This window comes from Pseudomonas sp. p99-361 (assembly GCF_003935475.1).
Taxonomy (GTDB): Bacteria; Pseudomonadota; Gammaproteobacteria; order Pseudomonadales; family Pseudomonadaceae; genus Aquipseudomonas; species Aquipseudomonas juntendi.
This window is the reverse complement of record NZ_RHQO01000014.1, coordinates 1-98,670: the sequence shown is the minus strand read 5'-3', so window position 1 is coordinate 98,670 and position 98,670 is coordinate 1. Positions and strand designations below refer to the sequence as shown.

The following is a 98,670-nucleotide window of genomic DNA, read 5'->3' as shown; positions in this document are numbered from 1 at the left end:
CGCGGGCGGCGCTCGATCTCACAGGCGCTGAAGATGCTCCGGCTACCCTTGCCAGGAACCATAGAATCTCCCACAGGGATCGCAGCAGGGCTGCCAAGCAGCCCCCGGGGCGCGTCAGGCCGCGGCCTCACTGTGCGGCTCGAAGCTGTCGGCCCTGGCCAGCTGCCACATGCGCGAGTAGAACTGGCCATCCACCTCGCCGGTGAGCAGCTCGCCCGGCTTGAGGAACACATGCATCTGCGAGAACAGCTTGATCTCGGTGGCCGAGATGCGGCGCACCAAGTGCTTGGCCTCCAGCTGTGCAGGGTGTTCCAGGCCAGCCGCCGCCAGCATTTCTGCCAGCGCGCGCAAGGTGTTGTGGTGGAAGTTCAACACCCGCTGGGCCTTGTCCGGCACTACCAGTGCGCGTTGGCGCAGCGGGTCTTGCGTGGCCACGCCAGTGGGGCATTTGTTGGTGTGGCAGCTTTGCGACTGGATGCAGCCAATGGCGAACATGAAGCCGCGCGCCGAATTGGCCCAGTCGGCGCCAATGGCCAATACACTGGCGATGTCGAAGGCGCTGACGATCTTGCCGCTGGCGCCCAGCTTGATCTTGTCGCGCAGGTTCAGCCCGACCAAGGTGTTGTGCACGAACAGCAACCCCTCACGCAGGGGCACGCCAATGTGATCGGTGAATTCCACCGGCGCCGCGCCGGTGCCGCCTTCCTTGCCATCGACAACGATGAAATCCGGCAGGATACCGGTCTCCAGCATGGCCTTGGCGATGCCCATGAACTCCCACGGGTGGCCCAGGCAGAACTTGAAACCCACCGGCTTGCCGCCGGACAGTTCGCGTAGCTGGGCGATGAACTGCATCATCTCGATGGGGGTGGAAAAGGCGCTGTGCCGTGATGGCGAAATGCAGTCTTCGCCCATCAGCACGCCACGGGTCTCGGCAATTTCCTGGGTGACCTTGTGCTTGGGCAGGATGCCGCCATGGCCAGGCTTGGCGCCCTGGCTCATCTTCACTTCGATCATGCGCACCTGCGGGCTACGGGCTTGTGCGGCGAAGCGCTCAGGGTCGAAACGCCCGTCCGCGGTGCGGCAGCCAAAGTAGCCGCTGCCCAGTTCCCATACCAGGTCACCACCGTGTTCACGGTGGTACGGGCTGATGCTGCCTTCGCCAGTGTCATGGTGGAAGTTGCCCAGTTTGGCGCCCTGGTTGAGCGCGCGGATAGCGTTGGCGCTGAGCGAGCCGAAGCTCATGGCCGAGATGTTGAAAATCGAGGCCGAATACGGCTGGCTGCACTGCGGCCCACCAATGATGATGCGGAAGCTGGCCGGGTCGGCCAACGGCGCCGGGCGCATGGAGTGGCCAATGAACTCGAAGCCGGACTGGTACACATCGATCAAGGTGCCGAACGGTTTGTCGGAAGCTTCGTTCTTGGCCCGGGCATATACCAGCGAGCGCTGCGCACGGGAGAACGGCAGTGCGTCGCTGTCGGACTCCAGCAGGTACTGGCGGATCTCCGGGCGGATGGCCTCTACCAGGTAGCGGATGTTGCCCAGGATGGGGTAGTTGCGGCGCACGGCGTGGCGCTGCTGCAGCAGGTCGAACAGCCCGATCAGGCTGAGAACGCCGGCGGTCAGGGTGAAGGGCCACAGCCATTCATGCTGGCTGAAGGGCAGGCTCGCCAAGGTGAACAGGACACAGGCGGCGAAGAAGGCATAGCGGCTGAGAAGTGACAGGCTCATACGGGGTCCTTGCGATGGCGCGGTCAGGCTCAGGGCCTGGGGGCAAACCCCGACCATAGCCAAGTTGCCGGGCGCTGCAAATTAAAATCGGGGTAGCGAAAATCATTCTCGCCACGCCAAGCCTCAGCAGCCCTGGCCCATGCTCGGCAAGGCAGGCTGTTTACGGTGCCCCGCGCAGCAGCTTCTGTCGCCAGCTTTCCTGCTCGTGCGCGGGCGCCTCGCTCAGGTACACAGGGCGCCCGGCCACGCGCTTGGCCACTGGCACGCCGTCGCGGTACAGCAGGCGGTTGCCGCTCACCGCCGGCACCTTCACCCCCGGTAGCAACGAGCCGATCAGGTTCAGCGGGTCACTGGCACTGACCACCTGCAGTGCGCCGTCCGCCTCGCGCCGGCGTACCTGGCGCAGCAACCCGACCGCCTCCGGCAAGGCAAATTGTTCACCGGCCAACCCGGCAATGAAGCGCCCCCCGCGGATCTCGCCGCGTGCCTCCAGCCGGTGGTAGCAGCGCAGCAGTTCCCGCCACGGCGGCAGTACATCGCTCTCGCGCTCCAGCAGCCGCCAGCACACCACGCCATAGCGCCTTAGCAGGGCGTGGGCGATATGCTCCAGGCGCTGGCTGTCATCCGCCGTGCCCTGGCGCAGCAATGCCCAGCGCCCGGCATGGGACATGCTGCTGGACAACGGTCCGTGGCCGCGCCGGCGGGTGCGTGAAGCGCGTTTCGCCGCCGGGGCGATCAGGCTGCGCAGGCCAGTGAAGCTGTCGGCACCTACCAGGCCGGCACCCACCAGTTCCTGCAACGCTGTTTCCAGTTCGCTGGGTAGCAGGCGGGCATCGTGGGTCAGTTCGTCGAAGAACAACGCGCCCTGAGCCTGCAGCACCTCATGTACCCGCTGCGCCCGTGCGCCAAGGCTCTGTACGGCAGGCGCGGGCGCCAGGCTGCGCCACAGCCCCAGGTGCTCCCGAGGCAGCAACACCAGCGGAGTGCTCGACAAGGTGCTGCCTGAGCGGGTCGCGGCCAGTCGGCTCCAGGCGAATTGCCCGCTGCGGCAGGCATCATCGAGCCAGTGGGGGCTGTAGTCGTGGATCCGTGCGGGCAGCAGTTCGGCCTCCCAGGCTGCGGCCGCACTGGGGAAGCCCTGCAACTGCCCAAGCACTTCGGCTACAGCCTGCGGGCCACGCAGGCGCGTGTCAGGTGCCAGGTGCTGCCAGTCGAACAGAAAACGCATGAAGTCCTGCAGGCTGACCGGCTCGATTTCGCGACGCAAGCGCTTGACCGTGTAGCGGTGGATGCGTGCCAGCAAATGGCGTTCGCACCATTGCAGCTCGCTGGCGGCCGGGCTGAAGTAGCCGCGCAGCACGTAACCTTCGGCTTCCAGGCGGGCCAGGGCCTGTTCGACTGCCTGCGGCGGCATGCCCAATGGCGCGGCGATCTGTACCAGCGTCTGCGGGCCATGGGCGCTCAGGCGGCCACGCAGCAGTTCCCCCAGGGCATTGTCGGGCTCGATGGGCTGGTCGAAGCCAGGCAACTGTTCCAGCACCGGTTCGAGGGGCGTCGCCGGGTAGATCGCCTGCAGCAGGTTCAGGCGCTCGCGGGCCAGCCACAACTGCTCACGGGGCAGGCGCAAGGCGCGGCCGGCCTTGGCCAGTTGCCTGAGGAACAGGTTCCAACCAGGGTTGGCGCTGACCTGCGCCTGGCTGATGGCGCCCAGGCTCATCAAGGTTTCGTGCATTTCGTCGCTATTGCGCGGCTGCGGCCAGGCCTCGGCGGCCACGGCAGCGATGGCGTCGGCGTCCAGTGCGCCCAGGTCGTCACTGCTGTGCACCTCGTTCCAGCGCCGGTTGAGCACCGCCTGGGTACGCCGCTCTTCCAGCGGTGCGTCGTCGAGGAACGTATAAGGCCGGGCATTGAGAATGGCCGACGCCAGCGGCGATGGCGCAGGCAGATCGCGGCACAGCAGGCGTACCGCCCCGCTTTCCATGCGCCTCAACAGGGCCAGCCAGCCCGTGCAATCCAGGGCCTCGTGCAGGCAGTCGTCGAGGGTCTGCTCGACCAGCGGGTGCTCGGGTATCTGCCGCTCGCCGGCGATATTTTCCAGGCAGGCGATCTGGTCGGGAAATACCGCGGCAACCAGGTCTTCGCTTTTCATGCGCTGGATTTGCGGCGCGACTTTGCGCCCGCCCACGAAGCGCGGCAGGGCCATGGCGACACTGGCGTTCCAGCGCCAGCGCACACCGAACAGTGGCGCTTCGAGCACGGCCTGTATGAGGAGGGCTTCTGCGGTGCCGCTTTTCAGGTAACGCCAGACCTCGTCGAGGTCGAAACTGTGGCTGGTGGACAGCGACAGCACGATGGCGTCCTCGCTGGCGGCCGCCTGCAGTTCGAAATTGAAGGTGCGACAGAAGCGTTTGCGCAAGGCCAGGCCCCAGGCGCGATTGATGCGGCTGCCGTAGGGCGAATGGATGATCAGCTGGGTGCCGCCGGAGGCATCGAAGAAGCGCTCCATCACCAACGTTTCCTGCGAGGGCAGGGCACCGAGCACATCGCGGGTACGGGCCAGGTAGTCGAGCAACTGCTCGGCGCAGTCTTCGCCCAGCTCGAACGTACCCTGCAACCATGCCGACACCGCGCGGGTATCGCCGTCGGCCAGCGTCAGCTGCTGGTCAAGCTGTGCCTGCAGCCTGGCCACGGCCGCGGACAGTTCGTCGCTGCGGCCAGGCGCCTCGCCGAGCCAGAACGGAATGGTGGGCGGCAGCCCTTGGGCATCCTCCACCCGAACCCGGCCCGACTCGACGCGCAGAATGCGGTACGAGGCATTGCCCAGCTGGAAGATGTCGCCTGCGATGCTCTCCACCGCGAAGTCTTCATTGACGCTGCCAATGTTCAGCGCCTGCGGCTCCAGCAATACGCTGTAGTCGGCATTGTCCGGAAGGGTGCCGCCACTGGTCAGCGCGGTCAGCTGGCTGCCGCGTCGGCCCCGCAATGTGCCGCTTACCGCATCGCGGTGCAGGTAGGCACTGCGTACGCCCTGGCGGCCGTTGTAGCCCTCGGCAAGCATGCGCAGCAGGGCCTGGTAGTGCTGCTGGTCGAGGTGGGCATAAGGTGTGGCCTGGCGCAGGCAGTCGAACAACGCCTGTTCGTACCACGGCTGGTTGCAGGCTTCGGCGACGATCTGCTGGGCCAGCACGTCCAGGGGCGCCCGGGGTATGTGCAGCGCCTCCAGTTCACCCCGGCGTACGCAGTCGAGCAGGGCCACGCACTCGATCAGGTCGTCACGCGATGTCGGGAACAGGCGCCCTTTCGGCACGCCATCGACCTGGTGGCTGGCGCGGCCAACCCGTTGCAGGAAGGCGGCAATCGAACCCGGCGAGGCCACCTGGCAGACCAGGTCGATGTCGCCAATGTCGATGCCCAGCTCCAGTGACGCCGTGGCCACCAGCACCTGCAACTGGCCGTGCTTGAGCCGTTGCTCGGCGCTCAGGCGCAGCTCCTTGGCCAGGCTGCCATGGTGCGCGGCCACGGCATCCTTGCCCAGGCGGTCGCTGAGGTGGCGGGTGATGCGCTCAGCCAGGCGCCGGGTGTTGACGAAGACCAGGGTGGTGCGATGCTCGCGGGCCAGGGCTGCCAGGCGGTCGTAGACCAGGCCCCAGACATCGGTGGCCATGACCGCCCCCAACGGTACCGGCGGCAGCTCGATGGCCAGGTCGCGTGGCCGGGCATGGCCAACATCGACAACCGCGCAGGGCCGGCCGCTCCCGACCAGAAACTGCGCCACCCGCGCCACCGGGCGCTGTGTGGCAGACAGGCCGATACGGCGCAAGGGCCGGCCTGCCAGGGCCTGCAAGCGTTCCAGGGTCAGCGCAAGATGCGCCCCGCGCTTGTTGCCGGCCAAGGCGTGGATCTCGTCGACGATTACCGTATGCACGTTGCGCAGGCCTTCACGACCAGACGCCGAACCCATCAGTACATACAGGGATTCAGGGGTCGTGACCAGAATGTGCGGTGCCAGCTTGCGCATGGCGGCGCGTTCTTTTTGCGGGGTATCGCCGGTGCGCACGGCGGTAGTGATGCGGGGTGCAGCCAGGCCCTGTTCTGCCAGGGCCTGGCTGATACCCTCAAGCGGGGCTTGCAGGTTGACGCGGATGTCATTGGACAGCGCCTTGAGCGGCGAAACATAGACCACCTGGGTCTGCGCCGGCAGCTGACCCTGCTGCGCCAGGCCCTGGCAGAACAGTTCATCGAGCACGGCCAGGAACGCGCTCAGGGTCTTGCCCGAGCCGGTGGGTGCGGCCAACAGCATCGACTGGCCGCCATGGACCAAGGGCCAGGCCTGGGCCTGGGCATCGGTAACGGTTGCGAAGTGGCGGCCGAACCAGGTGCGTACGGCGGGGTGGAACAGTTCGAGCACCGGGTGCTGTTGGGCGGGCAGGTTCATGGGTTGGTTATGGAGGGGCATGGGCGCTTTGGCAAGGGGCCGTTCGTCTGGCCGGCACCCGCGACAATGGCCTTGTCAGCCCAAGCGAGCCCGTGGGATCCTCCCCGGCCATTGTTGCCAGCGAGTTCAGCCCATGCCCAATACCATTCGCATCGCCGCCGCCCTGTTGCTCGACCCGCAGGGGCGCACCTTGCTGGTGCGCAAGCGTGGCACCGAAGCCTTCATGCAGCCGGGGGGCAAGATCGATGCGGGTGAAACGGCGCTGCAGGCACTGGTGCGCGAACTGCACGAGGAATTGGGCCTGCACATCGACCCGGCCCAGGCCGTGTACCTGGGCCAGTTCACTGCCACGGCCGCCAATGAGCCCGGCTTCGAGGTGCAAGCCGAGCTGTTTCGAGTCGACAGCGCCGCTGCCGTGGTCCCGGCGGCAGAAATCGAGGAGGTGGTATGGCTGGCTGCAGATCAGGCGCCAGACCAGCCACTGGCGCCCTTGACCCGCGACCTGATCCTGCCGCTGTACCGCCAGTTGCTCAGCGCACCGCGCTGACGCCGTCGAGGGTGGCGAAGGAGGTGTCCTTGGCGGTCAGCAGAAAGTCGCGCATGTACGGCGCATCGAGCATGTCGGTGCGCACAGCGGCGTAAAGCGTGGCAAACAGGCCTTTCTCGCCCAGGCGCTTGCCTTTCACATAACCCCGCGCGCTGTACTCATGCAAAGCCCAGTGCGGCATGCCGCACACCCCCCGGCCGCTGGCGACCAGCTGCATCATCATCACGGTCAGCTCCGAGGTGCGCACGGCGGCCGGCTCGACGTCGGCCGGCTCCAGGAAGCGGGTGAAGATGTCCAGGCGGTCGCGCTCCACCGGGTAGGTGATCAGGGTCTGGTCGAGCAGGTCCTGGGGCACGATATACGGCTTGCAGGCCAGCGCATGCTGGTTGGCGACCGCCAGCATGGCTTCGTAGGTGAACAGCGGCACGTAGGTGATGCCGGCCAGGTCCACCGGGTCGGAGGTCACCACCAGGTCAAGGTCACCACGGGCCAGGGCTGGCAAGGGTGCAAAGGCGAAGCCGGAGGCCAAGTCCAGCTCGACTTCCGGCCAGGCATCGCGGAACTGGTCGATGGTCGGCATCAGCCACTGGAAACAGCTGTGGCATTCGATTGCCATGTGCAGGCGCCCGGCGGTACCGCCGGCCAGGCGTGCGATGTCGCGTTCGGCACCCCGTAGCAACGGCAGGGTGGCATCGGCCAGTTGCAGCAGGCGCAGCCCGGCGCTGGTAAAGCGTATCGGCTTGCTCTTGCGTACGAACAGCGGCAGGCCCAGGCGTTCTTCCAGCTCCTTGAACTGGTGAGACAGCGCCGACTGGGTCAGATGCAGGCGCTCGGCGGCTTCCACAAGGCTGTCGGCCTCGCGCAAGGCATGAAGGGTTTTCAGGTGGCGGATCTCCAGCACTGCTGACTCCGGGGTGTGAATGGGGTGAACGAAGCAATGAGTTGAGTTTCGCTCATGTTGGCAACGCTGTCGACTGGGCTTAGCGCCGCACCGCCTGCGGCGGGCCCAACACCCACTGGGGCCCGAATACCCGCGCCGCAGGCGCTTCACACCGTTGTTGAGGTCAACCGAGGCCGTATTTTTTGACCTTGTCGAACAGCGTGGTCTTGGCCATGCCCAGCTCCTGGCTGGCCTGGCTGAGGTTGCCGCCGGTGCGTTGCAGCGCATCGCTGAGCAGGTTGCGTTCGAACGCCTCCACCGCCTCGGCAAAGCCCAGGCCTTGGCTGGCCCCCCCGCTGGGCCCTTTCTTGAACGCCGGCAGGCCCAGGGCGTAGCGTTCGGCCACGTTGCGCAGTTCCCGCACATTGCCTGGCCAGTCGTGGGCGAGGAGGCGGGACAGGGTCTGGCTGTCCAGGGTCGGTGTTTCCCGATCGAAGCGCAGGGCCGATTGCTGCAGGAAGTGCTCGAACAATTGCAGGATGTCTTCGCGGCGCTCGCGCAGCGGTGGCAGCTCCAGGGTCACCACGTTCAACCGGTAGTACAGGTCGCTGCGGAACTGACCGCTCTGGCCCAGGCTATCGAGGTCGGCCTTGGTTGCCGCAATCACCCGGCAATCCACGGCAATGCTCTGGTTTGACCCCAACCGTTCCAGGGTGCGCTCCTGCAAGACGCGCAGCAGCTTGATCTGCAGGTTGATCGGCATGCTCTCCACCTCGTCGAGGAACAGCGTGCCGCCATTGGCGTGTTCGATCTTGCCGATACGGCGCTTGCCGGCACCGGTGAAGGCGTTGGCCTCGTGGCCAAAAATCTCGGTCTCGAACAGGTTTTCCGGCAGGCCCCCACAGTTCAGCGCCACGAAGGGCTGGCCCTGGCGACGGCTGAAGTCATGCAGGCAGCGCGCGACCAGTTCCTTGCCGGTGCCGGTCTCGCCCTCGATGAGCACGTTGGCCGAGGTGTCGGCCACATTGGCAATCAGCTCGCGCAGGTGCTCCATGGCCGGCGAGCGGCCGATGATACGGCCTTCCAGGCTGCTCTGTTCGGCCAGCTGGCGGCGCAAGGCAACCACTTCGCGCGACAGCCCCCGTTGCTCCAAAGCGCGGCGCACCACGTCGACCAGGCGTTCCGGGGAGAACGGCTTTTCCATGAAGTCGTAGGCACCATTGCGCATGGCGCCTACGGCCATGTCGATGTCGCCGTGGCCGGTGATCAGTACCACCGGCAGGCTGCGGTCGCGGGCCTTGAGGCGGTTGAGCAGCTCCAGGCCGTCGATGCCGGGCAGGCGGATATCGCTGACGACGATACCAGCGAAATCGTCGCCGATGCGCTCCAGCGCCTGCTCGGCACTGCCCACACCTTCGCAGGCGATGTCCTCCAGGGCCAGTGCCTGCTGGCAGCCGAGCAGCACATGCGGGTCGTCTTCGACGATCAGGACGGTAAGAGGCGCTTGGTTCATGGGTGCTCTGCCGATTCGTTAGGGGGCGAAACCAGGGGCAGGGCCAGGACGAAGGCGCTCCCGCCGGTGACGGGGTGCTCGACGTTGAGGCTGCCCTTGGCCGCAGCCGCAAGGCTCGCCGACAGGGTCAGGCCCAGGCCCAGGCCGTGTTCGCCCGGTTTGGTGGTGAAGAAAGGTTCAAACAGGTGCTTGCGCGCCTCGGCGTCGATGCCGTGGCCATTGTCACGCACCTGCAGACGGTATTTGTCGCCCTGCACTTCGCCCTCCAGCCACAGTTCGGGCTGTGGCTGCGCAGCCATGGCATCGAGGGCGTTGCCGATCAGGTTGACCAGGATTTGCTCCAGGCGGGTCTGGTCGATGGCCAGTTGCTGGTCCTCGTAGTGGTTGTGCAGCTGCAAGTGGCAGGCGCTGATGCGGTTGCCCAGTACTTGCAAGGTGGCTTCTATCGCCTTGGCCAGGGAAGCCTGGCCACTGTCGTCGCTGCGCCGGGCGAACGAGCGCAGGCTGGCAGTGATGCGGCCCATGCGGTCAATCAGGTCGTTCATGGTGCGCAGGTTGGTGCTGGCGGTTTCCAGCGCCCCGCGTTCGAGGAAGCGCACCGTGTTGCCAGACAGCGTACGCAAGGCAGCCAGCGGCTGGTTCAGCTCGTGGGCGATGCTGGTGGACATCTGCCCGATGGCTGCCAGCTTGCCGGCCTGCACCAGCTCGTCCTGGGCGTGGCGCAGCGTTTGTTCGGCGTGCCGGCGCTCGCGAATCTGGCCTTTCAGGCGTTCGTTGCTGGCACGCAGGTCGGCGGTGCGTTCGGTAATCCGTCGCTCCAGCTGGCTGTTGGCTTCCTCCAGCGCCTCGCGTGCGGCCAGGCGGGTGGCGATGACTTTGCGCCGCTCGTTCCAGGCGATGCCGAGGATGGCCAGCAGGGCGAAGGCGACCCCCACCAGAATGCCCTGGACCATGGATTCGCGGCGCAGGTCCTGCAGCGGGGTGAGCAGGGTGAAATGCCAGGGCGTGTCGACCAGCCGGCGGGTCTGGGCCAGGTAGGCCACTTCGTGGGGCTCGCCGTGGGCAGTCTCGCTGTTGGCGGGGAAGGTCAGTTTTTCCACGCCATCGGCCAGGGTCTCGCGGGCCAGGGGCTGCAACTCGTTCAACGGCCACCAGTAATACTGCAGGCTGCGCGCCAGCCGTTCCTTGGTTTGCGCGGTCAGCGGGCGTACCGACTTCAGGCGCCTGGCAGGGTCGCTGGAAAGGATGATGATGCCGTTCTCGTCGCTGACGAATGCCTCCAGGCGCGCCCGCTGCCAACGTTCTTCCAGGGTATCCAGGCGTACCTTGATCACCGCCACGCCAATGATCTTGCCGTGTTCCTCGAGCCCGTGGGCCAGGTAGTAGCCAGCCTCGCCCGTGGTGCTGCCGATGCCGTAGAAGCGCCCAGGTTCGCCGCGTACGGCAGTCTGGAAATAGGCGCGGAACGACAGGTCTTCGCCCAGGAACGAATCGGCATCGCGCCAGTTGCTGGTGGCCTGGACCCGGCCATTGGTATCGAGCACGAAAATTGCCCGGCTGCGGCTGCGCCGGTTCAGGCCTTCGAGGTATTCGTTGACTGCCTGGCGCGAACCGCCATCTGGGTCGGTGAGCAGGTGCGAGACGCTGTCTTCCAGCTCCAGCAGGCTCGGCAGATAGGTGTATTTGCTGATCTCGCTTTCGACCGTGCGCGCGTGCAGCTCCAGCTGGCGTTCACCGTTTTCGCTGAGGGTGCGAATACCGTTGCTCTCGCTGATCAGGTAGCCAGCCATACCCAGGCCGACCATCAGCAAAATGATCAGTGGTGGCAACAGCAATTGACGGAGCAGGCGGGATTTCACGGCAGGCTTGGCAGGGAGAAGAAGCGAAGGATCGCATTTCATCACAGTGGCCTTGTCACGACCAGCGCCTGCTGCCCGATTGGGCAGCCGCGCCGACCGGTTCAATGAAGCAAAATCAGTGTTGCAGGATCTTGCTGAGGAAGTGCTGGGTGCGTTCGTGGCGGGCAGTCGGGTCGCCGAAGAACGCTTCCTTCTGGCAGTCTTCGATGATGTGGCCTTTGTCCATGAAGATCACGCGGTTGGCCACTTTACGGGCGAAGCCCATTTCGTGGGTCACGCACATCATGGTCATGCCTTCGTGGGCAAGCTCCACCATCACGTCCAGTACTTCGTTGACCATCTCCGGGTCCAGCGCCGAGGTCGGCTCGTCGAACAGCATGACGATCGGGTCCATCGACAGTGCACGGGCAATCGCCACGCGCTGTTGCTGGCCACCCGACAGCTGGCCCGGGTGCTTCTTGGCATGGGCGCCAAGCCCGACGCGGTCGAGCAGGGCCAGGCCTTTCTTGGTGGCCTCCGCCTCACTGCGGCCCAGTACCTTGCGCTGGGCGATGGTCAGGTTTTCGGTGATGCTCAGGTGGGGGAACAGTTCGAAGTGCTGAAACACCATGCCCACCCGCGAACGCAGCTTCGGCAGGTTGGTCTTGGGGTCGGCGATCGAGGTGCCATCGACCACGATATCGCCCTTCTGGAACGGCTCCAGGGCATTGACGCACTTGATCAGGGTGGACTTGCCCGAACCCGATGGGCCGCACACCACCACCACTTCACCTTTCTTGACCTCGGTGCTGCAGTCGGTCAGTACCTGGAAGTCCCCGTACCACTTGTTGACGTTCTTGATGGAAATCATACGGTGATCCTTTTTTGCAGGCGCTTGACCAGCCACGAAGCGGAGAAGCTGATGAGGAAGTACACGACCCCGGCGAAGATCAGGAACTCATGGGAGCGCCCGATGATGTCGCCGTTGGAGCGTGCCGAGTTGAGGAAGTCCACCAGGCCCACGGTGTAGACCAGCGAGGTATCCTGGAACAGGATGATGCTCTGTTGCAGCAACAGCGGGGTCATCTTGCGAAACGCCTGCGGCAGGATGATCAGGCGCATGGTCTGGCTGTAGGTCATGCCCAGGGCCTGGGCGGCGCCCATCTGGCCCTTGGAGATCGACTGCACACCGGCGCGGACGATTTCACAGAAGTAGGCGGCTTCGAACATCATGAACGCCACCACGCACGAGGTGAAGGCACCCACCGGGGTGTCCTCGCCGGTGATCCAGCGCAGTACGAACGGTACCGCCAGGTAGAACCAGGTGATCACCAGCAGCAGCGGGATCGAGCGGAAATAGTTGACGTAGGCCCCGGCCAGCCGCGACAGCAGCTTGCTCGATGACAGCCGCATGAGCGCCAGGATGGTGCCCAGCACGATACCGCCCACCACGCCCATGACCATCAGTTGCAAGGTCATGAGCATGCCTTCCCACAGGGCGGGCAGGGCCGGGATGATTTCGCTGAAATCCATGTCCATTTACTTGCCCCCCACGGAAATCAGGCCAGGCACGGCGACTTTCTTCTCGACCATGCGCATCAGCAGCATCAGCCCCATGTTCAGGGTGAAGTAGATCAGCGTGGCCAGGGTGAACGCCTCGAACAGGTTGGCGGAAAATTCGGCGGTCTGTTTGGTTTGCGCCAGCAGCTCCATCAGGCCGATCAGCGATGCCACCGAGGAGTTCTTGAACACGTTGAGAAATTCGGAGGTGAGCGGCGGAATGATGATCCGGTAAGCCTGGGGCAGCAGCACGTTGGTGTAGATCTGCGGCAGGCTGAAGCCCATGGCGCGGGCCGCGGATTCCTGGCCGCGCGGCAGCGCCTGGATGCCGGTGCGCACTTGCTCGCAGACACGGGCGGCAGTGAACAGGCCCAGGCAGATGACCACACTGATCAGCGCCGAGGTGGTCGGGTTGAGGTCTTGCTTGAACCATTCCTGCAGGCCTTCGGGCAGCAGGTCTGGCACCAGGAAGTACCAGATGAACAGCTGCACCAGCAGCGGCACATTGCGGAACAGCTCCACGTAGATGGTGGCGATGCCCGATACCAGGCGGTTCGGCACGGTGCGCATGACGCCGAGCACCGAGCCCAGCAGCAAGGCGATGATCCAGGCGGAGATGGCGATGGCGATGGTCCAGCCCAGGCCGGTGATGTACCAGTCGAGATAAGTCTCGCTGCCCACGCCGGTGGACTTGAAGAACACGCCCCAGTCCCAGTTGTAATTCATCGGGATTTCCCCTCAGACGGTTGTTTCACGGGCACCTTGGTACATCCGGGGGCGCTGGGCGCCCTCGGATGAAAGGTTAGACACTAATGAGTGGCCTGCCGGGTTTGATTCGTGCTGTCGAGCACCAGGCCGTTATCTGAGGATCAGGACTTCTTCTCGTCCGCGGCCTTGTCGGTAGGCTCGGCGATCAGTTTTTTCAGCTCATCGCTCATCGGGAACTGCAGGTTCAGGCCTTTTGGCGGAATCGGTTGCTGGAACCACTTGTCGTAGCTCTTGTTGACTTCGCCCGACTTGAAATAGGCAACGATGGCATCGTCGACCGCTTTCTTGAACGCCTCGTCACCCTTGCGCACCATGCAGCCGTAGATTTCATAGGACTGCGGGGTACCGGTGATGACCCAGTCTGCCGGCTTGCGCGCCTTGGCCATTTCACCGGCGAGCAGGGCGTCGTCCATCATGAAGGCTACGGCGCGGCCGCTTTCTAGCATGTTGAAGGCTTCACCGTGGTCCTTGGCGGAAATCACGTTCATCTTCATCTGCTTGTCGGCGTTCATCGCCTTGAGAATGCGCTCGGAGGTGGTGCCGGCGGTGGTCACCACGTTCTTGCCAGCCAGGTCCGGGAAGTCCTTGTATGCAGGTTGACCGTCCTTGACCTTGGTCAGCAGGCGGGTACCGACTTCGAAGATGCCGACCGAGAAGCCGACTTGCTGCTGGCGCTCGACGTTGTTGGTGGTGGAGCCGCATTCCAGGTCGACGGTGCCGTTTTGCACCAGCGGGATACGGGTCTGCGAGGTGACCAGGTTGTAGCGGACCTTGATGTCCGTGCCCAGTTGTTTTTTCAGGGCATCGACGACAGCCAGCTGAATGTCATGCGAGTAGCCCACGGGCTCGGGTTTGCCGGCCAGGTAGGAAAATGGAATGGAAGAGTCGCGGTGGCCCAGGGTGATGGTGCCCGAGTCCTTGATCTTCTTGAGGGTGCCGGTCAGTTCTTCAGCCATGGCTGGCGAAGCAATGATCGCAGCGGCAATGGTGGCGCCCAACAGATGACGAACGATACGCATCAAATTTTCCTCGACGTGTTTGTTTTTTTTATGGAGCCGTTGGCGGACTCTTTCGTTCAACGAATACAGCGAAGCGCTGTGCATTCGATTGAAGAGTGTAGAGCATGAGTCGTGCCAAACGGGTTTGACGAGCAAAAAACCTGATCGTCCGGGCGCTCGGGGCCCTGGCGGAGTGCGTCTATCTCGGGCTTTCGTTCGGTTTTCCGAACTATCCTGGTTGCTACGGTCGGAAAACCGATTGTTTGCCCGGGCGGGCTCGCTGCAGGAACCCAGGTTGGGGCTATGGGTGTACCTCAGCCTCTGGCTGGAGGGCTGGTTGACTCGGCGCCCTTGTCGCTGGAGCTGAACCGATGACCGAGCCATTGTTTCCCGCTGAATCGATCGATACCCTGATTGCCCGGCGCCTGCCTGCATGGCTGGTGGCCCATGGCAATGTCGACTGGCTGCTTGCCTTGCGCCGCGCGCTGCACGCCCAAGAAGAAGCGACCCATTCATTGCACCGAATCCTGCAAGCCATTCCGGCACTGGATGAGTTCGCAGCTACCCGTTTGAACCAGGTATTGAACCGTGCCGACCTGACGATCGCGGATTTGCGCCGCAGCCATGTGGGTATCGAGCGCACCGTTATATTGCCGCCGATGGCGCCGGGGTGGCCCATTCGCCGGCACATGCAACGATCTTCCACGCCGTTGCTGGCGGCGGTACTGCACAATTTCCATATCGTCGACACGCGCCCTTCGCCCAGCCGCCGGGGTTGGCTACTGGACGCAAAGGGCGAGCACGTGCCGGTGGGTTACGAGGTATTCGCCGGGCGCTGCCGCGAGGCCGATGTGGGCGGGCGCTACCAGGCCATCCTGCAGCAGTGCCTGGCGCCGGACGATGCTCCGGGTGCTGCACCTGGCTCGGCCAAGGCCGCTGTACACCGGTGTTTCGAGGAAAACGCCCGCGCCGACCTGGAAGTGGCAGTACGCTGCGCATTGCTCAAAGGTGAGTTGGACGAGAACAGCTACCGCTTGCTGTTGCCCTGTTTTACCGCTTTACCCACGGTGCCGGCGGTGCCGGGTGAGGTCGCACCACGCCAGTTGTACCTGCTGGGCAAATGTGTGCGCGGCGTGGTGACACTGGAGCTGCGGCCGGCGGTGGGTGCGGACTTGCAGGGTGTATGCGTCTGGGTACCGAATGACCCGCAGTCGTCAGTTGGCGTCTATCGGTCCTGGGAAGAGGTGTTCCGGGCATTGGCCCGGCGCCTCACGACGGCACCCTACCGCCGGTTCTTCAGCCGCTTCATCAGCGAGCGCGACCGGGTTGGCTTTCAGCAACTGCTTGAGGAGCGGATAGAGGCAAGTGCGGCGCACCAGGTGCCTGAGCTCGATGGCAGGCACCTGGCCATCGACACATCGCTGTTCAGCCATGTGCGTGGGTTGCAGATAGACAAACTGCTCGATGATGCCCACGTGCTGGCCGTACCTACCGCAGACCTCGATGAACAGGAGCGCGATGCTCGGCTGCACGCCTATCGGGAACTGGGCCTGAACCTCTTGAACCTGGCAGGCATGTTCGTTCCGGTGCTGGGCGAGGGCTTATTGGCCTACACGGCGGTGGAGTTGGCCGGGGAAGTGTACGAAGGCTATCAGGACTGGCGTATCGGCGACCGGCAGGGCGCCATGGATCATGTGTTCGGTGTTGCGCAAACCGTGGTGGCGGGCGCGCTGATTGCCACCGGTGCCTCCGCGGTGCGGCACTACCTGCAGCGCGTGCCGTTCGTGGACGCGCTGCAGCCGATGCGTGACCAGGCTGGAAAGGCTGGTTTGGTTGCAGCGAACTTGCCGGGGTATTCGATTGACTGGAGCCCTGGAGATGACCTGCATGAGTGGGTATGGCACCTGGACGGAGCCATGTACCGGGTGAGCGAGGACCCTGTGCATGGCAGCACGCGAATTCGCCACGCATCGCGTGGTGAAGCCTGGCAGCCCAGGCTCGAAAGTAACGGTGGCGATGGTTGGCGCCATGAGCTGGAGCGGCCAGGGGACTGGCAGGGGGCCGGCCAGTTGGTCAGGCGGCTGAGTTCAAGGCTTGCCGGTGTACCCGATGCCGCCGCGGATTACCTGCTGCAGGCCACGGGGTTGAGTGAAGCCCGGCTGCGCCGCCTGCATCTGGAACAGGTGGATGCCCCGGCACGGCTGTATGATGCGCTGGATGTCTACCGGGCCCATGAGCGCTTCCCCGACCTGGCCGGCCCGGCCTTGGAGCAGCAGCTTGCCGATAGCGTGGCGGAGCACGGCAGCAGCCTGTTGGCCAGGGCGTTCCCCGGTTTGTCGAGGCGTCAGCTGGTTGAGTTGATGGCGCAGTGCAGCGGCGTCGAGCGCGAGCAATTGCTGGAACGGCAACGCATGCCGTTGGCGCTGGCCGAGCGGGCACGCTGGCAACTGCGTGAACGCCGGCTGGACCGCGCGTGTGCCGGCTTGTACCTGCCGCGTGCAGTCAACGCCGACAGCGAGCGGATCGCTTTCGGGGTCTTGGGTGAACGGCTTGCCTGGCCGCCGACGCTAAGGCTGGAGCTTCGTGAGCGCACTGCGCAGGGGGCGCTGCTGGCCAGTGCCGGCAGTGAGGGCGCCGAGCAGGTGCAATACGTCTTCAGGCGCGCCGACGGTTACCGCAGTCCACGATCGGCGCGTTCCCACAGCTTGCAGTGGGCATTGCTGACGAGTCTGGATGAGGCGCAGTTGGCAGAGCTGGGCAATGGGGGCCTGGGTGAAGAAGCCTTCGGCCAGTGGTTGTTGCGCAGTGCCGCAAGTGACCGGGAACAGGCCGCCACATGGTGCGGCATGCAACCTGTCCACAGCGCCTTCCGCCCACCCCGGCGTTTCGGCGATGGGCGCCTGGGTTACCCCCTCAGCGGGCGCGGAAGCGGCGAACGGCAAGCAATCCGGCGGGGCATTCAGCAGATTTTTCCCACCCTGAGCGACGATGAGATACAGGCCTACCTGCTGAACGTCAACGGTGGAGATGCAGGGTTGTGGGAGCACTACACGCAACTGCAAGAGCACCTGGCACAGCTGCGCACTTGCTTGCGCCAGTGGCGCCAGGCCGCCAGCAACCCGCTGCAGGGCGTGAGGCGACGTCGGTTGGAGACCGCCCTGCGCCGCTGCTGGAGGCGCAAGGTGGTCAATGTATCGGGCGATTACGTACTGGACCTGGATGGCGAGCACTTCGGCAGCTTGCCACAGCTTCCGCAGGGCATCCGTTTCGATCATGTCAAACGTTTGTACCTTCGGGACAGCGGCCTTACTGCAATCGACGAGGACTTCCTGCTGCGCTTTGGCAACCTGGTGGAACTGGACCTGTCGCGCAATCGGCTGACCGCGATTCCGGCAGGGCTGGAAAGCCTGGAGCGGCTCAGGACGTTGACGCTGTCGCGTAACCATATCGTGCTGGACAGTGGCGGTGAGGGCCGCCTGGTGCAGGTGCGCAACCTGCAGCTTCTGGACTTGAGCCACAACCCGCTGGGGCGTGCGCCGGTGTTGACCACACTGCGCTACCTGCGCGAAGTGCGGCTGAGGTCCACCGGCCTTGAGCACATGCCCGAGGCAGTGTCCTGGCGAGCCAGGGTCGATCTGCGTGACAACCGTATCCGTCAGTTGCGCCAGGACCTGGCAAGGCTGCGCCTGCAACTGGAAGATCACGCACTGCACGATAACCCGCTCGACGAGGCCGACGAAGCCCTGCTTGAGCAGGCCAGGGCAACGCAACCCGGTGCTGGCCGCATGCGTCAGCACCGGCCTGTGGACGACGCCTTGTTCGAGCGCTTGGCCGGTGCGGCCGAGGCACAACAACGGATACGCTGGCGCGCCATCTACGACGCGTTAGGCGCAGAGCGTGGCGCCGCCGACCTGTTTCGGTTTCTAGCGGACTTCGCGGGGGCGGAAGATTTCGACCTGGCGCCGGCGCGTTACCGCGCGCGTATCTGGCGCATTCTGGAGTTCTGCGAGCAACATGAGGCTGTGCGTGTGCGCCTGTTCGCTGAAGCCGGTGGCCCAAGGACGTGTGAAGACCGGCTGCTGTTGACGTTGGAGCAGCTTGAGCTGGGTGTAATGGTGGAGCGCGCGGTAGGCGGTGAGCCGGCGGGGCTGGAGGGGCGTTTATGGCGTCTGGGGCGTTCGCTTTGGCGCCTGGACGAAGTCGACCGGCTTGCCGTGCGCCACATCGAGCGCCTGCGTGCGCAGCGTACGGTCGGCGTGGATGAGGTCGAGACCCGGCTGTACTACCGGCTCAAGTTGAGTGCCACCCTTGACCTGCCCATCGAGCACGATGAGATGCACTACCCAGGGATTGCCCATGTCACCAGCAGCGACCTGCTGCGTGCTCGCGACCAGATCCTGGCAAACGAGACACCTGAGCAAGTGATTGGCTCCCTGGCGCAGCGGCCGTTCTGGGAGGTCCATACCCGCGAGCGCCACCCGGCGCGCTTCGAGCACGTACTGCAACCGCTCAATGTTCGGATGGAGAGCCTCGAAGAGCAGGTAAGCCAGGGGCAGATCGACGACTGGACCTTCGCCCTGCGTTGCAAGGCCCTCAAGTACGAATACGAGCAGGCCGAGCGACGCTTGCTGCTAACCCTGGCGCAGGAGCTGCACAGCAGGCTTTGAGCCTGCGCAGCAGCGCCGCATCACGCGGCGTTGCCCTGGGCAAGCCCAACTCGGGTTTGTTGCAGGTAGTTTTCCAGGGCCAGGCGTTCTGCTGCATGAGTGAACAGGCCCAATTTGGTGCGGCGCCACAGGATGTCGTCGGCGGTCGTCGCCCACTCAGCCTCGCAAAGGTAGTCGACTTCGCGAGCGAATAGCCCACCGCCAATGGCCTGGCCGAGGTCATCCGGGCCATTCACGCCATCGAGCAGTTGCCAGACACGGTTGCCATAGGTATTCGCCCAGCGTTTGGCGATATCCACCGGCAGCCAGCCATGGCGGGCCAACAGTTGCTCCAGCAGCGCTTGTGCGGTGGTCATGTGTTCGCCACCCGGCAGGGGCGCGGTGGCCGTCCAGCTGCCGCGCATCTGGCTGAAGAAGGGCTTCAGCTCGGCCATCGCCGATTCGGCCAACTTGCGGTAGGTGGTCAGTTTGCCGCCGAATACTGACAGCAGCGGGGCCTGACCGACCTCTGCCGACAGCGCCAGCGTGTAGTCGCGGGTGACGGCCGACGGGTTGTCCGACTCGTCGTTGCACAGCGGACGTACCCCGGAATAGGTGTTAAGGATGTCGGCCTGGCTCAGCTGGTGGTTGAAATGGGCGTTGACCACGTTGAGCAGGTACTGGGTTTCCTGGTCGGTAATGGCGACTTTCGCCGGGTCGCCGCTGTACTCCCGGTCGGTGGTGCCGATCAGGGTAAAGCGCTCCAGGTAAGGGATGCAGAAGACAATGCGCTGGTCTTCGTTCTGCAGGATATAGGCGTGTTCGCCTTCATACAGGCGCGGCACGATCAGGTGGCTGCCCTGGATCAGGCGAATGCCATAGGGCGCATCGAGCTTGAGGTCGTCCTTGATGAAACTGGCCACCCAAGGGCCGGCAGCATTGACCAGGGCGCGTGCCCGAATGCGCTGTTGCTTGCCGTCGGCATGCAGCAGGTCTACCTGCCACAGGCCATCTACACGCTCGGCGCGCAGGCAGCGGGTGCGGGTCAGAATGTGAGCGCCGTGTTCACGGGCAGCCATGGCATTGAGCACCACCAGGCGGGCATCGTCGACTGCACAGTCGGCGTACTCGAAACCGCGGGTGATCTGCGGTTTGAGCGGGTAGCCCGGGCCAAAGCGCAGGCTGCGCGAGGCGCCCAGGCGCTTGCGCTTGCCCAGGTGGTCATACAGGAACAGGCCAGCGCGAATCATCCAGGCCGGGCGCAGGTGCGGGCGGTGTGGCAGCACGAAACGCATGGGCTTGACGATGTGTGGCGCCTTGGCCAGCAGCACTTCACGTTCAGCCAGCGCTTCGCGTACCAGGCGAAACTCGTAGTGCTCAAGGTAGCGCAGGCCGCCGTGGATCAGTTTGCTGCTGGCCGATGAGGTGTGCTGGGCCAGGTCGTCCCTTTCGCACAGGAACACCTTGAGGCCCCGGCCAGCGGCATCGGCGGCAATGCCGACCCCATTGATGCCACCGCCGATTACGGCAATGTCGTAGCAGTCGGCGAGTGCTGGCTGGGACGAAACGGGCTGGGACACGGGCAAAGCCTCCTGAAACTGTTCATATCGAATATGAACATTAATGTTCGTTTCCGAAAATACTAGCGCAACAGGAGGGCGCTTGCCAGTGAGTTTTCATAGAAAAAACTGATCACATGGCAAGTAAATGAACATTAACGAAAATGCGCTTGAACCCTTCGCGCACCGAGCCGCCCGCAGATCGCGCAGCGCTCGATCTGAGGGCGTTACAGCCCGACGGCCGGTGGGGCGTTTACACCACTTCGATGCGGATCTTGTACTGGTTGAGCAGTTGAGTCAGGGCGGGGGCGGGGGCCTGATCGGTCACCAGGCAATCCACCAGGCTGATCGAACCCAGGCGCACCATGGCGTTGCGCCCGAACTTGCTGGAGTCGGCGGCGAGGATAACCTGGCGGGCATTGGTGATGATGGCCTGGGATACCCGCACTTCCTGGTAGTCGAAGTCGAGCAGGCTGCCGTCCTCGTCAATGCCACTGATCCCTACCAGGGCGAAATCGACCTTGAACTGGTTGATGAAATCGACGCTGGCCTGGCCGACCACGCCGCCATCGCGACGCACCGTGCCGCCTGCCACCAGCACCTCGAAATCATCCTTGGCCGCGAGAATGGCGGCCACATGCAGGTTGTTGGTGATGACTTTCAGGTGGTTGTGATTGAGCAGGGCCCGGGCGATGGATTCGGTGGTGGTACCTATGTTGATGAACACCGAGGCATGGTCGGGTATTTGCCTGGCCACGGCCTCGGCGATGCGTTGCTTCTCGTCGCGCATCTGGTCGGCACGCATGGCGTAGGCGGTATTTTCGACGCTCGAATCGTAAGCGGCACCCCCGTGGTAGCGGCGCAGCAGGTTGAGTTCGGCTAACTGGTTGATGTCACGGCGGATGGTTTGTGGCGTCACGACGAACAGCTGCGCCATTTCCTCGATACTGACATAACCGCGCTCTCGCACCAGTTCGAGGATTTGTTGTTGGCGTGGGGGCAGATTCATGGGCGGTCCTTTGGGGCTGCCGGACAAATTCTGCAATGATGCCGTAGGACGGAGACTACGGCCAGTGGGCTATGACGCATCGGCCCGGGCTGCGAACCGCGATCCGCGATCCCATGGCGGGACCGCGGCATCGCTGAGGGTGCCTCAGGCGTCGTGATCTTCCCAATCGCGGGTGCGATCGACGGCCTTCTTCCAGCCGGCATACAGCTTTTCTTTCTGCGCTTCATCCAACTGCGGGCTGAACTCGCGTTCGATGATGGCCTTGTCGCGCAACTCGTCCAGGCCGCACCAGAAGCCACAGGCCAGGCCCGCCAGGTATGCTGCGCCGAGGGCTGTGGTTTCACGCATCTTCGGGCGTTCCACGCAAGTGCCGAGGATGTCTGCCTGGAACTGCATGAGGAAGTTGTTGGCCACTGCGCCACCGTCTACGCGCAGTTCGGACAGGCGCTGGCCGCAGTCCTGTTGCATGGCGTCGAGCACGTCGCGGGTCTGGTAGGCAATCGACTCGAGGGCCGCACGAATGATGTGGTCCACCTTCACGCCGCGGGTCAGGCCAAACAGCGCGCCACGGGCATAGGGATCCCAGTACGGTGCACCCAGGCCGGTAAACGCCGGCACCAGGTACACGCCATTGCTGTCTTTGACCTTGCTGGCGAAGTACTCGGTATCCAGTGCGTCGTTGACGATCTTCAGCTCGTCACGCAGCCACTGCACGGTGGAGCCGCCATTGAACACGGCGCCTTCCAATGCATAGGCCACTTCGCCCCGTGGCCCGCAGGCAATGGTGGTGAGCAGGCCATGGGAAGACTTCACGGCCTGGCTGCCGGTGTTCATCAGCAGGAAGCAGCCGGTGCCGTAGGTGTTCTTGGCCTGGCCCGGTGCCACGCACATCTGGCCGAACAGGGCCGACTGCTGGTCACCGGCGATACCGGCGATGGCGATGCCGCTCTTGGTGTGGCCGTACACTTCCGACGACGGCCGCACCTCAGGCAGCATCTGCCGCGGGATGCCCAGGATCTCCAGCAGTTTGTCGTCCCACTGCAGGCTGTGGATGTTGAACATCAGCGTGCGCGAGGCATTGGTGTAGTCGGTGACATGGACCTTGCCACCGGAAAATTTCCAGATCAGCCAGGTATCGATGGTGCCGAACAGCAATTCGCCACGTTCGGCCCGTTCACGGGCGCCTTCAACGTTGTCGAGGATCCATTTCAGCTTGGTGCCGGAAAAGTACGGGTCGGTGACCAGGCCCGTGGCTTCGCGAATGTAGTCTTCATGGCCATCGCGCTTGAGCTGGGCGCAGATCTCGGTGCTGCGGCGGCACTGCCAGACGATGGCGTTGTATACCGGGCGCCCGGTTTCCTTGTCCCATACAACAGTGGTCTCGCGCTGGTTGGTGATGCCCAGCGCGGCAACCTGCGCATGGCTGATGCCCGCCTGGGCCAAGGCTTCGACCATGGTCGCGCTTTGGGTGGCGAAGATCTCCATCGGGTCGTGTTCGACCCAGCCCGCCTGCGGGTAGTGCTGGGCGAACTCGCGCTGGGAGGTACCCACCACGTTGGCGTCACGATCGAAAATGATCGCTCGCGAACTGGTGGTGCCCTGGTCCAGGGCGATGATGTAGTTCTTATCCTGGGTGTCTGTCATGGTCGTAGGCCTTGCAAGAATAGGGGGTCAGGGCTGCGTGTGATGCCGCGATCAACTGGCTTGAGTATCGCCCTGGCGGTTGTCATTTGTCTCAGGGTGCCCGGCAGTTGCAACAGGCAGGTTGCGGGCGATCAGGCCGCGATAGGCCGCGGCGCCCACGCAGGCGCCAACGATCGGCGCGAAGATCGGCACCAGGAAGTAAGGAACGCTGCGCCCACCGGTAAAGGCAATTTCGCCCCAGCCCGCCAGGAATGTCATGAGCTTTGGACCGAAATCACGGGCCGGGTTCATCGCGAACCCGGTCAGCGGGCCCATGGCGCTGCCGATCACGGCGATCAGCAGGCCGATCAGCAGCGGCGCCACGGCGCCGCGCGGCAGGCCATTGTTGTCGTCGGTCAGGGCCATGATCACAGCCATCAGGATAGCGGTGATCACCACTTCGACCAGGAAGGCCTGGCCGGTGGAGAGCGAGGGGTGCGGGTAAGTGGAGAACACCGACGCCAGCTCCAGGCTGGCTTCGCTTCCGCGTAGCATGGCGTGCGCCTGTTCGAAATCGAAGAACAGGTTGCTGTACAGGGTGTAGACCAGTGCTGCACCACAGAATGCGCCGCACACCTGGGCCAGCATGTAGAAGGGCAGCTTGCGCTTGTCGAAACCGGCGAACAGGGTGAGGGCGATGCTCACGGCCGGGTTCAGGTGCGCGCCGGAAATGCCGGCGCTGAGGTAGATGGCCATGCTTACCCCGACACCCCAGATGATACTGATTTCCCACAGGCCGAAGCTGGCGCCCGCGACTTTGAGGGCGGCAACGCAGCCGGTGCCGAAGAATATCAGCAAGCCCGTGCCGAGAAATTCGGCCAGGCATTGGCTGGACAGTGTGGGTTGGCGTAGAGCAGTCGTCATGTATGACCTCGTTGTTTTTGTTGTGAGGCGCTTGGCGCTCGACAGCAAAGCTTGGCGTCCATCCCCATTGACACCGAGCAGGGAAGTGCACCTTTAACGTGCACCACGTATTCAGAAACGAAAAAATATAGACAAGAAACGCTGATGTCAAAGGTCGAAAGTGAACGACCAGTCACGAAATGGCCGCTAAAATCGGTTTCGGATGCCCGTGCCAGAGCTGCGCGATTGCGGTGCGCTGGCTGCCATGTGGGAATTGTCCTAAAGTAGCCGCCGAGCCGTCCCAGACCGGAGCCCCTGCATGACCCCAGCCCTAGACCTGTTGAAGAAGCATCGTGCCGAGCATCGCGTGCACAGTTACGAACACGACCCCAAGTCGGCGTCGTATGGGCTGGAGGCGGCAGAGAAGCTTGGGCTGGACCCGCAGCAGGTATTCAAGACGTTGCTGGCGAGCAGCGAGAAAGGCGAGTTGCTGGTGGCGGTGGTGCCAGTGGGAGGCACCCTGGACCTCAAGGCCCTGGCCCATGCTGCCGGGGTGAAGAAGTGCGAGATGGCCGACCCGGCGGCGGCGCAGCGCGCTACTGGCTACCTGGTGGGTGGAATCAGCCCGCTGGGGCAAAAGAAACGCCTGCGCACCTTCATTGATGATTCGGCGCAGAACTTTGCAACCATCCATGTCAGTGCCGGACGGCGAGGGCTGGAGGTGGAGTTGGCGGCCGCAGTGCTGGCCGAGCATACCCAGGGCAAATTTGCCGGTATTGGCAGGGGCTGAGAAGCTGGGGCTGCCGTGCAGCCCCAGCACCCTGCATCAGGTCGCCGAGCTGTAGCGACGAACACCATTCTCAAGGGGCGACAACTGCGCCGCAACGCTACCGGGTGCCGGGAACAGCACCAGGTGGTCGGCCTTTACCGCAATGCCGACATCGTCACCTACCTGCTGATCGTCATGGCTGGGGAATATCGCTTCCAGCTGGCTGCCGGTCGGCAACTGCAGGCGGTACAGGGTCGAGGCGCCGAGGAAGCTCTTGCCGACTATTCTGGCCTGCAGTGGGCTGCCTGGTGCATGCACGATATCGTCCGGGCGTAGCAGCACATCCACCGAGCTGCCCGCGGCCATGATGTAGGCGCGGTTACCCCGCAACTCGCCCAGTTCGGTGCTGACCGCTTCGTGGCTGACCATCTGGCCACGAATGAAATAGCCCTGGCCGATGAAGCTGGCAACGAACGGTGTCTGTGGCTCGTGGTACAGATTGTAGGGTGTATCCCACTGTTCCAGGCGGCCCTCCTTGAACACCCCGACCTGGTCGCTGACGGCAAACGCTTCCTCCTGGTCATGGGTGACCAGAACGGCACTGGTGCCGCGGCTTTTGAGAATGTCACGCACCTCATGGCTCAGCCGCCGGCGCAGTTCCACGTCGAGGTTGGAGAACGGCTCGTCGAGCAGCAGCAACTGTGGCTCGGGGGCCAGTGCACGGGCCAGCGCGACCCGCTGCTGCTGGCCGCCAGACAGCTCATGCGGGTAACGCCCGCCCAGGCCAGCCAGCTTGACCAGTTCGAGCATTTCTTCGATGACTGCCGCCTGGCGGGGGTGCTTGGCAATGCCGAAGGCTATGTTCTGCGCCACGGTCAGGTGCGGGAACAGCGCGTAGTCCTGAAACACCATGCCGATGCGGCGCTTTTCCGGGGCCAGGGTGAAACCGGCTCGGGAAATCACTTCGCCAGCCAGCTGGATCTCGCCATCGTGCACCGGCTCGAAGCCGGCGATGGCGCGCAGGGTGGTGGTTTTGCCGCAACCCGATGAACCCAGCAGGCAACCGATGTCGCCTGCGTTCAGGTGCAGGTTGAGGTTCTGGACGATGCGCTGGTCGCCGTAGCCGCAGGCAAGGTTGCGCAGGTTGAGCAGTAGGGGTTGACTCATGCGTGGTGGTAAGCCGGTTCGACAAGGAATTCGAGTAGGGCCTTCTGTGCATGCAGGCGATTTTCAGCCTGCTCCCAGGCGACGGACCGTGGGTCGTCGAGCAGGTCATGGCTGATTTCCTCGCCACGGTGGGCAGGCAGGCAGTGCATGAACAGGGCGTCGGGTGCCGCCAGGTCGAGCAGTTCGCGGGTGACCTGGTAAGGCGCAAAGTGCGCCAGGCGCCGTGCAGTTTCCTCCTCCTGGCCCATGGAAGTCCAGACGTCCGTGGTCACCAGGTGGGCACCGCTTACGGCTTGCTTGGGGTCGCGCACGATTTGCACGTGGTCACCGCCAATGGCCATGAAGCGTGGGTCAGGCTCGTAACCTTCCGGGCAAGCGATACGCAACTGGAAGTCAAACTGCTTGGCGGCCTCGATGTAGGAGTTGCACATGTTGAAGCCGTCGCCGATCCAGGCCACGGTCTTGCCTTGGATGGTGCCGCGGTGTTCGAGGAAGGTTTGCATGTCGGCCAGCAACTGGCACGGGTGCGACTCGTCGGACAGCGCGTTGATCACCGGCACGCGCGAGTTGGCGGCGAATTCGGTGAGGGTGCTGTGGGCATGGGTGCGGATCATGACCACGTCGAGCATGCTCGACAACACGATGGCGCTGTCGCCAATCGGCTCGCCACGGCCCAGCTGGGTATCGCGCGGCGACAGGAAAATGGCCTGACCGCCGAGTTGGATCATGCCGGCTTCGAACGACACACGGGTACGGGTCGAGGACTTCTCGAAAATCATGCCCAGCACGCGGTTTTTCAGCGGCTCGAACAGCACGCCTCGTTTGCGCAGGTCCTTCAGCTCGATGCCGCGGCGGATCACCCCGAGCAATTCGTCGGTGGTGAAGTCCAGCAGGGAGAGAAAGTGCCTAGCGCTCATGATTGACTACCTTATCTGCAACAGTATGCAGGTCGACCGTATGGTTTTTTTGACAACGGGAGTGACCTGCGGCGTAAGCCGCACGGGGGCGGACGAAAAAGGGAAAGGCGCAATACTATAAGTAAATGTCGCCTAAAGCCAAGAGGGGAAACAGCAGCCCGCCTGCAAAGAAGTTGCAAGGCGTGTCTCTACCCATTGGGCTGTGCTGTTTTTTATTTGCTACAGCAGGTTGTACACGGCTTGCTGGCAATTTGGCAAATGGCTGTCGCAAATCGTGCCACTGATGTCGGTGGATTCACGCGGCGAAGCGCGCTGGCCGGGGTAGGGTGCGGGGCGCATAGTTTCAGCTCGTTCACTACCAACAACAAGGCAGAGGCGGCCATGACCAAGACCCTGCATCACCGTGCGTGTCACCTGTGCGAAGCGATCTGCGGGCTCAACATCGAAATCAGCCATGACGACGCGGGGCGGGCGCAGATCAGCTCGATCAAGGGCGACCCCCACGACCCGTTCAGCCGCGGCCATGTCTGCCCCAAGGCGGTAGCGTTGCAGGATATTCAGAATGACCCGGATCGTTTGCGCCAGCCCCATAAACGGGTAGGGGAGCACTGGCAGGCTATTGAGTGGGATGAAGCGTTTACCCTGGCCGCCGACAGGCTGTGGGCGATCCAGCAGGCCCATGGGCGCAATGCCGTGGCCGTATACCAGGGCAATCCCAGCGTGCACAACTACGGGTTGATGACCCACAGCAATTATTTCCTCGGCCTGCTGAAAACCCGCAACCGTTTCTCTGCCACATCGGTGGACCAGTTGCCGCAGCACCTGGTCAGCCACCTGATGTACGGGCATGGCTTGCTATTGCCGATCCCGGATATCGACCATACCGATTTCATGTTGATTCTTGGTGGCAACCCGCTGGCCTCCAACGGCAGCATCATGACGGTGCCCGACGTGGAGAAGCGGCTCAAGGCCCTGCGCGCGCGCGGTGGGCGCCTGGTGGTGGTGGACCCGCGGCGCAGCGAAACGGCGGCCATGGCCGACTGCCATCTGTTCATTCGCCCCGGGGGCGATGCGGCGCTGTTGTGCGGCCTGCTCAGCACGCTGTTCGACGAGGGCCTGACGCGGGGCTCGCATGTGCCGGTCAATGGCCTGCAGCAGGTTCGCGCGGCACTGGCGCCTCTCAGCGCCGAGGCCATGAGCGCGCTGTGTGGCATCGAGGCGGCCGAGATCCGGCAGCTGGCACGGGATTTCGCCGCCGCCGACAAGGCGGTGTGCTACGGGCGCATGGGCGTGTCGACGCAAACCTTCGGCACCCTGTGCCATTGGCTGGTGCAACTGATCAACCTGGTGACCGGCAACCTCGACTGTGTCGGCGGGGCGTTGTGTACAGAGCCGGCCGTGGACCTGGTCGCGACCACCTCGGGTGGGCATTTCAATGCCTGGCAAAGCCGGGTATCGGGGTTGCCCGAATACGGCGGTGAGCTGCCGGTGGCGGCCCTCGCCGAAGAAATGCTGACGCCCGGCGAGGGGCAGGTGCATGCCCTGGTGACGGTGGCCGGCAACCCTGTGTTGTCCACGCCCAACGGCCGCCAGCTGGACGCTGCGCTGGAGGGGTTGCAGTTCATGCTCAGCATCGACCTCTACATCAACGAGACCACACGCCATGCCGACTTGATCCTGCCCTCGACCTCGGCGTTGGAAAATGATCACTACGACAGCACATTCAACCTGTTGGCCGTGCGCAACATCACGCGCTTCAACCGGGCGATCCTGGCCAAGCCGCAGGGCGCCTTGCATGACTGGGAAATTTTCGTCGGGCTGGCGCAGGCCTATGCCAGGCGTGCCGGCCTGGAGATCAAGCCGACCGTGGCGCCCGCACAGATGATCGACCTGGCCCTGCGCAAAGGCCGCTACGGCGAGGCAACCGCCTGGCAGCTTTCCCTGGCCAAGCTCGATGAGCACCCGCATGGCCTGGACCTTGGCCCGTTGCGCGCCAACCTCGAGGCGCGCCTGGCCACTGCCAGCAAGGCGATCGAAGCGGCGCCCCAGGTGCTGCTGGACGATTTGCAGCGGCTGGCTCGGCAAGCACCGCCAGCGCCGAACGAATTGTTGTTGATCGGGCGCCGCCACGTGCGCAGCAACAACTCATGGATGCACAACTTTCATCGGCTGGTCAAAGGCAAGCCCCGGCACCAGTTGTTGATGCACCCCAACGATCTGCAGCAGCGGCAACTGCAGGATGGCCAGCGGGTGCGGATTCGCTCGCGCACCGGTGCCCTGGAAGTCGAGGTACTGGCTTGCGAGGACATGATGCCCGGTGTGGTCAGCTTGCCCCATGGGTTCGGTCATGGCCGGCAGGGCGTACACCTGCAGGTCGCCCAGGCGCAGCCTGGCGTGAGTGCCAATGACCTTACCGACGAGCGCTTGCGTGACCCGGTGTCGGGCAATGCGGCGCTCAATGGCGTACCCGTGCAGGTCGAGGCCGCTTGAGCGATGGCAAGGCCGAGCATGCTGCTCGGCTTTCCGTTACAATGCCTCACCGTGCCGACGATCGCGTCGGAAAGTTCAGCTGAGGTGCTAGATGGATATCATCGATACGATCAAAGAGCAGATTGCCAACAACACCATTCTGCTTTACATGAAAGGTTCGCCGAATGCCCCGCAGTGCGGGTTCTCGGCCAAGGCATCGCAGGCTGTGATGGGGTGTGGCGAGAAGTTCGCCTACGTCGACATCCTGCAGAACCCGGAAATCCGCGCCAACCTGCCTAAGTACGCCAACTGGCCGACTTTCCCGCAGCTGTGGGTGGCCGGTGAGCTGGTCGGCGGTAGCGACATCATGCTGGAAATGTTCGAAAAGGGTGAGCTGCAGGCCCTGATCAAGGACGCCGCCGCCAAGGCCAAAGCTGCCGAAGCCTGATTTCGGCAAGCATGAAAAAACCCGCTGATCGCGGGTTTTTTTATGCAGCGGGTGATTACTCTTCGCCCATCTGGGATTGCAGGTAGTTTTCGATACCGATCTTGTCGATCAGCCCCAGCTGGGTTTCCAGCCAGTCGATATGTTCTTCCTCGGACTCGAGGATATCTTCAAGCATGTCACGCGAGCCGAAGTCACCCGCGGTTTCGCAGTGGGCGATGGCGGCCTTGAGATCGGCCAGGCCCTTGTGTTCGAGCTTAAGGTCGCACTCGAGCATTTCCTTGGTGTGCTCGCCGATCAACAGCTTGCCCAGGTCCTGAACGTTAGGGATGCCTTCGAGGAAGAGAATACGCTTGATCAACTTGTCAGCGTGCTTCATCTCGTCGATCGATTCCTTGTACTCGTGCTTGCCGAGTTTGTTCAGGCCCCAATCTTCGTACATGCGTGCGTGCAGGAAATACTGGTTGATCGCGACCAGCTCGTTTCCGAGGATCTTGTTGAGATGCTGGATGACGCTTACGTCGCCTTTCATTTGGGTTCCTGCCCTGTAGAAGTGTGCCAATAGCAGGAAGTTTGAGCCCGATGCGCAAGTGTGTCAAACCTAAGTGATTGAATAATAAATGAAAATTAATAGGAATAAGAATGTTTGTGAACCGCGTTGGTGCCCTAACTTATTGATATGTAGGCATAAAAAAACCGGACACTAGGTCCGGTTCTTGGAAATTCTGGTTTCAGGCGGTGGTGAATTCTACCGGGTAGGGCAGCGCGGCCTGGCTGACCTGCAGCTCGGTCAGAGTCTCGCGGACTACCTGCTTGGCCAGGCAGGCACATTTGCCACACTGGCTGGCGACATTGGTCGCGGCTCGCACATCCTTGTAACTGCAGCATCCTTCATAGATCGCGTCGCGGATCTGTCCGTCAGTAACGCCGACACAAAGACACACATACATAAGGGCTGACCATCGCTGGTTGAGTCGATGGGTTGGAGCTTAATGTTAATGAGAATGCTTGTCAAAGCACTTTCTGCAAGGCCTGTGCTTGAGCGACCGGCGGTTGCCTGCTCGTTGGATTCGGCCTGTCATCAGAAGCCGTGTATGATGGTCGCCTTTGTTGGATGTCGGGCAGGCCCGTCTGGCCCGGCAAACGGTTCTACACCCTCATCAGGAGATTACAATGAGCGTACTCGTTGGTAAGAAAGCCCCCGATTTCACCGTACCGGCCGTGCTGGGCAATGGCGAGATCGTCGACAGCTTCAACCTGGCTTCGGCCATCAAGGGCAAGTACGGCCTGGTGTTCTTCTACCCGCTGGACTTCACCTTCGTCTGCCCGTCCGAGCTGATCGCCCTGGACCACCGCATCCCTGATTTCCAGGCTCGCAACGTAGAAGTGATCGGCGTGTCCATCGACTCGCACTTCACTCACAACGCCTGGCGCAACACCCCGGTCAACAACGGCGGCATCGGCCAGGTGAAGTACACCCTGGCTGCCGACATGACCCACGAAATCTGCAAAGCCTACGACGTTGAGTCCGAAGGTGGCGTGGCCTTCCGTGGTGCCTTCCTGATCGACACCAACGGTGTTGTTCGTTCGCAGATCGTCAACGACCTGCCACTGGGCCGTAACATGGACGAACTGCTGCGCCTGGTCGACGCCCTGCAATTCCACGAAGAGCACGGCGAAGTCTGCCCGGCCAACTGGAAAAAAGGCGACAAAGGCATGAATGCTTCGCCAGAAGGCGTAGCCGCCTACCTGAGCGAGAACGCCGGCAAGCTGTAATTGCGGCGCGCATGAAAAACCGGCCCTGGTGGCCGGTTTTTTTGTGCCTGGGTGGTGGCTGCGGGCTTGTGTTGCGAAAGGGCCGCCAGGCGGCCCCCAGGTCAATCGTTGAAGTCGCGCCAGCCGCCCAGGTCCTTCCAGCGGTTGACGATGCCGCAGAACAGCTCCGCCGTTTTCTCGGTGTCGTAGCGCGCCGAGTGCGCTTCACGCCCATCGAAGTCGATGTCGGCGCTTTGGCAAGCCCGCGCCAGTACGGTCTGGCCATAGGCCAGGCCGGCCAGGGTAGCCGTGTCGAAGCTGGAAAACGGGTGGAACGGGTTACGCTTCACGTCATTGCGCGCCACGGCCGCGTTGAGGAAGCCGAGGTCGAAGCTGCTGTTATGGCCGACCAGAATCGCCCGCTTGCAGCCATTGGCCTTCAGGGCCTTGCGCACACCGCGGAAAATATCGGTCAGCGCGGTTTCCTCGCTGACTGCCATGCGCAGCGGGTGGTCGAGCTTGATGCCGGTGAACTCCAGCGCGGCCGCCTCGATGTTCGCGCCTTCGAACGGCTCCACCCGGTGGAAGTACGTGTGCTCGGGGAACAGGAAGCCTTTCTCGTCCATGCCGATGGTCACTGCAGCAATTTCCAGCAAGGCATCGGTGGCGCTGTTGAAGCCGCCCGTTTCCACGTCCACTACAACCGGCAGGTAACCGCGGAAGCGCTCGGCCATTGGATGGCGCGACCCGCTGTTGCCTTGGCTTTCCAGGTCGTCTTCGTAGAGGTCTTCGCTCACGCGTTTTCCTCCAGCAGGCGCCAGCGCAATTTCTCGCCAGCGCGCAGCGGCACCACGGTTTGCTCGCCGAATGGCAGGCTCTGCGGGGCGGTCCATTCTTCGCGGACCAGGGTGATGGTGTCGGTATTTGCCGGCAGGCCATAGAAAGCTGGGCCGTGGAGGCTGGCGAAACCTTCCAGCTTGTCCAGCGCGTTGCGTTGCTCGAACGCTTCGGCGTACAGCTCGATAGCCGCGTAGGCGGTGTAGCAGCCGGCGCAGCCGCAGGCCGCTTCTTTGGCGTGACGGGCGTGCGGGGCCGAGTCGGTACCGAGGAAGAACTTCGGGTTGCCGCTGGTGGCTGCATCCAGCAGGGCCACCTGGTGGGTGTTGCGCTTGAGGATCGGCAGGCAGTAGAAGTGCGGGCGAATGCCACCGACCAGCATGTGGTTGCGGTTGTACAGCAGGTGTTGCGCGGTGATGGTCGCGCCAACATTGGCCGGTGCTTCGGTGACGAACTGCGCGGCATCGCTGGTGGTAATGTGTTCGAACACCACTTTCAAGGCCGGGAAGCGCTCGACCAGGCGGCGCATGTGCTCGTCGATGAAGCGCTTCTCGCGGTCGAACACGTCGATTTCGCTGCGGGTCACTTCGCCGTGCACCAGCAGCGGCATGCCGACCTCCGCCAATGCCTCGATGGCCGGGAAGATATTGTCGATGCTGGTCACGCCCGAATCGGAATTGGTGGTGGCGCCTGCCGGGTACAGCTTGGCGGCATACACGATACCGCTGGCCTTGGCGGCACGCACATCTTCGGGGCTGGTACGGTCGGTGAGGTACAGGACCATCAGCGGCTCGAAGCGGCTGCCTGCCGGGCGGGCAGCGAGGATGCGTTCACGGTAGGCACCGGCCTCGGCGGCGTTGCGCACCGGCGGAACCAGGTTGGGCATGATGATGGCGCGGGCGAAAGTACGCGCCACATCGCCAACGGTGTGGGGCAGGACGGCACCATCACGCAGATGGATGTGCCAGTCGTCGGGGCGCAGGAGGGTCAGGCGATCGGACATTGGGGATTCCAGGCGGGTCGAACTCAAGCCCCAATGCTACCGGAAAACCCTGGGCCGAGCACGGCTATCAAGTTTTCCGGTTGGCGTCCGATAGCCTGCAGGTAAGCCGTTGAAATTGTGGAGCCGCCCGTGCGCCAGCGTTACCTGACCCTGTTGACCCTGTTCGCCAGCCTGCCGGCTGCCGCGCTGACTTTTCAGACGCGCATGGAGAACATTGCCTGGAAGGTCGAGGGTGACCCGTTCGAGTGCCGGCTGATCCAGCCGATCGATGGCTTTGGCAGTGGTGAGTTCGTACGCCGGGCGGGCGAGCAGGCAGTGTTCCAGCTGCGCTCGGCCAGCAACATACTGGGGGCCGGCACTGCCAGCCTGCTGGCGGCGGCGGCGCCGTGGCAACCCGGTCGTGGTGATATCAACCTGGGTAGCGTGCGCATGGCCCGTACCGGCGTGTTGTTCAGTTCGTCGCAAGGCCAGGCCAGCCGCCTGATCAATGGCTTGCTCGACGGGCGCAGCACGGTGGTGCGCAGCTATGCGGGCGAAGCTGGCCGGCCCATGGAAGTGCGGGTACTGCCGGTGAGCTTTGCCAAGGCCTACAGCGATTACCAGGTGTGTGCCGCCAAGCTGCTGCCCATGAACTACGACCAGGTGCGCCAGACCCAGGTCGGTTTCCCGGGCGGGGGCATCGAACTGGATGACGCGGCCAAGGCCAGGCTGGATGTGATTCTCGAATACATGAAGGCCGACCCTTCGGTGAACCATGTCGAGCTCAACGGTCACTCCGACAACAGCGGTAATCGCCTGACCAACCGCGACCTGTCACGCCGCCGGGCGCTGGCGGTGGCGGACTACTTCAAGGCTCATGGCATCAAGGATGAGCAGATCACCGTACGCTTCCACGGCGAGCGCTACCCGGTGGCCAAGAACAACACTGCAGCCAACCGGGCGCGGAATCGGCGGGTGAACATCGAGCTGGACCGCGTGGTGGTGCCTGAAAAACCGGTGGAGAAACCGACCGAGCAAGTCCCTGCTGCTGCTGCTGCTGCTGCTGCGCCGGCCAGGCAACCCTGAGGTTGGACAGCCGCGTGCACCGCAGGCCCTTGACTTGCCTGCCTCACTACCGTCCGTCGCCCCTGTGAAAGTTCTTGTCGCTTTGTCGTCAGAAGCTGTCGCGCCACTGTAAATTTATCGTTAACGCCGTTAGAATCGGTCCTTTTCCGTACAACCCCGTGGAGTGATGGCATGGCGGACGTAAAAAAGGTCGTACTGGCGTATTCCGGCGGCCTTGATACTTCGGTGATTCTCAAGTGGCTGCAGGATACCTACAACTGCGAAGTGGTGACTTTCACCGCTGACCTGGGTCAGGGCGAAGAGGTCGAACCGGCCCGCGCCAAGGCTCAGGCAATGGGTGTTAAAGAGATCTACATCGACGACCTGCGCGAAGAGTTCGTGCGTGATTTCGTGTTCCCGATGTTCCGCGCCAACACCGTCTACGAAGGTGAGTACCTGCTGGGTACTTCCATCGCCCGCCCGCTGATCGCCAAGCGCCTCATCGAAATCGCCAACGAAACCGGCGCAGACGCCATTTCCCATGGCGCTACCGGCAAGGGCAACGACCAGGTGCGTTTCGAGCTGGGTGCCTACGCGCTCAAGCCTGGCGTCAAGGTCATCGCCCCATGGCGTGAGTGGGACCTGCTGTCCCGCGAGAAGCTGATGGACTACGCCGAAAAGCACGGTATCCCGATCGAGCGCCACGGCAAGAAGAAGTCGCCGTACTCGATGGACGCCAACCTGCTGCACATCTCCTACGAAGGCGGTGTTCTGGAAGACACCTGGACCGAGCACGAAGAAGACATGTGGCGCTGGAGTGTCTCGCCTGAGAACGCCCCAGACCAGGCTACCTACATCGAACTCACCTACCGCAACGGCGACATCGTTGCCATCGACGGTGTCGAGAAAACCCCGGCAACCGTTCTGGCCGACCTGAACCGCATCGGCGGTGCCAACGGCATCGGCCGCCTCGACATCGTCGAAAACCGTTATGTCGGTATGAAGTCGCGTGGCTGCTACGAGACGCCTGGCGGCACCATCATGCTCAAGGCCCACCGTGCCATCGAGTCGATCACCCTGGACCGTGAAGTTGCTCACCTCAAAGACGAGTTGATGCCCAAGTACGCCAGCCTGATCTACACCGGTTACTGGTGGAGCCCGGAGCGCGTGATGCTGCAGCAGATGATCGACGCTTCGCAGGTCAACGTGAACGGTGTGGTGCGGCTGAAGCTGTACAAAGGCAATGTCACCGTGGTTGGCCGTAAATCGGATGATTCGCTGTTCGATGCCAACATCGCCACCTTCGAAGAAGATGGCGGCGCCTACAACCAGGCCGACGCTGCTGGCTTCATCAAGCTCAACGCCTTGCGTATGCGCATTGCCGCCAACAAGGGCCGTTCGCTGCTCTGATTGCTGGCCTGTGCCATGAAAGAACCCGGCTGCGGCCTAATGCCTGTCGGTTAAGCGTTACTGGGGCTGCTTTGCAGCCCTTCGCGGGCACGCCCGCTCCCACACGTTTAGCGCTGAACTCAAGAGATGCGCTATCCCCTGTAGGAGCGGGCGTGCCCGCGAAGGGTCGCGAAGCGGCCCCAAATTACTTAACTGACTGGCATTAGGCTGCGGCCGGGTTTTTTGTGCCTGCTCGAAATGAAGAGTTTCAGCTGCATGGGTTCGCGGCCTCACTGCCCAGTGGGCTGATGGACAATTGCGCGCATTGGCCTTTATCCACATTGCAAAAGCGCCAGGTGCGGGGCGGCGTTGGTGGTTGCGCAAGCGCTTGCAACAGCTGCTGTTCCATCAGGCGACAGGCATCCGGGCCAGAAAACATGAAGGTGACGGGCTCGCCTGGCAACCCCTCCTGCGGCATGGCAGCGAGGGCTTCACTGCTGGGTGGGGGCGCGCTGTCCGCTGCTGCCTTATTGGATAATGGGCTGTAGAACGACTTGTAGTTGAAGTTGAGTGTCAGGAAAAACAGCGCGGTCAGGAAGAACGGAAAGCCCACCAGGAACCAGGTATAGAGCTTCTGGCTGGACTCGCTGAGAAAGGGCAGTGTGGCCAGGGCGGAGGCTTCGATGATCCCGGCGAAGATGGCAATGATCGTCAGCGGGGCGACAGGTTGTGCTTGGGTCATGGTGGCTGCCTCCAGCGGTTTTGCCCATCTTTGCCTTACTGCGCCGGGCAACTAAAGACTGGACTGCTTCCCGGTGCGCGACAACGGGCAAAGTCCCTGATCCACGCTTCACCCCGAAGTCGGGAAGGGGTGTTTCAGCCCCTGACAGTCTGTGCTCAAAGTGCAACTGGCCACCGGGTACACGCCTGTAATCGGTAATAAGGAATTTGTTTGTTACAACCATAGTCGCGATGTGTAGGAAGTTTCCGCAACTATTGTAGGTTTTGTCTGCACATGAGTTTCGTCGGCAAATCGCCGCGCCATCGGTCGTTCTGTCAGTTATCTTGGCGTGCCAAAGCCACAACAGTGAATGAATGGATGTCGCATGAATAAAGTGCTTATCGTTGATGATCATCCGGTCATACGCCTTGCCGTGCGCATGCTGATGGAGCGGCATGGGTATGACGTCGTGGGGGAGACCGACAATGGGGTGGCTGCATTGCAGCTGACGCGGCAACACCTGCCGGACATTGTGGTGCTGGATATCGGTATTCCGAAGCTGGATGGCCTGGAGGTGATTGCCCGCATGGCCAGCTTCAGCCCAGGCAGCAAGGTGCTGGTGCTTACGTCGCAGGCACCCGGCAATTTTTCGATGCGCTGCATGCAGGCGGGGGCGGCGGGTTATGTATGCAAGCAACAGGAACTTACCGAGCTGCTGAGCGCAATCAAGGCGGTGCTCTCGGGCTACAGCTATTTCCCCAACCAGGCCCTGCATGCGGCCCGGGGCAGGGGCACGGGCAGCGAGGTGGACATGGTCAACCGCCTCTCGGCCCGGGAAATGACCGTGTTGCAACAGTTGGCGCGCGGGCGTTCGAACAAGGAAATTGCCGACAGCATGTACCTGAGCAACAAGACGGTCAGTACCTACAAGTCACGCCTGTTGCTCAAGCTCAATGCACGGTCGCTGGTAGACCTGATCGAGTTGGCGCAACGGCAAGGCCTGAGCTGAGTACAGGCCATGAAGCCTCCGGGCAGGAGGCTTTGCCAAGGTGGGGCTACAGGTCGTAATCGAAATCGGCCAGTTGTTTCTGCAGGCGCCGTTCTTCGAGCAAGTTGTCGATGGTGCGGCGTTTGCTGAGGTTGGTTTTTGCAGATTCCACCGGGGGCTCCGCGTCATCTTCTACGGCAACAAAATCATCTTCGATCGACAGGTCGTCTTTATCGGTACTCATGAGTCGCTCCAAGCCAAGGGGCCGTTGGCCGACCTTATAACCAGAAAGCAGGCGCTGGTAAAAAAGATTTTTTCAATCGCCTGCAGTGGTTTTCAGCTATCCGCTCAATCGTCAGAAGTTTTGTGCTTGTACTCGCACAGGTCTTCGATCCTGCAACTGCCGCACCTTGGCTTGCGTGCCTGGCAAACATAGCGGCCATGGAGAATCAGCCAGTGGTGGGCGTCCAGCAGGTAGTCCTTGGGTACGAACTTGACCAGTTTCTTTTCCACTTCCAGCACAGTCTTGCCCGGCGCTATCCCCGTGCGATTGCTGACCCTGAAAATATGCGTATCGACGGCCATGGTCGGCTGGCGGAACGCCGTGTTCAGCACCACGTTCGCCGTCTTGCGGCCGACACCTGGCAGTGCCTCCAGCGCTTCACGGGTTTGGGGTACCTGGCTACCGTGACGCTCGATCAGTAAGCGGCAGGCTTCGATGACGTTCTTGGCCTTGCTGTTGTACAGCCCGATGGTCTTTATGTATTCGCTGAGGCCTTCGACGCCCAGGGCATAGATGGCCTCGGGGGTGTTGGCGACGGGGAACAGGCGCGCCGTAGCCTTGTTGACGCCGACGTCGGTCGATTGCGCGGACAGTGTCACTGCCACCAGCAATTCAAATGGCGTGGTGTAGGCCAGTTCGGTTTTCGGATCAGGGTTGTCTTCGTGCAGCCTGCGAAAAATCTCCAGGCGTTTGGCGGCGTTCATGAATCAGAGCTTTCCTTGATGGCGCGCACAGGCCGGGGTTGCCCCGGCCCGCCGCAAAAGCCAACGGGGCTGCCAGGCAGCCCCCACGGTCAATTACTTGATGCGCTGGCCTGGCTTGGCGCCGCTGTCCGGGCTCAGCAGGTAGATCTCTTCACCACCAGGGCCTGCCGCCATGACCATCCCCTCGGACACGCCAAAGCGCATTTTCCGCGGTTTCAGGTTGGCGACCATCATGGTCAGGCGGCCTTCGAGCTTGGATGGGTCCGGGTAAGCCGACTTGATGCCGGAGAACACATTGCGGCGTTCGTCCCCGATGTCCAGGGTCAGCTGCAGCAGCTTGTCAGCACCCGCCACGGCTTCGGCCTTGACGATCAGTGCCACACGCAGGTCCACGGCGGCAAAGGTGTCGAACTCGATTTCTGCCGACAGCGGGTCCTTGGCCAGCTCGCCGTTGCCTGCCGGGGCCGCGGGTTCGGCGGCCAGCAGGTCTTCCTTGCTGGCGGCGACCATGGCTTCGACCTTGGCCAGCTCGATACGGCTCATCAGTGCCTTGAACGGGTTCAGCGTGTGGTTTTCCAGGCGCGACAGGTGGTCGTTCCAGGTCAGCGGGGCCACGTTGAGGAAGGCCTCGGCGTCGGCAGCCAGCAGCGGCAGTACCGGCTTGAGGAAAATCACCAACTGGCGGAACAGGTTGATGCCCTGGGCGCAGATCGCCTGCACTTCGTCATGCTTGCCCTCCTGCTTGGCCAGGGACCACGGCGCCTTGTCGGCGATCCAGGCATTGGCACGGTCGGCCAGCGCCATGATTTCGCGCATGGCGCGGCCGAAATCGCGGCCTTCGTAGGCCTCGGCAATGGACGGGGCGGCAGCCAGGAAGGCTTCGGTCAGTTCAGGCGCGGCATCACCGCTAACCATCACGCCCTGGTTACCCTTGTGGATGAAGCCGGCACAGCGGCTGGCGATGTTGACTACCTTGCCAACCAGGTCAGAGTTGACCTTCTGCACGAAGTCTTCCAGGTTCAGGTCGAGGTCGTCGACGCCGCGGCCCAGCTTGGCGGCGTAGTAATAGCGCAGGTACTCTGGCTGCAGGTGGTCGAGGTAGGTACGGGCCTTGATGAACGTACCCCGCGACTTCGACATCTTGGCGCCGTTGACGGTCAGGTAACCGTGCACGTTGACGGCGGTCGGCTTGCGGAAGCCCGCGCCTTCGAGCATGGCTGGCCAGAACAGGGCGTGGAAGTTGACGATGTCCTTGCCGATGAAATGGTACAGCTCGGCCGTGGAGCCCTCGCGCCAGAACGCATCGAACTCCAGTTCCGGGCGGCGCGCGCAAAGGTTCTTGAAGCTGGCCATGTAGCCGATAGGCGCATCGAGCCAGACATAGAAGTATTTGCCCGGCTCACCCGGAATTTCGAAACCGAAGTACGGCGCGTCACGGGAGATGTCCCATTCCTGCAGGCCGGAGTCCAGCCATTCGGCCAGCTTGTTGGCGACTGCGTCCTGCAGCGTGCCGCTGCGGGTCCACTGTTGCAGCATGGCCTGGAAGTCGGGCAGCTTGAAGAAAAAGTGCTGCGAATCGCGCAATACCGGGGTGGCCCCGGAAATGGCCGACTTGGGGTTCTTCAGTTCGGTCGGTGCGTAGGTGGCGCCGCATTTCTCGCAGTTGTCGCCGTACTGGTCTTCGGCCGCGCACTTCGGGCAGGTGCCCTTGATGAAGCGGTCGGCCAGGAACATGCCCTTTTCCGGGTCGAAGTACTGGGTCACCGAACGGGTGGCAATGTGCCCGGCCTCACGCAGGCGCGTGTAGATGAGGCTCGACAGCTCACGGTTTTCTTCGCTGTGGGTGGAGTGGAAGTTGTCGAAGTCCACCAGGAAGTCGGCGAAGTCGCTGCTGTGTTCGGCCTGGACGTTGGCAATCAGCTGTTCCGGGGTGATGCCTTCCTTTGCCGCGCGCAGCATGATGGCCGAGCCGTGAGCGTCGTCGGCGCAGACGTAAATGCACTGGTTCCCGCGCAGCTTCTGGAAGCGTACCCACATATCCGTCTGGATGTACTCCAGCATATGGCCAAGGTGGATCGATCCATTGGCATAGGGCAGGGCGCTGGTGACGAGAATCTGGCGTGGCTCGGACATGGTGGCTCGGCTACTTATCTGGCTCGGGGTAAAAATGAGGGTGATCGGCCACTATAAAGGGCTGGCGAAGATATTTCACCCCGCAAGCGCATCTGCTGATGATTGACGGGTTAGGATAGGCGCCTGTTTTACATTCAGTTTGCCAATGGGAGTCTCCATGAGTGCCGTCACCCGTGCCGCCATCGAAGGCGTGCTTCGCCAGTACACCGACCCCTACCTGAACCAGGACCCGGTCAGCGCCGGTTGCGTGCGCGCCATCGATATCCAGGGCGGGCATGTCAGCGTGCAGTTGCAGTTGGGCTATGCCGCCGGGCTGTTCAAGAACGGCTGGGCCCAGGTGCTGCAGACCGCCATCGGCAACCTCGAGGGCGTCAGCGGCGCCCAGGTGTCGATCGACTGCGTGGTTGCCGCGCACAAGGCCCAGGCCCAGGTGCCGGCCATGGCCAACGTCAAGAACATCATCGCCGTGGCCTCGGGCAAGGGCGGCGTGGGCAAGTCGACCACCGCCGCCAACCTGGCCCTGGCGCTGGCCCGCGAGGGTGCCCGGGTGGGTATTCTGGATGCCGACATCTATGGCCCCAGCCAGGGCGTTATGTTCGGTATCGCCGAAGGCACCCGCCCGCAGATTCGCGAACAGAAGTGGTTTGTGCCGATCAAGGCGCATGGCGTGGAAGTGATGTCCATGGCGTTCCTGACCGACGACAACACGCCGATGGTCTGGCGTGGCCCGATGGTCTCGGGTGCGCTGCTGCAGTTGGTGACCCAGACTGCGTGGGACGACCTGGACTACCTGGTGATCGACATGCCCCCGGGCACCGGTGACATCCAGCTGACCCTGGCCCAGAAGGTGCCGGTGGCCGGGTCGGTGATCGTTACCACACCACAGGACTTGGCCTTGCTCGATGCCCGCAAGGGTGTGGAAATGTTCCGTAAGGTCAACATCCCGGTACTGGGCGTGGTCGAGAACATGGCCGTGCACATCTGTTCCAACTGCGGCCATGCCGAGCACCTGTTCGGCGAAGGTGGTGGCGAGAAACTGGCCAGCCAGTATGGCGTCGATCTGCTGGCCTCGCTGCCACTCTCGATGGTCATCCGCGAGCAGGCCGACAACGGCAAGCCGACCGCCATTGCCGAGCCGGAGAGCCAGATTGCCATGGTCTACCAGGAACTGGCGCGCCAGGTAGGGGCGCGGATCGTGCTGCAGGAAGCTGCAGCGCCGGCGATGCCGAGCATCACCATCAGCGAAGATTGACCTGAGAGCGAGCCGCCTGCTTCGCGGGCATGCCCGCTCCCCTAAGGACTGCGCAGCAATTGAAGCCTGCGCGATCCCTGTGGGAGCGGGCGTGCCCGCGAAGAAGCCAGCGCCGAATTTCGAACAAGCATAAAAAAACCCGCCAGAAGGCGGGTTTTTTGAAAGCTAGGAAGCTAGATCGGCTTAGGCGATCTGAACTTCTTCAGCCTGCATGCCTTTCTGGCCGCGGGTAGCGACGAAAGTAACAGCCTGGCCTTCTTTCAGGGTTTTGAAGCCGTCAGCTTGGATGGCTTTGAAGTGCACGAACAGGTCGTCGCCCGACTGAGGGGTGATGAAGCCGTAGCCTTTCTCATCGTTGAACCACTTAACAACACCGGATTGACGGTTGGACATTTTTCTGTCTCCTTGGACAATTTGATAACGGTCAGGAAACACCCTGACCGGGACTGAGCGCAAAGAGAGCAGAAAATTCAGCGATGGGCCGATCAGGATCGTGCATCAAACTAGAGATTCTCGGTGTCACGTGCAGCACAGTGGCGCCACCTTACCCCACTTTCCGCAACCTGCCAATGGTCTGAATGCGGTTTAGGCAAATTCGGATCGACGGCGGCTGCAAGCCGCGCCCGACGCGGGGTGAGGGATGGAACTTTAACCTGGGCGCCGGGACCGGTAAGATGCGCACCACGTTTTCCACCACGCAACTCTTCAGGACACCCCGCCATGAGCATCAAATCGGACAAGTGGATTCGCCGCATGGCGCAGGAACACGGCATGATCGAGCCGTTCGTCGAGCGCCAGGTGCGCGGCGAGCAGGACAGCCGGGTCATCTCTTTCGGTGTTTCCAGCTACGGCTACGACGTGCGCTGCGCCGACGAATTCAAGGTGTTCACCAACATCAACTCGGCGACCGTCGATCCGAAAAACTTCGACGCTGGCAGCTTCGTCGACATCAAGAGCGACGTGTGCATCATTCCGCCGAACTCGTTCGCCCTGGCGCGCACGGTCGAGTACTTCCGCATTCCGCGCGACGTGCTGACCATCTGCCTGGGCAAGAGCACCTACGCCCGTTGCGGCATCATCGTCAATGTCACCCCGCTGGAACCTGAGTGGGAAGGCCACGTGACCCTGGAATTCTCCAATACCACCACGCTGCCGGCAAAGATCTATGCCAACGAAGGCGTGGCGCAGATGCTGTTCCTGCAGTCTGACGAAGCGTGCGATGTGTCGTACAAGGACCGCGGCGGCAAGTACCAGGGCCAGCGCGGCGTGACCCTGCCGCGGACCTGAGCCGACGAGCGCGGGGAATTACCTGCGCTTTTGCCACTCCAACGAAGTACGCCGGTGCTCATGATGTGCATCGGTTTCGTCAGGAGCAGCCAATGAAACTCCATCCCGCAATCAGTGCCAAGCTGGCAGGTCTGCAGCCCAACCACATCGGGTTGTTGCCCTGGGCTTTGCTGGCGCATCCGTTGCCCATGCAGGCCGGGGGCGTGCCCCATCAGCCTGACCCCGATACGCCGCAGCCTGCGCAGCCAGGTGAATCACCACCCATGGAACCGGGCGAGCCGACCTTGCCTGACGAGCCTCCCCCAGCGCCTGTAGCGTGATGCGCTGCTAAAGCGGCCAGACCCGGCCGGCGCCAGCCAGGTAGACCTGGCTGGTGGGCAGCGGCGCTATTTCCCAGCCGCCGGTGAACTCACCGAATGCGGGCAGCAGGCTCACTTGTTCGTCGATCAGAAAGCACGGCAGGCGCAGGCGTTGCCTGGCCCTGCCACGCAGGATGAAGACCGGGTGCACGTGGCCGGCCAGCACTGGCCGTTCCGGGTGAGAATGCGGTTCGTGCTGCAGGGCGAAGGGGCCCAGCAGCCAGGGTTCATCCAGCACTGTGATGCCCAGCGTTTCGGGGGGATCGCCGGCGTTGTGATCGTGGTTGCCGCGTATCAGCACGATGTGCAGGCCAGGATGGCGGTCGCGCCATGCCTGCAGACGAGCCAGCGTGGCAGGTGCCCGCGCGCTGCGCGCGTGCAGGAAGTCGCCGAGTACGATCAGCTGTTCGCAAGCGTAGTGGGCGAGCAGGTCATCCAGCCGCGCCAGGGTCGCCTCGGTGGTGCCGCGCGGCACCGGTTGGTGCAATGCGCGATAACTGGCGGCTTTGCCGATATGCACGTCGGCAACCAGCAATGCACGCTGCGCCGGCCAGTAGATGGCCTTGTCCGGGAGCAGCCATAACTCCTGGCCGCAATGTTCGATGGCCTGATGCTGATGAGTCATTCCTTGTTCGCCGCCTGTTCCAGTTCTGCCACCATTCGCGCAATACGGTCCGCCAGCTTCTCGGTGCTCAACGTCTCGCGCATGCCCTCCACCAGCAAGGCGAACGCCAGCGGCCCCGGCCGCTTCAATGCCCGCAGGTCCAACTGCAAGCCGGCCATCTTCAACAGTTGGCGGTGCAGGCGATCAATTTCCAGTTCCTCGCTCAGCACCTCGTCACGGGCCTGGCCGAGCAGCAGGTTGCCTGCATCATGTTTGCGAAACACCTCGTAGAACAGGCCACTGGAGGCTTGAATCTGCCGCATGCTTTTCTGCGCCGCCGGATAGCCGCCAAACACCAGCCCGGCAATCTGGGCAATTTCCCTGAAACGGCGTAGCGCCATTTCACCCGCGTTGAGGCTGGCCAGCACATCCTCCAGCAGTTGCTCGGTGCCCAGCGCCTGCGGCAAGTGCGTCGCCCAGTCCACATGGCCAGGGCTGAGCAGCTCGAAGCCATAGTCATTTACGGCAATCGATACCGACAGGGGTTGCTGGCGGCTCACCCGCCAGGCAATCAGGTTGGCCAGGCCCAGGTTGGCCATGCGCCCGGCGAAGGGGTACAGGAACAGATGCCAGCCCTGGCGCGACTTGAAGGTCTCCGCCAGCAGCGTAGCCGTGGTGGGTAGAGCCGACCATTGGGCTTGCAGTGCCAGCAGCGGGCGCACGGCGCGCATTTCCGGGCCGGTAAAACGTTCGTGGGCGGCAGCGTCGAGCTGTTCGACCAGCGCATCGGCCAGCTCGCTCGACAAGGGCATGCGCCCGCCGTTCCAGCGTGCTATGGCAGCCTTGCGTGCGGTGCTGCGGCGTACGTAGGCGGTCATGTTTTCCACCCGCACCAGTTCCAGTACCCGCCCGGCGAACACCAGCGTATCGCCGGGCCGCAGGCGGGCGATGAAGGCCTCCTCGACACTGCCCAGCGTCTTGCCGCCGCCGCCCTTGCTCCAGTATTTGAGCTGCAGGCTGGCATCGCTGACGATGGTGCCGATGCCCATGCGATGGCGCCGCGCCAGGCGCTCGCTGGCCACTCGATAAACGCCGTCGGCATGGCGCTCGACGCGCTGGTAGTCGGGGTAGGCCGTCAGTGAACTGCCGCCGTGGCAGACAAAGTCCAGGGCCCACTGCCACTGGCTGTCGCGCAAGCCGGCGAACGCCCAGGTGCTGCGCACTTCGGCCAGCAACTGGTCGGCGCGAAAGCCACTGCCCAAGGCCATGCTGACCAGGTGCTGCACCAGTACGTCCATGCACAGCCGGGGGGAGAAACGCGCCTCGATGTGCCCGGCTTCCAGTGCCTGGCGAGCGGCTGCTGCCTCGACCAGCTCCAGGCTGTGGGTAGGTACGAGGGTTATCCGGGAGCGCCGCCCGGGGGCATGGCCCGAGCGGCCGGCCCGTTGCATCAGGCGTGCGATGCCCTTGGCCGAGCCGATTTGCAGCACCCGCTCCACGGGCAGAAAGTCTACCCCCAGGTCCAGGCTGGAGGTGCAGATCACCGCCTTCAGGCTGCCCTGCTTGAGGCTGCGTTCGACCCAGTCGCGGGTTTCCCGGGCCAGTGAGGCATGGTGCAAGGCGATCAGGCCGGCCCAGTCGGGGCGGCTTTCCAGCAGGGCCTGGTACCAGAGCTCGGCTTGGGCCCGGGTATTGGTGAACACCAGGCAACTGGTGCTGGCGTCGACCTCGCGGCTGACTTGGTCGAGCATTTTCAGGCCCATGTGCCCGGCCCAGGGAAACCGTTCTATGGCCCCGGGCAGCAGGGTATCGACCTGCAGTGCTTTGTCTTGCCGGCCTTGCACCAGCAGGCCGCCCTCGGGCAGCAGCACGTCCCGTGCATGCTGCAGGTTGCCCAAGGTGGCAGACAAACCCCAGGTCGGCAGGCCTGGGTGCCAGCGGCGCAGGCGGGCCAAGGCCAGCTGCAGTTGTACGCCGCGTTTGTTACCCAACAACTCGTGCCATTCGTCGACCACTATCAAGCGCAGCGTGGCGAAATCGGCTTCGGCCTGGGCACGCGTCAGTAGCAGGGTCAGGCTTTCCGGGGTGGTGACCAGCACGCTGGGCAGGCGCCGCGCTTGTCGGGCCCGCTCGGCACTGCTGGTGTCGCCGCTGCGTACGCCGACACTCCACGGCAAACCCAGCTCATCAAGGGGCGCTTGCAGGGCGCGCGCAGTGTCGGCGGCCAGGGCGCGCATGGGCGTGATCCATATCACCTGCAAGGGTGCTGCCTGGCGCCCCTGCGCCTGGGCCTTGAATGCGCGCAGTGCCGCCAGCCACACCGCGTAGGTTTTGCCGGCACCGGTGCTGGCGTGCAGCAGGCCAGACTCGCCACGCTCTACCGCCGCCCAGACCCGGCGCTGGAACGCGAACGGTTTCCAGCCACGTTTGCTGAACCAGGCGTTGGCGAGGTCGGTGGTGGGCATGGGGCGCAGGGTCCTTCGAAGGTTGTGCTTCTACAGACCACCCGCCGGCGGCAATGGTTTTACCGGATCAATTGCCCAACAGGTAACCGCTTCGGCACACCTGCTCGCCGGCCACATGGGCGATGACCATGCCCGCGGTAGCCATGCGCCGTACGCTGCGGGCGTACAACAGACCGGCCTGGCTATTGCGCACGGCAGTGACCCGGTCGCTGAGGGGGTCGATGACTTCGGCGATCAGTTGGCCTGCCGCCAGTTGCTGGCCTGGTTTGGCGTGGTACACCAGCAATCCACCCAGGGGTGTCGCCACCGGTTCTACGGCGGCCAGCGGTGTAGCCGGGCGCAGCAGGGCGGGGAGTGCCGGCTTGGCACCCTCGATAATGCCGGCATGGGTGAGGAAGTCGAGAATCGCCCCGCAATCCTTGCTGGCCAGTGCGTGGCTGACGTCGGCCTGCCCGCGCAACTCGACCGTGACCGAGCAACAGCCCAACGGGATAGGGAAGCGTTTGCCGAAGCGCTGCTGCAACTGCCACCAGACCAGGCTGAAGCACTCGTCGAACGACTGCCCGCCCGAATCGGTGGCCAGCAGGCTGGCCTGTGCACCCAGGTAGCGGGCCAGCGGTTCGATCTGCGGCCAGGCGTCGGGTGTGGTGTACAGGTGCTCCACCGCTTCGAAGTCGCAGTGCAGGTCCAGTATCAGGTCGGCATCGCAGGCCAGCCGTTGCAGGATCAGGCGCTGGGCCTGCAGCGGCGTACGCGCCGGGTGCGCGTCCAGCCCGCGGCGCAGATACTCGCGGATCAGCGCAACGTTGTGGGCAGGGTCCTGGCTGAGGTGCTCTTCGATCTGGTCGCCGATGGTGTCCGACAGGTCGACGAAATTACGGTTGAAATTCTCGCCACTCTGTAGCTCGAAGCGTCCCAGTGGCGCGTCCAGCAGCACCTGCTCCAGGCCAACCGGGTTGGCCACCGGCACCAGGATGATTTCACGCTGCAGGCGGCCTTGTTGTTCCAGTTCTGCCAGGCGGCGCTTGAGGTGCCAGGCGACCAGCATGCCGGGTAGCTCGTCGGCGTGCAGCGATGCCTGGATATAGACTTTGCCACCACCGCGGGGGCCGAAGTGGAAGCTGTGCAGTTGGCGGGTGATGCCCGGAACGGGTGAGAGCAGGTCGTGTGTTGAATGGTGCATGGTGGTCCTGGCTGCGTGGCGAAAACGGTCTGCGACACGGGTCGGCACACAGATAGAAGCACAGTTTTCGGCGTTGTGCCTGCATAGGGTTTGCCGAAACTCGGTGAGGGTGGGCTGCGCGAGCGAGCCCGCCCACACCGCGGCCACCCAGCCAGCAACCTAGGCCAGCAAGGCCTGCAGCGTCGCCAGGTCGTCGGCCTCTTCCACCGGTTTGTCCAGGCGCCAGCGCAGCATGCGCGGGAAGCGCACGGCGATACCGCTCTTGTGCCGGCGGGACAGGGCGATGCCCTCGAAGCCTAGTTCGAACACCAGGGTGGGGGTCACGCTGCGCACCGGGCCGAAGGTTTCCACGGTGGTTTTGCGGATGATGCTGTCGACCTTGCGCATCTCCGCGTCGCTGAGCCCTGAGTACGCCTTGGCAAACGGCACCAGTGCCCGTCCAGGCGTGCCGGCCGGCGCGTCCCACACGGCGAAGGTGTAGTCGCTGTACAGGCTGGCCCGGCGGCCATGGCCACGTTGGGCATAAATGAGCACGGCATCGACGCTGAAGGGGTCGATCTTCCACTTCCACCAGGTGCCCATGTCCTTGGTACGGCCCACGCCGTACAAGGCCTCACGCTGCTTGAGCATCAGGCCCTCGACGCCAAGGCTGCGGGATTGCTCACGCTGGCGGGCAAGATCGGCCCAGTCCGGGCCTTCGAGCAGTGGCGACAGCAGGACCGGGGCAAGCGGGTGTTCTTCCACCAGGCGTTGCAGCTGGGTGCGGCGCTCGTGCTGCGGTCGGCTACGCCAGTCTTCGCCTTGCCACTCCAGCAAGTCGTAGGCTTGCAGCACGACAGGCGCGTCGGCCAGCAGCTTCTTGCCCAAGGTTTTGCGGCCAAGGCGCTGCTGCAGCAGCGCGAATGGCTGCACGGCCAGCTCCGTCGATGACTCGCCCGGCTTCCACACCAGGATCTCGCCATCCAGCACCACCCCATCAGGCAGTGTCTGCGCCAGGCCATGGAGTTCGGGGAAGCGCTCGGTGACCAGCTCTTCGCCGCGTGACCACACCCAAAGCTGGCCCTCGCGCTTGACCACCTGGGCACGGATGCCGTCCCACTTCCATTCGATCTGCCAGTCACTCGGCGGGCCGAGCAAGGCGTCGAACTGCTCGCTGGGCACCTGCAGTGGGTGGGCCAGGAAGAAGGGGTAGGGCTGGCCGCCGCGCTGACTGTGTTCATCGGCGGACTCCTCGGCGATCAGCTTGTGGTAGCTGGCGGCGCTGGGGCGGTGACTGATGTCGGTATACCCAACCAGCCGCTGGGCCACGCGTTTGGCGTCCAGCCCGGCCAGTTGCGCCAGCGCACGGGTGACCAGCAGCTTGGACACGCCCACGCGGAAGCTGCCGGTGATCAGCTTCAGGCACAGCATCAGGCTGGGGCGTTCCAGTTGCGCCCACAGCGCTGGCAAGCGTTCGCGGACCTGCTCGGGCGGCAGGCCTCGCAAAGGCAGCAGATGGTTTTCAACCCAGGCTGCCAAGCCTTCGTCGTTGCCTTCTGCATGCTGCGGCAGCAGCAATGAAATGGTTTCGGCCAGGTCACCGACTGCCTGGTAGCTTTCCTCGAACAGCCAGTCCGGCAGGCCGGCCATGGCCGTTGCCAGTTCGCGCAGCAGGCGCGTCGGCACCAACTGCCGAGGGCGCCCACCGGCCAGGAAATACACCGCCCAGGCAGCGTCTTCGGCGGGCGCGGTGGCGAAGTAATCACGCAGCGCTTCGAGCTTGGCATTGCTGGAAGTGGTCGCGTCCAGGCGCAGGTACAACGCAGCGAACGCTTTCATGGCGCAGGCTCGGGCGTGGCTGCATCGTCTTCGTCGCCGTACTCGGTCACGAAGGCACGGGCATCCAGGCCTTGTTCGTTGAGGTAACGCACCAACACATTGACCGAACCGTGGGTCACCATCACCCGTTCGGCGCCGGTCTGGCTGATGGCCCAGAGCAGGCCTGGCCAGTCGGCATGGTCGGAAAGCACAAAGCCCCGGTCCACACCGCGGCGCCTGCGCGTGCCGCGCAGCAGCATCCAGCCGCTGGCGAACGCGTCGCTGTAGTCACCGAAGCGGCGCATCCAGCTGCTGCCGCCGGCTGACGGAGGCGCCAGGACCAACGCCCGGCGCAGCATGGGGTCGTTGCGCGCGATATCGCCGGCATAGCGGGTATCGGGTAGATGCACACCGGCTTCACGGTACACCCGGTTGAGCGGTTCGACGGCGCCATGCACCAGGATCGGGCCGATGCTCGCGTCCAGGCCGTGCAGAATCCGCTGGGCCTTGCCGAAGGCGTAGCAGAACAGCACGCTGGCCTTGCCCAGTTCGCAATTGGCCCGCCACCAGGCATTGATGCCGGCGAAGATCTCGCTTTGGCTTGGCCAGCGATAGATCGGCAAGCCGAAGGTCGACTCGGTGATGAAGGTGTGGCAGGGCACCGGCTCGAAGGGCGTACAGGTGCCATCAGGCTCGACCTTGTAGTCGCCGGAGGCTACCCAGACCTCGCCCTGGTACTCCAGGCGCACCTGCGCCGAACCCAGCACATGCCCGGCCGGGTGCAGGCTCAGGGTCACGCCGTGGTGCTGCAGGCGCTCACCGTAGGGCAGGGTCTGCAAATCGATGTGCTGGCCCAGGCGGCTGCGCAGGATGCCGGCGCCCGAGCTGGCGGTCAGGTAGTGGCCGTTACCGGTGCGGGCATGGTCGCCGTGGCCATGGGTGATCACGGCGCGGTCCACGGGCCGCCACGGGTCGATGTAGAAATCACCGGGTGGGCAGTACAGGCCTTCGGGGCGAGCGATGACGAGGTCCATGGCGTAGGCGCTGGTTACCGAGAGTACTTGTTAGGAGCTCGGAACCAGCTTGGGAGTTCGAACCATTTCTTCGAGGGAAAGGGTCACAGGCTTCCATGCCCGGGTACGCTACTTGCCCGGCACCAGCGTCAAGCGCTGGTTGCCATACGCTCGCGCGAAGTTCTGCTGTTGCAGCGGCAAGCTCATGAAGCGGCCTTTAAACCAGGCATCCAGCCCATCGCTGTAATGGGCGCTGGCCGGGTTGCCGGACTGGCCACTGCTGGTCAGCACCTGCAGCGGTTCGGCCTGGCCGAAGTCGACGATCATGCGCGCGGAGGCGGGCAGGCGGGTGGTGAAGTCACTGCCCCAGGCGTACGGGGTGAGCGCGAGGGTAGTGAAGTCGCCACCTGCGGCTTGCGGCGCACGGCTGAGCGCATCGCCCAAGCCATGGTAGGCCGGCGCCGGCCAGTGGTACTGGTGCAGCTTGCCCCATTGCCAGGCGCGGCGGTCGGCGCCCAGCTGCGCAGTGCCGGCATCTACGGCTGCCGCCAGGCTGCGGGCCAGAATGGCTGGCTTGTCTTCTTTCTGCGGGGTGTTGCGGTCGTCCCAGAACGGGCTGTCGTCGCGCCCCAGCAGGTGATCGGCCTGTGCCGAGAACGACAACCGCGCGTTGCTTACGAAGGCCTGCCAGGCAGGGCTGGACGCAGGGCCGAGGTCATCGAGGAAAGTCTGCCTGGCGACTTCCTGCAGGAACAGTTCATACAGCGCGGCGTCTGCCGATACCGGGCTCAGGCGACCGTCGAATGCCTTGAGCCGCGCCAATGCCTCGCGGGCCTTGTCGCGTTGTGCGCCTGGCAGGGCGTCGATTGCCTGCTTCAGCGGCTGGGCCATGCCGGGGGCGTCGAACATCTGCTTGAGCTGATTGGCCAGTAGCGTGACCTGGTCGTTCTGCAGGGCCATCAGGCTGCGGCTGTCATGGCGGCCATTGCCAGCCAGCTGGGCCAGGCGCTCGGCACGCTCAGGGTAGTACCAGGTGCTGGACAGCTGCATGCCATAACCGCGTGGCTGGCTGCGCTGGTTGGCATGGCCGATCCAGCCAGCAGTGGGATCCTGGTCGTACGGGTGCAGCATCGGGTCGGCGTAGCCGTCCCAGTCATAGCGCCCGTCCCAACCAGGGGAGGGCAGCAGGCCCTGGCCTTCGCGGCGGTTGGGGTAGCGCCCGCTGACCTGCCAACCGATATGCTCGGGCTCGGCGAACACGAAGTTGAGGGCGGCCGTAGTGACCTCGCGGGTGCTGTCGAAGGCGCGCTCGAGGTTGCCGGCGCGGGTCAGGTCGAAGAGCGCATCCAGGCTCCGGTCGCCCTTGAACTGCGGCAAGTTCAGGGCCAGGCCCAGGCTGGCGTTGTCGGGCTGGGCCAGCAGGGTGCCGTGGCGGGTGTCATACATCACTTCGCGCTGTGGCCGCTGGCCGCGCACGAAGAAGGTTTCGCTGCGCGCGCGGGCCGGCACCCACTTGCCATCTGCCAGGTAGCTCAGCTGGCTGCCCTGGCGGCGCAGTTGTTCCAGGAACAGGTCCTGGTTGTCGGCCATGACTGCGCTGCTGCTCCAGGCCAGTTTGCCGTTGTAGCCGGCCAACACGATCGGCAGGCCCGGCAGCGACAGGCCGGCAACCTGGTACTTGCTGGTGTGGATTTGCACCGGGCTGAGGGCCCAGGCGGCGCGGCTGTCACTGGCCAGCAGGCTTTTGCCGCTGCGGCTGCGTTGCGGGCCCAGGGCCAGGTTGGCCGAGCCTGGGCTACCGAGCAGGTCGAGGTCGGCCAGCTTCTGGCTGGCGGCCGCCAGCGCCGGCAGCCCTGGCAACTGGCTGGCCAGGTTGAGGCCCTTGAGCTTGTCGACTTCGCTTGTGGCCAAGGGCTCGTCCGGTGCACCGGGCAGCAGCCAGGCCAGTTTGTCGCTGCCGACTTTCTGCGCCAGGGTCAGGGCGCTGAGTTCTTCCTGCAGGTTCACCGACTGGCTGAACGCATACAGGCAGAAAAGCAGCGCCGAATCTTCAGGCTTCCAATATTCGGGGCGATAGCCACTGTTGGCCAAATCCGCTGGCAGCTTATCGCGGTAGCGGAACAGGTAGGCATTGACCCCGCGTGCGTACACCTCGAAAAAGCGCTTGAGCCGTGGCGATGCGTCGGCGTATTGCTGGGCGGCGCTTTGCTTGAGGTTGGCGGCGCGCATCAGGCGGTCGATGTCGAGCGCTTCGCTGCCGGCCAGTTCCGCCAGGCGGCCTTGGGCCAGCAGGCGCATGGCGACCATCTGTTCGATGCGGTCGCCGGCATGCACATAGCCCAGGCTGAAAAGGGCGTCATGGAAACTGCTGCTTTCGATCAGCGGTGCGCCCATGGCATTGCGCCGCACCGAGACGTTCTGTGCCAGGCCCTTGAGCGGCTGCACGCCGCTGGCGGGTGGCACGCTGCCCTGGTAGCCGCCGGTCTGGCAGCCGGCCAGCCCAAGCAGGCCGAGCAGCGTGGCAGCGGTGGTGAACCGCGGGCGGAAATGAGGAAAGGCGGCGGCGGCCATGGCAAGGGCTCCTGCAGGGCGAGGCGAGTTTGCAAAGGCGCTAAGGTAGTGAGCGCGCAGGCGCCATGCAAGGTCCCAGGTCGGTTTATTTGCCGGTGGCGGGTCAAACCTCGAAGTGCCCTGCCAGGGCATCGGAAAAATGCGTGCAATTGATGCGGGCGTAACGCCGGTAATCACGGCTGACAGCGAACGCCGAGCCGGGCATCAGCAGGATCTTGTGTTGTTCCAGCTTGCGCATCAACGGCTGCAGGTCAGGCAGTTGCGGGTGGTAGACCCAGAGGAACATGCCACCCTGCGGCGCGATCTCGAACTGCCAGCCGCGCTCGAGCAGCAAACGCTGTGTCTGTACTTGCTGGCGGATCAGCCGCTGCTGCACATCTTTCATGTGCCGGGCGTAGGTGCCGTCCGACAGGATGGTGTTGACGAAACGCTCGCAAAACGCCGGCACCGCCACGCAGGTCAGCAGCTTGAGGCGGGTCAGCGGCTCGATCAGGTCTTGCGAGCAGGCGATGAAACCTACCCGTAACGACGCCGACAGGCATTTGGAAAAGCTGCCGATGTAGATGACCCGGTCCAGGTTGTCCAGCTCGGCAAACGTCTGGCGCACGGCCGGGCTGAAGTCGCCATACACGTCATCCTCCACCACGTAGAACTCGTGTTCCACGGCCAGACGCAGCACGCTGAAGGCGTTGTGCGGGCTGATGTTGCTGCCAGTGGGGTTGTGGAAAGTGCTGTTGCAGAAAAACGCCTTGACCTTGTGCTTGGCCAGGTAGCTGCGCATTTCTTCTACGTCTGGCCCGTCCTGGGTTCGGCGGATGCCGACCACCTGGCCGCCGGCCAGTTGTATCAGCTTGATCAGGTTGCCGTTGCCCGGCTCGTCGACGAACACATGGTCACCCGGCTTGATCAGCAACCGGGCGACCAGGTCCAGGCCCTGGGTGGCGCCAAGCGTGGTCAGCAACTGGTTGGGGCGCACTTCAACCCGGGTCAGGCGTTTCATGTGCACGCACAGCTGTTTGCGCATGGGCAGGTAGCCCTGGATATCGCCGTACTCGGCCAGGGAGCTTTGCTCCAGCCGCGCCGTGCGCCGAATCGCCTTGGCCAGCAGCTCGGTGTCGCGCCACGCCGGGGGCAGCCAGCCGCTGCCAAGTTTGGTGTAGTGCTGGCCGCCCTGCAGCAGCCGGAACAGCGGGTCGCCGGCCATGCACTCGGGTTCGTGGATCACGTTCGCCTGCCGGCTGCGGTTGGCGACGAAGTAGCCGCGCCCTGGCGAGGCGGTCAGTACCCCTTCGCTGACCAGCTGGGCATAGGTCGAGACCACATCGTGGTAACTGAAATGGACCGCCGCCGTGAGCTTGCGAATGGAGGGCATGCGCTGCCCCGGCAACCATTCCCCTGCATCCAGGCGTTGCTTGAGCAATTGATGAAGGCTGCAGGGGCTCATGGCAGGTTCCCAACCGTTAGAAAAAAAAGCCTAACAGTTAACGGAAATGCTTGTCGACTGTTCGTTTGCACATGGCCATTACCTGCCACTATTCCCTCGTCGGAACTTTCGGCTGCCAGCCCTGGCAGCCCGTTTAACGTCTGTAAATACCAGACAACTGGATATCGAGCCGTGCACCCTATGGACATGCAATCAGCCGTCATTGCCAGGCTTCCTGTGCCTGAAGAACTGGAGTCATTCAACGTTGTAAAAAACCTTGTGACCTCGGCGTTACTGGAGTGCTGTTCAATTGAAGAATTCGAAGCGCTGAAACAAACCGATGTTATTGAACGGGTGGCGGAACAGGCCCATGACGACTTGTTGGCATTCGCCAGCAAAGACCCTGCCGCCGGCCGCGACCTGGTATTCATTGCCAGAACTTATACGTCCTATTCGGCGGTTTTGCATTATCGGCTTGCACACTGGGTGTACCGCCATGGCGCATCGGTATATGGCGCCGGTGGGCAGTGCCTCGCCGCCATGATCTCGCGCCGCGGCAAGATGCTGTCGGGCGCAGAGATCCACTTCCGCAGCCGTATTGGCGCGCGCTTCATCATCGACCACGGCATGGGCACCGTCATTGGTGAAACCGCGACCATCGGTGACGACTGCTACGTGCTCGGCGGCGTCACCCTGGGGGCCCGCGGCATCAGCGGCAACCCTTCCAGCCCCCGCCACCCGACACTGGGCGACCGGGTTCAGGTCGGCGCGTTCGCCAGCGTGCTCGGGGCTATCCACATTGGTGACGGCGCCTTCATCGGGCCGGGCTGCATCGTTACCAAAGACATCCCTGCCGCCGCCCGGGTGCAGGTCAAAACATCATTGCAGGTGGTACTCGAGTCATGAATGCTCTGAATTACGAAGTTCTGCGCAATACCGAAAAACTGTATTACAAGGATCAATACCTGGCCGCTGCCAATACGCAAGTAACGCGCGTGCACAGCGACGGTATCGAGTTGCAAAGTACCGTGGCTTATCCAGAAGGCGGTGGCCAGGAAGCTGATTATGGAATCATTGAACTTCCGATCGGCAAGGTGCGTTTTGTCTGGGTCAAGAAACTCTATGGCAGCCCTATTCGCCTGGAAGGTTTCAAAGGCGGGAAACTGGGCGGCATCATCATTCACACCGTGCACCCGGACGACTTGCACTTGCTCGATGAAGTGACTGTCGATATGCCTGCCCGTGTGAGCATCGATATTCAACGGCGCGAGCGGCTAACACTCTCTCACAGTGCCAGCCACTTCCTGTATGCCGCTGCCATCGGCCTGCGTGAGGAACTGAAGCAGTGGACCATCGGCTGCCACATCAAGGAGGACACGGCTCGGTTCGACTTTCTGGTCGAGGACGCCTTCACCGCTGAGGAGGTGATCGAGATAGAACGGCGCGCCAACGAACTGATCGGTGGCGACGCGCCCATCGAGCATTACGCCGTCGAGGGGCTGGAAGACGCACGCTTGTGGACCTACAACGGCATCGAGATTCCGTGTGGTGGCACCCACCTCGATTCGCCAAGGCGCATAGGGCGCCTGAGCGTGAAGCGCAAACGGCTGGGCAAAGGCAAGGAACGCCTGATCTGCGTGTTCCCGGATGCCGAAATCGACCTTGGCGCCTACCACGAGCATGCCTTATGAACACTACCCTGCCGCGGCGCACCTACCTGTACTTCACCGCCCAGTCGATCAACCTGACCACCGCCGTGATGTCGGTGACCATGGCGGCCATCGTTGGCGCCGCACTGGCCCCCGACGCCGCATGGTCGACGGTGCCGTATGGGTTCCAGTTCCTGTGCCTGATGCTGGCAACCTACCCGGTTTCCAGGTTGATGAGCCGTATCGGCCGCAAGAAGGCCTTCATGCTGGGGGCCATTCCGCTGGCGGTGTCTGGTGTCAGCGGCTTTCTGGCGGTGGAGCACCAGCATTTTGCCACGCTGGTACTCAGCCACTCGGCGCTGGGTGTTTACATCGCCTTCGCCAACTTCAACCGTTTTGCCGCCACCGACAACCTTTCCCAAGCCCTCAAGCCAAAAGCCCTGTCGCTGGTCGTGGCCGGGGGCGTGATTGCCGCCGTGGTGGGCCCGACGCTCACCGAGTGGCTGCGCGACGTGGGTGGCTACCCACTGTTCTCGCTGTGTTATGCCGCGTTCATCGGCCTGGCGCTGTTGTCTTTGCTGATTGCAGTGTGCCTGCCCAACGACACCGGCCTGGCCGCTGCAACCGGCAGCGCTGCCACGTCGGCCAGCAGCCGCAGCGAGCCTTTGAGCCCCAGCGTGTTGGTGGCAATGGCGGTCGCGGCGCTGGGCTACGGCATCATGAACCTGCTGATGATCCAGGCCTCGATGCACATGAAGCATATGCACGAAGACTTTACCGACGTGCGCCTGGCCATCCAGTGGCACGTGATCGCCATGTTCGCCCCGTCTTTCTTCACCGGGGCGATCATCCAGCGCCTGGGCATCCGGACTACCATCTGCGCGGGCCTGGCCCTGTTGATCGGCTGCTCGGCGCTGAATATCTGGTCGCACAGCTACAGCATGATGACCGTGGCGCTGATCGCCCTGGGGCTGGGCTGGAACCTGACCTACGTCGGTGGCGGAGCCTTGTTGGCGCAGTCGCTGCAAAACAGCCCGGCAGCGATGCAGATGCAGGGCAAGAACGATCTGGGCATTGCCATCTGCGCCACCATCGGTGCGTTCAGCCCCGCGCTGCTGTTGAGCACAGTGGGCTGGGACGGCACCAACGCCATCTGCATGGCCCTGTGCATCGGCCTGCTGATCGCCACCGTTGGCCTGTTGCAGAACAAGGCCTGCCTGCAGACTTCCATGGAAGGGAGCCGAAAATGAGCGAACTCATCAACGTCAGCGAGCGCATCTACACCAAGCTGGAAATGAACAACCCCGGTGGCAGCCACAAGTACCGCGCCGCCCGGCGCATCGTTGAGCACGCCGTGCGCAATGGCGACATCATCCCAGGGGTGACCACGGTCATCGAAAAAACCGGCGGCAGTTTTGGCTTCGGCTTGCTGGCGGCATGCCACGCGTATCAGGTGGCCGTCGAGCTGGCGGTTGGGCTGAGTTTCAGCCAGACCAAACGGGACTTGCTGGAATGCTTCGGCGCCCGGCTGATTGGCAAGGAAATGCTGATGGCCGGTGCCACGCCCAAGGACGTGGTGATGCACCACCTGGAAAACCAGGCCGCGCTGGGCAAGTCATACTTCTATACCGACCAGTTCAACAACCCGGTGGGTATCGAAGCGCACCGCTACCAGACAGCCAGTGAACTGGCGCTGCAACTGACCAACGCGGGCGCCGGCAAGGACATCCTGTTCGTTGGCTGCGCGGGCACGGGCGCCAGTTTTACAGGCATTACCCTGGGGCTGAAGGATCACGGTTTCGAGGTGTCGACAGTGCTGGTCGACCCCAACGGCTGTGACTCCAAGGCTGGCGTATTCACCGATCACCGCTTCGAAGGCATGGCGGTAGGCGTCAGCCCGCCATTTCTGGACTGGTCGCTGGTGGACGAACGGGCGCAGGTGCAGCATGCCGAAATGTTGGCAGCGCAACGTTGGTTCTATATGCAAAGCGGGGTCTTCGTCGGTAACACTGCCGCCGCCTGCCTAGCGGTTGCCCAGCGCATGGCCCAGCAGCCGCGCTATGCGGGGACCACCTTGGTGACCATCGCCTATGACGCCGGCCTGTGGTACCAGGACTTGCTGGGGGCGAACCGGCGCAAGGCCGCGTAGCGCCAGGCACGGCGGGCAGTGCTGGACCGGGGGCATGGTGCGCGAAGCAGGCGCGGCGGGCCATACCCCCACAGACGCGCTAGATCAGGCGCCGTGGCACTTCTTGAATTTTTTCTCGCTGCCGCACGGGCACGGGTCGTTACGGCCAACGTCCTTCAGGGCGTTGCGTACCGGCTCCTGATGGCCGTGGTTGCAGTGTGGGCCGTGGACATGGCCGTGGTCGTGGTGGTGGTCATGGTCGTGGTTGCAGTCAGGGCCATGAACGTGGGGTTGTTGGGACATTGCAGGGTTACTCCGGGATGTGATCACCGGGGATTATCTCACCACTGCGCGATAAGTGCAGGTCCCGGTGAATCAGCAGGCCAGTGGCCAGATCGCCCTGCAGGGTGTAATGCAGTGGCTGCCCACTTTTCAGCAGCTTGGCCAGTGGCTTGAGTTGCCGCCAGAGGTTGGTGCGTGCGGTGATCTTGAAGGTCCGCCGGTCGTGGCCGCCTACGCTGCGCCACAGGCTGGTTTCATCCTGCACCAGCAGCAGGTCATTGAGCCGCACGGCATAGGCCAGGCTGCGAATGAACAGACGGCTGTCGTTGGGGTTGATGACCTCCAGGTGCAGTACGAATTCCTGCTGCAGCAACCTGGCCTTGACCGTTTCGACCTCGACCAGGTGCACTTCAGGCGGGCGCCAGTCATCTGCGCTCCAACTGGCGCAGCCCGTCAGCAATGCCAGCAGCGAACCGAGCAGCAGCAGACGGGCGCGTTCGATCATGCTTGGTTCCCCATGTAACTGGCGCAGCATTTCTTGAACTTCTGCCCGCTGGCGCATGGGCAGGGGTCATTGCGCCCGGCCTTCAACGCGACCGTGGGGTCTATGAAGTACCAGCGCCCGGCGTGCTGGACGAATGCCGAGCACTCGCGGTGCTGGTGGTCGCCGTCCGGGTCGTGCCAGCGTGCGGTGAACGTGACAAAGGCATGCTCGGGCTGGCCGCCCAGCACTTGGGCGCTTTCCACTTCCAGCCCCAGCCAGGTGCTCTGGGCGCTCCAGGCGGCCATGCCGGCGCGGTCCAGCTGGGCCTGTTGGGCTGGCAGGGTGGTGGCGACCAGGTAGTCGACCAGGCCCAGCACGTAGGCACTGTAGCGTGAGCGCATCAGCGTCTGGGCATCGGGTGCGGGGGTACCGGCATGGTAATGCCCACAGCAGGCATCAAGCAGGTTGCCACTGCCACAAGGGCAGACCGAGACACTCATCATCACCACCAGTACTTGCCAAAGTTTTCCGGGTTGGCCCAGAACCTGGCGTTGAGCCAGTCCGGGACCTGCTTGTAATCATGCAGATCATAGGTGAACAGGCTCAACACCTGCTCATCGCGGCAGAATTTCTCGCTGGCTGACAATGCCAGGGCGAAAAAGTCGGTGTCCTGCCAGCTGCACGCCGCCAGGTCGGCCAGCACGGCAACCCGGCTGGCATTGAGGTTGCGAATGCCGCCCAGCAACTCCAGGCCGGTTCGCTTGGGCAGGTGTTCCAGGCAGTCCACCAGCAACGCCAGGTCGAAACGCTGGGCTGCCAGTTCGGCAGGCAGTGGCCCTGGCGCAGTGGTAGCGATGGTCACCTGCGGGTGCGCTTGGGCAAAGGCGTCCAGCGCCGGGAAGCGGGTGCCCACCAACAGCAGGCGTTGCGGGGTGAAGCGTTCGAGCAGGGCCGCCAGGGCCTGCTGCGGGGTACGTTGGGAAAAACCTGCGGTCATTGCCAATCCTCGTTCAAGTCGTCCAAGACTAGCCGGCTGCAGCGTGCGGGCATAGAGGCATGTGACCGCGTCGTGGCTAATTGCTGGCAGCATTGGAATGCGCGGTCTTTACTCCCAGAGATCGGCCTTATGCCGATTCCCCCTAGGAGAAGCAATGAAATGAGCATAGTACGCACAGCGTTACCCCTGGTACTGCTCACCAGTGTGTTGACTGGTTGTGCAGGTTTGCAAAAAACCGACTGGCCTAAATGTGCCGCCGTCGGGGGTGTCGGTGGCGCCGCGCTGGGCGCTATCGAAAGTTCCAGCTGGGCTGGCTGGGGCGCGTTGCTGGGCGGCGGCCTGGCGGCAGGTTATTGCTGGGCCCATGGTGATGGCGACGAAGATGGCGATGGCGTGCCGGACAGCCGCGACAAGTGCCCGGGCACCCCACGGGGTGTGCAGGTCGATGCCAACGGCTGCCCGCCAGCTGCGCCGGCGGTGGTCGAGGAAGTGGTGGTGGTGGAGAAGGAAGAAGTCATCGTCATTCGTGATGTGCACTTCGAATTCGACTCTGCACGCCTGACTGCCACTGACAAGGAGCGCCTCAACACGATTGCCACGCGGCTGAAACAGGAAGCGCCCTCTGCCCGCCTGAGTGTCAGCGGCCATACCGACAGTGTCGGCTCCGACAGCTACAACCAGAAACTGTCCGAGCGCCGTGCCCACTCGGTGACCGACTACCTGGTGCAGAGCGGTGTACCGCGCAGCAGCTTCGTGTCGGTGGTGGGGGCCGGTGAAACCCAGCCAGTGGCCGACAATGCCACGGCCGAAGGGCGTGCCATGAACCGCCGTACCGAGATCAAGATCCAGCGCTAGTTCGGCGTGCGCCCGTGCCTTGCGCAGTGGCACGGGCGCTTTCTCAGCGCCGCCGACAATGAAACCGAGGAAAGGCGCGCGCGCAACCGACGGGTGGAACTGCACCTCAGCTGACGGGTGCTGGCGCCTGCCTTGGCATTGCAGTTAATGTGGAGCGCACGGCCGGCGCGAACGGGCCGGCACGCCATAACAACAATCAATGGGGGCGGGGTATGAAGTTCATCCTGGGCCTGGGCAAGGTCCTGACAGTCGCATTCTGGGGCGTGGTGTTGTTCAACCAGTTGCTGCCCCAGCCGTTGCCTTTCAATCTGCTGATCAATGCCCTAGGCATCGTTGTGCTCAGCCTGCATCTGCTGGAAATTCTGTTCTTCAATGGCAGCTTGCGCGGGCGCAGCCACCGTTGGTTCGATCGCCTGCAAATTCTGTTGACGGGGATATTCCACGTCATGTCCATTCCCCGTGCGCAGGAGGCGCTGCGAAATGCGTAATCTGATACTGCTTGCCCTGTTGGCTGCCCCCTTTGCCCACGCCGAAAGCCTGGAGGTTGCTGCCAATTCCATGCTGCGCCTGCCGAGCAAGTCGGCCAGCGTACACCTTGAGCATTTGCGTGTTGCCGATGCTGCCACCCTGATGCTGCCTGCGTCGCTGGCGCAATTGAAGGTCGACCAGTTGGAGCTGGGGCGTGATGCGCGGATCGTCGTGGCCCCTGGCGAGCAGCCGTTGCTGATCGACGTGCGTAGCGCGCGCCTGGGCGAGGGCAGCGAGTTCAGTGCCACCGGCGCTGCGGGCAGCTACCAGCGGGCAGCCCGCCCCGGGCGTAGCCTGGACCTGGTACTGGCGGAGCTGGATGCCCAGCAGCTGGTCATCGACGCCCGGGGCGGCGCCGGTGCACCGGGCTACGCTGGGCTCGACGGCGGCAATGGCCAGGCCGGCGGCTGCACCTGGGGCCAGGCCAGCCGCGGGGCCAATGGCGATGATGGCGGCAACGGCCATGATGGTGCAGCAGGTGGGCGCATACGCCTGAGCTTGCCGCAAGGCTTTGCCCAGGAGCACATCGTCGTGCGCCTCGATGGCGGGGCGCCGGGCAAACCCGGTGAGCCTGGCAAGGCCGGCAAAGGTGGGGCGAGCAAGGGTTGCCTGGTGTACCGCACCGATGCCGGTGCCAATGGCCGACCGGGGCAGCCTGGCCAGCCAGGCTTGGCGGGGGCGGCGGGCGAGCTGATCCTGCAGCGCCTCTGAACCGTGTGCAGGGGCCTGGGTGCGGCGTTGTCGCCATGGGCCCCACCCACCGGCCGCGCAGGCAGCCCGCCAGGCGAAGGGCTGCCTGCGATCAGATCACCAGCCGCGAACTGGCCACCGCGACCACGGCCAGCCCCAGCAACAGGTTGATGCCCACCATTCGCCGAATGCGGGCCAGCACCGCCGCACCCGTGGGCCAGTCCTGCGCCTGTACCGCTGCTTTCAACTCTGGCAACAGCAAGGCCTGGATGCGCATGAACAAGGCGAACATGGCGATCCCGCCGCCGATCATCACGTGAACGTACTTCGGCGCAGTCTCGAACCCGCTGAAGCGCAGGTGCAACATGCCGATACCACTTATCGCCAAGATCGCCACCGCCAGCCAGACCCAGACGAAGAAGCGTCGGAAAACTTCCACCCACAAGCGCAGGCGCGCAGGCCCCTCAAGGGCTGTAACCGTGGCGGGGCGCAGCACCAGCCAGGCGAAGAACATGCCGCCAACCCATACCAGGGCGGCCAGAACATGCAGTGTGTAGGGCAGGGTAAAGGCGAGCATCTGGATCTCCATGCGGCACGATAGGCAATAGCGGGGTATGATAGCCGCCCCATGCGAAACACTGAAAATATATCCAGCCCTACGGGCGTCTGCAGACCATGATCAGCAACGAACTCAAAGCCACCATCCAGGGCGCCTATACGCGTTTTCTCGAAGCCAAGAGCCTCAAGCCGCGCTATGGCCAACGCCTGATGATCGCCGAAGTGGCCAAGGTGCTTGGCGACATTCCCTGCGACGATGAAGGTCGCCGTGCCGGCGAGCCTGCCGTGGTGGCGGTGGAGGCGGGCACCGGTACCGGTAAGACGGTCGCCTATGCGTTGGCCGCGATCCCGGCCGCCAAGGCCGCCGGCAAACGCCTGGTGATCGCCACCGCGACCGTGGCCCTGCAGGAGCAGATCGTCATCAAGGACCTGCCCGACCTGATGCGCAGCAGCGGGCTGAACTTCAGCTTCGCCCTGGCCAAGGGCCGTGGCCGCTATCTGTGCCTGTCGAAACTCGACATCCTGCTGCAGGAAGGCCATGCCCAGTCGGCCACTGCCCAGCTGTTCGAAGAAGAAGGCTTCCACATCGAAGTCGATGAGCGCAGCCAGAAGCTATTCAACAGCATGATCGAAAAGCTTGCCGGCAACCGCTGGGACGGGGACCGTGACAGCTGGCCCGAGGCCCTGGAGGACCAGGACTGGGCCCGGCTGACCACCGACCACAGCCAGTGCACTGGTCGCCACTGCCCGAACTTCCAGCAGTGCGTGTTCTACAAGGCCCGTGAGGGGATGGGCAAGGTCGATGTGATCGTCACCAACCACGACATGGTACTGGCCGACCTGGCCCTGGGCGGCGGCGCGGTATTGCCCGATCCGCGCGATACCTTGTATGTATTCGACGAAGGCCACCACCTGCCAGACAAGGCCATCGGCCATTTCGCCCATTACTCGCGGCTTCGCTCCACCGCCGATTGGCTGGAGCAGACCGCCAAGAACCTGACCAAACTTCTGGCCCAGCACCCGCTGCCGGGGGACCTGGGCAAATACATCGAGCAGGTGCCGGAGCTGGCGCGGGAAGTCCGCACCCAACAGCAGTTCATGTTCACCCTGTGCGAACAGGTAGCCGACTTCCGCCCGAGCGAGGACACCGAAGGCCGCGAACGGCCGCGTTACCGCTTCGAGGGTGGCGTGGTACCGGAGCAGATCCGTGAGGTCGGCATCGAGCTGAAAAAGGGCTTTGCCCGGCTCAACGATCTCTTCACGCGGCTGGCCGACCTGCTCAAGGAGGGCATGGACGGCGAGGTCAGCATCGGTATCGCCAGCCACCAGGCCGAAGAGTGGTACCCACTGTTCGGCAGCCTCGTCACCCGTGCCCAGGGCAACTGGGAGCTGTGGACGGCCTTTACCGCCGAAGACCCGGAAGACAGCCCGCCGATGGCGCGCTGGCTCACCCTGGCTGAAAGCGGGGCCTTGTTCGACATCGAAGTCAACGCCAGCCCCATCCTCGCTGCCGAAATGTTGCGCCGCAGCCTGTGGAGCGTGGCCCATGGCGCGCTGGTGACCTCGGCCACACTGACCGCGCTGGGCAAGTTCGACCGCTTCCGCATGCGCTCGGGGTTACCGCGCGATGCCGTCACCTGCGTGGTGCCCAGCCCGTTCGTGCATGGCGATGCCGGCCTGCTGCGGGTGCCCGACCTGCAAGCCGACCCGCGCGACGCTACCGCGCATACGGCGGCGATTATCCGTGAGCTGCCGGGTATCGTCGAAGGGGCCCGGGGTGCGCTGGTGCTGTTCTCGTCACGCAAGCAAATGCAGGATGTGTTCGACGGCCTGGACCGGGACTGGCGCAAACTGGTGCTGATCCAGGGCAACCTGTCCAAGCAGGAAACCCTCAACAAGCACAAGGCCCGGGTCGACGATGGCCAGCACAGCGTGCTGTTCGGCCTGGCCAGCTTTGCCGAAGGGGTCGACTTGCCGGGGGCCTATTGCGAGCACGTGGTCATCGCCAAGATTCCGTTCTCGGTGCCCGACGACCCGGTCGAAGCTGCCCTGGCCGAATGGATCGAGGCCCGCGGCGGCAACCCGTTCATGGAAATCGCCGTGCCCGACGCCTCGCTCAAGCTGATCCAGGCCTGCGGTCGGTTGCTGCGTACCGAACAGGACCGCGGCATCATCACCTTGCTTGACCGGCGCCTGGTCACCCAGCGCTATGGCAAGGCTATTCTCAATGCGCTGCCGCCGTTCCGGCGGGAGATTTCCTGATCGCCGGAGCACTTGCTTCGGCGCGCTGTCCATTACTCAGTCCTGGGCCATGACGGCCCTGAAGGAGAGCCCCAGCCTTATGGTCCGCCGTACCCTGCCCGCTGTTTTCGCCCTGTTGTTCAGCTCGTCCGTATGGGCCGGGCAGCAGACGCTGTTCAGCTTCGTGCGCCCGGCCTCGGTGGTCAACGTGGCGACCGAGGATGCCGGTATGCCGCAGTACAACGCAGAGCAGACGGCCGAAGGCGAGGTGCTGCGGCGTGTGGTGTTCAACCCGGCGCAGCGGCCGACCTTGCGCCTGAGCCCGCAAGGTGGTGTGTGGGACTGGTCCAGCGGCAAGTTCCTTACCTTGCGCCTGCAAAGTGCCATGGACTGGGCGCTGACCGTGGATGTCACGGTGCAAGGCAGCGATGGGCGCACCCTGACCAGCCGTATCGATTTGCCGGCCGGCCCGGCGCAAACCGTGATGGTGCCGTTGACCGCCAGTTCGCCGTTGAGCCAGGGCATGCGCGCAGGCCCCCCCATGCCCTGGCTGCACGGCGGCCAGCGGCTGCTGCTGACCAACAGCGCCGGCGCTGTAGACCTCAAGCAGGTGGCTTCGGTCAGCTTGAGCATTCCCGGCCCCAAGGTCGCCCAGAACCTGCTGATCGAACGGGTGAGCATTCAGGATGACGACCAGGCCTACCAGGCGGCGTACCGTGAACTGATCGATGCCTATGGGCAGTCCACGCGTGGCAGTTGGCCGGAAAAGGTGGCCAACGACGAACAGCTCAAGGCAGCCGCCAACCGTGAACAGCAGCAACTCAAGGCTTGGCTGGCCGAGCGCGGCAAGCAGCAGTTGGATGCCTATGGCGGCCTGCTGGCGGGGCCGGCCTTTGCTGCCGAGGGTTTTTTCCGTACCGAAAAGCGTGATGGCCGCTGGTACCTGATTACCCCTGATGGCCACCCCTTCTATTCGCTGGGTGTCAATGCCGTGGCAGCCGACGGCGGGCGTACCTACACCGCCGGGCGTGAGGCCATGTTCAAGGCACTGCCGGGAGAGGGCGACGCCCTGTCAGCGTTCTACGGTGAAGGCAACAACGACGACGGCAATGCGTCCTCGCAGGGGCGCAATTTCAAAAAAGGGCGCTGGTTCGACTTCTATGCAGCCAACCTGCAGCGGGCCTATGGCAAGCCCTGCCCGCCGGCGGCAACAGGGCAGCCGACCGCTTGCCCACCGCTGGTAGTGGACACTGGCCGTTGGCAGGCGCATGCGCTCGACCGTTTGCAGGCCTGGGGTTTCAACACGCTGGGCAACTGGAGCGAGCCTGCCCTCGGCCAAGCCAGGCGCATGCCCTATACCCTGCCGCTGTCGATCGTTGGCGATTACGCCAGCATCAGCACCGGCATGGACTGGTGGGGGCGCATGCCCGACCCGTTCGACCCGCGCTTTGCCATGGCCACCGAACGCGCCGTGGCCATTGCTGCCCGTGATCACCGTGACGATCCCTGGCTGATCGGCTACTTTGCCGATAACGAGCTGGCCTGGGCCGCACCGGGTAGCGAGCCCAAGGCCCGTTATGGCCTGGCCTACGGCACATTGCGCCTGACCACCGACGTGCCTGCCAAGCGCGCCTTCCTCAAGCAGTTGCGTGACAAGTACCGCAACCAGGAGGGGTTGTCCAAGGCCTGGGGCATTGAGCTGAACGCCTGGGAACTGATGGAGGATCCAGGCTTCGAGGCACCGTTGCCCAGCCCGGAGCACCCGGAAATCGAGCGGGACTACCAGCACTTCCAGCAGGTGTTCGCCGAAACCTACTTCAAGACCATTTCCGATGCCTTGAAATGGCATGCACCCAACCACCTGTTGCTGGGGGGCCGTTATGCCGTGAGTACGCCAGAGGCGGTCAACGCCTGCGCCGAGTTCTGCGATGTACTCAGTTTCAACTTTTATACGCTCAAGCCGCAGGACGGCTACGATTTCGCCCGCCTGGCCGAGCTGGACAAGCCGGTGCTGGTGTCTGAATTCCAGTTCGGTTCGCGTGATCGCGGCCCGTTCTGGCCGGGGCCACTGGAGCTGGCGCGAGAAGAAAACCGCGGCCCGGCCTATGCCAATTTCCTCACTGCCGCCTTGCAACAACCCATGATCGTGGGCGCGCACTGGTTCCAGTACCTCGACCAGCCGGCCAGCGGTCGCCTGCTCGATGGCGAGAACGGCCACTTGGGGCTGGTGGCGATCACCGATGTACCGTACCCCGGTTTTATCGATGCCGTGCGCAAGGCCAACGCCCAGGCCATGGCGCAACTGCGCACCGGCCTGGAGAAGAAACCGGCGCCATGATTACAGGTGAGTGCGGTGCGCTGGGCATCGCGACCGCCGGGCTCAAGCCAGTTTGCAAAACGCCCAACTACTGAAACAATGCAGACCTTTTTGACTATCGTCACACGGAGAGCAGCGGGTGCAGATCCAGGGTCACTATGAGCTGAAGTTCGAAGCCGTGCGCGAGGCTTTTGCCGCGCTGTTCGATGATCCCCAGGAGCGTGGCGCCGCGCTGTGCATCCAGGTGGGGGGCGAAACCGTGGTCGACCTGTGGGCCGGCAGTGCAGACAAGGACGGCCAGCAGGCGTGGCACAGCGACACCATCGCCAACCTGTTTTCCTGTACCAAGACCTTCACCGCGGTGACCGCACTGCAGCTGGTCGGCGAGGGTAAGCTGGCACTCGATGCACCGGTGGCCAACTACTGGCCCGAGTTTGCCCAGGCCGGTAAGCAAGCGATCACCCTGCGCCAACTGCTCAGCCACCGTGCGGGTTTGCCCGCCCTACGCGCACTGCTGCCGGCCGAAGCCTTGTATGACTGGCAGGTCATGGTCGATGCCCTGGCGGCCGAAACGCCGTGGTGGGCGCCTGGCACGGAACACGGGTATGCCGCCATCACCTACGGCTGGCTGATCGGCGAACTGATTCGCCGGGCCGACGGCCGGGCCCCGGGTGACTCGATCGTGGCGCGTACCGCTCGCCCGCTAGGGCTGGATTTTCATGTTGGCCTGGCCGACGAAGCGTTTCACCGCGTGGCGCATATTGCCCGCGGCAAAGGCAACCCCGGCGACGCCGCGGCGCAGCGCTTGCTGCAGGTGACCCTGCGCGAGCCCGAGGCCTTGTCCACCCGTGCCTTTACCAACCCCCCGGCGATCCTGACCAGCACCAACAAGCCGGAATGGCGGCGCATGCAGCAGCCGGCGGCCAACGGCCACGGCAACGCACGCAGCCTGGCGGGGTTTTATGCCGGGTTGCTGGACGGCAGCCTGCTCGAGTCCGAATTGCTCGACGAACTGACCCGAGAACACAGCCTTGGCCAGGACCGCACCTTGCTCACCCAGACCCGCTTCGGTCTGGGCTGCATGCTCGATCAGCCGGAGGTGGCCAACGCCACCTTCGGCCTGGGGCCCCGCGCCTTTGGCCACCCTGGGGCCGGTGGTTCTGTGGGGTTCGCCGACCCGGAGCATGATGTGGCGTTCGGCTTCGTGGTCAATACCCTCGGGCCTTATGTGCTCATGGACCCGCGGGCGCAAAAACTGGTCCGTGTGCTTGCCGGTTGCCTTTGATCGGGTAATGCGGGTATTGCTTCAGCCCTTTGACTATCCTCAATGCCAACGCCTGAAGTGCCTAGGCAAAATATCTTTCTATTTCATGGTGTATCGCTGATGTCTTCACATAAAACCTTAGCACTCGCCCTGTGTCTGACCGCCGTTACCGGTTGCGCCAGCCACGCCCCGGAGGGCTCCAAGGAAGGTGGTTCCAGCTGGTGGCCTTTCGGTTCGGACAAGGTCGCCGAGCAGGAAGTGAAGGCAGCCGTCACAGACAATGTGGCCAAGGCCGATGCCAAGTCGGAAAGCACCAGCCGCTGGTGGTGGCCGTTCGGCGGTGACGACCAGCAAGCCAAGGGCCCTGTGGTGCCTAAAATCGACCAGCAGGCGACCCAGGCCTGGCTGGACGAGTACGAGCCGAAGCTGCGCGAAGCCATCAAGGACAGCAAGCTGGAACTGGAGCGCCGCGACAACGTGTTGGCCGTGACCCTGCCGGTGGACAGCTCGTACAACCCAGACCGCCCGAACATGCTGCTGCCCATGTCGCTTGGCCCGATCACCCGGGTTGCCAAAACGGTTGAAGGCGACCCCAAGACTGCCGTACTGGTACTGGGCCATGCCGACACCAGCGGTGCCGCTGCTGCCAACCAGAAGCTCAGCCTGGAACGCGCCGCGTCGGTTTCGGCCATTTTCCGCCTCAGCGGCCTGCAGCGTGACCGCCTGACCCTCAAGGGTATGGGTTCGGTAATGCCGCGTGCTGCCAATGACAGCCCCGAGGGCCGTGCCCTCAACCGCCGCGTGGAAATGCTGCTGACCCCGCAAAACACCATGGTCGCGCTGCTGGCCAAGTACCAACAGGCTGCTCCGGCACCGGCGCCGGCTGCAATGGTGGCCGTGCAGGATGCCAAGGCGCCTGCCGCCAAGCCGGCCACCAGCAAGCCGGCTGCCAAGCCCGCAGCGAAAAAGCCCGTGGCCAAGGCCAAGGCGCCTGCCAAAACCACGGCCAAGAAAAAAGCCGCGCCAGCCAAGCCTGTCGCCAAGAAAGCTACCACCGACAAGAAAGTAGCTGCCAATAGCCCTGCGAAGACCAACTGATCGTCAAGGAACGCAGCAATGACCCAATCCCTGGCCGATATGCGCCGCGACTACACCCGTGATGGCCTGGCAGAAGCCCAGGCGCCGGGCGAGCCGTTCGCCCTGTTTCACCAGTGGTTCGCCGACGCGGTCAACACCGAGCAGGCGCCGGTGGAAGCCAACGCCATGACCTTGGCCACGGTGGACGGCGAGGGCCGTCCGCATTGCCGGGTATTGTTGCTCAAAGGGCTCGATGAGCAGGGTTTCACCTTTTTCACCAATTACGACAGCGCTAAAGGCCAGCACCTGCAAGCCAACCCGTTTGCAGCCATGACCTTTTTCTGGCCGGCGCTGGAGCGCCAGGTGCGTATCGAGGGGCGGGTGGTGAAGGTGTCGGCCAAGGAGTCGGACGACTATTACCAGGTGCGCCCACTGGGCAGCCGCCTAGGGGCCTGGGCCTCACCGCAGAGCCGGGTGATTGCCGGGCGTGAAGAGCTGGAGGGGCTGGTGAAGGCCACCGAAGCGCGGTTTTCCGATACGCAGCCACATTGCCCGGAACATTGGGGTGGCTATCGCTTGCTGCCTGAGCGGGTCGAGTTCTGGCAGGGGCGGGCGAGCCGTTTGCATGACCGCCTCAACTACCGGCGGGTCGATGGGCAGTGGCTACGGGAGCGGTTGGCGCCCTGAGATTTTCCGGGGCTTGCCATGCCCTGTCGCGACACCGCGACAGGGCATGGCCTTGTGGCCCATCGCCGGCAAGCCGGGCTCCCACAGGTGGGGTCAGGGCATGGTCGGTCTTTCAACGTGACCTTGAATACTCCACCGCCTCCCGTTGCAGCCAGCCTGCCAGTTCCCTGCGCTTCACCTTCGCCAGCCGTGCCTGCTCCAGCCTCTGCAGCATGAACGCGCGTTTGTGCGGATCAGCCCCTGCCAGCGACAACGCCAGGTCGCGGTCCATCCAGCGGCGCATGCGCACGTACAGCCACCCGTGGAAATAAAGCCCCGCAACGGTGGCCACCACGACGATGAAGTAATCCATGGCTATCCTTGGTCTCAATTGAAGCGCCATGGCACAGCCGCGCTGGCTGTACCCCGGCTGAATGAAAACAACTTTATTGCGTTTGTACCGTGACAGCCGTCAATGTGCAGCGTCTAATAAGCACCTGACTTATGGAGATTTTACCCATGCGTAAATCCGCTTTGCTGGTGGCAACCTTTACCACCATGTCGCTGCTGCTAGGGGGTTGTGCCTCGAGCCTGACCGGCGATAGCTACTCCCGTGATGAGGCCCGCCGCGTGCAAACCGTACGGATGGGCACTATCGAATCCCTGCGCCCGGTCAAGATCGAGGGTACCAAGACCCCGATCGGTGGTGGTGCGGGCGCCATTGTCGGTGGTGTGGCGGGCAGCGCCGTCGGCGGTGGCCGTGGCAGCATCGTTGCCGCAGTCATCGGTGCCGTTGCCGGTGGCCTGGCGGGTTCCGCTGCCGAAGAAGGCCTGACCCGTACCCAGGGTGTCGAGATCACTGTGCGTGAAGACGACGGCAGCATGCGTGCCTATGTCCAGGCCGTGCAGGAAAACGAAATCTTCCGTGTGGGCGACCGTGTGCGCATCATGACTGTTGACGGCACCAGCCGCGTTTCGCACTGAGCGTAGCGCAGCCAAACAAAACCCCGACTGGCGACTGCCAGCCGGGGTTTTTTTATGCTTCAGGCTGATGGCAGAGCCGGGGTACGCGAACCACGGCTCGGCTGATCCCCGTCAAAGGCCCAGCATGTCCCGCGCTACCGCTTCGGCAATGCGAATGCCGTCGACCCCTGCCGACAGGATGCCACCGGCATAACCTGCGCCTTCGCCGGCCGGGAACAGCCCCTTGAGGTTCAGGCTCTGATAGTCCTCGCCGCGGGTGATGCGCAGCGGCGACGAGGTCCGTGTTTCGATCCCGGTCAACACCGCATCAGGCAGGTTGTAGCCCTTGATCTGCCGGTCGAATGCCGGCAGTGCCTCGCGGATCGCCTCGATGGCGAACGCCGGTAGGCTTGGTGCCAGATCGCCCAGGGTCACGCCCGGCTTGTAGGATGGCTCGACACTGCCCAGCGCGGTCGACGGCCGCCCCGCAACGAAGTCACCCACCAGTTGTGCCGGCGCCTGGTAATTGCTGCCCCCCATCACGTAGGCATGGGCCTCCAGGCGTTCCTGCAGTTCGATACCGGCCAGCGGGCTGCCTGGGTAGTCGCGTTCGGGGTCGATGCCGACGACGATGCCGGAGTTGGCGTTGCGCTCGTTACGCGAGTACTGGCTCATGCCGTTGGTGACTACCCGCCCCGGTTCGCTGGTTGCGGCGACCACGGTGCCGCCCGGGCACATGCAGAAGCTGTACACCGAACGGCCGTTACTGGCGTGGTACACCAGTTTGTAGTCGGCAGCCCCCAGTTTCGGGTGACCGGCGTATTTGCCCAGGCGCGCCTTGTCGATGAGCGTTTGCGGGTGCTCGATGCGAAAGCCCACCGAGAATGGCTTGGCTTCCATGTACACGCCTTTGGCATGCAGCATGCGGAAGGTGTCGCGGGCACTGTGGCCCAGGGCCAGAACCACATGGCGCGAGTGCAGTTGCTCGCCGCTTTCCAGCACCACGCCGGTCAACTGGCCATCTTCGATCAGCAGGTCTGTGACCTTTTCCTGGAAGCGCACTTCGGCCCCGAGGGCGATCATGTCCTGACGCATCTGCTCGACCATGCCGGTCAGGCGGAAGGTGCCGATGTGCGGCTTGTTGATATACAGGATCTCGTCGGGCGCACCGGCCTTGACGAACTCTTCCAGCACTTTGCGGCCGTGGTGCTGCGGGTCCTTGATCTGGCTGTACAGCTTGCCGTCCGAGAAGGTGCCGGCGCCGCCTTCGCCGAACTGCACATTGGACTCGGGGTTGAGCACGCTCTTGCGCCACAGGCCCCAAGTGTCCTTGGTGCGCTGGCGCACTTCCTTGCCGCGTTCGAGGATGATCGGCTTGAAGCCCATCTGCGCCAGCAGCAGGCCGGCAAAAATGCCGCACGGGCCAAAGCCGACCACGATCGGGCGTTCCTGCAGGCCGGCCGGGGCCTGGCCAACGAACTTGTAGGTCACGTCAGGGGCAGGGCCGATGTTGCGATCATCGGCGAACTTGGCAAGCAGCTCGGCTTCGTTGCTGGCTTGCAGGTCGATGGTGTAGATGAACAGCAGCTCGCTGTTCTTCTTGCGCGCATCGTAGCTGCGCTTGAACAGGTTGAAGCTGAGCAGTTGCTCGTCGCGGATGCCCAGGCGCTGGACGATGGCGTCACGCAGCGCTTCGTCGGGGTGGTCCAAGGGCAGCTTCAGTTCGGTGATTCGTAGCATGGCAGGGTCCAGTATCCCGGCCATGGGCGGCCGGCGGCTTTACACAAACCGCCAAGTATAAGCTGTTAGCCGCCTTGACTGGCAGGATAAAAGCGCCCGGTGATCAGTTGTCGCGTGCGCCGCCGAAGTAGCCGCAGCCTTGCAAGGTCTTGCCGTCGATGCGCAATTCGGCACGCAGGTGGTCAACGGCCCCAGTGGCGCTGTCTACGCAGCGTTGTGGTGCGACCCACAGTTCCACATGCTGACCGTTGGCTTCGCTGGTCAGGGTCAGGCCGCCACCGGGGACTTCTTCTTCAAGGAATGGCAGGGGCAGGGGCGCTTGACCCACGCGGTTGAGCACCATGCCCTTGCCACTGGCCTTGACGTCCCAGCCCGGCTCGTGGCCGCTGGCGCGCAGGGTCAGTTGCCTGAAATTGGGGTCTTCGCAGGCGCGGGTGGACGGTTCCAGGCGGTACAGGCGACGCACTTCCAGCTGGCCGTCGCTGTTGGCCTGCTTGCTGCCGGTGAGGCGGCCGCGCACATCGGCGAACAGCTTGTCATTGGCACCCTTGGCCAGGTTGGCGGCTTCTTGCAGGATGCCGGTGGCGCCAACGTCATTGATCACGAAGGTACGGTTTTCGCTGCAAGGCTTGAACAGCAGCTGGCCACCGGCAGCGCGCAGTTCGCCCTGCATGCGCGTGGTGCCGATGTTCGGGTCGCTGGGGGCGTCAGCCATCAGTTGGCAGCCGGCGAACAGGGGCAGCAGGGCGGTGAGCAGCAGGGTGGGGGTCAGGCGCATGGGGCGGGCTCCGGGATCTTTGCCGTGAAAGCTGGCCACGTTACGCAGGCTGGCGGTGGATCTCAAGTCAAGGGTTGCTCGCACAGGCGCCCACTGCCCTGAGGATTGCGGGGGACTTGCAGGCGCTGGCTTGCCGGCGACGGGGGGCGATGCAGACAACACGTTCCTTGCAGGCAGAAAAAAGGGCCTGTGAAGGCCCTTTCCCCAATCAACCACCCAGATATGCGTCGCGCACCTTCGGGTCGGTCAACAAGGCTTCCCCGGTACCTTGCATCACCACCCGGCCGTTTTCCAGCACGTATGCCCGGTCGGCAATCTTCAGCGCCTGGTTGGCGTTCTGTTCCACCAGGAACACCGTTACGCCGTCACGGCGCAACTGTTCGATGATGTCGAAGATCTGCTGGATGATGATTGGCGCCAGGCCCAGCGAGGGTTCGTCGAGCAGCAGGAGCTTGGGCTTGCTCATCAGCGCACGGCCAATGGCGAGCATCTGCTGCTCGCCACCCGACATGGTGCCGCCACGCTGGGCGTAGCGCTCCTTCAGGCGCGGGAACAACTGCAGGACTTTGTCCAGTTGCGCCTGGTAGTCGCCTTTGTCGGTGAAGAAACCACCCATCGCCAGGTTCTCCTCGACGGTCAGGCGGGCGAACACGCGGCGGCCTTCCGGTACCACCGCAATGCTCTTGCGCATGATGTGCGAGGACGGCTGGCCGACCAGTTCTTCACCCAGGTACTTGATGCTGCCGCTGTGCGCCTGGGGTGAGCCGCACAGGGTCATCAGCAGGGTCGACTTGCCGGCCCCGTTGGCACCGATCAGGGTGACGATCTCGCCTTGGTTGATCTCCACGTTGACGCTGTGCAGTGCCTGGATCTTGCCGTAGAAGGTGGAAACGTTCTCGAACTTCAGCATTTACGCTTCCCCCAGGTAGGCTTTGATCACATCAGGGTTGTCGCGGATCTCCTCGGGCGTGCCGTGGGCCAAGGGGGTGCCCTGGTTGATCACCACGATATGGTCGGAAATGCTCATCACCAGCTTCATGTCGTGCTCGATCAGCAGCACGGTGACGTTGTGCGACTCACGCAGGTAGCCGATCAGGGCCTTGAGGTCTTCGGTTTCCTTGGGGTTCAGGCCAGCTGCCGGCTCGTCGAGCATGATGATGCGCGGCTGGGTCATCATGCAGCGGGCGATTTCCAGGCGGCGCTGCTGGCCGTAGGCGAGGGTGCCGGCGGTACGGTTGGCGAACTCGGTCAGGTTGACCTTTTCCAGCCAGTACTGCGCGCGCTCCATGGCCTCCTTTTCGCTGCGGCGGAAGCCCGGGGTCTTGAACAGGCCGGCGAAGAAGTTGGTGTTGAGGTGACGGTGCTGGGCGATCAGCAGGTTTTCCAGCGCGGTCATTTCCTTGAACAAGCGCACGTTCTGGAAGGTGCGCACCACGCCTTTGCGGGCGATCTGGTGCCCGGCCAGGCCCTGGATGGGCTGGCCATCGAGCAGGATGGTGCCGCCGCTGGGCTTGTAGAAGCCGGTCAGGCAGTTGAACACCGTGGTCTTGCCGGCGCCGTTCGGCCCGATCAGTGCCACCACCTGTTTTTCCTTGACGGTCAGGCCCACGCCGTTGACCGCCAACAAGCCGCCGAAGCGCATGCTCAGGCCGCTGACTTGCAGAATTTCGCGGCTCATCGACGCAGCTCCATGTGTGGACGTTGCATAGGCAGCAGGCCTTGCGGACGCCAGATCATCATCAACACCATCAGCGCACCGAACATCAGCATCCGGTATTCGCTGAACTCTCGCATCAGCTCTGGCAGCAGGATCATCACGATGGCCGCGAGGATCACGCCCAGTTGTGAGCCCATGCCGCCGAGCACGACGATGGCGAGGATGATCGCCGACTCGATGAAGGTGAACGACTCGGGCGTCACCAGGCCTTGGCGTGCAGCGAAGAAGCTGCCGGCGAAACCGGCGAAGCAGGCACCCAGGGTGAACGCCGACAGCTTGATCACCGTCGGGTTGAGGCCCAGTGCACGGCAGGCGATCTCGTCTTCGCGCAGGGCTTCCCAGGCGCGGCCGATCGGCATGCGCAGCAGGCGGTTGATGACGAACAGTGCCAGCAGGGCCAGCAGCAGGGCCACCAGGTAGAGGAAGATGACCTTGTTGATCGAGTTGTACGGCAAGCCGAAGAACTCATGGAAGGTCTGCATGCCCTCGGCGGCACGGCGTTCGAAGGTCAGGCCGAAGAACTCCGGCTTGGGGATGTTGCTGATGCCGTTGGGGCCGCCGGTCCAGTCGGTGAGGTTACGCAGGAACAGGCGGATGATTTCGCCGAAGCCGAGCGTCACGATCGCCAGGTAGTCGCCGCGCAGGCGCAGCACCGGGAAGCCGAGCAGGAAGCCGAAGGTGGCAGCCATCAGGCCGGCGATCGGCAGGCATACCCAGAAGCTCCACCCCAGGTAATGCGACAGCATGGCGTAGCTGTAGGCGCCGACGGCGTAGAAACCCACGTAACCCAGGTCGAGCAGGCCCGCCAGGCCAACCACGATGTTCAGGCCCAGGCCCAGCAACACGTAGATCAGGATCAGCGTGGCAATGTCGACCGCGCCGCGTGAACCGAAGAACGGCCACACCAATGCGGCGACGATCAGGCCCATGATCACGTAGCGCTGGGTTTTCGGCAGGGTCAGGTAGTTGCTGACTGCCGGTGGGATCAGTTTGCGGTCCGAGCGGCGGCCCATCACCGCACTCCACTGCCGGTCGAACAGTACCCGCAGGAACATCAGTAGCGAACACACGGCAATGATGCTGATGGTGAACGTGCCTTGGCTGTGCACCACCAGGCTGATGCCGTCGATGCTCAGTTTCAGGCCCAGCACCGGGAAGGCCACGGCCCAGACCAGCAAGGCGCTGAAGAACGCCTGTTTGAGATTTCTGTTCATACTTTTTCAACCTCCGGGCGGCCCAGGATGCCGGTCGGCCGGAATAGCAGGACAAGAACCAACAAGCCGAATGCCACGACGTCCTTGTACTGGTCACCGAAGATATCGGCGCCGAACGCTTCGGCCACGCCCAGCACCAGCCCGCCGAGCATGGCGCCCGGGATGCTGCCGATGCCACCCAGTACCGCCGCCGTGAAGGCCTTCAGGCCCACCAGGAAACCGGCGTTGGGGTTGATCACCCCGTACTGCATGCTGAGCAGCACGGCCGCCACGGCTGCCAGTGCGGCACCGATGACGAAGGTGAGGGCGATGATGTTGTTGGTGTTGATGCCCAGCAGGTTGGCCATCTTGATGTCCTCGGCGCAGGCACGGCAGGCGCGACCCAGGCGGGAACGGGAGATGAACAGTGTGAGCAGGGTCATGGCGACCAGGGTGACCACGAACACCAAGATCTGCATGTAGCTGATCAGGACCTCCTCCGCGCCACCTGGCCCGAACGAGAAGCTGCCGGGGATCAGGTTGGGGATGGACTTGTCCTTGGAATCTTGCGACAGCAAGACCGTGTTCTGCAGGAAGATCGACATACCGATGGCGGAAATCAGCGGGATCAGGCGGTTGCTGTTGCGCAGGGGGCGGTAGGCAACCCGTTCGATACTGTAACCGTAGGCACTGGTGACGAAGATCGTCGCGACGAAGGCAACGGTCATCAGGATGGGCAGCGAGTGGATGCCCATCATGGCCAGGCCCGCCAGGGCGATGAAGGCCACATACGAACCGATCATGTACACCTCGCCGTGGGCGAAGTTGATCATGCCGATGATGCCGTACACCATCGTGTAACCGATGGCGATCAAGGCATAGGTGCTGCCGATGGTCAATCCATTAACCAGTTGTTGGAAGAAATGGTAGATCTCAGGCATTACAGCGCTCCTAAAAACCTGATTTGCATTTCGCTGGCGAGGGTAAGGCCAGGAAACCGCGGGTGACGGTTTTAAGATTTTCAGGTGAGCCCGCCCCCGGATCGCGGGGGCCAGGCCCATGAACCTCGTAAAACAAAGCCCACTGCTCGCACAGTGGGCTTCTAGGTCAGCTATTAGTCACGCAGTTACTGAGGGGAGACTTCGGTCTTCGGCTTGCCGAAGTGCCATTCGTAGACCACGAACTTGAAGTCTTTCAGGTCGCCTTTGGCGTCGTAGGACAGCTCGCCGGTCGGGGTTTTGAAGGTGCCGGCGTGGATGGCCTCGGCCACCTTGTCGGTGTCTTCGGACTTGGCGGCCTTGATGCCTTGGGCGATCAGTTCCACAGCCGAGTAGGCAGGGAATACGAACGGGCCGCTTGGGTCTTTGCCGTCAGCCTTGATGGCGTCGACGATCTTCTTGTTCGCAGGGTCGGCGTCGAACGACTTCGGCAGGGTGACCAGCAGGCCTTCGGAGGCGTTCTGGGCGATCTGCGAGATGGAGTCGTTGCCCACGCCTTCCGGGCCCATGAACTTGGCTTTCAGGCCTTTTTCCTGAGCCTGGCGCAGGATCAGGCCCAGCTCTGGGTGGTAGCCACCGTAGTAGACGAAGTCGACGTTGTTCTGCTTGAGCTTCTGGATGATCGAGGAGAAGTCCTTGTCACCGGCGTTCAGGCCCTCGAACACGGCGACCTTGGTGCCTTTTTTCTCCAGGGTCTGCTTGACCGCGGTGGCGATGCCTTCACCGTACTGCTGCTTGTCGTGCAGTACCGCCACCACTTGCGGTTTGACGAAGTCGGCGATGTAGTTGCCGGCCGCCGGGCCCTGAGCGCTGTCCAGGCCGATGGTGCGGAAGATCAGCTTGTAGCCACGGGCAGTGATTTCCGGCGAAGTGGCGGCCGGGGTGATCATGATCACGCCTTCGTCTTCGTAGATGTCCGATGCCGGCTGGGTGGAGCTGGAGCACAGGTGGCCGATGACGAACTTGACGCCGTCGTTGACCACCTTGTTGGCGACTGCCACGGCCTGTTTGGGGTCGCAAGCGTCGTCGTATTCCTTGGCTTCAAGCATTTTGCCATCGACGCCACCAGCGGCGTTGATATCCTTGATGGCTTGCTTGGCGCCGATGAACTGCATGTCGCCGTACTGGGTTACAGGGCCGGTCTTGGGGCCGGCGATGCCGATCTTGATGGTATCGGCGGCAAACGAATGGCTGGCTACCCCGGCCAGTACCATCGCGGCGAACAGCTTGGAAATCTTGATCATAGTGCTCCACTCATTCTGTTGTAATTCTTATAGTCCTGGCGGCCAGGGCTACAGACCGGGCGGGATTTGCGGCGTGGCCATGCCAACGCGCAAGCCCACCTTTCCCCCGGAACATGTCCCGGAACTGTACCGGTACAGTGTAGAGCGCTGTCGGATCGCTTGAAAAGCGGTCAAAAAGTGCCTGCTTCCTGGGTTGTCGCTTGATCGAAAGAAAGATACAGAAAGGCGCCATCAAACTGCCTGTACCTGCGCTTTCAGCCCACAAGTTCGGGGCTAATCGACCAAATTACATATTTGAAACCGGGTTTTTCTGCAAAAATGCCGACCTTTTTTATTGGCGATTTTTGCGGATACCACCCATGACCGATCAAACAAGCACCCTCTATGCCAAATTGCTTGGCGAGACTGCAATCATCGAGTGGAAAGCGCTGGAGCGTTTCTGGGCAAAGGGTGACCTGATTTGGGTCGACCCCAGCCTGGATCTGATCGCTGTGGCTGAGGCGATGGCCGAGAACCGCAGTGAAATCTTCGCCAAATGGCGTAGTGATGGCACTGTGGGGCCTGTCTCGGCAGAGCAGGCCCTGGACCTGCAAACCCGCGATCCAGAGATATGGGCGGTGGTGGTGTCACCGTTCATCGTGATCCAGGCGAAGCGTGCTGATCAGGCGTGATCTTTTTTGGTGCGTAAAAATGCGCACCGGCCTCGTTTTGGTGCTCGCTGCTGCTCAGGGCGGGTAGAGGTAAGTAACAATTCGGCGTGGCGGTAACAGTTTACGGGATGCGTAATGAGGTTGCCCCGCACACCAGCTCGATATCGAATCTGACGGGAGTCATTGATGAACACTGCACTACCTTCGCTTGGTTTTGCCGGCATTGGCCTGATGGGCTTGCCCATGTGCCGCCGGTTGCTGGCTGCGGGCTATCCGCTGACGGTCTGGAACCGTAGCCCGGACAAGTGCGCCGCGCTGGTCGCCGCCGGTGCCCGTCTGGCTGGCAGCCCGGCCGAACTGTGCCGCGACAGCGACATGGTGTTGTTGTGCCTGGCCGACACGGCGGTGGTGCGTGAGGTGGTGTTTGGCGAGCAAGGCGTTGCCGAGGGTGGCCGTGGTGGCCAGTTGCTGATCGACTTCTCGAGCCTGGAGCCTACTGCCACCCGAGAAATGGCGGCCGAGCTGGCAGCGCTGTGCGGCATGGCCTGGCTCGATGCGCCGGTGTCAGGCGGCACTGCCGGTGCCGAAACTGGCACGCTGGCGATCATGGTCGGTGGCGAAGCGGCGGACCTGCAGCGCGCTCAGCCGGTACTTGAGGTGCTGGGCCAGCGTGTCACGCACATGGGGGCGGTGGGCGCAGGCCAGGTGACCAAGGCGTGCAACCAGATGATCGTCGCCTGCAATGCGCTGGTGATTGCCGAAGTGGTGGCCCTGGCCGAGCAGGCCGGGGTGGACGCCACGCTGCTGGCCGAGGCGCTGGCCGGTGGTTTTGCCGATTCCAGGCCGTTGCAGATCCTGGCACCGCAAATGGCCGAGAGCCGCTTCGAGCCGGTCAAATGGCACGTGCGCACCTTGCTCAAGGACCTGGACGGCGCGGTCAAGTTCGCGCGCGAGCAAGGTTCGGCAACACCGCTCAGTGGCCTCGCCGCGCAACTGATGCGCCTGCACGGTAGCCAGGGGTACCTGCATAAAGATCCGGCGACCCTGGTAACGCTGTATCGCAGCAAGGGGTAAACACCACGAGGGTGCGCTGCAGCCGGTCCAGCATGGGTTGCAGCTCGGCCCAGGGCATTGGCCGCCCGAGCAGAAAGCCTTGCAGGTAGTCGCAGGCGTGGTCTGCGAGAAACGCCTGCTGTTCCTCGGTTTCCACGCCTTCGCTGACCACTTGCAAGTGCAGGGTATGCGCCATGACGATGATTGCCTGGACAATTTCACGGTCTTTCTGGCTGCCCGGCACGCCTTGCAGGAAGGTGCGGTCGATCTTCAGCACATCCAGGGGCAGGTGCTTGAGGTAGGCCAAGGACGAGTAGCCGGTGCCGAAGTCGTCGATCGACAGGGCGACGCCCAGGGCACGGACCCGTTTCAGCAGGTTGACCGTGCGCTGGATATCCCCCATCAAGGCGTTTTCGGTCACTTCCAGCTCCAGCTGGTGCGCTGAGACCCCGGCGTGGAACAAGGCCTTCTCCACCTCGTTTGGCAGTTCGTCATGGCTGAGGGTCACCGCCGAGCAGTTGACCGTTACCTTGAGGTCGCCGTGGCCGCCGCGCTGCAGCAGTGCCAGGTCGGCGCAGGCGTGCCGCAACACCCACAAGTCGAGGTCGACGATCAGGCCGTTGGTTTCGGCTATGCCGATGAACCGGTCGGGCCCAAGCAGCCCATGCTGGGGGTGCTGCCAGCGTACCAGGGCCTCCAGCTTGGCCACCCGCCCAGTGCGCTGGTCGAAGATCGGCTGGTAATGCACGCACAGGCCGCGCTCTTCCAGCAGCGCCAGTCGCAACTCTTCTTCCAGTTGCAGGGCAATCGAGGCGCGTGCCTTGAGACTGTCATTGAAAAAATTCAGGCTGTTGCGGCCGTTGTCCTTGGACTGGTAAAGGGCCAGGTCCGCATGCTTGAGCAGCTCTTCGGCGCTGCTGCCATCATCCGGAAAGATACTGACCCCGATACTGGTGGTCATCACCATGCGCCTGCCGCAAAGCTCGATGGGGTCTTTCATGCGTTGCATGATGCGCTGGGCCAGGTGGCGGGCTTCGTCGCGGCTGTTGAGGCTGGTGACCACGCAGAACTCATCGCCACCAAAGCGTGCCACCAGGTCCTGGCTGCGGGTCGCGGCCTTGATGTGGTTGGCAATGACCTTGAGCAATTCATCGCCAGCGTGGTGGCCAAGGCTGTCATTGATGCGTTTGAAATGGTCGACATCCAGGAACATCACCGCCAGGCGGCTTTCGCTGGCCAGGTGCTCGGCCAGGCGTTCGGCGAACAGTTGGTTGAAACCACGGCGGTTGACCAGGTTGGTCAGTGCATCGTAGTGCGCTGCCTGCTGCAGTGACGCGCGGGCCTGGTCCAGTTCGCTGAGCAGCACGCTGACCCGGCGCAGGTCATGCTCCTTGCTTTGCAGCTTCTTGTCGGCCAGGGCCGCACTGATGCTGGCACCACTGATCAGCAAGGTGATGAAACCGATGCCCAGCGCCAGTTGCAGGCTGTTATCCCCAGACGGCAAGCGCAGTGCGGTATCGCTGGGGATGACCAGGGTCATCGCCGACATCGCCGTGAAATGGGAAGCCACCATGCCCGCGGCGATCAGCAGGCTGGCGCCGTACTTCGCGGCCTGGTACAGGGTGCCGCTGCCATTGCGAAAGTTGCGCGCCAGGTACAATGCCAGCAGGCTGGTGAGCGGGGCGATGATGGCAGCACCCAGCAGCGGGCCGGTCTGGTAGTACTGCCGGGCGCCGGTTTGCATCGCGGCCATGCCGACAAAGTGCATGAGGACGATACCCATGCCGATCAGTACCGCGCTTTGGACGATGTGTGGCGTGCGCATGTCCTTGCGATCGAGGCTGCGCATGGCCAGCCAGGCAACCGCCAGGGCAATGAGCAGGGAAAGGATGGTCAGCGGCAGGTCGTAGTGCACTTCGACGGATGCCTGAAAGGCCAGCATGCTGATGAAATGCATGGCCCAGATGCCGCCGGCCAGGCAGCAGGCGCCAAGTACGTTCCATTGCCGGTGGGCGGTAGGGTCTTCGCTGTGGGACTGGCGCTCGGCCATGTCGAGGGTGGCGAAACAGGCTGCGCAGGCTACTACGTAGGCGAGTAGAACCAGCAGCGGCTCATGCCGACAATCGAGGAGGATACGTCCGGTTGCCGGCAAGTCGGCGAACAGTTGCAGGCCCAGCCACTCCATGGAATGCCTCTCGATCGAGTTTTCACTCGTCTGCGCTACAACCCTGTGCAGACTGCCCAGAGGCAGTATAGGAACAAGTGTTTAAGCCTTCCTGGATAATGGCACATTGATTTCTACGATTTGGTTATCAACCTAATCGCTGTCGGAAATATGGCACCCGCCCAAGGGCGGCGTGCCCGCGATGTGCCTGGCACGATGCCAGGCACCGGCTACGCCGGTTTTCGCGGGCACCTGCGCTGCCCAGGGGGAGGGGTGCTGGTATGGCGTCAGCCGGCGACTAGTACACGAATGGCTTCCAGGCGCAGGGCAGCTTTTTCCAGCATTGCCATGCCCTCTTCGCGCTGCTTGCGCAGGGCGTCGATTTCGCTGTCACGCACGCTTGGGTTCACCGCTTGCAAGGCGAGCAGGCGCGCCAGTTCTTCGTCGGCCTCCGCTGCCAGGCGGCGTTGGGCTTCCGCCACACGCTCGACGTGGGTGGGCAGGATCTTCTCTTCGCCACCGCTGATGCGCTTGGCCAACACGTCGCGCTGCGCCTGGACAAACTTGTTGGCGCTGGCCCGTGGCACGCTTTCAAGCTGGTCGTTGAGCGTTTCGAAGGCCACGCGCGAGGCCAGGTCGTTGCCGTTGGCATCGAGCAGGCAGCGCAGTGCCGCAGGGGGCAGGTAACGCCCCAGTTGCAAGCTTCGCGGTGCCACCACCTCGCTGACGAACAGCAGTTCGAGCAGCACGGTACCGGGCTTGAGCGCCTTGTTCTTGATCAGGGCGACGGCGGTATTGCCCATGGAGCCGGACAGCACCAGGTCCATGCCGCCTTGCACCATCGGGTGTTCCCAGGTCAGGAACTGCATATCTTCGCGCGACAGCGCCTGGGCGCGGTCGTAGGTAATGGTCACACCTTCGTCGTCGCCCAGCGGGAAGCTGGCGTCGAGCATTTTTTCGCTCGGCTTGAGGATGAGGGCGTTCTCGGAGTGGTCTTCGCTGTCGATGCCAAAGGCGTCGAACAGCGTTTCCATGTAGATCGGCAGGGCGAACTGGTCGTCCTGCTCGAGGATGGCTTCTACCAGCGCCTCGCCTTCACCCGCGCCGCCCGAGTTCAGCTCCAGCAAGCGATCGCGGCCGGTGTGCAGTTCGGCTTCCAGGCGCTCGCGTTCGTGACGGGCGTCGGCGACCAGGCTGTCCCAGGCCTTGCTGTCGCCGCCTTCGAGCAGCGGCAGCAGGCGTGGGCCGAACTGGTGCTGCAGGGCGTTGCCGGTCGGGCAGGTGTTGAGGAACGCGTTGAGCGCTTCGTGGTACCACTGGAACAGGCGTTCCTGCGGGCTGCCCTGCAGGTAGGGGACATGCAACTGGATGGTGTGCTTCTGGCCGATACGGTCCAGACGGCCGATACGTTGTTCCAGCAGGTCCGGGTGGGCCGGCAGGTCGAACATCACCAAGTGGTGCGAAAACTGGAAGTTGCGGCCTTCGCTGCCGATCTCGGAGCAGATCAGCACCTGGGCGCCGAACTCTTCATCGGCAAAGTAGGCGGCTGCCCGGTCGCGCTCCAGAATGCTCATGCCCTCATGGAACACCGAGGCCGGAATGCCGGAGCGCACGCGCAGGGCGTCTTCCAGGTCCATGGCGGTTTCGGCGTGGGCACAGATGACCAGCACCTTGGTGCGCTTGAGCATTTTCAGGGTGTCGATCAACCAGTCGACCCTTGGGTCGAAACGCCACCAGCGCTCGTTGTCGGTGCTGTCACCCTGTGCCTGGAAGGCGACCTCCGGGTACAGCTCGGCTTTCTCGCCTGGCGGCAGCTCGCGGTATTGCTCGGGCATGGCCACCGGGTAAGGGTGCAGTTGGCGCTCCGGGAAGCCCTGGACCGCCGCGCGGGTGTTACGGAACAGCACTCGGCCGGTGCCGTGGCGGTCGAGCAGCTCACGGATCAGCCGCGCGCTGGCCTGGGTATCGCCATCGCTGACCGCGGCCAGCAGCGCTTCGCCCTCAGCCCCCAGGAAGCCCTGGATGGTGGCGTGTGCCTTCGGCGACAGGCGGCCTTCGTCGAGCAGCTCTTGCACGGCTTCGGCGACCGGGCGGTAGTGATCGCTTTCGGCGCGGAAGGCGGCCAGGTCGTGGAAACGGTTGGGGTCGAGCAGGCGCAGGCGAGCGAAGTGGCTGTCCTGGCCAAGCTGTTCAGGGGTAGCGGTAAGCAGCAGTACGCCAGGAATCACCTGGGCCAGTTGCTCGACCAGGGCGTATTCGGCGCTGACCTGGTCCTCGTGCCAGACCAGGTGGTGAGCCTCATCGACAACCATCAGGTCCCAGCCGGCGGCAAACAGCGCATCCTGGGCCTTCTCGTCCTCTACCAGCCACTCCAGGGCCACCAGTGCCAACTGGGCGTCATCGAACGGGTTGCTGGCGTCGCTTTCGATGAAGCGTTCGGCGTCGAACAGCGCCACCTGCAAGTTGAAGCGCCGGCGCATTTCTACCAGCCACTGGTGTTGAAGGTTCTCCGGCACCAGGATCAGTACTCGGCTGGCCCGGCCCGTCAGCAACTGGCGGTGAATGACCAGGCCAGCCTCGATGGTCTTGCCCAGGCCCACTTCGTCGGCCAGCAGTACCCGCGGCGCGCTGCGGTCGGCGACTTCGCGGGCAATGTGCAACTGGTGAGCGATTGGCTGAGCGCGGCAACCGCCCAGCCCCCACAGCGCCGACTGCATCTGCTTGCTGGTGTGCTGCAGTGTGTTGTAGCGCAGGCTGAACCACGCCAAAGGGTCGATCTGCCCGGCAAACAGGCGGTCGCTGGCCAGGCGGAACTGAATGAAGTTCGACAGCTGGGTTTCCGGCAAGGTGCGCGGCTGGTTCTGCCCGTCGAGGCCGTGGTAGACCATCAGCCCGTCGATGTCCTCGACCTCGCGTACGGTCAGCTTCCAGCCTTCGAAGTGGGTGATCTGGTCACCTGGCGCGAAGCGCACGCGAGTCAGCGGCGCATTGCGCAGGGAATACTGGCGCGTGTCGCCAGTGGCCGGGTAGAGCACGGTCAACAGGCGGCCATCCTGCGCCAGGATGGTACCCAGGCCGAGCTCTGCTTCGCTGTCGCTGATCCAGCGTTGCCCCGGTTGATACTGCTGCGCCATACTGCCTGAACTCCCGCGATGAAAAAGCCGATTATGTTAACGGATCGGCCGGTGAGACCAAAGTGCCGAGCGCACCTAATGGTGCCGAAAGCCATCAGTCTAGCCGTTTCACCGCTCTGTACCGCACCGCCGACGAGGGCCACGCACCAACATGTCTGCCAAGCACAGCTGGATCAGCGCTTCCATGGCCGTGGGCAGCCTGTTGCTGCTCAGTGCCTGCGAGCAGAAAACCTTCGAGCCTTTGGCCCCCATTCCCACCGATCAGCTTGAAGTGCTGGGCGTGCAGGCGCCGATCAAGAGCGTGCATTTTCGCGACCGCGATGGCGAAGGGCTGCTGGTATTGAGCCGCAGCGATGGCCAGGCCAGCGACCCGGAAAGCGAGCAGGAGGTCGACAAGGTGGTGCTCAAGGCCACCTTGTACGGGCGCACGGCGCAAAGCGATGCGTTCAAGGCCCGCTGGCAGATCGAGCAGGAAACCACGTGTCCCGGCCTGGACCTGGATGTCGACTTCTATACGGATGTCAGTGACGTCAGCGACCTGAACAAAGATGGCGTGGCCGAAGTGACAGTTGCCAGTCACGCCTTTTGCGGCGGGGGTATCGACCCCCACGACATCGCCATCGAAATGCGTGAAGGGCAGGCCAGCTACACCATTACCGGGCAGTCGCTGATCAGCCCCGCAGGCGAGGACCCGGTGGGGGGCGAGCGCACCGACAGCGCTTCGCTCAAGAACGCCCCGCAAGTGTTGCGTGACCACATGGATGCGGTCTGGCAGCAGGTCTACAAGCGCCCCTGGAGCGAAGCCAGCCCGCCCAGTGACGACGAGCCTGACGATGATGTGGAGTAAAGGCTGGGCCTGAGATCAAGGTAATGCCGCGCCTGCCGATACAGCGGGCATAGGAGAACGCCCATGCTGCCGCCGATCATACCGCTCAGTGCCGCCCCGGTGACCTCGCAACAGGACCCGGTCAAACCTACCCCCGACATCAAGCCGGTGGTACCGGCGCAGCCTGCGTCCGGCGAAACTGCCATCGACCTCAAGCAGCAGCGCGATCCACAGGAGCAGGCACTGCTGTTGCGTGATGAGCAGCGCCGCCAGCAGCAACGGCGCCAGCAGCGTGGGGAAGGGCGCTACAACCCCGAGCCTGGCGACGAGGTCAACGCCGACAATACTGTCCCGGTCGTGCCATTGATGGACGAGCCCAACCGCCAAGGGCTGCTGGTGGACATCGAAGTCTGACACGGGGCTGGTCAGCGCCTGCGTCGGGCTTCATCATGCAAGTCTCCGTTGATCGTCGAGCCCACCCATGAGCCAAGACAACCTTATCGATTTCGATGCTGAACGCGCCAAGCGCGTGCATGACCTCAAGGAAAAACGCCTGAACGAGATGCGCAATGCATTCGAGCAGGCTCTGCCGTTGAACACCGGCAAGAAAAAGAAGCCCAAGGGTAAGCCGAACAAGCGCTGAAACTTGACGCAGGTCAACCCTGCACCTGCCTCGTGTGCCCGGGCCCGGGCACCATTGACCCTGATCAATTTTCCCTCGCCCGACATTGGTTAACGTTCTCCCATCGGACAACGGCAAACGAATGGGGAGGCCAGCATGTTCTTCGACAATGTGGTTATCGCCGGTGTGGTAACGGTCGGGCTGATGGTTGCTTTCTTTGCCGGTCTGGGCATTTTCATCTGGAAGGACTCGAACAAGCGCAAGCCGCGCTGACCTTCCGGGTACACGAGCACGCAAGGCATTTAGGGCGACTTCGGTCGCCCATTTTTTTTGCCTGGCATTTGCGTGTGGCCTGCCGGGCCACAGGGCTCAAGCCAGCCATCGCGCAGCGTGGCGTGCGCTGACGCGGCAGTTGGATTGCAATGAAGATGAGTAGCTAGCTAATTATTCATTTTCACTTTATTCTCTGCGCCATTGTCTATCTTTTCACTACTACCCTCCCCGCAAGGTTCGCCCAGTGCCCATCACGCTTCAGGCCCTGTTCGCCCCCACCCCCCTCGCCATCAAGTTCGCCATCAAAACCCTGCTCGGTGGTGGCCTGGCGTTGTGGCTGGCAATGCGTTGGGGCCTGGAGCAGCCGTCCTGGGCATTGATGACGGCGTTTATCGTTGCCCAGCCGCTGTCTGGCATGGTGGTGCAGAAAGGCCTGGCGCGGTTGGCCGGCACCTTTGTCGGTACGGTCATGGCGGTGGTGCTGCTGGGCCTGTTCGCCCAGACCCCGGGGCTGTTTCTGATTGCCCTGGCCTTGTGGCTGGCCTTGTGCACCGCCGCCTCTACCCAGTTGCGCAGTGCCTGGGCCTATGCCTTCGTGCTGGCCGGCTACACGGCAGCGATCATCACCTTGCCGGCCATCGACCACCCGCTGCAGGTGTTCGACCAGGCGGTGGCCCGCTGCACCGAGATCAGCCTGGGTATTTGCTGCGCCACGGCCAGCAGTGCCTTGCTCTGGCCGATGCGGGTCGAGCAGCAGCTTGGCGGCCAGGCGCGTCAGGCCTGGCAGAACGGCCTGCAGGCCGCCAGTGCGATGCTGGGTGGCGAGGACGATGCACGCAGGGGCTTGCTGGAGAGCCTGGGGCGCATCGTTGCCATCGACAGCCAGCGCGAGCATGCCTGGTTCGAAGGCAACCGCGGGCGTCAGCGTGCCCGAGCCATTCGGGGGCTAAGCCAGAAGCTGATGGTGCTGTTGCGTATTTCCCGGTCGGTGCGCCGGCAGTGGCGGCAACTGGATGAGCAGCAGGCGGAACACCTGGCCCCCTGGTTGTCTGAAGTTCGGGCGCTGCTCGACAAGCCCGACCAGCCCAGCCTGTTGTTGCTGCGCCAGCGCGTCTGGGATGCCGCGCACGATGAGCATATAAGTTCGGTTGAGCATTACTGCCTGGCGCGCATGGCCCTGCTGTTGGATTACGCCATGGCCGCCGGCCAGGCGCTGGAGGCTGTGGAAACGGGCACGGCGCCGAAGGATGTCGGCCAAGGCCTGGCCGTGCACCGCGATTGGTCGCTGGCCTTGCTGTTCGGTTCGCGTAGCGCACTGGCGTTTCTGGTGATGAGCGCTTTCTGGCTGGCCACCGCCTGGCCTTCGGCGCCGGGCGGCCTGGTGCTGACCTGTGTGGTCTGCAGCCTGTTCGCCAGCCGCGAGAATGGCGCGCAGATTGGCTTGAGTTTCCTGCGCGGGATCTGCCTGGCCATACCGGCAGCGTTCCTGGTCGGGCAGATTCTGCTGCCGCAATGGAGCAGCTTCGCGCTGCTTTGCCTGGGCATGGGGGTGCCGCTGTTGTTCGGCGCGCTGGGCATGGCCCACCCGCGTACCGGCGCCACTGCCACCTCTTATTGCCTGCACTTCATCGTACTGGTGTCGCCGGTGAATGCCATGCAGTTCAGCGTGGCGACCATGCTCAACAGTGCCTTGGCCATGCTGGTAGGGGTGTCGGCAGCGGTCATGGCGTTTCGCTTGTTGGTGTTCCGTCACCCGGCCTGGCTTGGGCGGCGCCTGCGTGCTGCAACCCAGAGTGACCTGGTGCGCCTGACCCGGCGTGACCTGCGCGGGGCCGATACCTGGTTCGGCGGGCGCATGGCCGACCGCCTGATGCAGTTGGCGCGGCATGCCAGCGAGTTGCCCGAGGGCGAGCGCAAGCGCTGGGACGATGGCCTGCACGGGCTGGATATCGGTGATGAACTGGTGCACCTGCGCATGTGCCTGGCGGTCGCGCAGGCGCCGTTGGGCGGCGCCGAGCGGGAGTACCTGCAGCAAGTGGAGGCGGTACTGGCCAAAGGGCCTGCCGCCGGGCGCGGGCAACAGCTGGACAGTGCCAGCGAACGGTTCATTGCTGCGTTGCACCGCCAGCCTGCGAGCGACCCGCTGCGGTTGGCCGAGGGCGCGGTGCTGCAATTGCAGAAAAGCTGGGGCAAGTGGTGCCGCTGGCAGGAGGAAGCCCATGGGGTTGCGTGAATGGGAAGTGGGGGGCGTGCTGCTCAGCCCGTTTCTGCTTTATGTGTTGCTGGCGCTGGTGCTTACCGGCCTGCTGCGCCTGCTGGTGCAGGCCACGCCGTTGGCGCGCTGGATCTGGCATGAAGCGCTGTTCGATGCGGCGGTTTTCGTTTGTGTGCTGTTCCTGGTGGTACGCCTGCTGGGAGCTTTTTAAAGGAGTGTTTCGATGCGTGCGGCCGTACGTACTCTTGTAACCCTGTGTGTGGTGGCCCTGGCCGTGTTGGCCGGTTACCAACTGTGGCAGTACTACATGCTTACCCCCTGGACCCGGGATGCCCGTGTGCGCGCCGATGTGGTGGTGATTGCACCTGACGTTTCCGGCTGGGTGCGCCAGCTCAAGGTGCATGACAACCAGCAGGTCAAGGCGGGTGAGCTGTTGATGAGCATCGACCGCGAGCGCTTCCAGGCCGCGTTCGACCAGGCCAGTGCGGTGACGCAAACCCGCGCCCAGCAGCTGCGCCTGCGCGAGAGTGAAGCAGCCCGGCGTACCGCCCTGGGGCCCGAGGCGATCAGTGCCGAGCTGCGGGAGAACGCGCAGATCAATGCTGCCATCGCCCGTGGCGAGTTGCAGGAAGCCCAGGCGCAGCTGCAGGTGGCGAAAATCAACCTGGCGCGCAGTGAAGTGCGTGCGCCGCGCAGCGGGCACATCACCAACCTGCGCCTGGCCGAAGGCAACTACGTGAACACCGGCCAGTCGGTGATGGCCTTGGTGGACGATTCGACGTTCTATATCCAGGCCTACTTCGAGGAAACCAAGCTGCCGCGCATTCGCGTGGGTGACCCGGTAAAGGTCTGGCTGATGGGCGCGGGTGAACCCATGCAGGGGCATGTAGAAAGCATCAGCCGCGGCATCACCGACAGCAACAGCAACCCGGACAGCCAGCTGCTGCCTGAGGTTGAGCCGACCTTCAATTGGGTGCGCCTGGCCCAGCGGATACCGGTGAGAATCCGCCTGGACCAGGTGCCCGACGGCGTGACCCTGAGTGCGGGGATGACTGCGAGCGTGCAAGTGCATGAGCCGTGAGCCGGGGCCCGGGCACCCGCCACTACAGGAACATGCCGCCCGAAACCTCCAGGCGCTGCCCGGTGATCCAGCCATTACCGTCTTCCAGCAACAAGGCGATCGCCGCGCCGATATCATCCGGCAAACCCACCCGTCCCAGCGCGGTGTTGCCAGCAATGTAGTCATTCACCTGCGGGTTGTCCCGCACGACGCCCCCGCCAAAATCGGTCTCGATGGCCCCCGGCGCCAGGATGTTCACGCGAATGCCGCGGGCGCCCAGTTCCTTGGCCTGGTAGCGGGTCAGCACTTCCATCGCGCCTTTCATGGCGGCATAGGCGGCGTACCCGGGTAGGGCAAACCGTGCCAGCCCGGTCGAAATGTTGATTATCCGGCCGTTATCGACCAGCAGTGGCAACAGGCGCTGGGTGAGGAAGAACGGGCCTTTGAGCTGAATGTTCAGCAGTTGGTCGAACTGCGCCTCGCTGGTTTCGGTATACGGCACGTTCAACCCGATGCCGGCATTGTTCACCAGAAAGTCGAAACGTTGGCGACCGTGGTGCTGCTGCAAGGCAGCCGCCAGCCGCTCGGCAAAGCCGGCAAAGCTGCTGGCGTCACCCACATCCAGTTGCAGCATGGTCGCCTTCACACCTGCCTGCTCCAGCGTGGCCGCCACGGCCTGTGCTTCTTGCGCCTTGCTGTTGTAGGTGCCGATGATGTGGATGCCACGGGCGGCCAGATGCTCGGCGGTGTTACGGCCAAGGCCGCGGCTTGCGCCGGTGATCAGGGCAATCTTGCGGGTCATGGTAAGAACCTCGTGATGGGCCCTACTCGGCAGCCTGCCTGGCCGGGCTGGGGCTGATACAGGTACCGGCGGTGGGGGTGGCCGAACACCTGCAGCGCGGCGAACTGGTCGCACTGCTGCCGGCCTGGCAGGCGCCGGCCATGTCCGTGTCACTGCTGTATGCGCGGCAACGGCATGTACCCCGCCGGGTGCAAGCGTTCATGCAATGGCTGGCAGAGGTGCTTCGCAGCGAGGTCGATGCTACGGCGTGAAGTTGAGCCGGGTCATGGCGCACGCACGGCTGCTTGCATTAGGCTTGGACTGGCGAGGCGCCCGGCAGAGGCGACCCTGTGCTGCCCAGCGTGCGTATCTTCCGATTTCATCACGAGGTTACGCCATGGCCATTACTTCCCAGGACATCTGCAACGCAGCTGACCAGCTCAAAGGCTTCGTCGGCTTTCATGACAAGCGCGGCGTTCATATCGTGCGTTTTTCCGAAGACGCGTTCGGTATGGATGTCGCTGACGCCAGCATCACCCCCTGCAGCGAGTTTGTCTGGCGCCCCGAGCAGGGGCAGCGCATGGCCCTGTGCCGGGAGCGCCTGGCACTGTTGCTGGACCAGCACGTGGATGACCGCTTGAACATCGCAGAGCCGCTGCGCATCTACCTGCGCCGCGGCGACTTGCCGGAAATCATCGCCGAGCGGCGTGTGCAGCCTACTGGCTGAGGCCCGCTCGCGCCCGTTGGGTTGATCGAGGCGTTGCCGCGCAACCGTGCAGAGGCGGCTCGACCCGCGCCTACCGGGGGCGCTGCAGCAACGCCCGCATGGCCGCGGTATCCAGTGGCCGGCTCAGGTAATAGCCCTGTACTTCATGGCAGCGGTCCATTTGCAGCATGGCTAGTTGCTGTTCGGTTTCCACGCCCTCGGCCGTAACGGTCAGCCCCATTGCCTTGCCCAGGTTGATGATGGCCTGGACCACCGCACGGTCGCTGCCGCCGTTGGTGCTCAGGCCACTGATGAAGCGCTTGTCGATCTTGAGGCTGTCGAAAGGATACGTTCGCAGGTAACCCAGCGATGAATAGCCGGTACCGAAGTCGTCCATGTTCAGGCGCACGCCCAGTTCTTTGAGCGACAGCATGGTCCCCAGCGCGCCCTCGATGTCGTTGAGCATCACATTCTCGGTGATCTCCAGTTCCAGGCGTTGCGCCGGGAATGCCGTGCCCAGCAGGATTTCCCGCACGTCTTGCACCACATCGCTGCGCAGGAACTGCGCCGGTGACAGGTTGACCGACACCAGGATGTCTGCAGGCCAGTCAAGGGCGGTGCGGCAGGCCTCGTGCAGCACCCAGCGGCCCAGCGCGACAATGATATCGCTCTGTTCGGCCAGCGGGATGAAGGTATCCGGCCCCAGCAGCCCTTCCTGGGGGTGCTGCCAGCGTATCAGCGCCTCGACCGCGACCACGCGCAGGTCGCTGAGGCGGTAGCGCGGCTGATAGTGCAACTCGAACTCCTGGTTGCGCAGGGCGCGGCGCAGGTCGTTCTCCAGTTGCCGCCGGTACTGGATCTGCTGGTTCATTTCGCTGGCGAAGTAGCGCCAGGTGCTCTTGCCGTCTGCCTTGGCCTGGTACAGGGCGATGTCGGCACAGCGAATCAGCTCGCCGGCGTCGAAGCCCTGGGTGCGGGTCTGGGCGATGCCGATGCTGGCGCCAATGTGCAGGGGTTGGCTGTCGAACATGACCGGTTGTTGCAGCAAGCCGATCAGGCGCGCGCAGAAGCGGTCGATCTCCTGGCGGTTGTCCATGCCGCCAAGTACCACGATGAACTCGTCCCCGCCCAACCGCGCCACCAGGTCACCGTCGCGGGTGGTGTCGCGCAGGCGGGCTGCCACTTCCTGCAGTACCGCATCGCCAGCCGCATAGCCGAGTGAGTCGTTGATTGGCTTGAAGTTGTCCAGGTCAAGCAGCAACAGGGTCAACGGCGGTGAGTCTGTACCGCGCAGCAGGGCCTGTTCCAGGTGCCGGGCCAGTTTGTTGCGGTTGGCCAGGCCGGTCAGTGGGTCGTGCAAGGACAGGTGCTGAATACGCGCATGGGCGTCGACTTCGTCGGTGATATCGCTGGCAGTGCCGCGCAAACCCACGGCCGTGTCCTGGTGCCAGATGGCGCGGGCGGAAATCCGACAATAGCGGTTCTGGCCATTCTGGTCGCGGTAGGTGCAGCGCAGGTTGGCCAGCTGCTGTGGGTCAGCGGTGGCCAGGGCATCCAGCCAGGGCGACAAGGGCGTGGTGTCGCAGGCCAGCAACTGGTTGAGCGGTTGGCCGAGCCAGTCTTCGACCGGGTAGCCCGTCACGCTGGCAAAGCGTTGCGACAAGTAGGTCAGGCGGTGGTGCCGATCGGTCTCCCAGATCCAGTCCGATGCCGACTCGGCCACCGCGCGAAAACGTTGCTCGCTGGCCTCCAGCGCCAGGTTGCTATGCTGCAGGTGGGCAAGCGTCAAGCCGATGGCCCGGGAGCTGCGCCACGCATGGCGGCACAGGTAGAGCATGACCAGCCCAAGGATCAGCAGGGCGCTGAGCAGGGCAGGCAATACCGCCCCTAGCAGCTGGCGCCCAGGCAACACGCTGTTCCACGACAGATGGTAACCGGTGTCGCCCAGGTTGATGCGCAGGTGGTGGTGGGCTTGTGCGTCTTCCTTCTCAACGCGCATGCCGGCCAGGCCCGCACGCTTACCCAGCTGCGCCAGTTTGGCCTCGGTCAGCTGGTCGACGAACAGCAAGACCGGCGCCTGGCTCACTTCGCCTTCAGTAACATCGCGATCTGGCCGTATGGCCGCGGCGGTGAGCACGGCCGGCCAGCCATTGAACAGCACGAAGCGGGTGATCTGCTCGCGGGCAATGGCTGCCGCTCGGGCCTGGTCGATGATCGGCTGGATAGGGGCATCTATGTACGTGCCTACGCCTGCGGGGCTGGGCTGGCCTTTGAACAGGGCATAGGTGGTGCGGCCGTTTTCCACGACGAACACGCCTTCATAGCCGCTGGCGCTGTACAGCGATTCACCTATGTTCTTTTCATCATAGGCCCACTGCCAGTCGGCTTCGCCAGACAAGTGCTGCAAGGCGTCCTCCCATACGGCATAACTGGACAGGAATTGGCGCGACGCCAGTAACCGTTGCTCCAGCGCTTGATTGGCATGGAAGGCGCTGCGTTCGCGCTCTTGCTGGTCGAGGGTTGCGGCGATGTTGAACAGTGCGCCGAGAATGACCATGCAAGCCAGACCGTAAACGGTGCTGAAGCCGGCGATCAGGTTACGCACTTGGAAACGTGGGGTAGGGCTGGCGGGTAGGAGGTTGGCAGTCCTGGCCATGCGCGAGCGGCTCCTTCAGGAAACCTCCTGCCAGGCAGTGAGGCAGCAGGTTCAATCAGGATAGGCCAGCTTCAGTGCGGTAGCTGCGCCACCGGCAAAATTCACCCGGTCGCGGCCAGCGTGCTTGGCAGTGTATAGCGCCTTGTCTGCCTCTTGCAGCCAATGTTCCGGTGACTCCAGGCTGGCATTGAAAGGCGACAGGCCAATACTCAGGCTGATGCGCAGGTGAGGGAGCTGCGCGTTGCGATACCCGGAAACCTGCTCACGCAGGCGTTCCATGATCTGGCAGGCCTGGGCTTCGCTGGTGCCAGGCAGGATCACGCAGAATTCGTCGCCACCGTAGCGCCCGGCCTGGTCGCACTCGCGCAGGTTGCGGCGCAGCTCGGCGCTGAGCTGGCGCAGTACGCAGTCGCCAACCACGTGGCCAAAGGTGTCGTTGATGGTCTTGAAATGATCGATGTCGATCAAGGCGATCACCGCGTGTGCCTTTTGCTGTTTGCATTTTTGGTATTTGACGAGCAACAGGTCTTTCCAGGCGCCGTGGTTGAGCAACCCGGTGAGGCTATCCGTGAGGCTCAGGGCGCTGAGCCGGCGTTTATGGTCGCCCAGCTGGATTGCCAGCCGGTAGCACACCCAGCCCAGGGCCAGGGGGTACAGCGTCAGCATGGGCAGGCAGGCGTATATCTGCAGTGCAGTGGCATTCAATTGCAGGCCTGGGGCGAGCAGCAGGGTGCCGACCAGAATCCCGGCCAGTTGCGCAACAGCCCCTTTGAGCACCAATTGCCGGCCCCCGGCGGCCACGTTGTTCATGGTCATCATCGACAGCACGGTCACGGTCGGCAGCGGGTTGAAGTGCATGGCGGCGGCCCAGAAACCGCCCAGCAGCGAGTCCAGCAACAGGTTGCGTTGCTCGGCCCGGTACGGGGTTGCCGACCGGCTCGCCCACAAGTAGGCGACGTGGGGCCACAACAGGCCATTGAACAGCATCAGGCCCCACACCCAGGTGGGCGGGGATTGCGGGGCCACGCCAGCCATGACGCTGAACAGGCCGATGCCCATGCCCACCACACGTGGCGGGTAGATGCGCTTGACGAACGAAAGGCCTTTGCCGCTGCGGCTGTGCATCATGGTCATGTTCTTCTGCCGGGGTACCGTTTATCGCATAAATCGCATGAATATTGTCGAACAGTGTCGCCCCACTGAAAAATGACCTTACAAGCCAATTCACGGTTGATGCGATCACTGTGGGGTAACATGCGGACTTTCCTGTTGCTAGGAGTGTTGCTGATGGTTCCTTTGGCCAATGCTGCCGGTGACCCGGCGCCCCAGCGTGACGGGCGTTTTCACAATCAGGCGCAGCTACCGAAAGATGGCGTGCTGAAGAAGCTGCGCATCGGTCTGAAGTACCTGTTCCTGCGCAAACCGCCGAATAGCCGGCCAACCACGCCGGTCAGCCTGCAACCGATGACCCGCCAGCAGGTGCTCGATGCGCCAGACCGCAGTTTGTGGCGGCTGGGCCATTCCACGGTATTGCTGAAGTTGCGGGGGCGCTTCTTCATTACCGACCCGGTATTCGCCGAACGCGCCTCACCGGTGCAGTGGGCCGGCCCGCAGCGGTTCCATGCGCCCCCGCTGGGGCTGGACCAACTGCCGCCACTGGCGGCGGTGGTGTTGTCGCACGACCATTTCGATCACCTCGACGAGCAGGCAATCCGCCAGCTGGCCTCGCGAACCGGGGTTTTCCTGGCCCCGCTTGGCGTGGGTGAGCTGCTGATCAGTTGGGGCGTTGCGCCAGCGAAGGTGCGTCAGCTGGACTGGTGGCAGGAAAGCGAAGTGCAGGGTGTGCGTTTCATTGCTACCCCGGCCCAGCACTTTTCCGGGCGTGGGCTGTTGGACAGCAATCGCACCTTGTGGGCGTCGTGGGTGATCATCGACCAAGGCGTACGGGTGTTCTTCAGTGGCGATACGGGCTATTTCAACGGGTTCAAGCTGATTGGCGAGCGCTTTGGGCCGTTTGACCTGACCCTGGTCGAGACCGGCGCCTACAATCTCGCCTGGCCTGATGTGCACATGCAGCCAGAGCAGAGCCTGCAGGCCCACCTGGATTTACGCGGGCGCTGGATGCTGCCGATCCATAATGGCACGTTCGACTTGTCCACCCACGGCTGGCAGGAACCCTTCGAGCGCATCCTGGCGTTGGCAAGCCAGGCCCAGGTACGGCTCAGTACGCCGCAGATGGGCGAGCGGGTGAGCCTCGACTCGCCGCATGCCGGGCAGAACTGGTGGCAGCCCCGCCCGGTGCGTCAGCGCAGCCTGAAGAATGAGCGAAGCGTTGCGGCGCGCTAGTGTCACTTGGTGTCGTCTTTGCTGCGCTGGCGTTGCGCCCGCTCGTGCTCCAACAGCCGCGAGGGTGCCTTGCCACTGTCACTGCGCACCTGAGCGTGGCTGATGAGCGCGAAAATGAAACTACCGCCTATGATGTTGCCGGCCAGTGTCGGCAAGGCAAACTCCAGCCAGAAGCTGCGCCAGGTTTCTTCGCCGGCCCATACCAGGTAGGACACCTCGACCGAGCCCACTACTATATGGGTGAAGTCGCCAATGGCCATCAGGTAGGTGATCATCAGGATGATCCAGATCTTGGCGTTCTCCATCGACGGGATCATCCATACCATGGTGGCGATCATCCAGCCCGAGACGATGCCCTTGGCGAACATCTGGCTGATGTCGTTGCTCATGACCTTGCGGCCGATCTCCAGAAACGCCATGTCGGTCTTGCTGTCGAAGATCGGCAGCTCGAGCATCACCCAGGCCACCAGCAGGGTACCCGCCAGGTTGCCCAGCAGCACTACGCCCCAAAGCCGCAGAAGGCGGCCGAAGTTGGCAAGGGTAGGGCTGGTCATGACCGGCAGCACCGCAGTCAGGGTGTTCTCGGTAAACAGTTGCTGGCGGGCCAGGATCACGGCAAGGAAGCCGGCGCTGTAGCCGATGCTGGCGACTACCTGGGCGCTTTCACCTTCTGGCAGGCGGGCATAGAACAGTCCCATGGCCATCAGGGACAAGCCCATCGACAAACCGGCGGCGACAGCCGACCACCACAAGGCGGCGAGGGTCCGTTCCAGTTCCTGATCGCCCTGATAGCGAATGGTCTCGTGCAGCACTGCCGCTCGTGGCGGCTGGTTGTGGCTGACTTCCTGCTCTTCATCTGCCGAAAGCCCTGGGGTTTTCTCGCTTTGCTCGACACTCATGGCCGCTTCGCTCCGTGGTGGGGTTCTCTACAGATTCGTGGCGATTTCATTAGTTGCCGGGGGATGGGCGAAACGGCTGAGAAAAGTTTTTGGAACAAGGTGTTGACTCTGGATTCAAAGCGCGTATTATTCGCCTCCTCGCAGCGATCAACGCTTCGAGGCAAGCGGTAAGTTGTTGAAGTTGTTGGCTTTCGAAAGAAAGCAGCGGTAAAAAACTTCAAAATAAACGCTTGACAGCAAATGAGGAGAGCGTAGAATGCGCGCCTCGGTTGAGACGAAACGCTCTTAACCAACCGCTCTTTAACAAATCGAATCAAGCAATTCG

General features: G+C 63.4%; 86 protein-coding genes and 1 pseudogene. 37 read left to right on the top strand and 50 right to left on the bottom strand.

Features of this window, described 5'->3' with window-relative positions; all coding sequences use genetic code 11:
* Positions 1-114 precede the first annotated feature (114 nt).
* Both EGJ22_RS09220 and EGJ22_RS09215 read right to left on the bottom strand, forming a co-directional pair.
* Positions 115-1,734: an FMN-binding glutamate synthase family protein gene (locus tag EGJ22_RS09220; RefSeq protein WP_029887765.1), complete on the bottom strand. Its 1,620-nt coding sequence runs from the start codon at positions 1,732-1,734 to the stop codon at positions 115-117.
* Between the two features lie 160 nt (positions 1,735-1,894).
* Positions 1,895-6,169, bottom strand: a complete 4,275-nt coding sequence (locus tag EGJ22_RS09215; protein WP_029887764.1) for a DEAD/DEAH box helicase — start codon at positions 6,167-6,169, stop codon at positions 1,895-1,897.
* 133 nt (positions 6,170-6,302) lie between these two features.
* Here EGJ22_RS09215 and EGJ22_RS09210 point away from each other — a divergent pair, with 133 nt between their 5' ends.
* Positions 6,303-6,716 carry an NUDIX domain-containing protein gene (locus EGJ22_RS09210; RefSeq protein WP_029887763.1) on the top strand — a complete coding sequence of 138 codons (414 nt, stop codon included), beginning with the start codon at positions 6,303-6,305 and terminating at the stop codon, positions 6,714-6,716.
* Here the strand turns inward: EGJ22_RS09210 and metR are convergent.
* The 7 genes from metR to EGJ22_RS09175 all read right to left on the bottom strand — a co-directional run bounded on the left by metR (position 6,700) and on the right by EGJ22_RS09175 (position 14,294).
* Complete coding sequence (gene metR, locus EGJ22_RS09205) at positions 6,700-7,617, bottom strand: transcriptional regulator MetR (protein WP_029887762.1); 918 nt, start codon at positions 7,615-7,617, stop codon at positions 6,700-6,702. The two genes, EGJ22_RS09210 and metR, sit on opposite strands and share 17 nt — an antisense overlap.
* Positions 7,618-7,780: 163 nt before the next feature.
* A complete protein-coding gene (locus EGJ22_RS09200) occupies positions 7,781-9,109 on the bottom strand; it encodes a sigma-54 dependent transcriptional regulator (protein WP_009684540.1) in 1,329 nt (442 codons plus the stop codon).
* Complete coding sequence (locus EGJ22_RS09195; RefSeq protein WP_029887761.1) at positions 9,106-11,010, bottom strand: ATP-binding protein; 1,905 nt, start codon at positions 11,008-11,010, stop codon at positions 9,106-9,108. The genes EGJ22_RS09200 and EGJ22_RS09195 overlap by 4 nt, the downstream gene beginning before the upstream one ends.
* 73 nt (positions 11,011-11,083) lie before the next feature.
* Positions 11,084-11,818: an amino acid ABC transporter ATP-binding protein gene (locus tag EGJ22_RS09190; RefSeq protein ID WP_009684542.1), complete on the bottom strand. Its 735-nt coding sequence runs from the start codon at positions 11,816-11,818 to the stop codon at positions 11,084-11,086.
* The gene (locus EGJ22_RS09185; protein ID WP_009684543.1) at positions 11,815-12,486 is read right to left on the bottom strand and encodes an amino acid ABC transporter permease; all 672 of its coding nucleotides are present in this window, start codon (positions 12,484-12,486) and stop codon (positions 11,815-11,817) included. Before EGJ22_RS09185 ends, EGJ22_RS09190 begins: the two co-directional genes overlap by 4 nt.
* The gene (locus EGJ22_RS09180; RefSeq protein ID WP_009684544.1) at positions 12,487-13,233 is read right to left on the bottom strand and encodes an amino acid ABC transporter permease; all 747 of its coding nucleotides are present in this window, start codon (positions 13,231-13,233) and stop codon (positions 12,487-12,489) included.
* Between the two features lie 143 nt (positions 13,234-13,376).
* The gene (locus EGJ22_RS09175) at positions 13,377-14,294 is read right to left on the bottom strand and encodes a glutamate/aspartate ABC transporter substrate-binding protein (protein WP_009684545.1); all 918 of its coding nucleotides are present in this window, start codon (positions 14,292-14,294) and stop codon (positions 13,377-13,379) included.
* 350 nt (positions 14,295-14,644) lie between these two features.
* Here EGJ22_RS09175 and EGJ22_RS09170 point away from each other — a divergent pair, with 350 nt between their 5' ends.
* Positions 14,645-18,940, top strand: coding sequence for an NEL-type E3 ubiquitin ligase domain-containing protein (locus EGJ22_RS09170; protein ID WP_029887760.1), 4,296 nt, complete (start codon positions 14,645-14,647; stop codon positions 18,938-18,940).
* Between the two features lie 20 nt (positions 18,941-18,960).
* Here EGJ22_RS09170 and glpD read toward each other — a convergent pair whose 3' ends face one another.
* From glpD to EGJ22_RS09150, 4 genes are all read right to left on the bottom strand, one after another.
* Positions 18,961-20,499 carry a glycerol-3-phosphate dehydrogenase gene (gene glpD / locus EGJ22_RS09165; RefSeq protein WP_029887759.1) on the bottom strand — a complete coding sequence of 513 codons (1,539 nt, stop codon included), beginning with the start codon at positions 20,497-20,499 and terminating at the stop codon, positions 18,961-18,963.
* Positions 20,500-20,731: 232 nt separating this feature from the next.
* Positions 20,732-21,487, bottom strand: coding sequence for a DNA-binding transcriptional repressor GlpR (gene glpR / locus EGJ22_RS09160; RefSeq protein WP_009684548.1), 756 nt, complete (start codon positions 21,485-21,487; stop codon positions 20,732-20,734).
* Between the two features lie 144 nt (positions 21,488-21,631).
* On the bottom strand, positions 21,632-23,131 hold the full coding sequence (glpK, locus tag EGJ22_RS09155; RefSeq protein WP_029887758.1) for a glycerol kinase GlpK: 1,500 nt from the start codon (positions 23,129-23,131) through the stop codon (positions 21,632-21,634).
* A gap of 51 nt (positions 23,132-23,182) precedes the next feature.
* A complete protein-coding gene (locus EGJ22_RS09150; RefSeq protein WP_029887757.1) occupies positions 23,183-24,034 on the bottom strand; it encodes an MIP/aquaporin family protein in 852 nt (283 codons plus the stop codon).
* 298 nt (positions 24,035-24,332) lie between these two features.
* Between EGJ22_RS09150 and ybaK the strand changes: the two genes are divergently transcribed.
* Positions 24,333-24,803, top strand: a complete 471-nt coding sequence (gene ybaK, locus EGJ22_RS09145) for a Cys-tRNA(Pro) deacylase (RefSeq protein WP_009684551.1) — start codon at positions 24,333-24,335, stop codon at positions 24,801-24,803.
* A 36-nt stretch (positions 24,804-24,839) separates the two neighbouring features.
* Here the strand turns inward: ybaK and EGJ22_RS09140 are convergent, their stop codons facing one another.
* Together EGJ22_RS09140 and argF are read right to left on the bottom strand one after the other, a co-directional pair.
* Positions 24,840-25,949 carry an ABC transporter ATP-binding protein gene (locus EGJ22_RS09140; RefSeq protein WP_064314255.1) on the bottom strand — a complete coding sequence of 370 codons (1,110 nt, stop codon included), beginning with the start codon at positions 25,947-25,949 and terminating at the stop codon, positions 24,840-24,842.
* A complete protein-coding gene (gene argF, locus EGJ22_RS09135; RefSeq protein WP_029887755.1) occupies positions 25,946-26,866 on the bottom strand; it encodes an ornithine carbamoyltransferase in 921 nt (306 codons plus the stop codon). Before argF ends, EGJ22_RS09140 begins: the two co-directional genes overlap by 4 nt.
* 381 nt (positions 26,867-27,247) lie before the next feature.
* Between argF and EGJ22_RS09130 the strand changes: the two genes are divergently transcribed.
* Both EGJ22_RS09130 and grxD read left to right on the top strand, forming a co-directional pair.
* Positions 27,248-29,356: a molybdopterin oxidoreductase family protein gene (locus EGJ22_RS09130; protein ID WP_029887754.1), complete on the top strand. Its 2,109-nt coding sequence runs from the start codon at positions 27,248-27,250 to the stop codon at positions 29,354-29,356.
* A 91-nt stretch (positions 29,357-29,447) separates the two neighbouring features.
* Positions 29,448-29,783 (top strand): Grx4 family monothiol glutaredoxin, encoded by a 336-nt coding sequence (grxD, locus tag EGJ22_RS09125; RefSeq protein ID WP_009684557.1) that lies wholly within the window; start codon positions 29,448-29,450, stop codon positions 29,781-29,783.
* A gap of 55 nt (positions 29,784-29,838) precedes the next feature.
* Here grxD and bfr read toward each other — a convergent pair whose 3' ends face one another.
* Both bfr and EGJ22_RS09115 read right to left on the bottom strand, forming a co-directional pair.
* Positions 29,839-30,312, bottom strand: coding sequence for a bacterioferritin (gene bfr / locus EGJ22_RS09120; RefSeq protein WP_009684558.1), 474 nt, complete (start codon positions 30,310-30,312; stop codon positions 29,839-29,841).
* 199 nt (positions 30,313-30,511) lie between these two features.
* Complete coding sequence (locus tag EGJ22_RS09115; protein WP_009684559.1) at positions 30,512-30,730, bottom strand: bacterioferritin-associated ferredoxin; 219 nt, start codon at positions 30,728-30,730, stop codon at positions 30,512-30,514.
* A 223-nt stretch (positions 30,731-30,953) separates the two neighbouring features.
* Between EGJ22_RS09115 and EGJ22_RS09105 the strand changes: the two genes are divergently transcribed.
* Positions 30,954-31,556 (top strand): peroxiredoxin, encoded by a 603-nt coding sequence (locus EGJ22_RS09105; RefSeq protein WP_009684560.1) that lies wholly within the window; start codon positions 30,954-30,956, stop codon positions 31,554-31,556.
* 101 nt (positions 31,557-31,657) lie between these two features.
* Here the strand turns inward: EGJ22_RS09105 and rnt are convergent, their stop codons facing one another.
* Both rnt and pyrC read right to left on the bottom strand, forming a co-directional pair.
* The gene (gene rnt / locus EGJ22_RS09100; RefSeq protein WP_232108621.1) at positions 31,658-32,269 is read right to left on the bottom strand and encodes a ribonuclease T; all 612 of its coding nucleotides are present in this window, start codon (positions 32,267-32,269) and stop codon (positions 31,658-31,660) included.
* 59 nt (positions 32,270-32,328) lie between these two features.
* Positions 32,329-33,375: a dihydroorotase gene (pyrC, locus tag EGJ22_RS09095; RefSeq protein ID WP_029887753.1), complete on the bottom strand. Its 1,047-nt coding sequence runs from the start codon at positions 33,373-33,375 to the stop codon at positions 32,329-32,331.
* A 129-nt stretch (positions 33,376-33,504) separates the two neighbouring features.
* On the opposite strand from pyrC, the gene EGJ22_RS09090 reads away from it, so the two are divergent.
* Entirely contained in the window at positions 33,505-34,440 is a 936-nt protein-coding gene (locus EGJ22_RS09090; RefSeq protein ID WP_125920183.1) for an OmpA family protein, read from the top strand.
* A 171-nt stretch (positions 34,441-34,611) separates the two neighbouring features.
* Positions 34,612-35,829 carry an argininosuccinate synthase gene (locus EGJ22_RS09085; protein WP_029886602.1) on the top strand — a complete coding sequence of 406 codons (1,218 nt, stop codon included), beginning with the start codon at positions 34,612-34,614 and terminating at the stop codon, positions 35,827-35,829.
* A gap of 247 nt (positions 35,830-36,076) precedes the next feature.
* On the opposite strand, the gene EGJ22_RS09080 is transcribed toward EGJ22_RS09085, so the two are convergent.
* Positions 36,077-36,550, bottom strand: coding sequence for a hypothetical protein (locus EGJ22_RS09080; RefSeq protein WP_029886601.1), 474 nt, complete (start codon positions 36,548-36,550; stop codon positions 36,077-36,079).
* 364 nt (positions 36,551-36,914) lie between these two features.
* Between EGJ22_RS09080 and EGJ22_RS09075 the strand changes: the two genes are divergently transcribed.
* A complete protein-coding gene (locus EGJ22_RS09075) occupies positions 36,915-37,538 on the top strand; it encodes a response regulator transcription factor (RefSeq protein WP_009684566.1) in 624 nt (207 codons plus the stop codon).
* 46 nt (positions 37,539-37,584) lie between these two features.
* On the opposite strand, the gene EGJ22_RS26105 is transcribed toward EGJ22_RS09075, so the two are convergent.
* The 3 genes from EGJ22_RS26105 to metG form a co-directional block, all read right to left on the bottom strand.
* Positions 37,585-37,761, bottom strand: coding sequence for a PA3496 family putative envelope integrity protein (locus tag EGJ22_RS26105; protein ID WP_009684567.1), 177 nt, complete (start codon positions 37,759-37,761; stop codon positions 37,585-37,587).
* A gap of 104 nt (positions 37,762-37,865) precedes the next feature.
* Complete coding sequence (gene nth, locus EGJ22_RS09070; RefSeq protein WP_009684568.1) at positions 37,866-38,504, bottom strand: endonuclease III; 639 nt, start codon at positions 38,502-38,504, stop codon at positions 37,866-37,868.
* A gap of 93 nt (positions 38,505-38,597) precedes the next feature.
* Positions 38,598-40,637, bottom strand: coding sequence for a methionine--tRNA ligase (gene metG, locus EGJ22_RS09065; RefSeq protein WP_029886600.1), 2,040 nt, complete (start codon positions 40,635-40,637; stop codon positions 38,598-38,600).
* 157 nt (positions 40,638-40,794) lie between these two features.
* Between metG and apbC the strand changes: the two genes are divergently transcribed.
* Positions 40,795-41,889, top strand: coding sequence for an iron-sulfur cluster carrier protein ApbC (apbC, locus tag EGJ22_RS09060; protein ID WP_009684570.1), 1,095 nt, complete (start codon positions 40,795-40,797; stop codon positions 41,887-41,889).
* 183 nt (positions 41,890-42,072) lie between these two features.
* On the opposite strand, the gene EGJ22_RS09055 is transcribed toward apbC, so the two are convergent.
* Entirely contained in the window at positions 42,073-42,282 is a 210-nt protein-coding gene (locus EGJ22_RS09055; protein ID WP_003254922.1) for a cold-shock protein, read from the bottom strand.
* Between the two features lie 327 nt (positions 42,283-42,609).
* Between EGJ22_RS09055 and dcd the strand changes: the two genes are divergently transcribed.
* Entirely contained in the window at positions 42,610-43,176 is a 567-nt protein-coding gene (dcd, locus tag EGJ22_RS09050) for a dCTP deaminase (RefSeq protein WP_009684571.1), read from the top strand.
* Between the two features lie 92 nt (positions 43,177-43,268).
* Positions 43,269-43,496: a hypothetical protein gene (locus EGJ22_RS09045; RefSeq protein WP_009684572.1), complete on the top strand. Its 228-nt coding sequence runs from the start codon at positions 43,269-43,271 to the stop codon at positions 43,494-43,496.
* Between the two features lie 7 nt (positions 43,497-43,503).
* On the opposite strand, the gene pdeM is transcribed toward EGJ22_RS09045, so the two are convergent.
* The 7 genes from pdeM to EGJ22_RS09010 form a co-directional block, all read right to left on the bottom strand.
* Positions 43,504-44,160, bottom strand: a complete 657-nt coding sequence (gene pdeM / locus EGJ22_RS09040) for a ligase-associated DNA damage response endonuclease PdeM (RefSeq protein ID WP_029886599.1) — start codon at positions 44,158-44,160, stop codon at positions 43,504-43,506.
* Positions 44,157-46,604, bottom strand: coding sequence for a ligase-associated DNA damage response DEXH box helicase (locus tag EGJ22_RS09035; RefSeq protein ID WP_029886598.1), 2,448 nt, complete (start codon positions 46,602-46,604; stop codon positions 44,157-44,159). Before EGJ22_RS09035 ends, pdeM begins: the two co-directional genes overlap by 4 nt.
* A 67-nt stretch (positions 46,605-46,671) precedes the next feature.
* Positions 46,672-47,787, bottom strand: a complete 1,116-nt coding sequence (locus tag EGJ22_RS09030) for a succinylglutamate desuccinylase/aspartoacylase family protein (protein ID WP_029886597.1) — start codon at positions 47,785-47,787, stop codon at positions 46,672-46,674.
* 159 nt (positions 47,788-47,946) lie between these two features.
* Entirely contained in the window at positions 47,947-49,605 is a 1,659-nt protein-coding gene (locus tag EGJ22_RS09025) for an ATP-dependent DNA ligase (RefSeq protein WP_029886596.1), read from the bottom strand.
* A complete protein-coding gene (locus tag EGJ22_RS09020) occupies positions 49,602-50,618 on the bottom strand; it encodes a ligase-associated DNA damage response exonuclease (protein ID WP_029886595.1) in 1,017 nt (338 codons plus the stop codon). Before EGJ22_RS09020 ends, EGJ22_RS09025 begins: the two co-directional genes overlap by 4 nt.
* Positions 50,619-50,726: 108 nt before the next feature.
* Entirely contained in the window at positions 50,727-53,168 is a 2,442-nt protein-coding gene (locus tag EGJ22_RS09015; RefSeq protein WP_029886594.1) for a penicillin acylase family protein, read from the bottom strand.
* 103 nt (positions 53,169-53,271) lie between these two features.
* The gene (locus EGJ22_RS09010) at positions 53,272-54,612 is read right to left on the bottom strand and encodes a PLP-dependent aminotransferase family protein (protein WP_029886593.1); all 1,341 of its coding nucleotides are present in this window, start codon (positions 54,610-54,612) and stop codon (positions 53,272-53,274) included.
* Between the two features lie 180 nt (positions 54,613-54,792).
* Between EGJ22_RS09010 and EGJ22_RS09005 the strand changes: the two genes are divergently transcribed.
* The 4 genes from EGJ22_RS09005 to EGJ22_RS08990 are packed head-to-tail and all read left to right on the top strand — an operon-like array spanning position 54,793 to position 58,389.
* On the top strand, positions 54,793-55,497 hold the full coding sequence (locus EGJ22_RS09005; RefSeq protein WP_009684584.1) for a serine O-acetyltransferase: 705 nt from the start codon (positions 54,793-54,795) through the stop codon (positions 55,495-55,497).
* Positions 55,494-56,282, top strand: a complete 789-nt coding sequence (locus tag EGJ22_RS09000) for an alanyl-tRNA editing protein (RefSeq protein ID WP_029886592.1) — start codon at positions 55,494-55,496, stop codon at positions 56,280-56,282. The genes EGJ22_RS09005 and EGJ22_RS09000 overlap by 4 nt, the downstream gene beginning before the upstream one ends.
* Positions 56,279-57,490: an MFS transporter gene (locus EGJ22_RS08995; protein WP_009684587.1), complete on the top strand. Its 1,212-nt coding sequence runs from the start codon at positions 56,279-56,281 to the stop codon at positions 57,488-57,490. The genes EGJ22_RS09000 and EGJ22_RS08995 overlap by 4 nt, the downstream gene beginning before the upstream one ends.
* Positions 57,487-58,389 (top strand): pyridoxal-phosphate dependent enzyme, encoded by a 903-nt coding sequence (locus tag EGJ22_RS08990; protein ID WP_029886591.1) that lies wholly within the window; start codon positions 57,487-57,489, stop codon positions 58,387-58,389. Before EGJ22_RS08995 ends, EGJ22_RS08990 begins: the two co-directional genes overlap by 4 nt.
* A gap of 84 nt (positions 58,390-58,473) precedes the next feature.
* Here EGJ22_RS08990 and EGJ22_RS08985 read toward each other — a convergent pair whose 3' ends face one another.
* The 4 genes from EGJ22_RS08985 to EGJ22_RS08970 are packed head-to-tail and all read right to left on the bottom strand — an operon-like array spanning position 58,474 to position 60,131.
* A complete protein-coding gene (locus EGJ22_RS08985) occupies positions 58,474-58,671 on the bottom strand; it encodes an SEC-C metal-binding domain-containing protein (RefSeq protein WP_009684590.1) in 198 nt (65 codons plus the stop codon).
* A 7-nt stretch (positions 58,672-58,678) separates the two neighbouring features.
* Positions 58,679-59,155 carry an LEA type 2 family protein gene (locus EGJ22_RS08980; protein ID WP_009684591.1) on the bottom strand — a complete coding sequence of 159 codons (477 nt, stop codon included), beginning with the start codon at positions 59,153-59,155 and terminating at the stop codon, positions 58,679-58,681.
* Positions 59,152-59,634: a YchJ family protein gene (locus EGJ22_RS08975; RefSeq protein ID WP_029886590.1), complete on the bottom strand. Its 483-nt coding sequence runs from the start codon at positions 59,632-59,634 to the stop codon at positions 59,152-59,154. The genes EGJ22_RS08980 and EGJ22_RS08975 overlap by 4 nt, the downstream gene beginning before the upstream one ends.
* 2 nt (positions 59,635-59,636) lie before the next feature.
* On the bottom strand, positions 59,637-60,131 hold the full coding sequence (locus tag EGJ22_RS08970; protein WP_029886589.1) for a DUF6231 family protein: 495 nt from the start codon (positions 60,129-60,131) through the stop codon (positions 59,637-59,639).
* Positions 60,132-60,290: 159 nt separating this feature from the next.
* Between EGJ22_RS08970 and EGJ22_RS08965 the strand changes: the two genes are divergently transcribed.
* From EGJ22_RS08965 to EGJ22_RS08955, 3 genes are all read left to right on the top strand, one after another.
* Complete coding sequence (locus EGJ22_RS08965) at positions 60,291-60,986, top strand: OmpA family protein (protein WP_009684601.1); 696 nt, start codon at positions 60,291-60,293, stop codon at positions 60,984-60,986.
* Between the two features lie 212 nt (positions 60,987-61,198).
* Complete coding sequence (locus EGJ22_RS08960) at positions 61,199-61,474, top strand: DUF1145 domain-containing protein (RefSeq protein ID WP_009684602.1); 276 nt, start codon at positions 61,199-61,201, stop codon at positions 61,472-61,474.
* On the top strand, positions 61,467-62,225 hold the full coding sequence (locus tag EGJ22_RS08955) for a collagen-like protein (RefSeq protein ID WP_029887502.1): 759 nt from the start codon (positions 61,467-61,469) through the stop codon (positions 62,223-62,225). Before EGJ22_RS08960 ends, EGJ22_RS08955 begins: the two co-directional genes overlap by 8 nt.
* 91 nt (positions 62,226-62,316) lie before the next feature.
* Here EGJ22_RS08955 and EGJ22_RS08950 read toward each other — a convergent pair whose 3' ends face one another.
* Entirely contained in the window at positions 62,317-62,781 is a 465-nt protein-coding gene (locus tag EGJ22_RS08950) for a CopD family protein (protein WP_029887503.1), read from the bottom strand.
* A 98-nt stretch (positions 62,782-62,879) separates the two neighbouring features.
* Between EGJ22_RS08950 and dinG the strand changes: the two genes are divergently transcribed.
* The 5 genes from dinG to pdxH all read left to right on the top strand — a co-directional run bounded on the left by dinG (position 62,880) and on the right by pdxH (position 70,348).
* Positions 62,880-65,024: an ATP-dependent DNA helicase DinG gene (gene dinG, locus EGJ22_RS08945; protein WP_029887504.1), complete on the top strand. Its 2,145-nt coding sequence runs from the start codon at positions 62,880-62,882 to the stop codon at positions 65,022-65,024.
* Positions 65,025-65,103: 79 nt separating this feature from the next.
* Entirely contained in the window at positions 65,104-67,341 is a 2,238-nt protein-coding gene (locus EGJ22_RS08940) for a beta-galactosidase (protein ID WP_029887505.1), read from the top strand.
* A gap of 118 nt (positions 67,342-67,459) precedes the next feature.
* Positions 67,460-68,605, top strand: a complete 1,146-nt coding sequence (locus EGJ22_RS08935; RefSeq protein WP_029887506.1) for an EstA family serine hydrolase — start codon at positions 67,460-67,462, stop codon at positions 68,603-68,605.
* A 99-nt stretch (positions 68,606-68,704) separates the two neighbouring features.
* A complete protein-coding gene (locus EGJ22_RS08930) occupies positions 68,705-69,682 on the top strand; it encodes an OmpA family protein (protein ID WP_029887507.1) in 978 nt (325 codons plus the stop codon).
* Between the two features lie 18 nt (positions 69,683-69,700).
* A complete protein-coding gene (gene pdxH, locus EGJ22_RS08925) occupies positions 69,701-70,348 on the top strand; it encodes a pyridoxamine 5'-phosphate oxidase (RefSeq protein ID WP_029887508.1) in 648 nt (215 codons plus the stop codon).
* A gap of 112 nt (positions 70,349-70,460) precedes the next feature.
* Here pdxH and EGJ22_RS08920 read toward each other — a convergent pair whose 3' ends face one another.
* Positions 70,461-70,700, bottom strand: a complete 240-nt coding sequence (locus tag EGJ22_RS08920) for a hypothetical protein (protein WP_029887509.1) — start codon at positions 70,698-70,700, stop codon at positions 70,461-70,463.
* Positions 70,701-70,846: 146 nt separating this feature from the next.
* On the opposite strand from EGJ22_RS08920, the gene EGJ22_RS08915 reads away from it, so the two are divergent.
* A complete protein-coding gene (locus EGJ22_RS08915; RefSeq protein WP_009684613.1) occupies positions 70,847-71,311 on the top strand; it encodes a glycine zipper 2TM domain-containing protein in 465 nt (154 codons plus the stop codon).
* 111 nt (positions 71,312-71,422) lie between these two features.
* Here EGJ22_RS08915 and EGJ22_RS08910 read toward each other — a convergent pair whose 3' ends face one another.
* The 7 genes from EGJ22_RS08910 to EGJ22_RS08880 form a co-directional block, all read right to left on the bottom strand.
* On the bottom strand, positions 71,423-73,030 hold the full coding sequence (locus EGJ22_RS08910; RefSeq protein WP_009684614.1) for an NAD(P)/FAD-dependent oxidoreductase: 1,608 nt from the start codon (positions 73,028-73,030) through the stop codon (positions 71,423-71,425).
* Positions 73,031-73,133: 103 nt separating this feature from the next.
* Positions 73,134-73,808: a COG3650 family protein gene (locus EGJ22_RS08905; RefSeq protein WP_029887510.1), complete on the bottom strand. Its 675-nt coding sequence runs from the start codon at positions 73,806-73,808 to the stop codon at positions 73,134-73,136.
* A gap of 208 nt (positions 73,809-74,016) precedes the next feature.
* Positions 74,017-74,718, bottom strand: a complete 702-nt coding sequence (locus EGJ22_RS08900) for an ABC transporter ATP-binding protein (protein WP_029887511.1) — start codon at positions 74,716-74,718, stop codon at positions 74,017-74,019.
* Complete coding sequence (gene livG / locus EGJ22_RS08895) at positions 74,719-75,486, bottom strand: high-affinity branched-chain amino acid ABC transporter ATP-binding protein LivG (protein WP_009684617.1); 768 nt, start codon at positions 75,484-75,486, stop codon at positions 74,719-74,721.
* Complete coding sequence (locus EGJ22_RS08890; protein ID WP_009684618.1) at positions 75,483-76,739, bottom strand: high-affinity branched-chain amino acid ABC transporter permease LivM; 1,257 nt, start codon at positions 76,737-76,739, stop codon at positions 75,483-75,485. The genes livG and EGJ22_RS08890 overlap by 4 nt, the downstream gene beginning before the upstream one ends.
* On the bottom strand, positions 76,736-77,659 hold the full coding sequence (gene livH / locus EGJ22_RS08885; protein ID WP_008097482.1) for a high-affinity branched-chain amino acid ABC transporter permease LivH: 924 nt from the start codon (positions 77,657-77,659) through the stop codon (positions 76,736-76,738). The genes EGJ22_RS08890 and livH overlap by 4 nt, the downstream gene beginning before the upstream one ends.
* Before the next feature lie 185 nt (positions 77,660-77,844).
* Positions 77,845-78,960, bottom strand: coding sequence for a branched-chain amino acid ABC transporter substrate-binding protein (locus tag EGJ22_RS08880; protein ID WP_029887512.1), 1,116 nt, complete (start codon positions 78,958-78,960; stop codon positions 77,845-77,847).
* A gap of 359 nt (positions 78,961-79,319) precedes the next feature.
* On the opposite strand from EGJ22_RS08880, the gene EGJ22_RS08870 reads away from it, so the two are divergent.
* Together EGJ22_RS08870 and EGJ22_RS08865 are read left to right on the top strand one after the other, a co-directional pair.
* Positions 79,320-79,631, top strand: coding sequence for a DUF2288 domain-containing protein (locus tag EGJ22_RS08870; RefSeq protein WP_009684620.1), 312 nt, complete (start codon positions 79,320-79,322; stop codon positions 79,629-79,631).
* A 165-nt stretch (positions 79,632-79,796) separates the two neighbouring features.
* On the top strand, positions 79,797-80,684 hold the full coding sequence (locus tag EGJ22_RS08865; RefSeq protein WP_064314257.1) for an NAD(P)-dependent oxidoreductase: 888 nt from the start codon (positions 79,797-79,799) through the stop codon (positions 80,682-80,684).
* Here EGJ22_RS08865 and EGJ22_RS08860 read toward each other — a convergent pair.
* On the bottom strand, positions 80,584-82,848 hold the full coding sequence (locus tag EGJ22_RS08860) for a bifunctional diguanylate cyclase/phosphodiesterase (protein WP_029885157.1): 2,265 nt from the start codon (positions 82,846-82,848) through the stop codon (positions 80,584-80,586). The two genes, EGJ22_RS08865 and EGJ22_RS08860, sit on opposite strands and share 101 nt — an antisense overlap.
* 266 nt (positions 82,849-83,114) lie before the next feature.
* The gene (gene rapA, locus EGJ22_RS08855) at positions 83,115-85,961 is read right to left on the bottom strand and encodes an RNA polymerase-associated protein RapA (protein ID WP_029885158.1); all 2,847 of its coding nucleotides are present in this window, start codon (positions 85,959-85,961) and stop codon (positions 83,115-83,117) included.
* A gap of 151 nt (positions 85,962-86,112) precedes the next feature.
* Here rapA and EGJ22_RS08850 point away from each other — a divergent pair, with 151 nt between their 5' ends.
* The 7 genes from EGJ22_RS08850 (at position 86,113) to EGJ22_RS08830 (ending at position 90,978) form a co-directional block, all read left to right on the top strand.
* Positions 86,113-86,808, top strand: coding sequence for a M949_RS01915 family surface polysaccharide biosynthesis protein (locus tag EGJ22_RS08850; protein WP_009684624.1), 696 nt, complete (start codon positions 86,113-86,115; stop codon positions 86,806-86,808).
* Positions 86,809-86,871: 63 nt separating this feature from the next.
* Entirely contained in the window at positions 86,872-87,201 is a 330-nt protein-coding gene (locus tag EGJ22_RS08845; RefSeq protein WP_029885159.1) for a hypothetical protein, read from the top strand.
* A 67-nt stretch (positions 87,202-87,268) separates the two neighbouring features.
* A complete protein-coding gene (locus EGJ22_RS26100; protein WP_172828378.1) occupies positions 87,269-87,430 on the top strand; it encodes a hypothetical protein in 162 nt (53 codons plus the stop codon).
* 135 nt (positions 87,431-87,565) lie between these two features.
* Positions 87,566-87,682, top strand: a complete 117-nt coding sequence (gene ccoM, locus EGJ22_RS26785; RefSeq protein ID WP_003254862.1) for a cytochrome c oxidase subunit CcoM — start codon at positions 87,566-87,568, stop codon at positions 87,680-87,682.
* A gap of 244 nt (positions 87,683-87,926) precedes the next feature.
* Positions 87,927-89,915: an FUSC family protein gene (locus EGJ22_RS08840; protein WP_029885160.1), complete on the top strand. Its 1,989-nt coding sequence runs from the start codon at positions 87,927-87,929 to the stop codon at positions 89,913-89,915.
* The gene (locus EGJ22_RS08835) at positions 89,902-90,108 is read left to right on the top strand and encodes a DUF1656 domain-containing protein (RefSeq protein WP_009684629.1); all 207 of its coding nucleotides are present in this window, start codon (positions 89,902-89,904) and stop codon (positions 90,106-90,108) included. Before EGJ22_RS08840 ends, EGJ22_RS08835 begins: the two co-directional genes overlap by 14 nt.
* A gap of 12 nt (positions 90,109-90,120) precedes the next feature.
* A complete protein-coding gene (locus EGJ22_RS08830) occupies positions 90,121-90,978 on the top strand; it encodes an HlyD family secretion protein (protein WP_029885161.1) in 858 nt (285 codons plus the stop codon).
* 22 nt (positions 90,979-91,000) lie between these two features.
* Here the strand turns inward: EGJ22_RS08830 and EGJ22_RS08825 are convergent, their stop codons facing one another.
* Complete coding sequence (locus tag EGJ22_RS08825; protein ID WP_029885162.1) at positions 91,001-91,759, bottom strand: SDR family NAD(P)-dependent oxidoreductase; 759 nt, start codon at positions 91,757-91,759, stop codon at positions 91,001-91,003.
* Positions 91,760-91,782: 23 nt separating this feature from the next.
* On the opposite strand from EGJ22_RS08825, the pseudogene EGJ22_RS08820 reads away from it, so the two are divergent.
* Together EGJ22_RS08820 and EGJ22_RS08815 are read left to right on the top strand one after the other, a co-directional pair.
* Positions 91,783-92,010, top strand: a pseudogene (locus EGJ22_RS08820) (LysR substrate-binding domain-containing protein); the annotation flags it as partial.
* Between the two features lie 125 nt (positions 92,011-92,135).
* Positions 92,136-92,465, top strand: coding sequence for a DUF2025 family protein (locus EGJ22_RS08815; protein ID WP_029885164.1), 330 nt, complete (start codon positions 92,136-92,138; stop codon positions 92,463-92,465).
* Positions 92,466-92,535: 70 nt separating this feature from the next.
* Here EGJ22_RS08815 and EGJ22_RS08810 read toward each other — a convergent pair whose 3' ends face one another.
* Positions 92,536-95,100: an EAL domain-containing protein gene (locus EGJ22_RS08810; protein WP_029885165.1), complete on the bottom strand. Its 2,565-nt coding sequence runs from the start codon at positions 95,098-95,100 to the stop codon at positions 92,536-92,538.
* Between the two features lie 51 nt (positions 95,101-95,151).
* Positions 95,152-96,225, bottom strand: coding sequence for a diguanylate cyclase (locus EGJ22_RS08805; protein WP_029885166.1), 1,074 nt, complete (start codon positions 96,223-96,225; stop codon positions 95,152-95,154).
* Positions 96,226-96,354: 129 nt separating this feature from the next.
* On the opposite strand from EGJ22_RS08805, the gene EGJ22_RS08800 reads away from it, so the two are divergent.
* Positions 96,355-97,446, top strand: coding sequence for an MBL fold metallo-hydrolase (locus EGJ22_RS08800; RefSeq protein WP_029885167.1), 1,092 nt, complete (start codon positions 96,355-96,357; stop codon positions 97,444-97,446).
* 2 nt (positions 97,447-97,448) lie between these two features.
* On the opposite strand, the gene EGJ22_RS08795 is transcribed toward EGJ22_RS08800, so the two are convergent.
* On the bottom strand, positions 97,449-98,345 hold the full coding sequence (locus EGJ22_RS08795) for a formate/nitrite transporter family protein (protein WP_029885168.1): 897 nt from the start codon (positions 98,343-98,345) through the stop codon (positions 97,449-97,451).
* Positions 98,346-98,670: the final 325 nt, after the last annotated feature.

Bases quoted from the DNA above. Each gene is read 5' to 3' on its own strand.
- EGJ22_RS08890 (WP_009684618.1), bottom strand. From the start codon at position 76,739: ATGAACAGAAATCTCAAACAGGCGTTCTTCAGCGCCTTGCTGGTCTGG.
- EGJ22_RS08965 (WP_009684601.1), top strand. From the start codon at position 60,291: ATGAGCATAGTACGCACAGCGTTACCCCTGGTACTGCTCACCAGTGTG.
- dinG (WP_029887504.1), top strand. From the start codon at position 62,880: ATGATCAGCAACGAACTCAAAGCCACCATCCAGGGCGCCTATACGCGT.
- EGJ22_RS08830 (WP_029885161.1), top strand. From the start codon at position 90,121: ATGCGTGCGGCCGTACGTACTCTTGTAACCCTGTGTGTGGTGGCCCTG.
- EGJ22_RS08955 (WP_029887502.1), top strand. From the start codon at position 61,467: ATGCGTAATCTGATACTGCTTGCCCTGTTGGCTGCCCCCTTTGCCCAC.
- EGJ22_RS08985 (WP_009684590.1), bottom strand. From the start codon at position 58,671: ATGTCCCAACAACCCCACGTTCATGGCCCTGACTGCAACCACGACCAT.
- EGJ22_RS08865 (WP_064314257.1), top strand. From the start codon at position 79,797: ATGAACACTGCACTACCTTCGCTTGGTTTTGCCGGCATTGGCCTGATG.
- EGJ22_RS08910 (WP_009684614.1), bottom strand. From the start codon at position 73,030: ATGCTACGAATCACCGAACTGAAGCTGCCCTTGGACCACCCCGACGAA.
- EGJ22_RS09000 (WP_029886592.1), top strand. From the start codon at position 55,494: ATGAATGCTCTGAATTACGAAGTTCTGCGCAATACCGAAAAACTGTAT.
- EGJ22_RS09105 (WP_009684560.1), top strand. From the start codon at position 30,954: ATGAGCGTACTCGTTGGTAAGAAAGCCCCCGATTTCACCGTACCGGCC.
- EGJ22_RS09045 (WP_009684572.1), top strand. From the start codon at position 43,269: ATGAAACTCCATCCCGCAATCAGTGCCAAGCTGGCAGGTCTGCAGCCC.
- EGJ22_RS09185 (WP_009684543.1), bottom strand. From the start codon at position 12,486: ATGGACATGGATTTCAGCGAAATCATCCCGGCCCTGCCCGCCCTGTGG.
- EGJ22_RS08920 (WP_029887509.1), bottom strand. From the start codon at position 70,700: ATGGATTACTTCATCGTCGTGGTGGCCACCGTTGCGGGGCTTTATTTC.
- EGJ22_RS09180 (WP_009684544.1), bottom strand. From the start codon at position 13,233: ATGAATTACAACTGGGACTGGGGCGTGTTCTTCAAGTCCACCGGCGTG.
- rnt (WP_232108621.1), bottom strand. From the start codon at position 32,269: ATGGCCGAGCGCTTCCGCGGTTACCTGCCGGTTGTAGTGGACGTGGAA.
- EGJ22_RS09020 (WP_029886595.1), bottom strand. From the start codon at position 50,618: ATGGACCTCGTCATCGCTCGCCCCGAAGGCCTGTACTGCCCACCCGGT.
- grxD (WP_009684557.1), top strand. From the start codon at position 29,448: ATGGATATCATCGATACGATCAAAGAGCAGATTGCCAACAACACCATT.
- EGJ22_RS09035 (WP_029886598.1), bottom strand. From the start codon at position 46,604: ATGCCCACCACCGACCTCGCCAACGCCTGGTTCAGCAAACGTGGCTGG.
- EGJ22_RS08870 (WP_009684620.1), top strand. From the start codon at position 79,320: ATGACCGATCAAACAAGCACCCTCTATGCCAAATTGCTTGGCGAGACT.
- EGJ22_RS09170 (WP_029887760.1), top strand. From the start codon at position 14,645: ATGACCGAGCCATTGTTTCCCGCTGAATCGATCGATACCCTGATTGCC.
- ccoM (WP_003254862.1), top strand. From the start codon at position 87,566: ATGTTCTTCGACAATGTGGTTATCGCCGGTGTGGTAACGGTCGGGCTG.
- EGJ22_RS09190 (WP_009684542.1), bottom strand. From the start codon at position 11,818: ATGATTTCCATCAAGAACGTCAACAAGTGGTACGGGGACTTCCAGGTA.
- EGJ22_RS09175 (WP_009684545.1), bottom strand. From the start codon at position 14,294: ATGCGTATCGTTCGTCATCTGTTGGGCGCCACCATTGCCGCTGCGATC.
- EGJ22_RS08810 (WP_029885165.1), bottom strand. From the start codon at position 95,100: ATGGCCAGGACTGCCAACCTCCTACCCGCCAGCCCTACCCCACGTTTC.
- EGJ22_RS08815 (WP_029885164.1), top strand. From the start codon at position 92,136: ATGGCCATTACTTCCCAGGACATCTGCAACGCAGCTGACCAGCTCAAA.
- EGJ22_RS09025 (WP_029886596.1), bottom strand. From the start codon at position 49,605: ATGAAAGCGTTCGCTGCGTTGTACCTGCGCCTGGACGCGACCACTTCC.
- apbC (WP_009684570.1), top strand. From the start codon at position 40,795: ATGAGTGCCGTCACCCGTGCCGCCATCGAAGGCGTGCTTCGCCAGTAC.
- glpR (WP_009684548.1), bottom strand. From the start codon at position 21,487: ATGAATCTGCCCCCACGCCAACAACAAATCCTCGAACTGGTGCGAGAG.
- livG (WP_009684617.1), bottom strand. From the start codon at position 75,486: ATGAGCCGCGAAATTCTGCAAGTCAGCGGCCTGAGCATGCGCTTCGGC.
- EGJ22_RS08825 (WP_029885162.1), bottom strand. From the start codon at position 91,759: ATGACCCGCAAGATTGCCCTGATCACCGGCGCAAGCCGCGGCCTTGGC.
- EGJ22_RS08800 (WP_029885167.1), top strand. From the start codon at position 96,355: ATGCGGACTTTCCTGTTGCTAGGAGTGTTGCTGATGGTTCCTTTGGCC.
- EGJ22_RS08905 (WP_029887510.1), bottom strand. From the start codon at position 73,808: ATGCGCCTGACCCCCACCCTGCTGCTCACCGCCCTGCTGCCCCTGTTC.
- EGJ22_RS08880 (WP_029887512.1), bottom strand. From the start codon at position 78,960: ATGATCAAGATTTCCAAGCTGTTCGCCGCGATGGTACTGGCCGGGGTA.
- dcd (WP_009684571.1), top strand. From the start codon at position 42,610: ATGAGCATCAAATCGGACAAGTGGATTCGCCGCATGGCGCAGGAACAC.
- EGJ22_RS09015 (WP_029886594.1), bottom strand. From the start codon at position 53,168: ATGGCCGCCGCCGCCTTTCCTCATTTCCGCCCGCGGTTCACCACCGCT.
- pyrC (WP_029887753.1), bottom strand. From the start codon at position 33,375: ATGTCCGATCGCCTGACCCTCCTGCGCCCCGACGACTGGCACATCCAT.
- EGJ22_RS08805 (WP_029885166.1), bottom strand. From the start codon at position 96,225: ATGCACAGCCGCAGCGGCAAAGGCCTTTCGTTCGTCAAGCGCATCTAC.
- bfr (WP_009684558.1), bottom strand. From the start codon at position 30,312: ATGAAAGGCGACGTAAGCGTCATCCAGCATCTCAACAAGATCCTCGGA.
- EGJ22_RS26105 (WP_009684567.1), bottom strand. From the start codon at position 37,761: ATGAGTACCGATAAAGACGACCTGTCGATCGAAGATGATTTTGTTGCC.
- EGJ22_RS08995 (WP_009684587.1), top strand. From the start codon at position 56,279: ATGAACACTACCCTGCCGCGGCGCACCTACCTGTACTTCACCGCCCAG.
- EGJ22_RS08900 (WP_029887511.1), bottom strand. From the start codon at position 74,718: ATGCTGAAGTTCGAGAACGTTTCCACCTTCTACGGCAAGATCCAGGCA.
- livH (WP_008097482.1), bottom strand. From the start codon at position 77,659: ATGCCTGAGATCTACCATTTCTTCCAACAACTGGTTAATGGATTGACC.
- EGJ22_RS08835 (WP_009684629.1), top strand. From the start codon at position 89,902: ATGGGGTTGCGTGAATGGGAAGTGGGGGGCGTGCTGCTCAGCCCGTTT.
- EGJ22_RS08975 (WP_029886590.1), bottom strand. From the start codon at position 59,634: ATGAGTGTCTCGGTCTGCCCTTGTGGCAGTGGCAACCTGCTTGATGCC.
- EGJ22_RS09130 (WP_029887754.1), top strand. From the start codon at position 27,248: ATGACCAAGACCCTGCATCACCGTGCGTGTCACCTGTGCGAAGCGATC.
- EGJ22_RS08795 (WP_029885168.1), bottom strand. From the start codon at position 98,345: ATGAGTGTCGAGCAAAGCGAGAAAACCCCAGGGCTTTCGGCAGATGAA.
- EGJ22_RS09140 (WP_064314255.1), bottom strand. From the start codon at position 25,949: ATGAGTCAACCCCTACTGCTCAACCTGCGCAACCTTGCCTGCGGCTAC.
- EGJ22_RS09220 (WP_029887765.1), bottom strand. From the start codon at position 1,734: ATGAGCCTGTCACTTCTCAGCCGCTATGCCTTCTTCGCCGCCTGTGTC.
- glpK (WP_029887758.1), bottom strand. From the start codon at position 23,131: ATGACAGACACCCAGGATAAGAACTACATCATCGCCCTGGACCAGGGC.
- EGJ22_RS26100 (WP_172828378.1), top strand. From the start codon at position 87,269: ATGAGCCAAGACAACCTTATCGATTTCGATGCTGAACGCGCCAAGCGC.
- EGJ22_RS08850 (WP_009684624.1), top strand. From the start codon at position 86,113: ATGTCTGCCAAGCACAGCTGGATCAGCGCTTCCATGGCCGTGGGCAGC.
- EGJ22_RS09085 (WP_029886602.1), top strand. From the start codon at position 34,612: ATGGCGGACGTAAAAAAGGTCGTACTGGCGTATTCCGGCGGCCTTGAT.
- ybaK (WP_009684551.1), top strand. From the start codon at position 24,333: ATGACCCCAGCCCTAGACCTGTTGAAGAAGCATCGTGCCGAGCATCGC.
- EGJ22_RS08990 (WP_029886591.1), top strand. From the start codon at position 57,487: ATGAGCGAACTCATCAACGTCAGCGAGCGCATCTACACCAAGCTGGAA.
- EGJ22_RS09075 (WP_009684566.1), top strand. From the start codon at position 36,915: ATGAATAAAGTGCTTATCGTTGATGATCATCCGGTCATACGCCTTGCC.
- EGJ22_RS08845 (WP_029885159.1), top strand. From the start codon at position 86,872: ATGCTGCCGCCGATCATACCGCTCAGTGCCGCCCCGGTGACCTCGCAA.
- EGJ22_RS09115 (WP_009684559.1), bottom strand. From the start codon at position 30,730: ATGTATGTGTGTCTTTGTGTCGGCGTTACTGACGGACAGATCCGCGAC.
- EGJ22_RS09030 (WP_029886597.1), bottom strand. From the start codon at position 47,787: ATGCACCATTCAACACACGACCTGCTCTCACCCGTTCCGGGCATCACC.
- nth (WP_009684568.1), bottom strand. From the start codon at position 38,504: ATGAACGCCGCCAAACGCCTGGAGATTTTTCGCAGGCTGCACGAAGAC.
- pdxH (WP_029887508.1), top strand. From the start codon at position 69,701: ATGACCCAATCCCTGGCCGATATGCGCCGCGACTACACCCGTGATGGC.
- EGJ22_RS09010 (WP_029886593.1), bottom strand. From the start codon at position 54,612: ATGAGCCCCTGCAGCCTTCATCAATTGCTCAAGCAACGCCTGGATGCA.
- EGJ22_RS08860 (WP_029885157.1), bottom strand. From the start codon at position 82,848: ATGGAGTGGCTGGGCCTGCAACTGTTCGCCGACTTGCCGGCAACCGGA.
- EGJ22_RS08915 (WP_009684613.1), top strand. From the start codon at position 70,847: ATGCGTAAATCCGCTTTGCTGGTGGCAACCTTTACCACCATGTCGCTG.
- EGJ22_RS09150 (WP_029887757.1), bottom strand. From the start codon at position 24,034: ATGACGACTGCTCTACGCCAACCCACACTGTCCAGCCAATGCCTGGCC.
- argF (WP_029887755.1), bottom strand. From the start codon at position 26,866: ATGAGCGCTAGGCACTTTCTCTCCCTGCTGGACTTCACCACCGACGAA.
- rapA (WP_029885158.1), bottom strand. From the start codon at position 85,961: ATGGCGCAGCAGTATCAACCGGGGCAACGCTGGATCAGCGACAGCGAA.
- EGJ22_RS08930 (WP_029887507.1), top strand. From the start codon at position 68,705: ATGTCTTCACATAAAACCTTAGCACTCGCCCTGTGTCTGACCGCCGTT.
- EGJ22_RS09195 (WP_029887761.1), bottom strand. From the start codon at position 11,010: ATGAAATGCGATCCTTCGCTTCTTCTCCCTGCCAAGCCTGCCGTGAAA.
- EGJ22_RS08940 (WP_029887505.1), top strand. From the start codon at position 65,104: ATGGTCCGCCGTACCCTGCCCGCTGTTTTCGCCCTGTTGTTCAGCTCG.
- pdeM (WP_029886599.1), bottom strand. From the start codon at position 44,160: ATGACTCATCAGCATCAGGCCATCGAACATTGCGGCCAGGAGTTATGG.
- metG (WP_029886600.1), bottom strand. From the start codon at position 40,637: ATGTCCGAGCCACGCCAGATTCTCGTCACCAGCGCCCTGCCCTATGCC.
- EGJ22_RS08980 (WP_009684591.1), bottom strand. From the start codon at position 59,155: ATGATCGAACGCGCCCGTCTGCTGCTGCTCGGTTCGCTGCTGGCATTG.
- EGJ22_RS09055 (WP_003254922.1), bottom strand. From the start codon at position 42,282: ATGTCCAACCGTCAATCCGGTGTTGTTAAGTGGTTCAACGATGAGAAA.
- EGJ22_RS09215 (WP_029887764.1), bottom strand. From the start codon at position 6,169: ATGAACCTGCCCGCCCAACAGCACCCGGTGCTCGAACTGTTCCACCCC.
- EGJ22_RS08950 (WP_029887503.1), bottom strand. From the start codon at position 62,781: ATGCTCGCCTTTACCCTGCCCTACACACTGCATGTTCTGGCCGCCCTG.
- EGJ22_RS09210 (WP_029887763.1), top strand. From the start codon at position 6,303: ATGCCCAATACCATTCGCATCGCCGCCGCCCTGTTGCTCGACCCGCAG.
- EGJ22_RS09200 (WP_009684540.1), bottom strand. From the start codon at position 9,109: ATGAACCAAGCGCCTCTTACCGTCCTGATCGTCGAAGACGACCCGCAT.
- EGJ22_RS09005 (WP_009684584.1), top strand. From the start codon at position 54,793: ATGGACATGCAATCAGCCGTCATTGCCAGGCTTCCTGTGCCTGAAGAA.
- EGJ22_RS09080 (WP_029886601.1), bottom strand. From the start codon at position 36,550: ATGACCCAAGCACAACCTGTCGCCCCGCTGACGATCATTGCCATCTTC.
- EGJ22_RS08960 (WP_009684602.1), top strand. From the start codon at position 61,199: ATGAAGTTCATCCTGGGCCTGGGCAAGGTCCTGACAGTCGCATTCTGG.
- EGJ22_RS08970 (WP_029886589.1), bottom strand. From the start codon at position 60,131: ATGACCGCAGGTTTTTCCCAACGTACCCCGCAGCAGGCCCTGGCGGCC.